This window comes from Aeromicrobium piscarium, assembly GCF_007421815.1.
GTDB classification, from domain to species: Bacteria; Actinomycetota; Actinomycetes; order Propionibacteriales; family Nocardioidaceae; genus Aeromicrobium; species Aeromicrobium piscarium.
Genome location: NZ_VLNT01000012.1, coordinates 1 through 90,008 on the forward strand (window position 1 = coordinate 1; position 90,008 = coordinate 90,008).

Sequence of the window (90,008 nt, forward strand, 5' to 3'; positions counted from 1 at the left end):
GTACCACCGGCAACGCCCCCAGGACTCACTCGGCGGGTTGACCCCCATCGAGTACGAGGACAAGATCACCACCAACGCAGCAGCCGCTGCCTAAACAACAACTGTCACCCGCGGCTGCATCACGCCCCGGCGAACCATGCGCCAACGCTCAACCTCAGCCACGGTGTAGTCGCCGCCCGGAGCGCGTGCGCGGACGTCGGCACCGATGAGCCGGCAGTGCCAGCCCAGGGCAGCCCAGAGCACCATCGCGGATCTCGCGCTGAGCCACAGGGCCGGCACCGGCACCACCAGGACGGCAACGACGAACGCACCCGCGAGGGACAGCCACTCACCCCCAGCGAGCGGACGACCCATCTCCTCCTCGGCCTGGCTCACAGCAACGAAGGCCGTACTGGCGGCCATCGCGATGGAGACGCCGACCATCGGCACCACAACAGCCGGCATCATGAGCCTTCTCAGCAGCTGGCCAGGGGACTGATCGTGGGCGATGTGTAGACGCCATTCGGCAGACGAGGCGGTCCGTGACACAACGGGCATGCTGACCTCCGGAGGAAACGAGTCGGGATTTCACCGTTGCGGCACGTCCCGACAGTCCGGTCATTCGCCCGCGAGAATCAGACTGAGATCGCAGTTCTTAATAGAAACGTAACCCGGACTTATCACGCGCATGACAAGTCTTCACCTGAATTGTAGCTGAGCATTCTCAGTTCATTGACAGGACCTACCTCTACCGCCGTACGGTGCAGACACCTCCTCCACAGGAGAGCCTCAGCGCGGGACCAGGCGGGAGAGTCCATGACCGGTGAAACGAGCACTCGATCACGACCGGAGCTCGCGGGCTGGCTGGAGGCTGTCGCCAACGATGAGATCGTCACCATCCTCGATCGCCGCATCAAGCACGAGCTCGCGAAGACGATGGTCGCCGAGGACCGCCAGGTCCATTTCCTCGTCTCGAAAGCCATCACGTCGTTCATCGACCATCGCGGCGATCCCCAAGCGGCCGCCGCCGAGATGTCCGATCTGTTGTGGGAAGCGGGCCACCGGTACGCCCAGGCCCGTCGTCATCATCAAGAGATCACCGGCGTGTTCGAGCGCGCCTGGCAAGCGCTGCGCCAGCAGTTGAACATTTCCACGAGCACTGACTTGGGTGCTCTCCTCACTCAACTCTTCGAAGCTCTCAGAACCTACTTTCTCTGTCTACAGCGGCAAGCTCTGAACGGGTGGAAGACCCACGCCACGTCCACCAACAACCGCACCATGACGCACGCGCGAGTCAGAATCAGCACCGCGCCTCGGGAGCCGGAACGAGTTCGACTGGATGATGTCACCTACGTGGCCAGGTTGGCCGACGCGCAGGGAATCAACGACCAGCAGCTCTTCCGTGCCGTCGTCGCCACTTCCGATGATGTGGGAGTCTTACGCACCCTCTCCGAGGTGTTGGTCGGCTCCTCATCCTCCGAGGCATTGGTACCGGCCCGATGGTCGAACGAGGACATCGAGCGGCTGACGGGTGATCAGGTAGTCGTCGGTGCCGCAGTGCCGCTACAGCAGATGCTCGAGCCGTTGAGGCTCGCGAGACGCGCGGCCAAGCTCCTCGATGACGGCGTGGCCGTGGACCCACGCACCGTCGTCCCCTGCGAAGACCTGTCGATGGTGTTGATCGCGCATGGCAATCAGCACCTGGCGGACATCCTCGTCGGCAAGCACCTCGACGAGCTGGCGCAGGAGCCTCCGGGACGCCGCCTCCGGTACGCCGAGTTCGCTCTGGCCTGGATCGGTTGCGGCGGCAGCATCGCGCAGGTAGCCGACGAACTCGAGATCCCCAAGCAGACCGCTCACAGCCGGGTCAAGAGACTGCGGGAGATGTTCGGCGACAAGCTCAACCGACCGAGCGATCGTCTTGAGATCACCGTCGCCCTCTATGCGGTGCTCCCTACATGGCGCGCGGCCCCACGGAGGCGCTCCAAGGTCGGCCACTGACTGTCCGCGCGGCACCCACCTGCGGTTTATCCCCAGGCATCCATTGAAGCGAGGTGACCTGCGGGAGATGAAAGGTTACGGTTCCTCTGTGACGGTGACGCGGGGCGATATTGATGCTTCGACCTTCGAGCAGTTGGCGCAGACCCAGCTCATCGCGGTCGACACCGAGACCGCTGGCCTGTCATGGCGGGACGACCACCTCGCGCTGTGCCAGCTCTACGCGCCGGGCATCGACCCTGTGCTCGTACAGGTGGGCACGGATCGTGCCGAGCGTCTTTGCCGGCTGCTGGCCGATCCTTCCATCATCAAGGTTCTCCACTTCGCGCCCTTCGACCTGCACTTCTTGTATGCCAGCTGGAGGGTAGAGGTCCGGAGCATCGCGTGCACCAAGACCGCGTCACGCCTGCTCTGGCCGACTTTGCCACCCGCTGATCACAGCCTGCAGTCGCTTCTGGCCCGGCAGCTAGGTATCAGGGTCGAGAAGGGCAGTGTTCGCACGAGCGACTGGACCGGCGAACTCACACCTGCGCAAGTCGAGTACGCAACCGATGACGTACGGCACCTTCCCCAGTTGTTCAGCACGCTGCAGACGCAGCTCCAGGACAATGATCTTTGGCAGACCTTCCGCGCGGTCTGTGACTATCTTCCGGTGGCTGCCCGGTTGGATGTCGAGGGATACCCAGACCCGCTGGTCTACTGAAGGCGCGAATTGGCTGCAGCCCACTCGCCGTCAGGGTCGAAGCTGAAGCCGTACGGGGCCGGATGGTCCAGCATGAGGACGAGGCGCGTATGCGGCAAACCCTCCACTGAACCGACACGCGTCGCCCGCGCAGTCACCGGCCCGTGCTGGAGCAGCTCACGAACGCCCCGTGCCAGGAACCGCGGTACCCACCCGAGCACGACACCCTCACTCATGACGACGCACGCGTGCGGATCTTTGGAGTTGTGGTGTTCAGCGACCAGTTCGACCGCAGGCCGCTCGTGCTCCCTGAGTGAAGCCATGACGCGGCGGTAGACATGCTCGTCAGAGGTCACTGTGCGATCCTCGAGGACGATCGACCTGCCGGATCCCTCGACATGGCGCGCGCCGCTGACCAGGAAATGAGCGTGGACTCTCCCGTCGGCGACGTATGGGATCTCCATCAGCTGCAAGGTATCCCCCGCGCGGCGACCGCCGGATGCCGTGATCTGCTCCCAGGGAGTGGCATCTTCGGGCTCGAGGCCCATACCGCGCGCGTAGGTGGCGAAATCCGGCCGAGTCCGGGCCATCACCCGCTGCTCGAAGACACTGAACAAACGGGGGGACTCACGGTGTTCGAGAAGGTCGGGGAGGCCGGGCAGCGGCCGGAACCCGTCGATGCGAGTGGCCGCGACCGAATAATCGAAGCCGTAGAGCTCACCGTCGAAGGTGAGCTGACCGATGGGATAGATCGTACGATCCGGATGCTGCCAGAGGACCAGCAACCGGCGCGTCCGATCGACCGCCTGCCCACTGGCGGAGTCAGGCGCTAGCACCGCAGATGGCATGACGCAGTCTCCTTAGGTTCGTCTCTACTAGCTTCTCAGTAAACGTACGGGCGTGCACTGACATTTCCGGGATGGCGCCCTCACGCACCGGTTCCAGCATGGGCGCTAGGTCGAGCGTGTTCAACCGTTTCCTCCAGTGATCCGCTCCTGTCGGCGTACCCATCTCGACCGCGGCGGCTGCAACCTCCACGAGGGTCGGGATCGGCTCACCCTTGCGATGTTCGAAGCGGTGCGCGGTGCCTTTAGCGCAGAACCGCTGGAGAGCGGCTGGATCAGCCGTCAACGTCTCGCGCTGATCTTCACGGAGACCTGATCCGAAGGCCCGCGCGTGATCGTACGAGGCAGCCAATTGTGAGACGGTCGAGCTCAGCTGGGCACGACGTACGGCCCAGTTCTCTTCGTGCCGGTCCCGGTTGGCGATGAGCGCGTCCAGGATCAGATACCCGGTGAAGACATCCCAGGCAGTCAGGGACGACGCAGCGCCGGGAGGTGGGTCGATACCGCCCAGCGAGTCACGGATGTTCCTCAGGTGATGACCAGGCCGCCTGATCTCCGGGCGCTGCGGATCACACCCAGGGTCTCCTTCCTGGTGCCGGAAGTAGCCGGGTGCCTCCATCTCTTCCAGATGAAGACACCCGTCCGTGAAGGCGTATTTCACATGGTTGAGGCTCGACGACAGCGATCCGCGTCGACCGCTCCGTAAGCACAGACGAACCTTGGCACACGGCACGCCGAGGCATGCACCCGTCAGGAATCCCAGCAGCTCGGCCCAATCCTCCCCCTGCTCGCCGCCGTCCTCGTGCACCTTGGTGGACTTGTGCAGCCATTCGTTGTCGTCTGGATCGAGGAGCCACACCGCTTCACTCGTTCCTCGTACCTCCGCACTGCTTCGAGCCCACGGGGTCACATCGAGTCGCTGCCACACGCCCTCGTCGAAGGCCTCCGCCACTTTGATCTCCTGACTGCCGGACCCGGCCGTGGACAGACCGGTGGGGGGGGGGGGGGGGGGCCCCCCCCCCCCCCACCGGTCTTCAGGCGAGCGTCAGCTCGTCATCTGCACCCGGCGGCGCCAGGCGGCACCCATCGTCACGGCACCGGCGAGCAGAACCGCCAGACCGATCGGACCGAGGTACTCCGGCGACGTGGCACCCGTTCCCGGCAGATCTCCGCCGGGACCGTTGCCGCCGGGACCGTTGCCGCCGCCGTCATCGACGCGCTCGGTGATCTCGAGGGCCTGCCAGCCCACGAAGTCGCCGTTCATGTCGTAGAAGGCGATCTGGTGCGCGCCAACTTCCATGTCCGCCGGGATGGTGATGCCCCGGACGAAGCCGTCCTCACCGACCGTGAAGAGGCCCAGGTCGCGCGGCGTGGAGTGCAGGCCGATACGGACCTGCTGCCCCGCGAACTGCGTCCCGACGTAGAAGTCGACCGTCTGGCCCTGCGTCACGCTGTCGGGTCCGTCGACGTCACCCTGTGGAGTGTCATCGCCGGGCGGCGGCAGCGTGATGGCGAAGGTGTCCGAACCGAGCGAGGAGACATTGCCCGCCTCATCCGGCTCGCCGCCGTACACCACCAGGAGGTACTCGCCGAGCCCGAGCTCGCCGGGCAGCTTGACCTCGATCTTGCCGGCCGCACTCACCTCGTACAGGTCGGGCATCGTGATGCCGCCGACCCACACCTGGACAGCCTGGCCGGCGTAGTCGGTGCCGACGTGGACGATCGCGGTCTTGGCGAAGTTCACCGGGGAGTTCTCCACCTTGATCTCCGCCACCGGTCCACCCGGTCGGGGCTGGACCGCCGCAGTAGCGTCCGAGGTCGCCGTGGCGGTCTCGGTGCCGCGGGTCGCCGTCGCCTCCAGGACGATCTGTGCGCCGACGTGTTCGCCGGTAAGCGTGAGCGTCCTGCCTGTGCCGACCTGCTGGTCGCCGACCAGCCAGCGGTACGTCACCGTCACGCTCTGGTGCGTGTCGCTGAAGACCGCATCGGTGCCGATGCTCAGCTCCTGTCCGACCTCCGGCGTACCGGCGATCGTGGGATTACTGACGGCCGCCAGGTCGACCAGCACCGGGCCGACAGCGTCGACCGAGGTGGAGGTCACCGGTTCGAGCTCCGCCGGGGTGGCGATGGAACGGAACCGGATGGACTTGCGCTCGTGGTCGGCCTTGGTCAGCGTGAGCGTGGCCTGACCCTGGGCGTTGACCGTGACCGGCTCGCTCTGGACACCGTCGATGACCCAGTAATGCTGAGCCGGGACATCGTCGACGCTGAACTGAGCCGCCGTGCCGGTGACCGTCTGGCCCACACGCGGCGTGCCCTCGATGGTCGCCGGGCTCTCGATGGTGACCTCGACGGGCTCGTCACGCACCGGTCCGACAGCCGCGGACGTCTCCGAATCGGTGGCACCGTCGCTCTCGCGAGTGGCGGTCTGCGTGACGGTGATGGAGCCGCCGCGATGGTCCTCACCCGGGGTGAACGTGTCGCCGTCGACGGTGACCGGCTCGCGGTCGTCGTCGAAGGTGACGGTCCACTGGAAGGTGTTGACCGCGGTGTCGTCGGTGGTCTCACCGGCGATGACGGTGTGCTCCTGTCCGATGTACCCGTCGCCCGTGATCTGCGGTGCGGAGGTGATCTCCAGGATCACCGGCAATACCGGGCCGATCGCATTGGACTCGTCCGAGGTCAACTCGGCATCGTCCGCGGGGCGCACCGCGTGGGAACGGTACGTGATCGACGCGTCGATGTCGTCGGCCGCCAGCGTGTAGGTGCTGGCGTTGGCGCCGTCGATACGATCACCGTCGCGGTACCAGCGGTGCTGGACCTGGACGCCGTCGGCCGGGCTGAACTCGGCCGGGGTGGCCTCGATCGTGGCGTTGACTCGCGGCTCACCGCCGCCCTGCACGGCGATCTCGGGGACCGTATCGGCTTCGAGGTCCGGCAGCGGGGGTTGGACGATCGGGCCGATCTCATTGGACCGCTCGGACACGACCGGCTCTTCATCGCCTCGTTGGCCGGAGGCGGTGTAGGTGATGGTCATGTCGCGGTGCTCGCTCGTGAGCTCCAGCGAGTCGCTGGTCTCAGGCAGCAGCACGGGCTCGCCGTCGTCGAGGCTGCCCCACCACTGATGGGTGACCTCGACGCCCTCGGCCGGGCTGAACTCGGCGGGCGTCTCGACGGTCAGCGTCGCTCCGACCTCGGGCTCGCCGGCGATCTCGGGCTGCTGGGTGACGGTGATCGGCGGCTCGGGGCCTTCGATCGCCCAGACGGCCATCTGCTGCGGCGCGCCTTCGAGGAGCTTCTTGACCTCACCGGTGGAGATGCGCGGTGGCACCTGCTGGTTCTCGGTCAGGTCCGCGCCGTCGGGTCGCCAGGTGACGATCTCGCCGGCATCGGTGAGCACGGTGTAGGCCGCGAAAGCGCGGGTGGCGCGGATCGGCGTGCCGTCGAGATCGTCGGGGACTCCCGCCACCTCGGTGGCGTCGGCGCCCTGGACGAAGTCGTACAGCTTGCCGGATTCGGTGACCGCCACGTTGGCGCTGATCTCGACGACCGGGTCGTCAGCATCCGCCGCGATGATCGGCGTGAACTCAGCTCCCTGGACATAGCCCACGGCACCGTTGTCGAGGAGGACGGCCGTGGTCAGCACCGTCTGGCGGGCGTTGGTGACGGCGCTTCCGTCGTAGGTGACGGGCTGGACGCCGGTGCCGGTGATTTCCACCAGTGCGCCGCCGTCCAGGATCGCGACACCGGAGCTCTGCCCGCCGCCGATGGCGACGGCTTCGCCGCCGAGGTCCTCGGCGGTCCAGCTGCGGTTGGGGATCTGGCCGGGACGCTTCTGACCCCAGCTGTGGACGGAGCCGTCATCGGTGACGCCCCAGGCGATGGCCGTGTTGAAGATGGCCGCGTCCACGAAGGTCGCATTCGTCAGAGCGACGGGGAACTGGGCGAAGGGCCCGCTGCCGATCACGTGCAGGCCGTTGCTGGTCTGGATGAACCAGGCACCTGCCACGCGGGAGGTGAAGATGTCCCGCCACGTGCCGTCGGCCTCGATGCGCTCGACGCTGTTACCCCATGCTTGCAGGACGCCGGCGTCTCCGGGCTGCTCGGCCGGCTCGATCGGGCCGATGCCGTTGGAGCGTTCGGTGACCACTGGGGTCTCCTCGCCGCGCTGGCCGGAGGCCGTGTAGGTGATGGTCATGCCCTCGTGGGCGTCAGTGAGCTCCAAAGAGTCACCGGTCTCACCCTCGAGGAGGGCCGGATCACCGTCAGCTTCCGCGGCCCACCACTGGTGGCTGATCTCGACGCCCTCGGCGGGATCGAAGACCGCGGGTGTGTCGACGCTGAGCGTCTCGCCCACCTGCGGGGAGCCGGCGATGGAAGGCTGCTGGGTGACCTCAATGGGAGGCTCACTGGAACCGTCGCCGTGCTCGACCCAGGCAGCGAATGCGCTCCCGCCGGTCGAGAAAAGCTGAGCCGTCGTTCCATCCGCGACGACACCGGGCACCGTGAAGCTCTCGGCAGGTGCAGTGCCGTCTGGTCTCCAGACGACGACCTGGCCACGATCCGTCAGTGCTGCAGTAACACTGCCCGCGGCCTGCGCACTAACGATGGTGCCCTGAACCTCGGGCACGTTGCGTTCGGGGGTGAGACCGCTCGTGGCGAGCCGCAAGACTTCACCGGACTCTGTGACCGCGTAGTACGCGCTGATGTCGATCACAGGATCGTCGCCGGCGGGCCGCAGCTCCACGAACTGACCGAACTCGGCACCGACGGTGCCGATCCGACCGACCGTGCCGTCGGCGAGGCGGACGTAGGAGACACCCGTGGTCTGCGCGACGCCGGTCAACGGCTGACCATCACGCTCGATGGCTTCAGCACCGAAGCTGTCCACCCGCACGAGGCCGCCGTCGGCAAGGGTCACGAGCGCAGCCAGGGTGGAGGCAGTCACAGCGGCACCCTGTCCACCCAGGTCAGCGGACGTCCACGTGCCGTTCGGCATCTGTCGGCTGCTCGAGGCTCCCCACCGGTGCAGAGCGCCGTTGTCCGTGACGGCCAGGGCAGCGGTCGAGTTACCCGATCCCACCACCACAGCGTCGCGGACCTGGCCATTGGTCACAGCCGCGGGCGGGGTGGCGATGAGGCTGCTGGACCCGGGCAGCACCCGCAGCCGGTCGTCTTTGTCGGCGACCAGCCAGCTCGTCGCGGTGCTGGTCTCGAAGACCTGTGACCATGACTCGTCACCCGGGATGCTGGCGGTGGTGCCACCCCACACCTCGATACTCGTGCCGGGGTCGTCGGCGGCCATCGACGGGACCACGAGGGCCGTCACGGCCAGGGCCGCGCCGCCCACGGCGGCACTCAACCGACGCCAGCTGCTGTGCGCGCGTGGCCGCGTCGCCACATGCTGTCTCATCTATCCAACCCATTTCTCTCTACTGCAAAAGCCTGTTCGATGTAAAACTTATATGTGATGAAGTTCATGTCCATCCCTCCCCTGAATGACGTCCCACCTATTCGGACCCCCATCCGAAATCCCTCCAGAAATCCTGTCCACGATCACCACCTCGTCCCCCAGTGGCTGGACGCCACCGGGGGACGAGACGTGGAGCGTCGCGATCACCGCGCTCAGTTCAGCGGGCGTCCGTTGGTGAGCTGCAGGTCGATCGTGTTGCCACCACCGGGGATCAGGGCGTTGATCAGCAGCGTCTGGCCGCCGATCAGGCCGCAGTTCTGGAAGTTGCCGATCGAGTACTCGCCGGTGAGGTTGCCGCCACGGGCGATGTTGAAGTACTCGCCCTCGGGGGTATTGGCGGGGACGACCACCGGGCTGCTGGTACGGCAGTTGGAGCCGGTGAACAGCGGGAGACCGACAGCCTTGATGTTGCTGAGGCGCACGTAGTACTGCGACTCGGTCTCCAGCGTGCGGAAACGCACATTCGCGACCTTGATCGAGCCCGTGGTGTCACCGACGGGCTCGAAGTTGACATCCGCCGTCACGGGGATGAAGCCAGCGAGCTTGAACTCGGTGCGGGTGCCGGGCAGCACCATGGTGCCGGTGAAGTTGCCGAACTCGTCCACGGCCGTGTCGATCGTGGTGGGGCCGAGGGTGATGTCGGAGTTGGTGCCGGCGATGTGCGTGCTGCCGTTGACGTCGTACTGGACCAGAATGAGCTCTTCCTGGGCCTGCGCGGGAGCGCTGGCGAAGACGAGGGCAGCCGAGGCGGCGACGGCAGTCAGTCCGGCGGCCAGTGCGCGCCGGGGACGAGAGGTGAAGCGAGAGAACATGGTGGGGGTCCTTCGGGAGGGATATGGAGAGAAGGGGACCGGTGGGCCGGGCGGGGAACTCGGCCCACCGGTCATCGCTCGTCAGCTACAGCGTCAGCTGTGGCTGATCGCACCGGCACCATTGGTGTCGATGGCGAACTGCGGCTCGTGCGGGTTGGTGAACTCGTCGACCCAGTTGGCACCAGCGGCGTCGCCGTTGACGACCTCGCCGCCACAGCTCGAGCCGCTGCCGCCGACCGCGATGTTGAGATCGAAGCCCGACATCGTGTTCCAGTCGACCGGCACGAGCTCGACAATCGCGTCCTCAGTGGCGTCCTCCTTGATGAGGGCGCGCACCGTGCCGCTCGCCGTGAAGCTGCAGCCGGTGCCGGTGATCGAGGCCGACGGCACCTCGATGTCGACCACGACATCGTCACCTGCGGCGGCCGGGTGCTCCACCACAGTGAAGTCACCAGTGTTCATCGTGACGTTGACATCGAAGATGCCCGCCGCGATGCAGTCACTGAAGTTCAGCGAGCTGATCGAACCGACCACATTGCCCACGCTCACCGAGGCACCGCGGAGCACGTTGCCGGTGATCGACGACGTCTCGCACTGAAGCTCAGTGCCACGATCGCTGATGAAGGCGATATCGGTGACATTGGTGCCCGTCACCGCGACCGCACCGGCCGGGGTGGCGCTGCCGCCCACGGTCACCGAGGTGTGGTTGGCGAACGCAGGACCGGCCAGACCGACCGCCAGCACGACGCCGGAGCCGACAACAGCGGCCTTGGTCTACTTGCTCAGAGCCATGATGCTCTCCTTCTTACTTGTGCGACCGGGCCTTTCCCAGTCGTCAACATCTGTGGGCACTCGTTCCTCATGGCGCTCACCCCTCGGGCTCGCCATCGGGGAACGGTGCGGGTTCGGTGAAATACAATTCGCAGTTGCCAGTGAAGGGACAGACCTTCGGCAAGGTGTCGATGTCGCCTAGATCCTCATCAGTGTCGGGAAGTCCCTGGGCACGGGTCTCCACCCGGTTGCCAGGTCCCGAGACCGCGGCAGTGAGCAAGTTCGAAAGGTCGTCGCCGGTGCTCGTGGCGCAGCCACTGAAGGCTGGTATGTCCAAGTCCCCGAAGAGCAAGCCGCCGGCCTCGACGCTGTACAGTTCGGTCTGGTAGATGCGCTCAGGGGTAACGGAGCCACTCACCGGCTGGTATCGTTCCGGGGTATCCTCCGGCTGCCAGCGCGTCCAGCGCTCCGAGGTGAGTTCGAGCTGTGTCTGCTGGGACTCGCACCGAGCTGCCAGATTGATATCGACACCGTCGACAGTCAGTTTCCGCACCTGCACGGCCACCGGACCGCTCACTTCGGCCGGCTCTCGATAGGCATTGGCACTACCGGGTCGGCCAGCTGGCCGGGTAGGTATGGGCCCCTGCCCAGGACAGAAATTCCCCGTACTCTGCCGGAGCTCGACGGGCAGCACCACGCCCGCATCGTCGCGCGGTTGAACGAGGGCGACGGTCGCCTCTACCGGAATCGCTCCGAAGGCAACAGTGCTCGCGGTGAATTCAGCCGACTCTCCGTAGCGGTTGGCAGCATCCGGCGAGGCAGTCGTATTGACCAGCGCAGCGGTAGCCTCCCAGCGCCGGATACTCGATGCACCGGGCACCTCAGTGATCCGGCGACAGGTCGGATCGTTCTGGGAGGTGGAGATCGGCTTGTACGCGGCAAACTGCAGTGTTGTGGTGCGGGTCCACTGCTTCGCCTTGGACAGGTAATTGGCGCTCGCGGCCTGCGGGCTGATCCAGTTACCGCTCACGCCGAGGCCACCCGGATGTGGCAAGCCCTGTCCCGGCGCATCCGGATGCGGAGGATACTTGCCCGGCTCGGCGCTCGACTGCGACACACCTAGGCCGAGGACCAGCCCCACCCCGGCGGCGGCTGCGGCCAGCCGGCGGGAGGGGCGGCCGGGCCGCTTGAGGAGGTGTGTCATGCCCCACACCTTGGACCGTGACCCACGCCACACGCAAGCACACCTGGTGCGATCGCTCCGCTTTTCGGACTCCCATCCGAAAAGACGACATCAGTGACCCGAAAGACTCTCATCGGGGAGTGGCGAGCGACACGGAGTGACATGGCCCACACCCTTCCTGGGGCGAACCTGAGAAGCTATCGATTCCGAAAACTCGGTCCCAACTTAACCGTTCTGTAACCCTGTTTTATCACCCACATGACAAACCGGACCATGCGCCGAAGGAGCGTCACCGGAAGCGTGGCCTCGATACGCGCCTCGTCCCTCGGCGCCACTCGACCACCGAGACATCCGACCGCGGAGAAGCGCTTCACCCCCACCGGCAGGTGCGCCGATGGGGGTGAAGTGAGCGGTCGATGGACTCAGCCGTGGCTGATCGCCCCGGCACCGTTCGTGTCGAGCGCGAACTGCGGCTCATGCGGGTTGGTGAACTCGTCCACCCAGTTCGCCCCGAGCATGTCGCCATTGATGAACTCCGCGCCACAGGTGCTGCCGCTGCCGCCGACCGCGATGTCGAGGCCGAAGCTAGCCGGGGTACCCCAGTCGACCGGCACGAGCTCAACGATCGCATCCTCGGTCGCGTCCTCCTTGATGAGGGCACGCACCGTGCCGCTCGCGTCGAACCTGCACCCCGTTCCCCTGAACCGCATATCCGGCACCTCGATGTCGACCACGATGTCGTCACCGGCAGCGGCCGGGTGTTCCACCACAGTGAGGTCCATGTCAAACATGGACACGTTGATATCCGTGATGCCCGCGAAGATGCAGTCGCCGAACACGACCGAGTCGATCGAGCCGATCACCTCACCCACACCGACCGGGGCGCCTCGCAGCACCTCTCCGGCTAGCGCGCTCGTCCCACACTGGATATCCGTCCCCCGGTCCGTGATGAACGCGATGTCGGTGGTATTCGTCCCCGTGATCGGCACCGCGCCCGCCGGGGTGGCACTCCCACCCACGGTCACCTGCGTGTGATGCGCATGCGCCGGGCCCATCAACCCCAACGCGAGCGCACCGACCGCACTAGCCACCACCAGATTCCTGATCCTCCACAGCTTCATGACCCATTCCTCTCGTTGTCTCGATACATGCCCACAGCATGACGACCGAGCACCCCAAAGCCAACCGAAAGGAATCAAGACAGTCCGCTTTTCGGACGAACCCCCGAACAGGGCACGAGCGGCGTGGCCTCGATACGCGCCTCGTCCCTCGGCGCTACTCGACCACCGAGACAACCCTGTCGATGGCCTCATCCGTGGCTGATGGCCCCCGCACCATTCGTGCCGAGCGCGAACTGCGACTCATGCGGATTGGTGAACTCGTCCAACCAATTCGCGCCCATAGCGTCCCCGTTGACGACCGCACCCAAGCAACTGCTGCCACTACCACCAATCACGACGTCGAGGCTGAAGCCATCCATCGTGTTCCAGTCGACCGGCACCAGTTCCAGGATCGCGTCGGAGTTGGCGTCCTCTTTGATGAGAGCACGCAGCGTGCCGGTGACCGTGAAGGAGCAACCGGTCCCCACGAAGCGCATCGCCGGCACCTCGATATCAACCACAAGGTCGTCTCCGGCAGCCGCCGGATGCTCTACGAGAGTCACGTCTGCGTCCGAGAGAGAAGCCGAGATATCGAAAATGCCCGCCCAGACGCAATCCGACAGACCGAGCGAGTCGATCGAGCCGATTACCCCACCCACCCCGATCGAAGCGCCGCGCACGATCTCACCCGACATCGATGCCGTCAGACATTCAAATTCCAGCCCACGATCCGTGATCACCGCGATATTCGTGGTATTCGTTCCCGTGATCGGCACCGCGCCCGCCGGTGTGGCGCTGCCGCCCACGGTCACCTGCGTGTGGTGCGCGTGCGCCGGGCCCATCAACCCCCACGCGAGCGGACCCACCGCGCCCGCCACCACCAGATTCCTGATCCTCCGCAGCTTCATGATCCGTTCCTCTCGCCTCGTACGTGGCCACACAGCATGACCCCCACGCGGCCCCGTGGCAAACGAAATGGCTGGATGATCTCCGCTTCTCGGACGTCCCTATGAAACGGACTGCACTCTGATCACTTCCTCCCCACCAGCACCTGCTTCGCTGGAGGCGAAATGACCAAGCACACCTCGCACCTTGTGGAAATCGGCCACCGGAAACGACGTTTCCTGTTACCGTCCCGGCATGCCTAAACCGAGTCCAGTGCCTGAACCCTGATGGAGGTCATGCACTTCACGCGAGTCGAGCATCTAGCAAGCATCCTGAGGGAGGGCCTGTGCTCCGACACGATCGCCCAGGATGGACTGACTCAGGTCGAGATCGGAAATCGAAGCATCGAAGACCAACGGCGTCATCGCGTCGTCAACGTAGGACACGGTGGCGTCGTGGCCGACTACGTACCGTTCTACTTCGCCCCGCGCAGTCCGATGCTGTATGCCATCCATCGCGGCAACGTACCGACCTATTCCGAAGGCTGCGATCGGTTGATCTACCTCGCCACCTCGGTCGAAAGCCTCACCAGCCAGGGCCTGCCCGTCGTGCTCAGCGACCGCAATGCCGCAGCGGCAGTGGCCGAGTTCCTCGAGTACGACGGCGACCCACTACCAGAAGACTTCATCGACTGGCCCCTGATGAGGGCGACATACTGGAACTCCAGCCCCGAACAACCCGACCGTCGGGAACGCCGCATGGCTGAATGCCTCGTCCACGGCCGTGTCCCCGCACACGCGCTGGAGTTCATCGTCACCAAGTCGGAGGCGGTATGCGCAGAAGCCAGGGAAATTCTGCACAGCGCGGGAGTAGACTTGCCAGTCCATGTCCGTACGTCGTGGTATTTCTAACGCATGGGTGAAACGTGATGATCAAGTCGACCTCCGGAAACCTGCTACATGCCGAGGCGGACGCGCTCGTCAACACGGTCAACACCGTGGGCGTGATGGGTAAAGGCATCGCTCTGCAGTTCAAGAAGGCCTACCCTGCGATGTTCGATGACTACGCCCGCGCCGTTCGCGACGGTGACGTCAGCATCGGCCGCATGCACATCTGGCCCACCGAACATATGACCGGACCTCGCTACATCATCAACTTTCCGACCAAGAAGCACTGGCGGGGCAGCTCCCGCCTCAGTGAGATTCGTGCCGGACTCGTTGACCTGACGCGCGTCGTGAGAGAACTCGAGATCAGCTCCATCGCCATACCACCGTTGGGCTGCGGCAACGGTGGTCTTTCATGGTCGGAGGTCGAGCCCGAGATCCGGGTCGCATTCGAGGCTCTCCCTGAGGTCGGAGTACTGCTGTTTCCCCCCGCAGGCGCACCTCGCGCCTCCGACATGCCCACCGCGACCAAGACCCCCGAGATGACCATCGGCCGCGCGGCCTTCGTCGACATTCTCGACCGCTACACGCAGCAGACGATGATGCCCCCCACACTCATCGAGTCACACAAACTCATGTACTTCTTGCAGATCGCCGGCGAATCGCTCCGCTTGAACTTCCAGGCGCACCATTACGGCCCGTACGCCGACAACCTCCGGCACGTCCTCACAGCGATCGAAGGCCACTATCTCAGCGGCTATGGCGATGGCAGCGCCCGCGTAGAGGAAGCCGAGCCCCTCACCGTGATGCCCGGTGCCGCCGCAGCCGCCACATCGGTGCTGGAGCACCAGCCGCACACACGCGAGCGTATCCAGCACGTCCTCGAGCTGTCGGAGGGTTTCGAATCCCCGTACGGCCTCGAGCTTCTCGCCACGGTCCACTGGGTAGCGACGCATCTGCCCGAGCCGGCCCCGGAGCATACGATCACGCAACGGGTGAGCGAGTGGTCTCCACGCAAGGCGCGAATGTTCACCCCCGAGCACGTCTCTACGGCGCTCGAAGCGCTGCGAGCCCATGGGTGGCTCCACCCCGTGCGGGAGAGCCTCGCTCGCACGAGTTAGAGCCCTGGTCGCTTCACCCCACCAGCGACTGCTGCACCGGGGGGGAGGCGACCGGGAGAGCTTTGCCCTTCGGGATGGTTCGACATCCTGGCGGAGACGGGTTGACCTCGATTCACGCCAACCCGGGGCAGGAGCCACCTCTCGACGCGCACTGGTTGCGCCACCTCGCCTCCCCTCAGCTCCGGGCTCCCTAACGCCCAGTCAGCCTCAGCTCTCGGTGAGGCCGGCTGGAGGCTCATCGGTGACCTGGTCGTCGTCAGGAACCTCGATCGCGATCTCCTCACCCCACCGAGACCACTCCACCGCCGAGGAGCCTGTGCCGGGAATCTCCGCCTCCATGCGCCGCGGCAGCAGGTCGGCGCCGACATGCACCACGTACTCGACCGCGTCCGGCAGGTCCACCATCGTCTCAGGGTCCAGGCCCTGCGCCTCGTACATCGCCACCGGATCGATCATCAACACATACCGAGTGGTGGGCACACCGTCGATCTCGCCGCCATCACCCTCGACCGAGAAGTCAGTCATCGACTCGCCGATCATCTTCAGCTGGGCTGAGGGGTTCACCTGCTCCAACATGTCACTGAATTCATCGACATCGGAGTCGCCCCCTAGATCGATGCGGTAGAACTCATCCTGCGTCGCCTGCCCCATGTTCACGTAGAGCACTTGGTCAACCATCCGAAGATCCATCGACGAACCGCCCAGCGCCGCAAGGTCCATGCTCAACGTCGCCGCATCCGTCTTGGCGTCCTCACTAATCACCGCCTGGCCTTCCATCGAGAGCTCCTGCCCACCGATTGTTGTGGTGGTGACCACGTGAACAGTGCGCGCCTCGACCTGGGCCGCCGAGATTTCCTCGATGAAGTTCTCCTTCGTCAACTCCACCCCGCGGTCCTCACCGACCGCCGAGGTCGAGCCGGACCAGCTACCCGACTCCGGGGAGTCATCAGAGCACGCAGATACCAGCACCATCGAGAACAGAACCATGGGAACGATGAGCAGTCGACGCATACCCGGCACCCTAACCGAGGGCGGCAGGCCACGGGAGATCCTCGGACGTCCATCCGAAACACTACCCGATAACAATCTATATATGGTTATAATCACCTCGCTCTATGCCACCCGATAACCTGACAGACGCGTTGATCGTTGACGCACCACCAGACGTAGCCGTCCGTTCCCACCACGGGCATCGTGGAACGAGGAGACCGTGGACTACCGCACGTTCGCCGAGGCGTACCGAGCCAAGGCAACCAAGAATCCGTGGCGGGGAGTCGATTCGGTACCGCTGCAGCTCGTCGAAATGCACAGCGAGTTGAACGCATTCGGTCGACTCCTGCACGCACGGTTACTCGACGGAGCCCCCACGACGCCCGCGAGCTTCAACCAGTTCAGCACGAGGTATGTGGACAAGGCCATCGCTCTCGAGCCAATCATTCGCGAGCATCACCAGGCTTCCCTAGCGACGGCACTGGAGGCTGCAGAGCCTTCGGCGAACCTCAACCGCGAGGAGGTCGCCCTTCGAGACTTTCTCGAAGACAGCGGCGCTGACCGCTCCACTCGCCAGCCTCATCGCCACAATCTACAAACGCTTAAAGAAGCGGACCCGTACCGGCACTCGCGCGTACTCAACAACGGACTCTGGTCCATCCAGATGTTCGGCCACACGCAGTCACAGTGGTACCAGGCACTGACGGACGTGCCCGTCCATCCCGATGCCTGGCTCAGTTCTCAGATCGGGCTAGCCAACCTCGCGGCCGTCACCATCGCTCAACGCGAACGCCTTTATGATGCGAGCGTCTTCTACCTCGACGAGCTCGAGCCGCTGCGCCAATCGATCACCGGAAACCTCGCTGAGGCGGATGCGTTGATCACTCTCCTTGAAGTCGCTCGACGCCAGGCGGGTCTCACGGTGATCCCGGCTCCGCCTCAGTTCGAGGCCTACGCAGGACCCGCGAATGCCGACTTCCTGGTGCTTGACCTGCTTCGCGCACAGATCATCGGGGTTCAGGTGAAGTCGTCGCAGGTCCACCGCACGCCCGATACCTATGACCAAGAACGCATCGTTCTCATCGATGCCAGCGTCGACCTCTTCGGAACCCTCTCGCGCCGTACCCACCTCGGTCGCTCCGATGCCAGCATCCGCTCATGGCCCGGCATGGTCACTGGGCACTTCCTACGGGGCATCCAGGTGCCGCGGCCGCCATGGCCGTGGTTGAACCTCGGCGAGTTTACCGCAGCACGACAGCGTGTCCAGAACATCGCCGCTGAGGCCCGGGACCGCAATCACGAGGCCGAGGAGATCGTGCGCGAGCGCGTCCTCACTGCCCTCGGCCGCTGAAGCACTCGCTTCACCCAGCTACAGAGCCCCCTGAGAACCGGTCAACGGAGAATCCTCGACGACTCCGCGAGCTCGGCGTAACCGGACGGAGCTTCCCTCTCGGTCGCTCGTGGCGCCGTCGCGGGAGATCCACCGGAACCGGATTCTGCGCGCCTCGCGGCCACTCCGCCCCCGTGGCGGTCAGACCCCGTCGCGCTGGTTACCACGGGGGGAGTAAGCTCTTTCATTGCGACCAAGCAGGCTTGGGCGGGTGCTCTCGAGCACCCGCCCAAGTTGTTTGTTCAGGCCCGCCCGGGCGCATGCCGACCTTCTCAGCTGACGCCCGCCCAGGCGAAGAACTCCTCCGCCGACAACACCGGCTTGCCGAACTGCTTGGCCTTACGCGCCTTGCCCGACTGTGTGCCCAGCTCCGCCACCACCAGCACATCACACCGCGTCTTCGTGACATTGTCCACCGCCGAGAGACCCTGGCGCACAGCGATCGCGGTCATCTCCTCACGCGACATGACCCGCCCGCCGGGCGTCATCGCGGTGCCCGTGAAACACACCCGCGCCCCGGGCACCAGCACGTCCGTCACGCCCGGAGTCTGCGCCTGCTCGGCCAGCAGCCCATCGACGAAGCTCACCCGCAGATACCGCTCCACGCCCCGCAGCCGCTCCACCAAACCCGGCGACACGCCGGGCGCGGAAGACACCACGCTCGCAAGCCGCGCCGCCACCGCCTCACGCACCACCGGAGCATGCACCTCATCGAGCGACGATCCCGCCTGCGCGCCGTCGAGCAACAGCTCGCCGAGCGCCGTGCTGACCTGCACGATCGCCGAGATCGTCGGCAAGCGCTCCGGGCCCGGCGGCCGGGCCAGCCTCACCCGCGGCAACAGATAGCTCGGCTCCAGCGAGGACTCCCCGAACTCGAAGGCCGACGACGCCACCTCGACCGGCCCACGCCGCAGATGCGCCGCCAGCACCGCCTCAGCCCGTTCCACCGCGTCCGCGGACCGCAGCTCGAGCACCTCGTCCCTCGACAACGGCACGTCGACCCCCAACGGCATCGGCACGACCACACCGCCACGCTTCAACTCGAAGTCCAGCTTGCCGAGCACCTCGTCGATCCCCGGACCGACCGGCACGTACCCCTCCAGCAGCGGCGCCAGCACCGCCCAGGCCTCGGCCAGCCGCGGAGCCAGCAGGACATCGTCGGCGGCGATCGCGAACTGCGACCGAGCCCCCGCAAGATCACGCTCGGGATTGATCAGTGTGCTCACCGACGTTCCGTCGTCGAAGGCCACCGCGATCTCGACCGGACGCGGCCTCGACATCCGTCCCTCATCGCCCACGAACGCCACCTCGAAGGCGCAGAACCTCCGCTCGCCTCCCTGTGCCGGCTCGTGGAGGAATCGCATCACCCGGCGGTCGGTCTTCAAATCGCGCGGGAACACGGGCCGCTTCAACACCAGCCCCTCGGTCGACGTCGCCCGGCTCAACGCCACATACACCTGACCGACATCGAACGTGCCACCGGTCAGATCGACCACCAGCCGCTCCAGGGTCTGCCCCTGGCTCTTGTGGATCGTGATCGCCCACGCCAGCTTCAACGGCAGCTGCCGATACGTGCCCACCACTTCGTGACGCAGGGACCCGCCGTCAACGACGGGCCGCGTCACCTCCCAGACATGCGGCTCCACCTCCACGCGCGCACCATCGGAGAGCTCGACCGTCACCTCGCCATCCGGCCCGGCGTCGACGATGCGGCCGAGCGTGCCGTTGACCCACCGCCCCGCCTGATCGTTGTTGAGCATCATCACCTGGGCGCCGACCTTGTAGCGGATCACCCGGTCCGTCGGCGGATCGAAGGTCCCGAGATCGCCCGACTCCTGCGCGACCTGCTCGAGCTCCTCCCCCGGCAGCAACGCGAGCCGCTCCCGATTACGAGCCGTGACGATCCGATTCGTCGTCGCCAAGGTCAGCCAGAACTCGTCGGCCGGCGGCACGAAGTCCGGATCGACCCGCGCATTCAAGTCCTCGCGCGCCTGATCGACCAGCACCCCCTCGCGGATCGCGTTAAGGATCGACGTCAGCTGCTCATCGCCCTGCTGGCGGAAGACGTGCGACAACGACACCGTCGGGAACCCCGACCGGTCGAAAGCATCCGCCGAGAAGAAATACGGCGTGGAGTAGCGGGACGAGAAGAACGCCGCCTCAGCCTCCTGCACCACCGGCGGCAACTGGAACAGATCCCCCACCAGCACCACCTGCACCCCGCCGAAGGGCTCGCCCGGCCGAGGGCCGAACCGCTCCAGCGCCGCCGCCATCATGTCGAACACATCGGCGCGCACCATCGACGCCTCGTCGACGATGAGCGTGTCCAGCGCTTTCAACGCCTTGGTGAACCGACCCGGCGAGTACCGTCCGCCGCGCACGTCCTCCAGCCCGGTGGTCGAGGTGAAGCCGAACAACCGGTGCAGCGTGTACCCGCCGACATTGAGCGCCGCGATGCCCGTCGGAGCGGCCACCACCACATTGCGCTCGGTACCCGCGAGGAAATGCCGGATGAGGGTCGACTTGCCGGTGCCAGCCTTGCCGGTCACGAACAGATGACCGCCCGCCTCGAGCACGGACAAGGCCGAGGCGAACTCCTCGGTGATCCGCAGCCGCTCCGCCACCGTCACGTCCTTTCGTCGAGACCCGGGCCCCTCCCGGTCACCACAGCTTTCCGCAGCCTTGGGATAACCACGTGACCAGGTTCGGGAACCCTCCTAGGATGAGGCACATCATCGTCCGGTTTCGTGATGGTGCAGACTCATATACAGATGGCCTCCACCAGTTGGCCCTACCGATCCGCGAAGAGAGAATCCGATGGCAGAGCGCATCATCGATTGGAACGACCACACCGACACGACCTCGGCCGCCCTCCGGGCAGCCCGGGAGCAGCGGGGCGAAGCGGCGGAGATCGTCGCCCAGAAGGCCGGCCTGTCGCCCGTCCACTACGCCAAGCTCGAAGAGGGCATCGCCCTCGACCTCGCGCCGCGCGTCGAGGCCATCGAGCGACTCTGCGCGGCACTCGAGATCGAGCCGGGCGACCTGCTTCCACTCCCCTGGACGATCGCGGACGTCTCCGACCTGCCGGACGCGGGCGACTCCGCGTGACCACCCCATCATCTCATTGGTATTCTGAGAGTGACAATCACGAAAAGGCCATCTGGAGAGGGCATCATGAGCAGCAGCAACTACACCTGGGATGAGTTCGCGGTCGACATCGGCGCACGCATCAAGGCCGCGCGGCTCGCCAAGGGCATGAGCCAGGAGAAGGTCGCACGGGCAGCCAATATCGCCACCTTCACGTACCAGAAGCTCGAGAAGGGCGTCGCACGTCCCGGCGCCGCGCTCAACCCGCGGCTCACCACACTCGTGTCCCTGTGCCGCGCACTCGACGTCACCATCGACGACCTCATCCCCACCAAGTGGCCCGCCGAGATCCCGAGCGTCGAACGCGGAGCGCGCTGACGACTCCCCGTCACGTCATCCCGTGGGTGGACACATCCAGCTCGTGTCCGCCCACGGACCGCACCACGCTCCGACCGGCGACCGACGCCTGCAACCACGGGATTTTCCTAATGTCGAGGTATGACACAGACCGCGACATCCTCCGTCCTGTCCGGCACCGCAGCACGTGCCCGCGACCTCACCAAGACCTACGGGCGCGGTAGCACCGAGGTCCACGCCCTGCGCGGCGTCGACCTCGACCTCCCCGCCGGACGCTTCACGGCCATCATGGGACCCTCCGGCTCCGGCAAGTCGACCCTCATGCACTGCCTGGCCGGACTCGACACCCCCACCGGCGGCGAGATCACCGTCGGCGGACAACACCTCCAGACACTGAGCGACACCGCCCTCACCCGCTTCCGTCGCGACCACATCGGCTTCGTCTTCCAGGCCTTCAACCTGCTGCCGATGCTCACCGCGCGCCAGAACATCTGGCTGCCCCTCGACCTCGCCAGGAGCCGCGCCGACGACGCCACCCGGCGCCGCTTCGACGATGTCGTCGACGTGCTCGGCATCCGCGAACGACTCGACCACCGTCCCAGCGAGCTCTCCGGGGGCCAGCAGCAGCGCGTCGCCATCGCCCGCGCCCTCGTCACCACCCCCGACATCGTCTTCGCCGACGAACCGACCGGCAACCTCGACAGCGAGTCCTCCCGCGAGGTGCTGGACTTCCTGCGACGCTCCTGCCGCGAGTTCGGCCAGACCGTCGTCATGGTGACCCACGAGATCGACGCCGCCAGCTACGCCGACGACGTCCTCGTGCTCGCCGACGGCCGCATCCGCGCCCGCCTCGAACGCCCGACCCCCGAGGCCCTCGTCGACGCGCTGCGCGGGGGGCGCGCCTGATGCGCACCGTCACCCTCGCCTCCCTACGCCTCTACAAGCGGCGCTATGTGGCCGCCTTCCTCGCCGTCGCGATCGGCGTCGCCTTCATCGTGACCATCGGCGCCCTCAACGCCTCCGCCAAGGACGGACTCACCACCGGCGTGGGCACGCCGTACCGGGGTGCCGACCTCGTCGCCGCTGACGTCTACGAACCCGAACGGGCCGCCGCGATCGTCGACGCGGTCGACGCCGACGGCGGCATCGCCTCGCCCATGGGCTACGCCATGGAAGACGCCGGAACGGTCGGCGTCGTGTCCGATGACGACACCCTTCGCTGGCAGGTCCTCTCCGACGGCGCCTGGCCCCGCGCCCCCGGCGAGATCGTCGTCGACCGGCAGGCCGCCAAGAGCAACGACGCCGCCATCGGCGACGACATCGAGATCTCCGGCATGACCTTCCAGGTCGTCGGCATCGTCGAATCCGGCGAGGCCTCCATGCGGGCCGACTACTACGCCCTCTGGGAGGACGTCAGCCAGCTCGGCTCCTTCTGGACCGACGCGGTGCTCGTCACGGGCTCCAGCGAGAGCACCATCCTCGACGCCGCACCCGATGCGCGCGTCCTCACGGCCGATGCCTATATCGACGAACGCCAGCAGGAGATCTTCCAGGGCACCGATGTCCTGACCTTCCTGCTGCTGATCTTCGTCACCATCGCACTCACCGTCGCCGCCATCGTCATCGCCAACACCTTCTCGATCCTGTTCGCGCAGCGCACCTCCGATATCGCGATGCTGCGCTGCGTCGGAGCCACCCAGGCGCAGGTGCGGCGGTCCGTGCGCGTCGAGTCGCTCGCCATCGGCATCGTCTCCGCGGTGGCCGGCATCATCGGCGGCCTCGCGCTCTCCTTCGGCGCGATCAGCGCGGTGCGCACCGCCTTCGATAACGTGCCCCTGGGCGACCCCACCGTCCCGCTGCCGTGGCTGCTGGCCGGGTTCGTGGTCGGCGTCCTGGTGACGGTCGTCGCGGCCTGGTTCCCGACCCGCGCCACCACCCGCGTCAGCCCCCTCGCGGCACTGCGTCCCGCGGACGGCTCCGGCCTCGGCAGCGCCGCCGGCCGCGTGCGCCTGGCGAGCGGAATCGGCCTCCTGCTGGCCGGTACGGCACTGCTGGTCCTCGCCGTGGCAAGCCAGAGCATCGTCGCCATGCTCGGCGGCGGTGTCCTGTCCTTCGTCAGCATCCTCGTACTGGGACCATCCATCGTCCCGCCGATGATCCGCGCCGCCGGAGCACTGGCACGACCCATCGCCGGCGCCACCGCCCGCATCGCGACCGACAACGCCATCCGCAATCCGAAGCGCACCGCCACCACCACCTCGGCGCTGCTCGTCGGAGTGACCCTGACCAGTGCGGTCGTCGTCGGCATGGCGAGCACCTCCAACGCGATCGCCGAGGAGAACCGCGTCAGCTATCCGGTCGACGCCGCCGTGGGCGCCGACACCGAGCTCCCCGCCGACACCGTGGACCGGCTGCTGGCCGTCCCGGACGTCGAGGAGGTCACCACCCTCGCCGGAACGATGGGAAGCATCGACGGCATCACCACCCCCGTGGCCTCGACGCCTCGGGACACGTCGATCCTGCACGACACCGAGCGGCTGCCGGTCGACGGCGAGATCCTGCTGGGCGACGACATCGCCCGGGAGCTCGACTTTCCAGACACGGTGACCCTCGACGCCGGCAACCGTCAGCTGACCCTCGACGCGCGCATCGGCGACTACGGGCACACGCCGCTCGTCTCCATCGACACGATGCGCTCGATCACTGGTTCGACCGTGCCGGTCGCCGCCTGGATCGGCACGAGCGCCGGGGCAGACCCCAGTGAGGTCGCCGGCGATCTTACCGCCGTCGCGTCGGGCCTCGACCTCCAGCTGAGTCAGTCGATCGAGCAACGGGGATACATCGAGCAGCAGATGACCATCATGACGGCCGTCGTGGTGGGGCTCCTCGGGATCGCCGTGTTGATCGCGCTGGTCGGGATCGGCAGCACACTGGGACTTTCCGTGCTCGAACGGCGCCGCGAGAACGCCTTGCTCCGTGCCCTCGGCGTGACCCGGCGGCAGCTCCGCGCGACCCTCACGATCGAGGCGATCCTGCTGGCCGGAGCGGCGGCCGTGCTCGGTGTGGCGATCGGGACGCTGTTCGGCTGGATCGGCGTCGAGGTGCTGATCGGGCAGCTCACCGATGCCGCAAGCTTGAGCGTCCCGGTCGGTCAGCTGCTGGCGATCGTCGCCATCGCCGGGGTCGCGGGCGTGCTGGCCTCGGTGCTGCCCTCCCGCCGCGCGGCCAAGGTGGCACCGGCCGCGGGTCTCACCATCGAGTGACCCGCGGCGGGCGGTGAGTTACGCACCCCTCGACGCCGGGAGCGGTGGGATAGGCACCTCTCACCCGCTGCGAGACGTGCGTAGGTCACCGCTCAGCCGAGCGAGAGGTCCGCAGGTCACCGCTCACGCGAGTCCCCACCCGCGCGCGATCGATGGCGGTACGTGGTCAACGTTATCCGGGGCTCTATGAGGTTGATGGGCTACCGCCGCTGCGACGGAAAGGTTGATGGCCTACCGCCGCCCACGGAAGCCATTGAGAGAGCTAGCGAACCGGGTCCGCTCGAGGCATAATTCAACATATGATGAATAAATCCATCGAGGTGGACCGACTCGTCGTCCAGCGCGGCCGGTCCACCGTGCTGCCCGGCTTGGACGTCGCCATCGGCGCGGGCTCCATCACCGGCCTGCTCGGACCGAGCGGCAGCGGCAAGACCACGCTCATCCGCTGTATCGCCGGCGTTCAGCAGATCGCCTCCGGCACCGTCCAGGTGCTCGGCGAGCCCGCCGGCACACCCCGCAACAGGGCCCGAGTCGGCTACGTGACCCAGGCCAGCTCCGTCTACGCCGACCTCACCGTCGAACAGAACCTGCGCTACTTCGCCGACCTCGCCGGCGCCACACGCACCCGAATCGACGAGGTGCTCGGTCTCGTCGACCTCGTCAGCCACCGCAGCGCCCTGACCGGGAACCTCTCCGGCGGACAGCGCACCCGCGTCTCCCTCGCCGCCGCGCTGGTCGCCGCACCCGAGGTCTACCTGCTCGACGAGCCCACCGTCGGACTCGATCCGGTGCTGCGTCGCGACCTCTGGCAGCTCTTCGCCGACCTCGCGAGCGACGGCGCGACGTTGCTCGTCTCCAGCCACGTGATGGATGAGGCCGCCCGCTGCGACCGCGTCCTCCTGCTACGCGACGGCCACCTCATCGCCGACGACACCCCCGCCGGCCTGCGCGCCGATGCCGGCACCGACGACCTCGACGAAGCATTCCTCCGCATCGCCGAACGAGAGGCGGCCTGATGTCCCGCACGCTCGCCACCGCACGGCGCGTCCTCCAGCAGCTGTCCCACGATCCCCGCAGCATCGTGCTGATCGCCGCGATGCCCTCGATCCTGCTGCTCGTCTTCCGTTACGTCTATGACGCCCAACCCGGCGTGTTCGACCGCATCGGGCCCCAGATGATCGGCCTGTTCCCGTTCATCATCATGTTCCTCGTGACCTCCGTGACGATGGTGCGCGAACGGACCTCCGGCACCCTCGAACGCCTGCTCACCACCCGACTACGGCGTGGCGAGCTGATCGGCGGTTACGCCCTCGCCTTCGCCGTCGCCGCTCTCACACAGGCGGCGATCACCACGGCCTTCGCGCTCTGGGCGCTCGGACTCGACATCGCGCTCCCCTGGGCGCTGCTCGCCTTCGCCGTGCTCGGCGCCGTCGTCGGCACCGCGCTCGGACTGCTCGCCTCGGCCTTCGCGCGGACCGAGTTCCAGGCCGTGCAGTTCATGCCGCTGGTGATCGTGCCGCAGATCCTGCTCTGCGGACTCCTCCTCGCCCGCGATCAGATGCCCGATGTGCTGTACGCGATCTCGTGGGCCCTGCCGCTGAGCTACGCCACCAATGCCTTCACCGAGCTGGCCTCGTCCGACAGTTTCTCCGGCGATCTCCTGCGGGACCTGCTCGTCCTCATCGGGTTCGCCCTCGTGGCGGTCTTCGGCGCGTCACTCACGTTGCGACGGAGGACGGCGTGACCGGTCGCCGACGCGGCCGGCCTCGCAGCTCCGAATCGGCCGATCGGCGCGCGGCGATCCTGGCGTCGGCGCGGACCGCCTTCGCCGCGCGGGGCTTCCAGGGCACCACGGTGCGCGCGGTGGCCGCGGACGCGGGAGTGGACCCCAGCCTCGTCGCGCACTACTTCGGCAGCAAGGAGCGGCTCTTCGTCGCCACGATGGAACTGCCGGTCGACCCCGCCGCCAAACTCGCGGGCGTCATCGCCGAGGGGCCCCAGGGACTCGGCGAGCGACTGGTGCGGACCTTCGTGTCCTCGTGGGACCCGCATCGCGAGGTCATCGCGGCCCTCCTTCGAGGCGCGGTCTCCGGCAGCGAGGCCTCTCCACCGGTCGTCGAGATGGCCCGCGAGGTGCTCGTCGCCGCGATCCACTCCGCCCTCGAGGGCGAACGGCGCGAACTGCGCGCGGAACTCGTCGCGGCGCAGGTCATCGGGCTCGGCATGGCCCGCTACGTCGCCGCCTTCGAGCCGCTCGCCTCGTCGCCGGTCGAGGACGTGGTGGCGGCCTACGCGCCGGCGGTGCAATCCCTCATCGACGGGTGATCGCACAGCGGTCGCGGACTGCGCCTGGGCGGTGAGCAGTCACGCACCTGGGGCGACGGGGCGCGGGATGGCCCACCGCCCACCGGGCACGAGGCACCGGGCACCGGGCACCGGGCACCGGGCACCGACGGAGGATGTGACTCCACAGGGCGAACCGGTGGAGGCGGTCAGTTGGCGAGGGCGGCGATGCCGACCAGAAGGAAAGCGATGAACGAGATCGGCACGACCCACGCGGCCGCGATCGCCATCGTCACCGTGGTGCCGATCCGAGGAGGGAAGAGGTAGCGCGCCCGCGGCAGGTCGCCGACGCTGTCGATCCACTTGCCGCTGAGGCCCACCGTGTTCCACACCCCTCGCAGCCTGGAGAAGACACGGGTGCCGCCGTCTCCACCGGTGATCTGGAGCAAGGCGCCCCGAGCGTCCTCGACCTTGCCGCTCATGCTCACCGCGATACCCAGCTCGGTGGCCAACCGATCCGGCTCGGTCACGGCCTGCAGGATCCGCCAGCGACGGAATCCGAACACGAAGACCACCAGACCCAGCACGAGGGCGACGGCCAGCGCGACCCACCGCACCCCACTGCCCTCCACGATCGCGATCATCAGCAGACCGGCGATGAAGGGCAGCGGCAGGACGAGCAAGGCCAACGTGGGCCAGCGCAACAGCCGCACGGCGAGCGTGATGACCTGTGCGGCACGCGTCGACGCGTCCGCCGTCTGCCCGTCGATCCGGGAAGCCATGTCGTCGACGGCACGATTCGCCCGCGACCCCATCCCGTCCTTGCCGCTCCTGCTCATATCCCCAGCCTAGGCGTCGTCGGCAATCCGCGGGCCGCTCGGCGAGAGCGGTGGGATAGACACCTCTCACTCGGATGGGCGGTGAGATAGACACCTCTCCGGGCCCGCGAGACGTGCGTAAGTCACCGCCCGGCCCGCGGGACGTGCGTAAGTCACCGCCCGGGGAGCGGACGACTACTGTGCGTGAGTGGCCATCGTCCTGTCGCTCCTCTCCGCGCTCGCCTACGGCGTCTCGGACTTCGTGGGCGGGACCACCTCCAAGCGCGCATCGCCCTGGCAGGTCGCGATCCTCGCCCAGTGCGTATCGCTGGTCCTCATGCTCGGCGTGGCCGCCACGGTCGGAGGCCGGCTGACCGGACACGACATCGCCATGGCCGTGATCGCCGGCCTCGGTAACGGTCTCGGGGCCGTCTTCCTCTATCGAGGCCTCGCGGGCGGACGGATGAGCGTCGTCGCGCCCATCTCGGCGGTCGGCACCGCCCTCATCCCGGTCGTCATGGGACTCGGCTTGGGTGATCGACCCGGACTCGTCGCCGGCGCGGGCATCCTGTGCGCCTTCCCCGCGATCGCGATGATCTCGCGACCACCGGCCGACGATCCCTCGCACCGCGGCGGCGGCGTCCTCGACGCGGTCCTCGCGGGCGTGGGCTTCGGCACGCTGTTCACGGCCCTCGCCCATGTCGGCGACGGCACCGGCCTGTGGCACTTCCCGGTCATCTACGTGACCTCGCTGATCCTCCTCGTGACGACCGCCGTCACGTTCCGTCAGCCGTGGAGACCGAACCGCGCCTCACGTCCCGCCCTCGCGATGGGCGTGCTCAGCGTGATCGCCGGAGTGACCTTCTTCCTCAGCACCCGCTACGGCCTGCTGTCGGTGGTGGCGGTGGTGTCGTCGCTCTACCCGGCCGCGACCGTCCTGCTCGCGGCATCGCTGCTGCGCGAGCGGATCGCCGCCTGGCAGGGCATCGGCCTGATCCTCGCGACCCTGGCCGTCTCCCTCGTGGCGCTCGGCTGACCTACTTGAGGAACTTGCTGGTGCTGCGGTTCTTGAGCGGTTTGCCGCCGGTCTGACAGGTGGGGCAATACTGCAGTGACGAGTCGGCGAAGACGACCTCCGCGATCGTGTCGCCGCACACATCGCAGGTCTCGCCCGCCCGGCCGTGCACCCGCATCCGGGCCCGCTTGGAGTCCTTCAGCTCCGAGGCCGGCTTGCCCGCCGATGCCGCCATCGCCTCGGTCAGGACATCGTGCACCGCCGACTCGAGCCGCGCGACCTCGTCGTCGTCGAGCTGCTCGGCGATCGCGAACGGCGACAGCCGCGCCGCGTGCAGGATCTCGTCGCTGTACGCATTGCCGATACCGGCGATGATCTTCTGATCCCGCAACAGTCGCTTTACCTGAATTTTGCGGGCCAACAACGGGCGCAGCTCGAAGCCCTCGGCCAGCGGATCCGGGCCGAGGGCCGCGATACCGGGCACCTCCTGCGGATCACGCACCGTATAGACGGCGAGGCCCTTGCGCGTACCGGCCTCGGTGAGATCGAAACCGAGGTGGGGGCCGTCGCCGGCATCCAGTCGCAGTCGCATCGCGATCGGGCCGTTGCCCATCTTGAGGCGTTTGTCGGCGAGCTGATCGGACCAGCGGATCCATCCGGCCTTGGCCAGGTGGATCACCAGGTGCAATCCGTCGACCTCGATATCGATGAACTTGCCGTGCCGGGAGACCCCGGTGACAGCGAGCCCGGTGTACGCCGAGACCGGCGGGTCGAAGGTCTTGAGCACGGCGAAGGAGGCGAGCTCGATGTCGGCCACCACCGCCCCGACACACCGCTCGCGCAGGAAGCCGACCAATGCGTCGACCTCGGGCATCTCGGGCATGGGGTCAGCTTAGAGCTCTCCGCCGACACGCGTCAGCCGGCGCGCAACTGGGCATTGACCGCAGCTGCGGCCCCGCGCGCATCGTCGATCACGATGAAGAGGGGGCGCGCGTCGCGACGATGGATCACGACCGCCTCGCCGCACTGATACACCACGCCCGTGCCGCGAGGCGTCATCCGCACACCCCAGCCGCCGAACTCGCCGGGCCCGATCGTGGTGACCTCGGCCCCGGTGATCCGGTCGGCACCGACACGCCATACCGGCCAGGGCGCGAGGCTACGCAGACGCACGCCGCGCTGATCGACGGTCACCCGCCACCAGGCGGTCGCCAACAGCGGCAGGCCGGTCACCACGAGGATGATGCCGATCATGAAACCGGGCGCGGGCAGGAACAACAGGACCACCCCGGCGAGGAGCACGACCCCGGAGATACCCAGGAAGATGTCGCTGCGGACGACCCCGGACCAATCCGCACTCGCCGCGGCGGGGACCGGATCATCGGGATGGCTGCCCTCGTACCGATCCCGCGGGGTGAGGAGACCACCGACGGCGCATCCCACTGCGGCGGCACCGATCGCCGCGACGAACCACCAGCCCGAGAGCTCGACACCGCTCGCATCGTCCAGGCCGCGCTGCGCACCCGTCGTGGCGAGGTCGAGTCCGATGACGAAGGAGGTCAGGCCGACCGTGAGCGCGGCGGCGAGCCGGCTCGGCGCCTTCAGCGCCCACACCACGGCACCCACCAGGAGGGCGATACCGGGGCCGACGGCGAGGGTCGTCATGAGCGAGACCGGCAGTGAGCTGTAACCGTCCGCGACACCGGAACCGCCCCAATGCCGGGCGATCTGGTCGGGCAGATCACCCGACCAACTCCAGACCACGGCGATCCCGGCCAGACCGATCACGACGGGAAGGCCGAACACGATCCAGGCAGCACGAGGATGTCGGGTCATGTCCCCACGCTATCGAGCGCACACCTCGCCGCGGGCACCCGCCGAGTGGTGCAAAATCGCCCCGGACTCGATGAATCCGGGGCGAAATTGCACCACTCGTGAGGAGGGCGAGCGCGCGGACGGGCCGACGCGCTCGCCGGGCGGGTCAGACCTGAGCGGGGCGGCGCTCACCGCTGCGACGCCGGTTGCGATTACGGTTCCGGTTGCGATTGCGGTTGTTGCCGTTCGCTCCCGGACCCTGCGCACCGGGACCGCCGCGACGAGCCGGGGTGTCCTCGACCGGCGCGGGACGACCGGCACCCGAGAGGGCGTCGACCGTCATCGGCGACGGAGCGGTGGCGGCATCATGATGCCGCGCCTCCACCCCGGCCTTGCGCTGCAGGGCGATGACGTCCTTGATGTTCTCGGGAGTGGCGACCGTGACCACGGTGCCCTTCTCCCCCGCGCGCGCCGTACGGCCCGAGCGGTGCAGGTATGCCTTGTGCTCGGCCGGCGGATCGTAGTGGACCACCAGGCCGATGCCGTCGATGTGAATGCCGCGCGCTGCGACATCCGTGGCGACGATCGCCGTCGCATCGCCACGCGTGAACTTGGCGAGATTGCGCTCACGACGACGCTGGTCGAGATCGCCGTGCAGATCGACCGACTCCACGCCACGCTGCGTCAGCTGACGCGCGAGACGCGCCGCGCCGCGCTTGGTGCGCGTGAACACGATCGTGCGCGGATTGGCCTCGAGCAGCGAGGTCAAGGTCGTCGACCGCTGGTCACCGGGGACGAGCAGCACGTGGTGCTCCATCGTGACCGGTTGTCCCGCCAGCTCGTCGAGCTCGTGCAGGCGATGCTGCGGCAGGTGCTTCTGCACGAGCCGGTTGACATCGCCGTCGAGGGTCGCCGAGAGGAGCAGTCGCTGACCGTCCTTGGGCGTCTTGGACAGCAGCGCGTCGACGGGCTTGTAGAAGCCGAGGTCGCACAGGTGATCGGCCTCGTCGAGCACGGTCATCTCGACATCGTCAAGGCTCGCCTCGCCACGATCGAGCAGGTCACCGAGGCGACCGGGAGTGGCGACGAGGATGTCGACCGGACGCGACAGGTCGCGGATCTGACGGTTGATCGGCACGCCGCCGTAGACCGTCAGCACGCGCAGCCCCAGCGGGATCGCGAGAGGCTTGATGACCTCTTGGACCTGGGTGGCGAGCTCACGCGTCGGCAGGATGATGAGCGCACGCGGACGCTGCCGGCGGCTCGAACCATCGGCCAGCCGGGCGAGAACGGGCAGGCTGAAGGCCAGCGTCTTGCCCGAGCCCGTGCGGGCACGGCCGAGGACGTGGCGGCCTTCCAGCGCGTCGGGGATGACGGCGGCCTGGACCGGGGTGGGGCTCGTGATCTGCTGACGCATCAGCGCCGACACGAGCGGCTTCGGAAGATCGAAGGAGGAAGAAAAGGTGGGCAGCACGGGGCTGCCGGAAGGGTGATTCACAGAACTCTCAGACGTTGCGGATGCCCGCTACCAAGTCACGCAGTATTGCGTAGTTTCGTCGGGCCGAGCGTCAGCCAGCGTGGTCGCGGCGCGCTCGTTCTGTATCAGTCTACCGCCTCGCCCAACCTCCGCCGAGGCCGGGCGAGGCGGAACCGCTCACCACGAGGATTTGGTGATGCCCGGAAGCTCGCCGGCATGAGCCGCCGAACGGAAGCGGATTCGCGACAGTCCGGCCTTCCCGATGTGCCCCCGAGGACGCCCATCGACCTGGTCCCGGCGGCGGAAACGCACCGCAGCGGAGTCCCGAGGCAGCTTGGCCAGCGCCCGCGACGCGGCGATCCGCTCGGCCATCGGCAGAGTCGTGTCCTTGCTGGCCCGCCGGAGCTCGGCCCGGCGTTCGGCGTGTCGCTCCACCAGCTCGCGGCGCCGCTCGTTCTTGACGATCTTGCTGCGCTTCGCCATCAGCGCTCCTCCCGAAAGTCGACATGTCGCCGAATCACCGGATCGAACTTGCGCAGAACGAGGCGATCGGGGTCGTTGCGGCGGTTCTTGCGGGTGACATAGGTGTAGCCGGTGCCAGCGGTCGACCGCAGCTTCACCACCGGACGGACGTCCGAGCTCTTAGAACTCATGCCGCCACCTGCCAGAGAAGCGTCAGAGTAGGCAGACGGCGGCATGAGGACATCCCCACTGTTCGCTCGCTTCGCTCACTCATACCTTCTCCCCTCTCTTCTGGATCCCGGCGACGACGGCGTCGATGCCGCGCCGGTCGATGGCCTTGATGCCGCGCGCGCTCACCGTCAGCGTGACGCGGCGGTTCAGGCTCGGCACCCAGTAGGTCTTGCGCTGGATGTTGACGTCGAACCGCCGCTTGGTGCGGCGATGCGAATGCGAGACAGCGTGGCCGAAGCCCGGACCCGCTCCCGTCACCTGACAGATACGTGACATATGATCTCCTTGTTGAGAATGACTCTCATGACGATATCATCGTAGCGATCCTCCAGAAAGGTCCACCATGAAGCGCGACATCCACCCCGCCTACCGGCCCGTGGTGTTCCGCGACCGTGCCGGCGGCCTCACGCTGCTGACCCGGTCCACGGCCACCAGCGACGACACCATCGACCTCGACGGGCAGACCTACCCCGTCATCGACGTCGACATCTCCGCGGCCAGTCACCCGTCCTGGACCGGACGCGGACGAGTCATGGACACCGAGGGCCGCGTCGAGCGGTTCAACCGGCGCTACGGAGCCGGCCGGTGACCACCCCCGTCGCGATCGTCACGGGCACCCAGGCCGAGGCCGTCGAACGCACGGTGCTCACCCTCGCGTGGGACACGCTCGGTGCCGTCGCGGTCCACCACACGATCGACGTCACCCGCCAGACCCTCACCCGCGTCGTCGCCGACCACACCGGCATCCTCGAGCGCGAGGAGCTCGACCTCGATCACGCCTGCGCCAGCTGCGCGCTGCGCGAGGACATCCTGCCCACGCTGGCGCGCCTCGCCCACACCGGCCGATGGAGCTCGATCGTCGCCCACCTGCCTATCAGCGCCGACGCGACCGGCATCTGCCGCGTCATCGACTACGACCCGGGGTACCGCGACCTGCTGCGCGTCAGCGAGGTCATCGCCGTGGTCGACGGACCGGAGTGGGAGAACGACCTGCTCGGCGACGACCTGCTGATCGAGCGCGAGATCCACACCTCGGCCGAGGACGGACGCAGCGTCGCCGAGACCCTCAGCTCACTGATCGAGTACGCGGACACCGTGCTGGCGGTGGGCGAGTTCCCCGACGAGGGAGGCGATCTGATCTCGGTGCTGGCCCGTCCCGGAGCCCGACTCGTGCCCGACCATCTCGTCTACGCCCTCGACCCCGGCCGGACCCGCCATCACGATGCCGCCGAGGCCTGGGTCGATCCGATGGGAACCCAGCCGGTCGGACTGATCGAGGAGGGCACCGCCTGGACCGTGGAGCTGCGCTCGGACCGCCCCTTCCACCCCGGGCGGCTCCGCGAGCACATCGCCGAGCTGGGCGGAGGCCCGCGCCGCTCGCGCGGATGCTTCTGGCTGGCATCGCGCCCCGGTCAGGCCTGCGAGTGGTCCGGCGCGGGCGGCCAGCTCAGTGTCGGCACCGCGCTCGTGCAGCCCGACGGACCGCCGCACACCCGGCTGCTCGCGACCGGCGTCGACGACGACATCGACGAGCTCGTCACGTTGTTCAACCGCTGCCTCGTCACCGACGAGGAGATCGCCAGGCGCGGCTGGACCTGGAACATCGCCGACGACGGATTCGACCCCTGGCTCGGCCCGATCGAGCGCGCCGCCTGACCCCACGGAGGAGACCCCATGGCCGTACCGAAACGCAAGACCTCACGTAGCAACACGCGGCATCGCCGCAGCCAGTGGAAGGCCAAGCCCGTCGATCTGGTCCCGGTGACCACCGGCGGCGACACCGTCCGCGTCCCGCGCCGCCTCGTCAAGGCGGTCCACGCGGGACTCGTCGACCCCAAGGAGTACCGATGAAGGTCCGCAACTCGATCCGCTCACTGAAGAACCAGCCCGGATCCCAGGTCGTCCGCCGCCGCGGCCGCACCTACGTCATCAACAAGCAGAACCCCCGCCTCAAAGCCCGCCAGGGCTGAGGATCGGTGAGCGACCGCTTAGAGTGAGCGGCGTGACCACCACGACGCAGCAGATCACCCTCGCCCAGCGGCCGACCGGCCTCCCCGACGACTCGACCTGGTCGCTCGACACCGTCGAACTGCCCGATCCCGAGGACGGTCAGTTCCTGGTCCGCATCGATCACATCTCCCTCGACCCGGCCATGCGCGGCTGGCTCAATGACGTGCGCTCGTATGTGCCGCCGGTACAGATCGGCGCGGTCATGCGCGCCGGCGCCACCGGCCGTGTCGTCACGTCGCGTCACCCGGACTTCGCCGAGGGCGATGCGGTGACCGGAACCTTCGGCGTCACCGAATACGCGATCAGCGACGGCACCGGCGTCAGCCGCATCGACCTCGACGTGGCCGACGCCCCCACCTGGCTCGGTGCGCTCGGCATGCCGGGCATCACCGCCTACTTCGGCCTGACCGATGTCGGCGAGCTGCACGAGGGCGACACTGTCGTGATCTCGGCCGCCGCCGGTGCCGTGGGCAGCGTCGCCGGTCAGATCGCCAAGGCCCGCGGCTGCCGCGTCATCGGCATCGCCGGAGGCCCGGAGAAGACGGCGTGGTTGCGTGAGATCGGCTTCGACGAGGCGATCGACTACAAGAACGAGAACGTGTTCAAGCGGCTGCGCGCCGTCGCCCCGGACGGCATCGACATCTATTTCGACAATGTCGGCGGCGACATCCTCGACGCCGCTCTCGCCAACCTGCGGCGCGGTGCCCGGGTGGTCATCTGCGGAGCGATCAGCCAGTACAACGCGGAGTCGCTGCCTCCCGGACCGAGCCGGTACATGTCGCTGCTCGTCTTCCGTGCCCGGATGCAGGGCTTCGTCGTCTTCGACTACGAGGACCGCTATCCCGAGGCGATCGACGCCATCGGCGCGATGATCACCGAGGGCTCGCTCCAGGCCCGCGAGACCGTGGTCGACGGTGGCGTCGCGGCCTTCGGCGACACCCTCCTCGGACTCTTCCGCGGAGACAACACCGGCAAGCTGGTCCTGCGCGTGGACTGAGATGCGGGACGTGTCGTTCGGTGGTTGCCTGGGTACTGGATCAAGCAGCCAGCCGATCGACGCGAAAGGTTGAACGATGCCTGCACCCGACACCACAGAACCGGCGCTCTCCCAGGGCTTTCCTCGCCAGCAGCAGGAGCCGCCCGGGTCGACCCATGAGATGACGCCGCGCCCCGATCACGGTGAGGACACCTACGAGGGTCACGACCGCCTCTCGGGCAAGCGCGCCCTTGTGACGGGAGGCGATTCGGGTATCGGCAGGGCCGTCGCGATCGCCTTCGCCCGCGAGGGAGCCGATGTCGCCTTCACCTATCAGCCCGAGGAGAACGACGACGCCCGCGAGACGGCACGCTGGATCGAGGACGCCGGTCGCACGGCCCTGGCGATCGAGGCCGACCTACGCGATCCCGCGACGTGCGAGCGCGTCGTGCACGAGACGGTCTCGCAACTCGGCGGTCTCGATGTGCTCGTCAACAATGCCGGCTTCCAGTACGCGCGCGGCGACAGCATCGCCGACATGAGCGACGAGCAGATCGACCGCGTGCTCGCCACGAACCTCAAGGCGATGTTCGTGCTGACCCGCGAGGCGCTGGAACACCTGCGCGCGTCGCGCGGCAATGTCATCAATGTGTCGTCGATCCAGGCCTATGAGCCGTCGACCTCGCTGCTGGACTACGCCTCGACCAAGGCAGCGATCAACAACTTCACCGTCAACTTCGCCCAGGAGGCGGGGCCGCACGGTGTCCGCGTCAATGCCGTGGCGCCGGGCCCGATCTGGACGCCGCTGCAGCCGGCGACGCAACCGCCGGAGAAGCTCGAGCAGTTCGGCCAGGACACACCTCTGGGGCGTGCCGGCCAGCCCGCGGAATGCGCGCCGGCCTTCGTGTTCCTGGCGAGCGATCAGACGGCCAGCTACGTGTCGGGCACGGTGCTCGGCGTGACAGGTGGAAAGGGGGTGTTCTGATGGCCAGGAAGGACAACGAGGAGAACCCGAGCCTGAAGAACCCGGACATGTACGAGGATCTCCGCGACGAAGGAGCCTCGAAGGAGAAGGCGGCGCGGATCTCCAATGCCGCCGCCAATGAGGGCAAGAAGAAGGTGGGCGAGCGCGGCGGCAAGGCCGGGTCCTATGAGGACTGGACGGTCGACGAGCTCAAGGACCGCGCCAAGGAGCTCGGCATCGAGGGCTACTCGGACCTGAAGAAGGACCAGCTCATCGACAAGCTCCGCAACCACTGAGCCCACCTACACGTTGAGTGGGGGGTCACCTCCCACGAGCGCAGCGAGCAGGGGGAACGTCAGGACGATGAAATCGGCGTCCAAACGTTCCCCCAAGCACTCCGCTGCGCTCCGTCCAGGGAGGTACCCCCACACTCAACGGGTGCGTCAGGCGTTGCGCTGACGAGGGAGGGACTGGTTGGCGACCCGGTTCTCGGCGTCGATCATCCAGGCGAGCTGCTCGATGCGCTCGAGGATGCTGTGGATGATGTCGGCCGTGGTGGGGTCCTCGGCATCGACATCGTCGTGGATGCGGCGCGCGGTCGCCGCGACGGCATAGAGGGCGCCGGTGATGAGGTCCACCGTCTCGGTGGTGTCGACCTCGTCGGCCGGGAACTCCGCCAGGCTGGACTGCGCGGCCACCGTCTTGATCCGGCCGTCCGGGGTGACGTAGACGGCGCGCATGCGCTCGGCGACGGTGTCGGAGAACTCCCGCGCGGCGTCGACGACCTCGTCGAGCTGCAGGTGCAGGTCGCGGAAGTTCTTGCCCACGACATTCCAGTGCGCCTGCTTGCCCACGATGTGCAGGTCGATCAGGTCGACGTGCAGCTGCTGCAACTGCTCGGCCATCTTCGCCGAAGCGGTGAAGGGCGGGTGCGCGGTGTGGGTGGCGGTGGTGTCAACAGGGCTCATGATCATTCCTCTCACAATTTCTTTGAATGATTCAATCAAAGCACGGTAAACACTGCAATTCCAGCAAGGGAAACCTCATCAAAGTGAGGTTTGGCTGAGCTTGGCGGAGGAGTGCCCGGCCCCGCGCCCCGAGGTAACGCCGCTATTACCAACACTTACACGCGGACGGTCCCGCGAGACGCTGCGCTCTCTAGTGTGATGGTCGCCACACTCTCTACCGCTGAGGACCACACACGATGTCACACCAGTCCCAGACCGCCCCGCCGGATCTGACTGACACGCTGTCACCCGCACGCGCCGGAACCCTCGCGCTCGAGCACATCGGGATGCGCTACCCCGGCGCGGCGACGGAATCGCTCTCCGACATGTGCCTGGAGATCGAGGTGGGCGAGTTCGTCACCCTGCTCGGGCCCTCGGGCTGCGGCAAGACCACGACCCTGAGGATCATCGCCGGCTTCGAGAACCCCACCGCCGGCCGCGTGCTCCTCGACGGCACCGACATCACCGAACAGTCCCCCAACAAGCGGCCGATGTCGATGGTCTTTCAGAACTACGCCCTCTTCCCGCACATGAACGTGTACGACAACGTCGCCTTCGGCCTGACCATGCAGAAGTGGAAGCCCGCCGCGATCACCGATGCCGTCACCATCGCCCTCGCCAGCATGAACCTCACCGGCATGGAGGAGCGTTACCCCCATCAGCTCTCCGGCGGCCAGCAGCAGAGGGTCGCCCTCGCCCGCGCCATGGTGCTGCGCTGCCGGGGCCTGACCCTCACCCCCAGGGCGGTGACTTGCGCACCTCACGGCCCGACGGGCGGTGGGATAGGCGCCGCTCGCCGCGGTTGAGACGTGCGTAGGTCACCGCGCCGGTCATGACCTCCAGGCCGAGGAATGCAGAATCCGCACGCGCGATCCGGTTCACACGAGGCGCTTCACCAGGCCGAGGGGTGCGTGCTTCATAACGGGAGCAAGAGGCGCCCAGGGCAGCGTCGGCACGCAGGCCTCGGCGACCTCGGCCTCGATCTTGCCCACCAACGCGCGACTGCCAGTCTCGGTGTCGACCATCAGCTTCGCCTCCTGGTCCACGCCCTCGTTCATCTCCGAGGCGATATAGCCGGGGTAGAGGGTGGTGACCTTGATATCGAGGCCCTTACGGCCGATGAGATCCATCCGGATGCCCTCGGCCAGGTGCGCGACGGCTGCCTTGGTCGCGGCGTAGGTGGTCATCGAGGAGGGCATCCCACGCATCGCCGACATCGATGAGATCAGCACCAGATGACCTGTCTTGCGCTCGTAGAAATGCTCCATCGCCGCCTCGCACTGGGCCAGCGCCCCCAGCACATTCGTCTGCGCCGTCTCGAGATTGGCCGCGAACCGGCCGGTGCCGATCCGGCCGCCCTTGCCGAGTCCGGCGTTGACGATGACGCGATCCAGTCCGCCGTGCTCCGTGGCCGCCTCACCGACGACCTCGAAGACCCGGTCGTGATCGTTGACGTCGAGGGCGTGCACACTCACCTCGATCCCGGGATGCGCGGCCAGCAGCTCGGCCTGGAGCGCGTCGAGCCGGTCCGTGCGCCGCGCCGCCAACGCGAGATGACCGCCCTTCTCCGCCAACACGCGGGCCATCCCCTCGCCGATGCCGGAGGACGCTCCCGAGATGAAGGTGGTACGACGCATACAGACTCCTCGACGTGTGACGCGGTTGTTCGTTGGAGTATGGCAGCGGTCCCCACGATCGCGGGCGCGAATCCGAGAAGGTTCCGGAGGTCGCGCACGCCATCGGCAGTGGTAGCTGATCAACCCCATCCAGCGCCGATAACGTTGACCACCTACCACCAGCGGGACGGAAAGGTTGATGACCTACCGCCACCCGGCGAGGGGCTAGCGGTAGGTGACCAGGTCGCGGGCGAGGTGGGTGTGCTCGTTGAAGCTCAGCAGCCGGGGGCCGGTCGACCCGGAGATGACCGTGGTGACGCTCGCGTTGATGATGACATCGTTGAGACGCTGGAACAGGGCATCGTCGCCGGTGAGCAGATGCGAGACGATCATCGCGATCGGGCCGCCCGAGGTGAACACGGCGACGCTGCGACCGGGGCCGGCCGTCGCGACGGCGGCATCGAAGGCGCCCATGACGCGTTCCACGAAGACGCTGTAGGGCTCGTCGTACTCCCCCACCCCGGATCGCCAGTCCGCGATCGCCTGGTTGAGCAGCCGTTGGAAGGCCTTGCTGTCCAGCCCGAGCGCCCCGGCATCGTGCGCGGTGGCGATGCCGACGTGGTCGTACTCGTTCCAGCCGGCGTCGACGTCATAGCCGTCCGGTCCGCCGCAGGCATCGATCGCCGCGATCGCGGTCTGCGCGTGCCGTTTCATCGAACCGGCCACCGCATCGGTGGGCACGAAACCCTCGGCCTCCCACCCCTGGCCCAGAGCGCTCGACTGCGTCTCGCCGATCGGAGACAACACGTCGTAGTCGTCGCTGCCGAACGAGGCCTGACCATGACGAATGAGATGCACGACACCCACGCCGCGACCCTACCGGCAGGTAGCGCCACGACGACGAGCGGCGTGCTCCTCACCCCGTCCACCGCCGTCACACCGTCTACCGGCCCACGGCTCGCGCGGATGCGGAACCCGAGGCTAGTCTCACGTTCATGAGTACGTCGGGAGTGAGATTTCCAGGCGACAGCACCTCAGCCACCGCACGGGAGGTCGTGGCCGAGGCGTTGCGCGAGGTCGACGCGGTCGGCGCGCGGGCTGTCCAGAACGAGACCAACTGGCGCCGGGGATATCTGGCGCACTTCACCCGCCTCGTGGAGGCGGGTATCGGATCGCCGGAAGCCGCGGTCGCCATCGCCGAGGCCGGGCTCCACGCGGCGAACGAACGCTTCCGCTTCGACGACGTGCCGCTCAGCAAGGCCACCGACAGCGCCCGGGTCACGCAGGCCTTCCACACCCGCACGATCGAGGGTGGCGCCGAGCCGGAGACGGAGCTGACGATCCCGTACCGCGGCGAGCGTCTCCGCGGCCGCCAGCTGACCGATCAGCTCGACGCATGGGTGGCGAACGGCGTCATCACGGCCTCCTGCGCGCAAGCCGTGACCCGGGTGCAGCAGAACCCCGAATGGTTGCGCCTGGAGGGCGACACCGTCGCCGTGCTCGGCGCCGGTGCCGAGATGGGGCCCTACCGCGCGTTGCTGCGCTGGGGTGCGGAGGTCGTCGCCCTCGATCTGCCGCGCCACGACATCCAGGAACGCATCCGCGAGCACGCCGAGACCGGTGCGGGGCGCGTGCACCTCCCCGCTCGCATCGTCATCGACGACGCCAGCGAGGCCGGGGCGGACATCGTGCACGAGCTCCCGGCCATCGCCCAGTGGCTCGAGGACATCGACGGACGACTCGTACTCGGCAACTACTGCTATGCCGACGGCGGCACCCACGTCCTCGTCTCGATGGCGGCCGACGCACTCGGCAGCCACCTGCGCCAGCGCCGCCCAGACACCGCCCTGGCCTTCCTCGCCACCCCCACCGATGTCTTCGCGGTGCACGGGGCGGAGGTCGTGACGGCCAACGACCGGTACAGCCACGCCTCGCGATTCCTGCGGACACCGCTGCGCGTCGTGAGCGGTGGACGGCTCCTGCAGCGCAACTATCCCCCGCTCGCCGACATGGGCATCTGCGACGCCCTCGTCCCGCAGCAGGGCCCGAACTACGCCTTCGCCAAGCGACTCCAGCGCTGGCGGGCGACCTCGGCACGGCACGACGGGGCGCTCGTCTCGCTCAATGTCGCCCCCGCGACCCGAACGCGATCGGTGATCAAGAACAAGGCCCTCGCGGCCGCCTACGCGGGTGCGCACCGCTTCGGCGTCGAGGTCTTCGATCCCGCCACGAGCAACGTGCTGATGGCCGCGCTGCTCGTGCACGATCTGCGGGCCGACGAAGCGCCGCAGGTCGAGCCCTGGATGGACGAGGCGCAGAACGCCGCCCACGGCGGGTTGTGGACGGCCGCCTATCACCCGCGCAGCGCCCTCGGCCTCGCGGCGGTGCTGGGCGTCGGCGCCCTGCGCGGCTGAGACTCCGCTGGCGGTGGGTAAGCATCCATCCTGTCCGGGCGAGCGGTGCCTCAACGTCCTTCCTGGCGCGCGAAAGGACGCTGACTCACCGACGGTGGCTGGCGAAAGGACGCTGACTCACCGCCTCACGTGGATCAGTCGAGGATTCCGCGTTGCCGGGCCACCGCGACGGCGGCCGTGCGCGAGGTGACGTCGAGCTTCTCGAAGATGTGCGCAAGGTGCGTCTTCACCGTCGCCTTCGACAGGAAGAGCACCACCGCGATGTCGTCATTGGAACGCCCCTGTGCCACCAGCTCGAGCACCTCGAGCTCGCGCGGCGAGAGGCTGACCCCCGGCGCGCGCATCCGCTGCAGCAGACGCCGCTGCACCGCCGGGCCTAGAGCCGGGCGCCCCGCCGCGGCATCGCGGATCGCCGCGGCGAGCTCCTCGGTCGGGGCATCCTTCAGCACATATCCGGTCGCCCCCGCCTCGACCGCGGTGACGATATCGGCATCCGAGTCGTAGGTGGTGAGCACGAGGACGGGAGGACCGCCGGCGGCGACGATCCGGCGGGCCGCCTCTGCCCCGCCGAGACGGCCCTCGCCGAAGCGCAGGTCGGTCAGCACCACATCGGTCTCGGGATCGGCGGCGAGCAGCTCCTCGGCGGTCGCGTACTCGGCCACCACGGTCATGTCCGATTGCGCGTCGAGCAGGGCGCGCAACCCGGCGCGCACCACCGGATGATCGTCGGCCAGCACCACACGGATCACGTCGGCACCTCCACCGCGACGGCCGTGCCGGACGGACCGGTCTCGATATCGACCTGGCCGCCCAGATCCTCGATCCTGGACCGCAACGCGCGCAGTCCGAAACCGAGCTCGCCATCGAAGCCGGTCCCGTCGTCGACGACATCGAGCACCACCGCCCCGTCGACATAGCTCAGGGTGACGTCGACCCGCGAGGCCCCGGCATGCTGCTCGACATTCGCGAGCGCCGACTGCGCCACCCGCACCAGCGCCGCCGCCACCTCGACCGGAATCACCCGCGGTTCCCCCGTCACCGTCAGGCTCGCCTGCGGCCCGACGACCCGACCGACAACGCGGCCGATCGCCTCGTCCACCGAGGACTCGGCGAGATCCGCGGGAGCGAGTCCGCGCACGAAGCGACGCGCCTCCGCGAGATTGTCCCGCGCCACCTGCCGGGCCCGGGCGACACCCGAGTCATCCCCGGTCTCCTCGGCGACCCGCAACAGCAGCTCGATCGAGCTGAACCCCTGGGCCAGGGTGTCGTGGATCTCGCGGGCGAGACGCTCTCGCTCGGCCGCCACGCCGCGCGCATGCTCCGAGGCGGCCAGCCGCTCTCGCGTGGCGACCAGCTCGCCGATCAGCTCCTGCCGCTCCTCGGACTCGCGCAGCACCGCCTCCAGGCCGAGCACGACCCCCACGGCCACCGCCGCCCCGATGACCGGACCCAGCACCGCGCCGACCGGATTCAAGTCCTGCGCGAGTCCCCCAGCCACCGCAACCGCCGTCGTCGCCACCACAGCCGCCACTCCCCGCAACGGCCCGAGCACGTGCATCTGCAGCAACGTCAAGGGGAACGCGAGCCAGATCCCTCCCGGGCCCCCTGCCAGCAGCAGAACCACCCAGGCGAGGAACAAAGCACCCATCCAGGCTCCGTCGGGCCACCAGGCGCCACGGCTCGCCCGCACCGGCCGACGGCGGATGTCGACACGCAGCCGACCCGCCACGTAGACCACCGCGAAGACGCCCGCCGCGATCAGTGCCCGTCCATCGGTACCCGCCTGGACCACCACCAGCACCAGCAGCCCGGCGAACAGCAGATCGTGGCCGAGCTGGAGGGCGCGAGTGATCGCGGCGACCCGGAACGTGTTCACAGATCCACGCTAGCGCCCGCGGGCCCTCCCCATCGGCCGAAAGGTTGATCCGAGGACCGCCCCCGGAGCCGATCCGCACGGCGCCCGCGCGAACGAGAGTGGAGCCATGTTCGTCGCCCTCCGTGATCTGCGCTTCGCCACCGGCCGCTTCGCCCTGATGACCACCGTCATCGTGCTGGTCAGCTTCCTCGTCGGATTCCTCGCCTCACTCACCTCGGGTCTGGCGCGCGAGTCCACCTCCGCCATCACCGACCTGCCCACCGACCGGCTCGCCTTCGCCACCCGCGACGGCCAGAGCCCGGACTTCACCTCCTCCTCGGTGACCGCCGAGGACGTCGACGCGTGGGCATCGACCCCCGGCGTCGACTCGGCCGAGGCGCTCGGGATCGCCACCACGCGCGCGTCGGCCGGAGACACCACGGCCTCCGTGACCACCTTCGCCGCCGAACCGGGCAGCACCCTCGTCGACACGGAGATCCACGACGGTTCCGTCGTCCTCACCCCCGCCGCCGCGGAGGACCTCGGCCATCCGGACACCGTGACGATCGGCGAGCAGACCTTCGAGGTCGCCGACGCGTCCATCGCCGACACCTCCTATGCGCACACCCCCGTCGTCTGGATGACCCTCGACGACTGGCAGCCGATCGGAGCCCCGGGAGGTTCCGGTGACACCGCGACCGTGGTCGCGATCGACGGCACCCCCGAGCACACGATCGACGACATGACCACCCTGGACCTGCGAGACGCCCGCTCCGCGATCAGCTCCTTCTCCTCCGAGAACGGGTCACTCATGACGATGCAGGCCTTCCTCGTCGCGATCTCGGCCCTCGTCGTCGGCGCCTTCTTCTCCGTCTGGACGATGAGCCGCGGCGACGACATCGCCGTGCTCAAAGCCCTCGGCGGCTCGACGCGCTATCTCCTGCGCGATGCCATCGGCCAGGCCGTATTGGTGCTCGTGATCGGTGTCGGCGCGGGAATGGGGCTCTCGGCCCTCACCTCGGCGCTGCTCGACGGAGTGCTGCCGGTGAGCATCTCGCTCTCCACGACCCTCGCCCCCGCCGCGCTGCTGGTGGGCGTCGGGCTCATCGGCGCCGGCCTCGCGGTCTGGCGCATCACCCGCATCGACCCCCACGCGGCCCTCGCCGCCCGCTGAACGGAGCACCCATGGATCTGCATCTCGACGACATCGTCCTCACCTACCCCGACGGCGACTCCACGCTCACGGCAGTCGACCACGTGACCCTGACGGTTCCGTCGGGCACGACCACCGCACTCCTCGGGCCCTCGGGTTCGGGCAAGTCCAGCCTGCTCGCCGTCGCGGGAGGACTCACCCGGCCGACCGCGGGCGAGGTGCGCATCGGCGACACCACCGTGGTCACTCCGACCACCACGCTCGCGGAGGCGACGGCGATGCGTCTCGATCGCATCGGCATCGTCTTCCAGCAGCCGCAGCTACTGGCCTCCCTCACCGCGCTGGAGCAGCTCGAACTGCACGAGCATCTGCGTGGCCGGCGTGCTCACGAAGGCCGGGAGGAAGCCGAGTCCCTGCTGGCGGCCGTCGGACTCGGCGATCAGCTGCATCGGCGACCAGGCGATCTGTCCGGCGGTCAACGTCAGCGGGTCGCGATCGCCCGGGCGCTCATGGGGTCACCGCAGGTGCTGCTGGTCGACGAGCCGACCTCGGCCCTCGACCACGAACGTGGCACCCAGATCATCGAGCTGATCACCGGGCTTGCGCGTGAGAACGACGCAGCGACGCTGATCGTCTCGCACGACGAGTCCACGCTCGGTTCCGTGGACGCGATGTGTCTTCTCGTCGACGGGTCGCTCGTCCCCTCCTCCGAACCAGTGGCACCCGCGACCAGGCAGGGCGGTGAGTAGGCGTCCGTCTGAGCGCAGAAATGGCCGCTGACGCACCGCCCAGGGGCGGCGGTGAGTCAGCGGCCGGTGAAGTTCGCGGCACGCTTCTCGATGAAGGCGGCCTTGCCCTCCTCGTGATCGGCCGTGCCGGCGAGCTCGGTCTGCCCGGCGGCCTCGCGATCGAGGGTCGCGCCCAGGGTCGGCAGGCTCGCCGCGTTGACGGCCTCCTTCGTCCTCGCATAGGCCACCGTCGGGCCAGCCGCGAAACGCGCGACGGTCTGTTCGACCGCGGCGTCGAAATCCTCATCGGCCACCGTCTGGGTCAGCAGCCCCCACTCCACGGCCAGCTCGGCCGGCAGCTTCTCGCCGCTGAGCAGCAGCCGCATCGCCCGCGTGCGTCCGATCGACGCCGCCAACAGCTCGGTGGCCGCGCCATCGGGCATCAGGCCGATGTTGACGAAGGCCTGCAGCACATAGCCCGAGGTCTTCGCGATGGAGACATCGCAGGCCACCACGATCGAGCAGCCGACGCCGGCCGCGATGCCATTGACGGCCGCGACCACGGGGAACGGAGCATCGGTGATGGTGTGGATGAGCCGGTCGATCGCCTCGAGGATGCCGGGATTGACCGTGTCCTTGGCCATCGCCGCGCCCGAGGAGAACGCGCGCCCCTCGCCGGTGATGACCGCGACGCGGACGCCCTCGGCATTCGCGAGCGCGTCGCTGATGTCGTTGACCATCGCGGTGTCGAGCGCGTTGAGCCGATCGGGGCGGTTGATGGTGATGCGCAGGACGCCGTCGCGGCGATCCACCAATACGTCGGTCATCGTGCCTTCTTTCATCGCGTGGGTCTCCATTGTCCGAGCAGGGTCTGCAGCGCCGCGATGAGCGCGACGGGCTGATCGATCATGATGTGGTGCCCCGCATCGGGGATGACCGTCACCGGCACCGTGCCGCCCAGGCGCTCGCGGACCGTCTCGGTGATGTCGATCGTGGCCATGCCGCGCTCGCCGCGTAGCAGCACGACCTCGCAGGCGGCACCCCGCAGATCCTCCGGCTCCATCATCGAGTTGACGAAGACGCGGGGGTCGAACTTCCACCGCCAGCCCTCGGCCTCCTCGCACACCGACCCCTCGGCGATGTGCCGCATGACGTACGCGAGCTGCACCTCGTCCTCGGGAAGCGTCCGGAAGCGGGCGAGGATCGTCTCCCGGTCGGGGTAGTAGCGCGGCGTGTCATAGACCCGCTGATGGCGACGCTCAGTCGATTCGGCCGAGAGCTTGTGCACCGGCGAGTCGATCGCCACCGCACCACGCAGCCGGTCACCGTGGTCGCGCGCGGCGGTGAGGGCCACGAAGCCGCCCATCGAGTGTCCGTAGACGACCGGCGGCTCAGCGGACTCGGCACCCGCCACCGCCAGGACCTCACGTGCCCAGGTCTCCAGGTCGTAGCTCTCGCGTCGTCCGCTGTCACCATGACCGGAGAGATCGATGGCCAGGACGCGGTGCTCGGCGGCCAGATGCGGGCCGATGTGGTCCCACCATCCGCTGTGCGCGGCGCCGCCGTGGACGAGGACGACCACGGTCGCGCCCTGCGGCCCCCAGGCCCGGTACCGGATCGACGTGCCCTCGACCTCGACCGACAGCAGCTCGGGCCGCTGCGCAAGGGCCGCGGAGTACCACTGGGGAATGTCGCTCACCCGCTCACCGTAGTAGGTCGGATGCTCCTCCCGATGCCACGGGTTGGTGATGATGCGTCGCCACGGGCGGTGCGAGACGCACCTCTCGAGCCTGCCGAGAGGTGCCCGCGTCCCCCGAGAAGGGGCGGCTCAGTCGTGGAAGCGGACCGCCTCCGCGACCGGCACCCGACGACTGCGGAAGGAGTTGGCCGGGTGGTCACGGTCGGGGTGGCCGAAGGAGATCGCACAGACCATCTTGCGGTCGTCGTCCCACTCGAACCAGTCGCGCAGGAACTCCGCCTTCTGCGCGAGGGCCGCCTGGGCGATCGCGCCGAGACCGTGGGACTCGATCGCGAGCAGGAAGGTCTGCACGTAGGACCCCACGTCGACGAGCGCGTACACGCCCACACTGGCGGGCACCGTGATGAACGCGGCGTGCGGCGCTCCGAAGAAGTCGAAGTTCAGCAGCATCTGGCGAGCGGACCCCTCGCGATCGCCGCGCTCTACCCCCACTGCCTCGTACAGCTGCCACCCGACCTCGCGACGCCGGTCACGGTAGACGCCCTCATAGGAGCCCGGGAACTCGAAATCGCTGCCCCAGCGGTCGTCCTCGGCGAGCGCCTTGCGCAACCGGTCCAGGGCCGCGCCGCTGACGATCTCCGTCTGCCACGGCTGGGTGTTGCACCAGGACGGCGCGCGCTGGGCCGTGGTCACGATCTGCTCCAGCACCTCACTGCTCACCGGCCCTGGGGCATAGCCTCGGCAGCTGCCACGACGTCCGACGAGGTCGTCGAACAGGACATTCTCCTCCGCCATGCAGCGAGAATAGGCCATGATGGGGAGACATCCGACGCAGTGGAGGTTCTCGATGTCCCTGGCAGGTACGACGATGATCATGTCCGGCGGCAGCCGTGGTATCGGTGAGGCGATCGCCGTCCGGGCGGCGCGCGACGGCGCGAACGTGGCCCTGCTGGCCAAGTCCGCCGAGCCCCATCCCCAGCTCCCCGGCACCATCTACACCGCCGCTCAGGCGATCGAGGAGGCGGGCGGTCACGCGCTTCCCCTCGTCGGCGATATCCGCGATGACGCCTTCGTCACCGATGCCGTCGCCCAGACCGCCGAGCGATTCGGCGGCATCGATCTCGTCGTCAACAACGCGAGCGCCATCGATCTCTCGCGCACCGAGGACCTGTCGATGAAGAAGTACGATCTGATGACGCAGATCAACAGCCGTGGGGCGTTCCTGCTGTCGAAGCTCTGCATCGAGCACCTGCGCGCCTCGGCCAATCCGCACATCCTGACGCTCTCCCCGCCGCTGCTGACCGATCCGAAGTGGTTCGGGCAGTACACCGGTTACGCGATCGCGAAGTACGGCATGAGCCTGGTGACGCTCGGACTCTCGGAGGAACTGCGCGCCGACGGGATCGCGGCCAACTCGCTGTGGCCGCGCACCGCCATCGACACCGCCGCCGTGCGCAATGTGGTGGGTCCGGGACTGGAGACATCGTCGCGGACACCGCAGATCATGGCCGACGCCGCCTACGCGATCCTCACCAAGCCGGCCCGCGAGGTCACGGGCAATTTCTTCATCGACGATGACGTCCTCGAGGCCGAGGGGGTCACCGACTTCTCCGTCTATCTCAACGGCGGCAGTGAGGAGGACCTCGCGTTGGACTTCTGGGTCGAGGCCAAGGGTGCCGTCGGCGCGGACCCGACGAGGAGGCTCTGATGCCCGTCGATCCCCAGCTGAGGGGGCTACTCGAGCTCCTCGAGACGACTCCGTCGATGCCCGAGCTCGGCGTGGACGGTGCCCGTGCGGCGATGAGGGCGCTGACCGTCGACGCCCGCACGCCCGATCAGGTCATTCCCGTCGGATCCGTCGAGGAGACGGTGATCGCCGACCGGCCGGCACGCGTCTACCGCCCGGAGACCTCCGGCCCTGTGCCGACCGTGTTGTTCCTTCATGGTGGCGGCTGGGTGGTCGGCGATCTCGACACCCACGACAACGCGGCCCGGGCGATCTGCCGCGGCGCTGAAGCCGTGGTCGTGTCCCTCGACTACCGACTCGCGCCGGAGCATCCCTTCCCGGCCGCGGCCGATGACGCGGTGGCGGCGGCCGAACACCTCGCGACGCGTCTCGATGAGTACGGCGGAGACGACCGCTTCGGGGTGGCCGGCGACAGCGCCGGAGGCAATCTCGCCGCGATCGCGGCGCAGCGAGTGCCCGCGGTCACCGCGCAGTTCCTCATCTACCCGGCGGTCGACTCCGATCCGGCGGGCGACTACCCCTCCCGTGTCGAGAACGCGCACGGCTACTTCCTCGACGCGCCGACGATGGCGTGGTTCGTGGAGCAGTACGCCCCGGGCACGCCCCCGGCCGAGGATCCGCACTACGCGCCGCTGCGGGCCGACAGTCTCGACGGCCTCGCTCCCGCGGTCGTGCTCACGGCCGAGTTCGATCCTCTCCGCGACGAGGGAGAGGCCTATGCCGCCGCCCTGGAGAAGGCCGGGGTGCCGGTGATCCTCCGTCGCTACGACGGGCTCATCCACGGGTTCCTCGACATGGGAATGGTGTCGACCACGGCGCAGGCGGCGGTCGACGATTCCATCGCGCTCTTCGCGGAGGTGCTCAGGCGCTGAGACCGGTCACGACCGGTGTGCCGAGCTCGACCGTGCGCGACACGGTGCAGAGCCGGTCGTGGGATCGCTCTACGGCGGTGGGCAGGCGCTCGGCCATCTGCCGGCCCGCTTCGTCGTCGGGGAAGGTGACGTCGAAGCCGACCGCGATGTCCTCGAGGCGGTTGCCGTCGGCGTCGGAGACCTTGATCCCCGAGGCCGACACATCGAAACGCGAGGGCTGGCTCTTCTTGGTGGTGAGGAAGTCGACATCGATCGCGGTGCAGCCGGCGATCGCGGCGAGCAGCAGCTCGACCGGTGTGAAGTCGGCGTCCTCGCCGTGCCCGATCTCCAGCACTCCACCGCGGACGTTCTCGATGCGGTAGCGACCCTGGGCCGTGCGTGAGAGGTGGATACTGCGCAGATTCGACTCGTCGCTCATGACGGCACTGTCCCACAGGATGGACCCCTCCGCGGGGTACGGCTGGCCAGTGAGCGTCGCGGTGCGTGGTGAACCACCGGTCGCACCACCGCGCGGTCAGCGACCCGGGACGACGAAGGATACGACTTCGTGGTCGTCATAGCCGCCACAGAGTCACATCTTTCCCGGCAAGGGCACGAAGGATGTGACTCGGCGGTTGCGATAGCTACCCCAAGGTCATATCCTCAGTCGCCACCTCGTCCCCGTCACCAGGGCGGCGCGACAACGTCCTTCCGCAGGAAAGAACGGACGCCTACTCACCGCCCCGGCTCGCAGATGGACGCCTATTCACCGCCCTCGGCAGGGATGGGCGATGAGTCACTGCCGGGCGGCTCACCCGGCGGGGGCGGCTGATCGTGGCACGATGAACAGGTGCCCGCTGGGAGCCTGCTGACCGTCGTCATCGCGTTCACCGCGAACCTCGTGGTCGCGATCGCGAAGTCGATCGCCGCCGCCATCACCGGTTCGGCCTCGATGGTCGCCGAGGCGGCGCACTCCTGGGCCGATACCGGCAACGAGATCTTCCTCCTCGTCGCGGAGAAACGAGGATCACGCCGCCGCGACCGCCAGCATCCCTACGGTTATGGCCGCGAGACCTATATCTGGTCGATGTTCGCCGCCTTCGGCCTGTTCACCATCGGCTCGGTCGTGTCGATCATGCACGGCATCCAGCAGCTGACCGCCGAGGAGACCGAGGCCGACTACACCATCGCCTACATCGTCCTGGCGATCGCCTTCGTCCTGGAAGGAACCTCCTTCGTACAGGCGCTGCGACAGGCGAGCCGCGGCGGCGAGCGGATGAAGATGCGCACCCTCTCCTATGTGAGCCGGACCTCCAACCCCACCTTGCGGGCGGTCTTCGCCGAGGACGCCGCGGCGCTGCTCGGCCTCCTCCTCGCGGCCGGCGGGCTCGCGCTGCACCAGATCACCGGCGACGCGATCTGGGACGCGGCGGGATCCATCCTGATCGGCGTGCTGCTGGGCCTCGTCGCGGTCTTCCTCATCACCCGCAACAGCGAGTTCTTACGCGGGCAGCGGGTCGCGCTGTCGACCCGCGTGCAGGTGCTCCGCGAGCTGCTGGACCATCCCTCGGTCGATCGGGTCACCTACCTGCACATCGAGTACGTGGGCCCCGCACAGCTGTTCATCGTCGCCGCCGTCGACATCACCGGAGACCGCCCCGAGCATCAGGTCGCGGAGCGGCTGCGCGGACTCGAGGCCGAGCTGGAAGCGCACGATAATGTGACCGAGGTGGTCCTCACCCTCTCCACTCGCGACGAGCGGAGTCTCGTCCCCTGACTCAGACTGACTAGATGACACGCAGCCTGGTGACCGGAGCGACCGGCTACATCGGCGGACGGCTCGTTCCCCAGCTCCTCGAAGCGGGCCACGACGTCCGTGTCCTGGTCCGCGACGAGGCCAAGGCCAGAGCCCGCGAGTGGTCCGACCAGGTCGAGATCGCCCAGGGCGACGCCACCGAGGCGGACGACGTGCGCCGGGCCCTCGAGGACGTCGACGTCGCCTACTATCTCCTGCACTCGATCGGGACGGGCAGTGGCTTCGCCGACGCCGAACAGCGGATCGCGCAGACCTTCGCCGATGCCGCCCAGGATGCCGGAGTACGCCGCATCGTCTACCTGAGCGGGATGGTGCCGAAGGACGAGGAACTGTCCGAGCATCTGCGATCGCGGACGCAGGTGGCGCAGACGCTGCTCGACTCCGGTGTGCCGACCGCGGTGCTCCAGGCGGGCGTCGTGATCGGCTCGGGATCGGCCTCCTTCGAGATGCTGCGCTACCTGACCGAGCGACTGCCGGTGATGGTGACGCCGCGGTGGGTGCACACCCGCATCCAGCCCATCGCGGTTCGCGATGTGCTCCGCTATCTGACCAAGAGCGCGGACCTCCCCGACGACGTCAACCGACGCTTCGACATCGGCGGTCCCGACGTCCTCACCTACCTGGAGATGATGCAGCGGTACGCCCACGTCGCCGAGCTGCCACGCCGGCGGGTGCTGCCCGTACCGGTGCTGTCACCGTGGTGGTCGAGCCACTGGGTCGGACTCGTCACCCCCGTGCCCGCCGCTCTCGCCCGGCCCCTCGTCGAGAGCCTGCGCAACACCGTCGTCGCGAGCGAGCACGACATCGCCGACTACATCCTCGACCCTCCCGAGGGACTCGTCGGCTTCGACCGGTCGGTCGAACTGGCCCTCACCCGCATCCGCGATCTCGACGTGCCGACGCGCTGGTCGTCGGCGGCCACCGCGGGTGCGCCGAGCGCGCCGCTGCCGTCGGACCCGGACTGGTCGGGCGGGACGCTGTACACCGACGAACGCACCCGCGAGGTGCACGCCTCACCCGAGAAGCTGTGGCAGGTGATCGACGGGATCGGCGGTGACAACGGCTGGTACTCGTGGTCGCTCGCGTGGGAGGTGCGCGGTCTCGTGGACCGCTTCCTCGGCGGGCCCGGGCTTCGCCGCGGCCGCCGTGACAGCGCCCGGATGCGGGTCGGCGATGCGGTCGACTTCTGGCGGGTCGAGGAGACCGACGGCCACGCCTTCGTCCGGTTGCGCGCCGAGATGAAGCTGCCGGGACTCGCCTGGCTCGAGATGCGGGTCGGGCAGGCCGATGGCGGCACCACGACCTTCCACCACCGCGCGATCTTCCACCCCAAGGGCCTCCTCGGCCACCTCTACTGGTGGTCGATCTACCCCTTCCACGGGATCGTCTTCGGCGGCATGCAGCGCAATATCGCCCGCGCCGCCGAGTCCCTCGAGGAGCGGCGCTACTCGCCAGGGCGGTGACTTACGCACCCCTCGCGACCGAGGGCGGTGACTTAGGCACCTCTCACGGCCAGCGAGAGGTGCCCCGCCCACCGCTCCGGCACGCGAGGGGTGCGTAAGTCACCGCCCGACGACGGGGCGGGTGGATCGGCGATGTCACTCAGGTGGTGAGCAGGCCTCGGTCGCGGGCGAGCGCGGCGGCCTCCGTCCGGGAGGAGGCTCCGAGCTTGGCGAGGATATTCGAGACGTGCACCGAGACCGTCTTGCGGCTGATGAACAGCTGACCGGCGATGTCCCCATTGCTCCGGCCGACCGCCACGAGCTCCAGCACCTCACGCTCGCGTGCCGTCAGCTCGCCGGCCGACGCGGGTGCGGAGCCGAGCCGTCGAGCGGCCCGGAGCAACGGCTCGGCGCGAAGCCCATGGGCGGTGGCGAGGACATCGTCCACGAGCCTCTGCGCCGCAGCCTGATGCCCCGCGGCGGCGAGGACCGTCGCCAAGCCCAGCGCGCTGCGGGCGGTCTCGTAGAGATCGCCGAAGGAGGCGAAGAGCTCGTGGGCAGTCGTCCACGAGCGCGCGACCTCCTCCAGCGCGGGAGTCGTCGTGGTTCCCGCGCGCCAGCGCATCGAAGCGAGTTCCGCCGTCAGCCGCGCGGCCCAGGCCCGGCCCTCCGGCCCCATCTCCGCATGGGCCTCCACCGTCGCCGCTCCCGGCACCGCGATCCTCTCGGCATGGTCGAGAAGGTCGCGTCGTCGCGACGCCGTCGCCCCATCGACGTGCCGGGCGAGGGCCGCGATCGTCACCGCGCTGGCCCGCACCCGCGCCGGTGCCTGTGGTTCGCGCCAGAAGGTCTCCAGCGAGACGGCCAGCGCGTCGTGGGCCTCCACGATCTCGTCGACTCCTTCGGCCATCTCGATGAAGGCGATGCCCGAGTGGATCGTGAGAGCGATGTCCCGGGGCCACCAGGCGTGGTGGCGGGCGATGGTGGCCTCATCGGCCCGCTCGCCGCGCGCCGCGCGCACGCTCATGACCACGGCGTCCATGCACATGTGGGCAGTGCGCGGTGCGTCCTCGGGCAGGACCGCGAGCTCGACGACGGTGTCCCATTCGCCACGCAGATAGCACACGACCGCACCGTAGAAGCGTCCGTCGAAGCCGAACGGGGACCACGGCCGGCGGGTCTGCTCGGCCCGCTGCTGGCCCGCGGCGAAGTACTCTCCCGCGCCGGCCAGGTCACCTCGCCCGAGTCGGACGAAGGCCAGGTGATGCAACCCCCGCAGCTCGGCCATCAGGTCACCACGACGACGGGAGTCCTCGACCAGCTTCGTGAATCGCTCGTCGAGCGTGCGATCGCTGTTGCTCGCCCGGTGGACGATGCGGTCGAGGGTCGTCTGCGCGTCTGCCGCCGCTTCCTCGTCGCCCAGTGACTCGGCGGCACGCAGGGCACGTTCGGCGAGTTGGAGCCCCTGCTCGTCACGCCGGACGGCCCAGGCCGCCCGCGCACCGACCACCTCGGCACGCATCCTCGCCTCGACATCGTCGGTCTCCTGGGCGTACCGCAACGCCTCCTCGGCGAGCTCGATGAGCTCGTGATCCGCGACATTCTGGTAGTAGCCGACATCTCCCGCCAGGGCCGCGAGGCGGGTGGCGTCGGCCGGACTCCACCCGGGACGGGCTCGTTCTTCCACGAGGAGACGCGAGGCGCTGCGTGTCCGGCCGGCCGCGAGGAGCGAGTCGACCGCCGCTCGCACGAGCGCGTATCGGTGGTCGTCCTCGACCAGGCTCAGCGCACGGATCCGGTGCTCGGCGGCCTCGGCATGGGCGCCGACGCGGGTCGCCTCCTCGGCAGCGAGCACATCGGCCTCGAGCGCGACATCCCGCCGGTCGATCGCGTGCGCGTGCATCGCGACGTGCGCCGGACGGCGATCCGGGTCGCGCAGCAACGCGTCCAGGAACGCCGTATGCCAGCGCTCCCGCTCGCCGGGCAGAAGATCCTCGTGCACGGCCTCGGCGATCAGCGCGTGGCGGAAGCGGAAGGTGCCGTCGCGACGTCCGGGTTCGAGGACCTTGCGATCCACCGCCTCTCGCAGGGCGTCGTCCAGGCGCGACGGGGCCCAGGACGTCGCGGCACTCAGTAGGGAGATCGTGACGCGTCCTCCCGCACAGGCCACCGCACGGACCGTATCCCTGGCGTCGGCGCCGAGCTGGTCGACGCGCAGCAGGAGGAGATCGGCGAGCTCGGCCGGGATCCGGTCGCCGCTCAGTTCGGCCTCGAGGAGTTCCTCGGCGTAGAAGGCGTTGCCCTCTGCTCTCTCCACGACGGCGTCCACGGCATCGCTGAAACGACCGGCGCGGGTGACCAGCAGTCGACGCACCGCCTCATCGTCGAGGGAACCGAGCTGCACGCGACGCACCTGCGGCAGCCTCGTCCACTCCGCGAGGGGTGTTCGCAGAGGATGCCGGCGGTGGAGGTCGTCGTTGCGCACCGTCACCAGCACGCTCACCGCCGACGAGTACCGGCGCGCGAGCATCACGTGCACGAGACGCCTGGTCGACTCGTCGGCCCAGTGCACGTCCTCGACGATCACCAGCACAGGCCGGTTCTCGCCGAGTCGCTCCAGCGCGCGGACCCATCCGCCGATCACATCGGACGCCTCGTTGTCGGCATCACCGCCGCCGACGAGGGCGCGCAGCGACGGCGCGGCGGCGATCAGCTCGTCGCGTACTGCCGGTTCGGCAGCGTCGACGATCTCGGCCAGCGGTTGGAACGGCAGCGCGCCGCCGACGTCCAGGCAGTGGCCGAGCACGACCAGGAAGCCGGCATCCACGGCGTCGGCAGCGAGTTGCCGCACCAGGCGGGTCTTGCCGATCCCCGCGTCACCGCCGAGGATCACCGCTTCGCGGGCACGGCTCCTGTCGAGTCCGAGGGCATGACGCAGCTCTTCGAGCTCGCGTTCGCGTCCGACGAGTGGTGTCGTCTCCATGCCCATGAGCCCATCTTCGACGATACGTGTGCATGCTGGTGCGCGAGGCGCTCTCGTTGGACGGCCGTGACGTAACTCTGCGGATCGAGAATCATGCTCCGAGCCTCGGCTCCTGAGGTAGGCCCCGACATCGGGCAGATGCCCCATCTTCGGCCTCCCCTACCTCAGACACCCGAACCCGTTGAGTGTGGGGGTACCTCCCAGGACGGAGCGCTGCGGAGTCCTGGGGGGAACGTTTGGACGGTGATAACCCCGATTTCGCCGTCCAAACGTCACACTCAACGGGTTCGGCCGCGCGCTAGCGTGGAGGCATGGAGTTTCGATACCTCGGCAACAGCGGGCTGAAGATCAGCGAGATCATCTACGGCAACTGGCTCACGCACGGATCGCAGGTGGAGAACGACGTCGCCACCGCGTGCGTCCGCGCGGCACTCGATGCCGGCATCACCAGCTTCGACACCGCCGACGTCTACGCCGCGGGCGCGGCCGAGCGCGTGCTGGGCGAGGCCCTCAAGGGTGAACGCCGGTCCTCGCTGGAGATCTTCACCAAGGTCTACTGGCCTGCCGGGCAGAGCGGCCCCAATGACGTAGGCCTCTCGCGCAAGCACATCATGGAGGCCATCGACGCTTCCCTGTCGCGCCTCCAGACCGACTACGTCGACCTCTACCAGGCGCACCGTTACGACTACGAGACGCCGCTGGAGGAGACCATGCAGGCCTTCGCCGATGTCGTGCGCGCCGGCAAGGCCCTCTACATCGGGGTCAGCGAGTGGACCGCCGATCAGATCCGCGCCGCCCACCACCTCGCGAAGGATCTCGGCATCTCGCTCATCTCCAACCAGCCGCAGTACTCGATGCTGTGGCGGGTGATCGACGAGCGTGTCGTGCCGACCTCCCGCGAGCTCGGGGTCTCACAGATCGTCTGGTCGCCGCTGGCCCAGGGCGTGCTCACCGGCAAGTACACGCCCGGCGGCGAACTGCCCGCCGGCTCACGGGCCACCGACGAGAAGGGCGGCGCCGACATGATCAAGCGATACATGAATGACGACACCCTCGAGGCGGTGCAGCGGCTCAAGCCGATCGCCGACGGCCAGGGACTCTCGCTCGCTCAGTTGGCACTGGCCTGGGTGCTCAGCAATGACAACATCGCCGGGGCCATCATCGGCGCCTCGCGGCCCGAGCAGGTGGCCGACAACGTCGAGGCCGCCGGCCGGACCCTCGATGCGGACACCCTCGCCGCGATCGACGAGGTGCTCGGCGATCTGCCCGAGACCGACCCGGACAAGACCCGCTCCCCCGCCACGCGCACGCAGTGATCTCAGCCGATGCTCAATCGCTCCGCGACATCCGGAGCCGGCCTCCAGGCATGCTGTCGTCCTAAACGAACACGCACCACCAGGTCACGACGCTCCAAGTCCGCTAGATCGTTGCGCGCGGACTGCTGCGTCACGTTGTGGCTCGATGAGTGGGAGACCGCCGTATAGACCGCATCCGGGTCCTTCACGGCGTTCTCCAATAGCGCCAACTGGCGATGATTGAACTCGCCCGGCGTCGCCCGGATTCGCTGCTGAACCTCCCGGAGCTCATCGGCCTTGCGAGCGAGATGCGCGTGGAGCTCATCGATCGCCCGCTTGATGATGCCCAGGTGATAGAGAAAGAAGTGCGTCAGGTCACCATCATCGTCCTCAGTGAGCAAGAACGACCGGACGTACTGCGAAGGGGCCTGTTTGAGCAGCTTGGACACGACGAGGAATTCCGCAAGCCAGAATCCCTCGCGCAACATCGACCAATAGAACAATGCGCGAGCAGTCCGTCCATTGCCATCCGCGAAGTAATGGTCGAAGCCCATCATGAAGTGAACGGTCAGCGCGCGAAGCACCGGCGGCATATAGTCGCCGGAGGCTCCCCCGTTGGCAAAGGCGCACAAGCGCTCCAACCGTTGCGGCAGCTCGGCCACCGGCGGCGGACGATGCAGCAACTGCTCACCATCACCCCAGACCGCGACCCGATCATCGTCGTCGCCCTGGACAACTCCGGCTTCCTCATCACTGTCGAGAGTCCCCTCGGTGACGATCCGATGCAGCTCGCATACCAGCTCCGGCGTCAGCTCTTCCTCGCGGAGTTCGACGATGCGGCGCATCGCCAGGTAGTTGTTGACGATCATCTTCTCGGAACGGTCCTGTGGCTTGCGACCCGTTCGGAGCATGTCCTTGGCGACCTGTCGGCTCGTCGAGGCGCCCTCCAATTGACTCGAGGTGATGGATTCCTCGATCAATGAACTGACAACGTAACGATCTCGCATTGCGGGGCTGGTGACCTGTTCACTGATGGTGATGTGTCCGCTGGCTCCACGCGTGATCTCGTCATTCAGAGCCAACAACGTGTCGGGAAGCGTATAGCTGAAGGGCGCGCCGCTCTTGTCGATCAAGGTATCGATAGAGCGCTGGGCGTTCCGCCGCGCCCAGCGAATGCGCAACCACCACTCCTCATGGGTGAGGTCGTCAGGCGGGGTCTTGAACCTGAGTTTGTCCCAGGGAAGGTACGGCTGAGACATGACATTGGCTGACGGCGTCAGCACCTCGACAAGCCGCCGGGCATCGATATCAGCCAAGAGCTCATTGAGACGCGGCGGATGCGCGGGGGTCTTCACACTGGGCTCCTTGCCGATACTCGCTAACTTCAAACTTTGACCTTCTTTGAAGTTCTTTTGAGAGTAGCAGTGTGTCAAGCCAAGTTCAAGTAAAGTCAAAATTTGAAGTTCGCAAGGGCCTCACCGCGCCGATACGCGAACGACGGCCCCGGACTCGTGAGAGTCCGGGGCCGTCGTCTGGAACCGTGTGTCAGGCGAAGTTCTCGCCCGCGGCCGCCTTGTCGAGCAGCAGCTTCGGCGGGGCGAAGCGGTCGCCGTACTGCTCGGCGAGCTGCTGCGCGCGCTCGGTGAACGCCTGGATTCCGATGCGCCCGTCTGCCGCCTCGTAACCGTTGGCATACTGCAGCGCACCGCCGTGCAGGGGCGGGAAGCCGATACCGAAGATCGAGCCGATATTGGCGTCGGCGACGGTACGCAGCACGCCCTCCTCCAGGCACCGGATGGTCTCCAGGCTCATGATGAACAGCAGCCGCTCCTGGATGTCCTCGACCGGGATATCGACATCGTCCTTGACGAACAGATCCCACAGGCCCGGCCAGAGGTACTTCTTGCCGTCCTCGGGGTACTCGTAGAAGCCCGCACCCGCGGCCTTGCCCTTGCGGTCGAGATCGACGAGCTTGTTGACCACGTCCATCGCGGGGCTGTCGGGGAAGGCCTTGCCGTCGTCCTCGGCGGCCTTCTTGGCCTCGGCGTTGATCTTCTGCGGCAGCGTCAGCGAGACCTCGTCGATCATCGCGAGCGGCTGGCCGGGGAAGCCGGCGAGCGAGGCGGCGCGCTCGATGCGGACCGGGTTGACGCCCTCACCGAGCAGCTGAGCGCCCTCCATCACCAGGGTGCCGAAGACCCGCGAGGTGAAGAAGCCGCGGCTGTCGTTGACGACGATCGGCGTCTTCTTGATCTGCTTGGTGTAGTCGATCGCGCGGGCGATGGCCTCATCGGAGGTCTTCTCACCGACGATGATCTCCACCAGCGGCATCTTGTCCACGGGGCTGAAGAAGTGGATGCCGATGAAGTCCTCAGGCCGCTTGACGCCCTGCGCGAGCAGGGTGATCGGCAGCGTCGAGGTGTTGGAGCCGAGCAGGGCATCGGGCTTGACGACCGACTCGAGGTCGCCGAAGACCGAGTGCTTGAGCTCGACCGACTCGAAGACCGCCTCGACCACGAAGTCGCAGCCTTCGAGGTCGGCGTAGTCGGCGGTCGGGGTGATGCGGGCAAGCACCTCGTCGGCAGCCTCCTGCGTCATCCGGCCCCGCGAGACGGCCTTGTCGAGCAGGTTCTTGCTGTAGGCCTTGCCCTTCTCAGCGGCCTCCAGCGAGACATCCTTCAGCACGACCTCGATGCCGACCTTGGCCGAGACATAGGCGATGCCAGCGCCCATCATGCCGGCGCCGAGGATGGCCAGCTTGGTGGCCTTGGTCTTCTCGATGCCGTCAGGACGGGACTTGCCGGCGTTGATGGCCCCGAGGTCGAAGAAGAAGGCCTGCGTCATGTTCTTGAACTGCTGGCCGACGAGCAGCTCCACGAGGTAGCGCGACTCGATCCGGCTGGCGGTCTCGAAGTCGACCTGCGCGCCCTCGACGGCGGCCGACATGATCGCCTTCGGCGCCTTGTAGTCCGCGCCCTTGACCTGCTTGCGCAGGTTCGAGGGGAAGCTCGGCAGGAAGGCCGCCAGCTTGGGATTCGAGGGAGCACCGCCGGGGATCTTGAAGCCGCGGGCGTCCCAGGGCTGCGTGGCGGCCTCGGCGTTGCCGGCATTCTCGTTCACCCACGCGGCAGCTCGGTCGAGCAGCTGATCGGCGGGGACGACCTCGTCGATGAGGCCGATGCTGAGCGCCTTCTCGGGCTTGTTGCGCTGACCCTGGACGAGCACCTTCATGAGCGCGTCCTGGATACCGAACATGCGCACGGTACGGGTCACGCCGCCACCGCCGGGCAGCAGTCCGAGCGTGGCCTCGGGCAGGCCGATCTCGTAGCGACCCTCTGCGGCGATGCGGTGGTGGCAGGCGAGGGCGATCTCCAGGCCGCCACCGAGCGCGGCACCGTTGATGGCTGCGACGACCGGCTTGCCGAGGGTCTCGAGCTTGCGCAGCGTGGCCTTGATGGACTCGACATTGGTGAAGAGCGCCTCAGCGTCCGAGGGCTTGGCCTTGGTCATGAGCTTGAGGTCGCCGCCGGCGAAGAAGGTCTGCTTCGCGCTGGCGATGATGACGCCCTTGATCGCATCGCCGTCGGCGGCGACCTCGGAGGCGAGACGATCCACCGCGGCCTCCATCGAGGCGCGGTAGGTCTCGTTCATCGTGTTGGCGTTCTGGTTCGGGTCGTCGATCGTGAGGGTGACGATCCCGTCGGCCACGTCGTAGCGGACCGCGTCAGTACTGGTCATGCGTGTTCTCCTGTGAAGTCGGTCCGGCGCTCAGATGCGCTCGACGATGGTGGCGATGCCCATGCCGCCGCCGATGCACAGCGTGGCCATGCCGTAGCGCTTCTGGCGGCGCTCGAGCTCGTCGACGAGGGTGCCGAGGATCATCGCGCCGGTCGCGCCGAGCGGGTGGCCCATCGCGATGGCGCCGCCGTTGACATTGGTCTGCTCGTGCGGGTAGTCGCCGAGATCGCGCATCAGCTTCATCGCGACGGCGGCGAAGGCCTCGTTGATCTCGATGAGGTCGATGTCCTCGATGGACAGGCCGGCCTTGTCGAGGGCCTTCTGGCAGGCGGGGCCGGGGCCCGTCAGCATGATCGTCGGCTCCGAGCCGATCACCGCGGTGGAGACGATGCGGGCGCGCGGGGTGAGCCCGTGCTTCTTGCCCGCGGCCTCGTTGCCGAGCATGACGAGCGCGGCGCCGTCGACGATGCCGGAGCTGTTGCCCGCGTGGTGCACGTGGTCGATCCGCTCGACGTCGACGTACTTCTGCAGTGCAACGGCGTCGAAGCCGCCGAGGTCGCCGATGTCGACGAAGGACGCCTTGAGGCCCGAGAGCGACTCCAGCGTGGTGCCCTCGCGGACGAACTCGTCGTGGTCGAGCACGGTCAGGCCGTTGTGGTCCTTGACCGGGATCACCGAGTTCTTGAAGTAGCCGTTGGCGATGGCCTTGGCGGCGCGGGCCTGCGACTCGACGGCGAAGGTGTCGACGTCCTCGCGGCTGTACCCCTCGATGGTGGCGATGAGGTCGGCGCCGATGCCCTGGGGCACGAAATCGGTCTGGAAGGAGGTGCGGGGGTCCATCGCCCAGGCGCCGCCGTCGGAGGCCATCGGCACGCGGCTCATCGACTCGACGCCGCCGGCGATGATGAGGTCCTCCCAGCCGGACTTGACGCGGGCGGCGGCCTGGTTGACCGCCTCGAGGCCGGAGGCGCAGAAGCGGTTGAGCTGCACGCCGGCGGTCTCCTGGGCGAACCCGGAGGCCAGCACGGCGGTGCGCGCGATGTCGGCGCCCTGGTCACCGACCGGGGAGACGACACCCAAGATGACGTCGTCGACCTGGTGCGGGTCCAGGGAGGAGTTGCGCGTCTGGACCTCGTCCAGCAGACCCGTCACGAGATCGATGGGCTTGATCTCGTGGAGCGAGCCGTTCTTCTTGCCCTTGCCACGCGGTGTGCGGATGGCGTCGTAGACGAAAGCTTCGGTCATGACCGTCCTCGATTGCGGATAGAGACACTGGCGCCACCTGCCTGGTGTGCGCCGCTGTCCTCGATTGTGACACCATTACTGTCAGAGTGGTAGCGCCGGGGTGAGCGAAGTGGAGACAGTCCTATGACCGATGGTGATCCGAGCGAGAATCTGAGCGTGGAGCAGCTGGCGTCCCGCGTGGGGATGACGGTGCGCACGGTGCGCTTCTACGCCGGACGCGGGCTCATCCCCTCGCCGCGCCGCGAGGGGCGGCACGTCTTCTACGGTCCGGACCATCTGGCGCGGCTGGAGCTGGTGCGCGAGTTGCAGGCCCACGGGTTCACCCTCGCGGCGATCGAGGGCTATCTGGAGAAGATCCCCGCGGACGCGTCGCCCGCGCAGGTGGCCCTGCACCGCACACTGCTCGCGCCGTGGAATCCCGAGCTGCCCGAGACGCTCACCCGCGAGCAGCTGGTCAAGCGCGCCGGGCACGAGCTCACCGACGACGATCTGGAGCTCTTCGCGGCTCTCGGCGTCATCGAGCCGACCCCCGTCGAGGATGTCTTCAGCGTGGCCACGGCACACCTGGGCGTCGGCGTCGGGCTGCTGGAGATCGGTATGCCGCTGGAGGCCGCCCACGAGGCGCGACGAATCTTCACCGATCACGGCACGCAGGTCGCCGAGGAGTTGACCGGGCTGTTCAAGCGCGCGGTCTGGCCGCACATCAAGCAGTCGGGGCAGACCGCGGAGGCCACCGCGGTCATCGAGCGCTTCAAGCCGTTGACGATCGCCGCCCTCGTGACGGCCTACGAGCAGGCCGTCGACGAGATGAAGCGCGAGGCCGTCCGCCGCCGCTGAGCGGTGACGTACGAACCCCTCACCACCCCAGGCGGTGGGCTACGCACCCCTCGACGGCATTGAGAGGTGCGTAACCTACCGCCTCACGCCGCGAGAGGTGCGTAACCCACCGCCCTCGCTACCCCTCAGGCGACGAGATCAGGCCGGGTGGGTCCAGTCGATGTGGGAGCAGTCGAGGCCGGGGGCGGTGACGAGCACGCGGGCCACGCCCATCGGATTCCCGACAGGGTCGGCGAGGACCTGGCCGGCGGCGTCCCACGCGACGATCGTGCACCCGGATGCCGCGGCGAGCTGGAGTCCCGCCGCGACATCCCAGGGATGGAACTCGTACTCGTAGGTCGCCGCCGCCCAGCCTGCCGCCACATAGGCGAGGTGCAAGGTGCAGGCCCCGAGCCGGCGGACGGCCCGGAAGGAGTCCAGCACGGTGCGGCAGGAATCGAGGATCGAGTCGGGCAGACCCGATCGTTCGTAGGGGGCGTTCGTGAGGATCTCGACCTCGCGGGTCCCCCGGCTCTGCTCGGGCCAGCGGAACGGCATGCCGTCGACCAGCAGCTCGTCGCCCGCGGTGTGGAAGGTCGCCCCGAGCACCGGCTCGTGCACCGCGGCGGCCACTGGCTCGGTGCCGCGCAGCGCGGCCACGGAGGTGGCGAAGATCGGCAGACCGGAGGCGAAATTGGAGGTGCCGTCGATCGGGTCGATGAGCCACGTGAGCTCACCCTCCCCGTACCAGCCGCCCTCCTCGCCGAGCACCCGCGAGGACGGCGCGCCGGAGAGGATGCGGTCGACCACGACGCGCTCGACCCGGGCATCGGCCTCGGTGACGATGTCGAAGTGGCCGTCCTTCTCGGTGACGCTCGCCGCGGTGCGCGGACGGTCACGGAAGGCTTCGGCTGCCAGCTGCCCGCCGGTCACGGCCACCTCGCGGGCGAGCTCCTGCAACGAGCTCGTCATGCGTCCGCCGGGACGATCCACAGCGGCGTGTTCGTCAGGTCGATGGACAGCCGGTCACCGATGTTCAGCGTGCCGCGATGGGCGTACTCGTGGTCGATGATCGTGCAGGCGGCGCCGGCGATCCGCAGGTGGTACTCGATGTACGAGCCCTGGAAGACCACCTGCTCGACCGTCAGCGCGCCCTCCGGGTCGGTCCGGAAGGCGACGTTCTCGGGCCGCAGCACGCAGGAGACGCTCTCGCCGGCGGCGACCTGGGGTAGGTCATCGGAGGTCATCCGTGCTCGCTGCCCGTCGACATCGACGACGATGCCGGCGGCGGTGCTCGCGACGACGGTGCCCGGCACGATATTCGCCTTGCCGAGGAAACGCGCCACGAAGGAACTGGCCGGACTGCGGTACACCTCGCGGGCACTGCCGCGCTGCTGGATCACGCCGTCCTTGAGCACGACGATCTCGTCGGCGATCGCGAGCGCCTCGCTCTGATCGTGGGTCACATAGAGGCTGGTGATGCCGAGACGCTGCTGGATCGCGCGCAGGTCCACCCGCATCTGCTCGCGCAGCTGGGCGTCGAGATTGGAGAGCGGCTCGTCGAAGAGCAGCACTCGCGGTTCGGTGACCACCGCGCGAGCGAGCGCGACGCGCTGCTGCTGGCCGCCGGACAGCTGATTCGGGGCCCGCTTGGCGTAGTGCCCGATCTGCATGAGCTCCATGACCTCGTCGACCCGGCGCCCGGCGTCGGCCTTCGCGACTCCCGCGACCGAGAGCCCGTAGGCGACGTTCTCACGCACGCTCATATGCGGGAAGAGCGCATAGGACTGGAACACCATGCCGATGCCGCGACTGTTGACCGGCCGGCGCGTGACATCGGTGTCGTCCAGGCGGATCGATCCGCTGGTGGGCGTCTCGAAGCCGGCGAGCATTCGCAGGATCGTGGTCTTGCCGCAGCCGGAGGGACCGAGCAGGGTGACCAGCTTGCCCTCCTCGATGGTGAGGTTCAGGTCGCTGACCGCCGCGACCACCTCGCCCTTGTCGTGCGACGGGAACAACTTCGACACGCCGTCGAAGGTGACTGTTGCCACCGGGATCACTGGTCCCTTCTTCTGGTGAGGAGCGCGAGCGCACCCTGCATGAGGGCGAGCGCGGCGAGGACGATGACGATGAGCAGGACGCAGTACGCCGCCGCGACCGAGAGCCGCGAGGACTCCACCTGGCCGAGGATCGTCACGGTGACGAGATTCCAGTTGGCCGAGATGAGGAAGATGACCGCGCTCAGGGTGGTCAACGACCGGGTGAAGGCGTAGGCCGCCGAGGTGAAGATCGCCGGCCGCAGCAGGGGGAGCACGATGCTGCGGAAGGTGCGGATATTCGAGGCCCCCATGACCGCGGAGGCCTCCTCGATCGCGGGGTCGATCTGCTTGAGCTGGTTGTTGCCACCCTCGATCGCGACCTGGAGGTTCTTGAGCACCATCGCGCCGACGATGATCGCGGCGGTCCCGGTCAGCACGAGCGGGCCGGAGTTGAAGCTCAGGATGTAGCCGATGCCGATGATCGTGCCGGGGGCGGCGAAGGACAACAGCGTGCTCCACTTGAGGATCGCCGAGCCCGGGAAGGAGCGGCGGGTCAGCACATAGGAGATGAGCAGACCGCAGATGACCACGAGCGGGGTCGCGACCGCGGCCAGCGTGACCGAGTTCTGCAGGGTGCTCAGGCCCCGATCGAAGATGTAACGGTAGTGATCGAGGGTGAACAAGGAGTCCACGCCGACGATCTTCATGAAGGAGACGGCCACGACGGTGCCGTAGAAGAGCAGGATGACGCCGGAGATCGCCGAGCAGACGATGGTCAGCGGCACCGTGACCTTGGCGGCCGTGAGGCGGATCTCGGTGCGGCCGGGCTTGCCGGTCACGGTCACATAGGAGCGCCGCCCCACCCAGTAGCGCTGGATCATGAAGGCCAACACGGAGGGCAGGAGCAGCAGCACTGCGAGGATCGCCCCGGACTGCATGTCGTACACGGCGGTGATCTGCGTGTACGCCTCGACCGCGAGGGTCGAGTAGTCGCCGCCGATGAGCATCGGATTGCCGAAGTCCTCGAGGGACTTGACGAAGACCAGCATAAAGGAGGACAGCAGCGCGGGGGCCGCGAGCGGGAGCAGCACTCGGCGGAAGGTCTGCCACTGGCTCGCGCCCATCGACGAGGAGGCGTCCTCCAGCGAGGAGTCCATCGACTGCAACATGTCGCGCACGTTGAGATAGGCCAGCGGGCTGAACGCGAGGGTCTGGATGATGACCAGCGAACGCAGCCCGTAGACATTGGCATTGCTGAGGCCGAGCAGGTCCGAGGAGATCACGCCCGAGCGGCCGAACAGCAGGATAATCGCCAGCGACAGCACGAAGGGCGGCGAGACGATCGGCAGCAGCGCGACGAGGTGAAAGAAGCGCTTGCCCTTCATCCCGGTGCGCGTGACGCCGTAGGCCATGACGAAGCCGACGGCGGTCGCCGCCGTCGCGGACAGCACCGCGAGCAGCAGGGAGTTGCGCAGCGCCCGCCACACATGCGAGGCAAGCAGGTTGTCGCCGAGCCGGCTGAGGTCGAAGCCGTCCGGGCCGATGACGGCGGACTTCAGCACCGCGCCGATCGGCAGCAGGATGAAGATGGCGACCGAGAGGGTGAGGACGAGGAAGATCCCCCACAACCAGGGATCGGTCCGGATCGCCCTCCAGCGCTGGGCGCGCTCGTCGCGTCGGGCGAGCGCGCCCAGCTCAGTGGAGTCGATGGTCTGCATGACGGGTCAGGTCACTCCGCCTCGGAGCCGTGACGGATCTCGGCGTCGAAGCGCTCGATCAGCTCGCCGCGGTGCTGGCCGGCCCAGAAGGTGTCGTAGTCCATCAAGGTGACCTCGGAGGTGTCGACCTCGGCCTCGGGGTTGGTGATGCCGGGGATCACGGGCTGCCAGAAGGTCGTCATCATCGACTCCTGCCCGCCCTCGGTGAGCACCCAGTCGAGGAAGGCCTCGGCGCCCTCGATCTGGTCCTCGGGAGCGTCCGCGATGACCGCGGCGGCGTTGATGCCGAAGCCGGTGCCCTCCTCGGGGAAGGAGGCGGTGATGTCGTATCCCTCGACCATGCCGAGCTCGACGTCCATCAGATAGGTGGCCGAGACGGCCGCCTCACCGAGACCGACCATGCGGGTCGGGGCGCCTCCGGAACGGGTGTACTGTGCGACATTGGCGTCGATGCGCTTCATCAGGTCGAAGGCCTCGTCCTCGCCGTAGAGCTGCACGAGGGTGGAGACGACCGCGGCGCCGGTGCCCGAGGAGGCCGGGTGGGCGAGCACGACCGAGTTCGCGAAGGCGGGGTCGGCGAGGTCCTCCCAGCTGGTGGGCGCCTCGACGCCGAGGTCGTCGAGGAGGGCCTGGTTGGAGGCGAAGGCGACGGGTGCGGTCGAGGTGGGGGTCCACAGGTCGTCCGGGTCGCGGTAGATCTCATCGACCTGATCGATGCCCTCGGCCGCGTAGGGGGCGAGGAGGCCTTCCTCGGCGGCCTGCACATAGGTCTCGGCTGAGCCGCCGATCCAGAGCGCGGCCTGGGGGTTGTCGGCCTCGGCCTTGATGCGGGCGAGGTTCTCGCCGACCGACATGCGCACATAGGCGACGTCGATCCCGGTCTCGGCGGTGAAGTCGTCGACGAGGGTCTGGCAGTCGTCCTCCGACATCGAGCAGTAGGCGGTGACCGATCCGGCCCCGTCGCCACTGTCCGAGCCGCATCCCGCCAGGAGCGCGATGGCGGTCGCCCCCACCGCCGCCATCTGCAGTGTCCGTACACGCATGAGTTGAGGTCCTTTCCTGCTCACCTCGTGGGCCCGCCGTGAGCCGACGGTGAACTTAGCATGACAAGTTAGGCACTCCAGGCCGGGCCTGTCAATAACTAGTACGTACAACTTTGCGGTGGCCGTGGGCTAGGGTGTGCGCGTGGAGAACTCACGTCGGGCGACCCGTGCCTGGGTCGAATCGGGCAAGCGGTTCACCCTCGAGGGCCAGCCCGGGGCCACGAAGCACGAACAGCTGCGACACGCGCTGATCCAACAGATCGGACTGCTGCGCCTCTCCCCCGGCGACGCCCTTCCCAGTGAGAACGGGCTCTGCGAGCTCTATGGCGTCTCACGGGCGGTGGTCCGCCAGACCCTGGAGGAGCTGGAGAATGCCGGCATCGTCTACCGGGTCCGCGGAAAGGGCTCCTTCATCGCCTCCCGCGAGCCCAGCGACGCCGACCCGTATACGCTGCGTGGACTTTATGCGGGGGTCCGCGATTCCGCCGCGAAGATCACCTCCGATGTGCTGTCGCAGAAATACGTGCGGGCCGATGGCAACATCGCCGCCTCGCTACGGCAGACACCCGGCGATCACGTGTTCTATCTCGAACGCGTCCGTCGCGTCGACGGCGAGCCCTGGTCGTGGATTCATTCCTATCTTCCCGCGGAGTACGGAGCGTTCTTCGAAGGCCGCGACATGAGCCATGAGTCGCTTCATTCGGTGCTCAATGAGAATGGCGTCGTCGTCCTCGGCGCGCGGCGCTCGGTCGAGGTCATGCCTGCCGATGACGAGCAGATCCGCATCCTGGATCTCGGTGATTTTCCAGTCGTCATGATGCTGACCTCGCTGAGTTTCGATCCCTATCGACAGCCGGTCGAGGCATTCACCGCCTATCACCGCGGCAATCGCAGTCGCCTCGAGTTCACGATCGGCGAGTAAGAAGACACTGGCAAAGATTGCGTGCATTTATGCCGCGCCGTACAGTGGCGGCGTGGCCAAGAAGACAATCGAGAAATTCTATTCCGATATCAGCGGTGAAGAGATCGACAGCAGCACGCCGACGGTGACCTTCGGTTTCGACGGGACATCCTATGAGATCGACGTGACCGAACAGGAAAAGACCGAGATCGAAAAGACTCTCGCTCCGTATATTCGTGCGGGACGCAAGGCTACCGGCGCCGGCGCCCGTCGCCGCGGCCGCCGTTCCGGTGGCTCGTCCTCGGACTCACCGGCCAAGCAGGTGCGCGAGTGGGCCAAGGAGCAGGGCATCGACGTCCCGGCCCGCGGGCGGGTCCCCTCCGATGTGCTCGAGAAGTACAACGCCGCACACTGAGCCTCCCCCGCGATGCCCCGGCCCGATGGGCCGGGGCATCGTCATGTCAGGAGTCGGGCGTGTCCACCTCGGGGAGCAGGATCGTCGCGAGGCTGAGGCGGCGACGGCCGTCGCCGGGATCGGACAGGTATGGCGCGAGCAGCTCGGCGAGTCCGGCCTGGATGGTGGCGAGGTCCTCGGTGGTCACGTAGAGCGGACCGCGGCCGAAGCCCAGGTAGTCCCGCAGCTCGGCGTCGCCGCTGTCGAGGAAGCGGTCGAAGTCGCCGGCGAGATCGCCGAGGAAGGCGAGGAACGCCGCCCCCAGCTGCGCGTCGCTCATCCTCCGCAGTTCCACCTGGTCGACATGCGCCATCCGTTCCCCCAGCGCGAGGGTCCGCTCGACCGCGCCCCGCACCCGGCGCTCCTCGACGACGGCGATGACCTCAGCCTCGATGAGCGCGGCAACGTGGCGGTAGAGGGTCGCCTGGGTGACATCGGGAAGGGCCGCCCGCAGCTGCGCGGTGGTCAACGTGCGTCCGCCCAGCTGCTGGACGATCCGCAGCCGCACCGGGTGCAGCACGACATCGGCGATCGGGCCGTCCTTGGCCATCGAGCCCACCTACCGTTCTCACTGTGATAATGTTCGCAAGGTCACGTCCATGCTAATGATCCAGGAGTCCCATGACGCACGTGGTTTTCGACCGGACCGGGCTCGCCGTGCAGTTCCCCGGCTGGGAGCGGTTCATGGCCGGCAGGGCGACCTTCGTCGCCACGCATGACGCGATCATCGGGGCACGCGCCGAGCCCGGATGGTCCTATGAGGTGCTGGGTTACCGGTCCGGCCTGGTCGTCTCGGGATACCGCAAGGTCGGCGTGTTCACCCATCCGTCCGGCGCCAAGCGCCTCGTCTCGATGAAGCGCGGCATGCCCCTGCTGCGCGTCGACGTCCGGCGCGAGCTCACCGGCTTCGACCAACTGCTGCTCAGCACCCCCGACGCCGATTCCATCGCGCGCCGCATCCAGGCGGTGACGACCCGGTGAACGCGCCTGCCATCGAGATCTCCGGACTGACGAAGCGCTTCGGCTCCTTCGAGGCGGTCCACGACGTCAGCTTCACCGCCGAGGCGGGGCGGATCACCGGCTTCCTCGGACCGAACGGGGCAGGTAAGTCGACCACGCTGCGCATGCTGCTCGGTCTGGTCCGCCCGGATACCGGGACCGCGTACATCTCGGGCCGGCCCTACCGCGACCTGCCGTCGCCCGCACGCACCGTCGGCGCCGTCATCGACAGCGCGGCGGCGCACCCGAGCATGACCGCCCGCGACCACCTGCGGACGGCCTGTGCCCTGAGCGGATTGCCCGCCGCGCGCATCGACGATGTCCTCGCCGCCGTACGGGCGGAGGACTTCTCCGACCGCCGCATCGGGGCCTTCTCGACCGGTATGCGCCAGCGGCTGTCACTCGCGACGGCACTGCTGGGCGAGCCGGAGATCCTCGTGCTCGACGAGCCCTCGAACGGCCTCGATCCCTTCGGCATCGCCTGGTTGCGAGGCTTCCTTCGGGACTTCGTCGCGGGTGGCCGAACCGTCCTACTGTCCAGCCACGTGCTCAGCGAGGTGCAGCAGACCATCGACGATGTCGTGGTGATCGACCGCGGCCGCATCCGCTGGCGCGGGTCGGTGAGCGATCTGCCGGACGATCAGGACCTCGAGCAGGCCTTCCTCTCGCTCCTCGACGAGGGAGCCCGACGATGACGGCCTTCCGGGGCGAGCTCGTCCGCCTCTTCGCCACCCGGATCCCCTGGTGGACGCTGCTCGCCGCCGTGCTGTGCGGTGGGGGCCTGAGCGGCCTGCTCGCGATCACCGGTCCGGAGAACGCGACTCCCCCGATGCCGGGCATCGACACGCCGGAGGGCGCCGGAATCGTGGTCGGGCTGGGGGCGGTGACGCTCTTCGTGCCCGCGCTGATCGGCACGATCGCCGTCACCAGCGAGTACCGGCACCGGACCATCGGCACGACCTTCCTCGCCGTGCCGCATCGGGGTCGGGTGCTCGGAGCGAAGCTCGCGGTCTACGCGCTGCTCGGGATCCTCTACGGCATCGTCGCCTCGATCTCGTCCGGACTGGTCCTCGTCGGCGCGGCGGCCGCGCGAGGCATCGAGTTGGGCACGCCCACGGGCGAGCTGCTGACCGTCCTGGCCCAGCTCGCAGTCGCCTCGGCGGTCTACATGGTGCTCGGCGTCGGGATCGGCGCCATCGCGCGGCATCAGCTGCTGGCGATCGGCGCCGTGCTGGGCTACTTCTACTTCCTGGAGTACGTCCTGATGCTGATCCCCGGAGTGAACGCGCTGTATCCCTTCCTGCCCGGTGGGGCGACCGCGTCGCTCACCCGTTTCACCTTCCTGACCGATGCCCTGGCCGAGCAGACGACCGGTGGCGCCGCGGCCCTCGCCTCCCCCGCGCTCGGCGCGGTGATCCTCGTGGGGTACGCCCTGGTGGCGGCCGCGGTCGCCGTGTGGTTGCCGCTGCGACGCGATCTGGCCTGAGTTCCCGGTTCGGTCGGTGGACCGAGCGCCTCGCCCGCATCCACTACGCTGGCCGGGTGTCTTACTCCCGGCCGTCGCTGACCGTGGGCCTCGGTGTCGCGATCCTCGCGCTGGGGGTGGGCGTCCTGGTCCTCCTCGCGCTGCGGCCGGCCCCGGCTCCGGAAAACGCCGGAGCCGGTGTGACCCCGCAATCGACCCCATCAGAATCGCCGCGTACGACGACACCCGCGCCGACCGGCGACGCCGATATCGTCTTCATCGGCGACGATCACCTGGAGGAGTGGGCCGGCGAGGCCGCCGCGGAGCTGGGCGCGGAGGCGCGGATCGAGTCCGGTGTGACGCTCTTCGAGGACACCACGGTGGCCGACGCGCTCGAGGGTTCCGCACCCGATCTCGTGGTGCTGAGCATCGGCACGGCCGATGTCGTGTGGGCCGATGACTTCGCCTTCGGCCTGGCACAGGCCCTCGACGAGATCGAGGAGGCCTGGCCTGCGTCCACCATCGTGCTCATGCGGCCGGCGTGGGAGGATCCCGACGACCTGCAGACCGAGAAGATCGACAGCGTCGAGCAGACCGCCCAGGCCCGAGATCTGATCTATCTGGACGCTCCGCCCGACGCCGCCGACTTCCTCGATGCCTGGACCGCTGCCGGCCTGTAGCCGGTGGCGGCGTCAGGGCACGAGGTTGTCTCCGTCGACACGCCGCGGCCACGCCACGACATGCTCATCGCGCAGAACGTCAGGGAGGGCCCAGCCGGGAAAGCCCTGGTAGCTGACCGGTCGAAGGAATCGGTCGATGGCTCGTGCACCGACCGATGTCGTACCTGGTGCCGACGTGGCGGGGAAGGGACCGCCGTGCACCATCGCATCGCACACACGCACGCCCGTGGGCCAAGCGTTGAAGATCAGGCGACCCACGACGGACTCGATCCTCGGCAGCAGTCGGCGGACCATCGCCTCGTCCCCGGGGTCAGCGTGGAGGCTCGCCGTCAGCTGACCGCTGAGGGCAGTGGCGACGCTTTCCAGCTCGGCCTCGGAGTCGCACTGGACGACCACCCCCGAAGGACCGAAGACCTCGTTCTGCAGCTCGGGTCGGCGCAGGAAGAGCGCCGCATCGGTGGCGAAGAGCGACCCCGATGCCTCATGAGGTCCGCCGGTCTTCTCCATCGTCGGCCCGACGAGCGTGGTCAGATCGGAATGGGAGGCCCGAGCGGCGACATCCTCCTCGAAGGACCGGTGGATACGCGCCGAGAGCATGGTCTGCGGGGGCGAGGCACGCAGCCGCTCGGACGCCGCCGCGATGAAGCGGTCCGCGGCAGCACCCTTCGGCAGAACCAGGAGGCCGGGATTCGTGCAGAACTGCCCCGCGCCCAGGGTGAGCGAATCCACGAAGGCCGAGGCGATCTCCTCAGCGCGCTGCTCGAGTGCGTGCGAGAGGACGAAACACGGGTTCACTGAGCTCATCTCGGCGTAGACCGGGATCGGCTCGGTCCGCTCTGCGGCGGAGGCCACGATCGCCAGGCCTACCGCCTGCGAGCCAGTGAAACCGACGGCACGGATGTGTTCATCCTTCACCAGAGCCTGACCGACCTCCCGCCCCTCGCCCACCACCATCGAGAACACGCCCGCGGGCACGTCGCTCGCCCGGACCGCCCGCACGACGGCCGCGGCGACGAGCTCGCTCACCCCCAGGTGGGCCTCGTGCGCCTTGACCACGACCGGACATCCGGCAGCGAGGGCCGACGCGGTGTCCCCACCCGCTACCGAGAAGGCCAACGGGAAGTTCGACGCCGCGAACACGGCGACCGGCCCGATACCGACCGTCTGGCTCCGCAGTTCCGGGCCGGACTCATCGGCATGGTCGATGCGCACATCCGCCGGTCGGCCGTCGACGATCAGGTCGGCGAACAGCCTCAATTGACCAGCAGTGCGACCGACCTCTCCTTTGAGCCGCGCCTCCGGCAGACCGGTCTCCGTGACCCCGCGGGCGATGATCCGCGATGCATCGCCCTCGATCTCCTCCGCGATGCGGCGAAGGAACTCCGCACGCCTTTCCACCGGCACCGCCCGGTACGAGGCGAAGGACTCGGCTGCGGCCGCACAGGCCGCCGCGATGTCCTCGGGCGCCGCGGCCCGGTACCCCGGCTCGAGACGCTCGCCGCTGCGGGGATCGTGGGAGTGGAGCAGGGCCGAGGAGCCTCCGTCACGACGATCACCCGCGAGAAACAGCTCTCCCGTGAGATCGGCGCTGCTCATGAGACGGTCCCCCCATGGTTCATCACGACGCTGACCGACTTCTCGCGGGTGTACTCCAGCATCGTCTCCTTGGCGTGCTCCACACCCGCGCCGGAGTTCTTATAGCCGCCGAAAGGGACGCCGAGCCATCGATGCACGACCTCGTTGATCCACACATAGCCCGACTCGACCTTCGAGGCCGTGGTGAGCGCTTTCGTCAGATCATTCGTGAAGATCGATGCCGTCAGACCGTAGTCGACGCTGTTGACCGCCTCCAGCATCTCCGCCTCGTCCTCCCATTCGATGATCGACAGGACGGGACCGAACACCTCCTCCTGGGCGATTCGCATCGAGGGACGCACATCACCGAAGACCGTCGGCATGACGTACGCACCATCGGCCAGCGGGCCCTCCCCCTCGCCGCCACCGGCGAGCAGTGTGGCTCCTTCCTCCTTCGCCATCTCGATCATCGAGAGCACCCGGGTCTTGTGCCGCTGGGAGACGAGCGATCCCATCTCCGCCTCCGGGTCATCGGGCAACGCGACCGTGATCTCCGAGACCAGCTGGGTGACACGCTCGGTCACCTCCTTCGCGAGAGACCGATGCACGAACAGCCGCGAGGTCGAACCACACGACTGTCCCTGATGCGTGAAGTTCATGCCCTTGATCGCCGCCCGCGAGACCGTCTCGACATCAACATCGGGGAACACGATGAGCGGATTCTTGCCGCCCAGTTCCAAGCTGATCTCCTTGACATAGCCGCTCTCTGCCGCGGCCTTCTGGATCGCGAGCCCCGTCGGCACGCCACCCGTCAGGTGAAGCCTCTCGATCCTGGGGTGGACCACGATCGCTTGACCCGCCTCCGGACCACCCTGCACGACATTGACGAGCCCGTCCGGGAGGGCACCGGCCGCGGCATTGGCGATGATCGTCGCTCCGAGTGGGGTCTGTTCCGAGGGCTTCAAGATCACAGCATTCCCCGCCGCGAGGGCGGGCGCCGAGAGCTTGATGGGGAAGAAGGACGGCCCGTTGAAGGGCGTGAGGATGCCGATAATCCCGTACGGCTCGCGCAGCGTGTAATGCAGATTGCCCGGGGTGGCGGGGATCGTCTGGCCGACGAGCTCGAAGCCCAGGCCCGCGAAGTGCTCCAAGTGGGTAATGCCGTTCATGACGCCCTTGCGCATGTCATGCAGCGGCGTGCCGCTGTCCGCGGCATCCACAGCGACCAGCTCCTCGGCGACCCCCCTCAGGTTGTGTGCCCAGGCCAGCATGCCCTCCTTCCGCTCCAGCACGGACATCTCAGCCCAGATGCGCTGGGCCTTCCGGGCGGACTCGACCGCCGCATCGACGTCCTCGGCAGTGGACTCGGCCACTACCGCGAGCTCCACCCCGGTCGCCGGCGCGATCTTCACGCGCCGACCACCGCGAGCAGCGGGCATCTCCACCCCTCCAATGACATTGCCAGTGAGCGAGGTTCCATCGACGATAAGCACAAGCGTGCCCTTTCTGACTTCAGTGATATGGACTGCGAGATGGTCGACCGCTCAGTTGAAGAACGAGCCGCCGTTGACGTGAAGGCTCTGCCCGGTCACGAAATCCGAACCCGAGCCGCTGAGGTAGAGGACCGTGCCGACCATGTCCTGTGCCGTCTGCTCGCGCTTGAGACACCGCTGATCGATCTGCCTGCTGAGACTTCCGCTGGACCCCTCCTTCGAGGTACCGGTCTCGGGGATGGCGTCGGGCACCAGATTGTTCACGGTGATGCCGTGCGGCCCGAGCTCGCGGGCCAGCGCCCGCGTGAAACCGATGAGGGCCGACTTCGAGGTGAGATAGTGCGGGCCGGTGGCGCTGGCACCCTTCCAGATCGATGCCGAACTGACGTTGATGACCTTGCCGTGACCGGACTGCTTCATCACCGGCAGCACGGCACGGGTAGCCAACCAGGTGCCTCGGACATTGACCTCCAAACAGCGATCGAGCTCCTCCAAGTCGATGTCCTCGAAGCTCCCGGCACGGGCCGCGCGGAAGTAGGCCGCATTGTTGATAAGGACATCCAGCCGTCCGAAACGTTCGACGGTCCGCTTCACCATCTCCTCGAGCGAGGCCTGATCGGTGATGTCGACGTGCAACGGCAACACCTTCCCGCCCTCGGCCTGGATCTCCGCGACGGCCTCGGTGGTGTCGGCGATATCGGCCAGGACCACGTTCGCCCCGGCTGCGGCCAGACCCCGGGCGAAGGCACGCCCGAGCCCCCGGCCCCCGCCCGTCACCACGACGGTGCTGCCCTCGACGCTCATATCTCTCCTCCTTCGACGAATGCGGCGACCTCCGTGCCATACACCGGCTGCTGCGACTGGCCCACGAGCGAGTCGTCGGGGCTCGACTCATAGGTGCAGAACAACCAGACGCCGTCGCGAGGATTGAAGTCCACCGACACGACCGAGCCGTCGTTGAGCCGGAGCCGATCGCCTTCGGCGATGGCCATCGAGTCGTGGGGTTGTCGTTGTGTGCTCACGTTCCCTCTCTCCTTAGATGAAGTGGCTGAAGGAGCTGCCGAGATAGACGGTCTGGCTGATATAGAGCGTCCGCGCGCAGATGCGCCACTCGTCCTCCACCCGCCGGAGCCGGTCCAGACGCCGGCCGACCATCGTGTCCTCCTGGTCCGTGAGCCGATGCCGGTAGGACAGGACACCGCACTTCACGGTCAGCTCGGGCTGCTCGCCGCTTTCGGCGGCCGGCGGTTCGATCAGGACATTGCTCACGAGGTGCACCGTGCGCGAGAGGGGCTCCTCGGCCCAGTGGACGCCGGTCCTGATCTGCTCGACCCGCTTCTCCATCGTGGGCTTGTCATCGTGGATCCAGCTCATCGCGAGCGGGTCCTCGAGGTACTCGTCCTGCAGATCGTTGAAGGCAACGTTCTGGGCGATCGGCACGCGGAAGGTGAAGTCCTCGGTGAAGAGAGCGAGCCAGTCCTCGAAGCGGCGTTCGTCCAGCAGATGAGCCTCGCGGGCGTACAGCTGCTCGATCTCGAACTGCAGACGCATCGCCTCGTCAACGCGGTGAACCATGGACGACGTGCTCATCGTGCCTCCTCCGTGGCTTCCGTGGACTTCAGCGGGAAGGGCACGTAGTCGGGACGTGGCGTGCGGTGCATGAGCTCGTCCCAGTTCCAGCCCTGCATGAACTCCGACCATCGCTTGAGGAAGATCAGCTGGTTCTGCTCGGTCTCCCGATACCCGCACCACACCGAGCCGGGGTAGCCGTCGAAGGGCTCGGAGTAGCCGAGGCCTTGCTGGTAGTTGTACGGGAACTGCCGAGCGATCATGCCCTTGCTCGCATCGCTCGCATACAGCCAGTTCTCCAGATCGTCCTGCTCGGTCATGCCGCCGGGACCGGAGTAGGTCATGAAGTAGTGCCGCAAGGTGTCCTTCACGAACTCCGGGGCGTCGGCATCGACCAGGTAGTACCGCCAGAACTCGGTCTCCTCCGGACCGTTCGGGTGGTGCACGATGATGGTGCGCGGCTGATCCTCGTGGAACGACGTGTTCGGGAAGATCGTGCCCTTGCCCTGATAGTGGGTCTCCCCCGCCCGCTCGACCTTGCGCTTCTCGAAGACCTCGCGGAAGTACTCGCTGACCTCGGGGAACCGCCCGAAGACCGAACCCTGTTCCCACTCCTCCTCCGGACGAGGCGTGAAGCCCAGGCCACCGTGACCGAGCTCGGGCCATCCGAAGGCGTAGTGGCCCTTGGCCCGTTCGTCACGCCGTCCGCTCCCGCTGGGGCTGATATTGGCGAGGTTCACAGACTTGTGGCTCACAGCATGCGCCGCGTCGCCGATGAAGTTGGTGGGAGCGAACTTCCAGTTGCACTTGACGCGCCACTTCTGCACGCCGACAAGCACCGTCGAGCCGCCCTCCTCTCCACTACGTGAGTTCAGAGCCGAGTCGAGCCAGTATCGGAAGCTGCCGAGGTACTCCTCGAGCGGCGGGGCGTCGATATCCCAGGTGGCCCAGATCGTGCCTTTGTAGTTGCGCATCTGGGCGACGCTGATAAGTCCCCATTCCTTCTTGTCGAGGGCCTCGTGGTAGTGCGTCTTCCACCCCGGCACCCCAAAGAGCCCGCCCGCCCGGTCGACCAGCGCGCCATCGGTCGTGTAGCTCCATGCGTGGTACGGGCAGGTGAAGAGCCGGGTGTTGCCCTTGTCGAATCGGCAGACCTTCATACCGCGGTGACGGCACGAGTTGAGGAGCACGTGGAGCTCTCCTTGCCGGTCACGGGTCAGGATCACCGACTCCTCACCCATGCGGCTGAGCATGAAGTCATCGGGTTCGGGGACCTGTGACTCGTGGCCTACCATCAGCCACCCACGGCCGAAGATCTCCTTCAGCTCTCGCCGGTAGAGCTCTTCGTCCACGAAGATCGAGCGACTGGCAACACCGTTCGGGATATCGACCAGCTCGCGAATCTGTTCTGCGTCCACTTCGTTACCTCTCATTCATTGGGGTTGCTTCGTCGTCGCGGCGGAGACGAGTTCCTGGGCCTGGTGAGCGGCGTCCTCAAGCTCGATGGCCTCGGTCAGCCAACGACGTCCCAGTGCCGCCCAACGGGGGTTGCCGATCGCTACCACCGCCCGCAGGGCGTCGTCTCCCACCAGCGCGATCGCACGCTGTCGTTCACCGGTCACGACCCGGACGGACATCGTGGCGTCGCAGGCACCCACCACCTGGACGCGACGCCCGAACAACTCCGTCCAGAAGTACGGTGGAGTCGACCAGACCTCGCGGGAGCCGAGCAGGGAGCGGCCGACGATCCGTCCCTGTTCACGGGCGGACTGCCACTGCTCCGTGCGGATCTGCAGTCCCGTCGCGGTATTGGGCCAGCGGGAGACATCCCCCGCGGCCCAGACATGTGGCATCGATGTGCGCCCGGTGCCATCGCAGACGATGCCGTCGCCGATCTCGACTGGCGCGGACCGGAGCCACTCGAGATTCGGCACCATCCCGATCCCGGCGACCACCTCGTCGAAGGCCCGCAGCGAGCCGTCGGCAAACTCGGCCGTCAGCCGGCCTTCCGCACCTTCGATCGATCGGAGATCGGCGTTGCAGATGAGTTCGACTCGGTCGCCGGGGAGATCGGCCAGGCACAGGGACACGACATCGGCGGGCAGCACCCTGCACAGGGGCGCTGCCGCGCGGTCGACCACCGTCACCTGCCACCCGAGGGCAGCGGCAGCCGACGTGACCTCGAGGCCGATGAAGCCGGCACCGACGACCAGCAGTTCACCGGTCGAGCTCGTCAGTGCCTGCTGGAGCGCCCGGGCGTCGCTCACCGTCCGCAAGGTATGGATGGCGGCCTCGTCGCTGGCGACCGGGATCTCGATGGCACGTCCGCCGGTCGCCACCACGACATCATCGGCCTCGATGCGTCGTCCGCTCTCGAGCTCGACAGTCACGCTCTCGCCGGGCGCCGCCGTCGGTGTGAGACCGACTGCCCGCTCTCCTAGCTCGAGGCGGACATCGGCTTCCGAGTACCAGTCCTCGGGTTTGAGCAGCAGCCTTTCCTCCGCGAGACCGGAGGTGAGGAACTGTTTGGAGAGCGGTGGCCGATCGTAGGGCAGGTCGGGCTCCGCGTCGATCACTGTGACGCGTCCCGTGAAGCCGGCCGACCGCAATTCCTCTGCCGCGGCGATCCCGGCGAGGGAAGCACCCACGATCGCGACATGCCTCGATGTCACATCGGGGAGTGGTGAGATCTCTTGGGTCATCAGTGCCCTCAGCCCTCCAGGCGGAGGGCGATCGCAGGGCAGGACCGCACGGCGGCCTCCACCACCGCACGGTCGGACTCCTCGGGGTTCTCGATGAGGATGATCGCCTTGCCCGAGTCGTCATCGAGCTCGAAATGGTCCGGAGCCTCGATGACGCAGTTGCCATAGCCGAGGCAGAGATCGAGATCGAGATGGACGCGCATCAGACCGTCACCCCTCCCCGTTCGCTGTCGGCGGTGCTCTTGGGACGCAGCGGCGTGTCGAGGTCGATGGAGGCGAGCCAGCGGCGCAGATCCTCGCGGTCGCGGCGGGTGGGCGTGGGCAGCGGCCCCCGCACCGGTCCCACCGAGCCGCCGCGCAGATTGACGCCTTCCTTGATCAAGGAGACCGCGTACCCGGCGGTCCGGTCGCGGAGCTCCACGAAGGGGAGCACAACCTCGGTGGTGTAACGCCGCATCGTCTCGGTGTCGTCGGCCAGGAAGGCGGTGTTGAACTGCTCGGCGAACTCGGGCACGACATTCAACAGCGCCGACGAATAGGACGACACGCCCAAGGACCCGAGGGCCGGAGCGAAGAGCTCCGCCGTGGGCGTGCCGTTGAAGAAGAAGAAGCGAGGATCGTGGATCGCGTTCACCTGCGCCTGGAGCATCTCGACCGCCCCGGTGCCGTCCTTCAAGCCCACGACCCGCGGATGCTCCGCGAGGCGCAGCAGCGTCTCCCTGCCGAAGACGATCCCGTCGCGTTGATAGAGCACGATCGGCAGAGGCGACTCGTCGGCGAGCTGCTGGTAGTAGCTCAGGACCGCCGGCTGGTGGAAGCTCGACATGTACGGCGGGAAAGCCAGAACGGCCGATGCGCCAGCGCGGGCCGCCCGGTGCACCATCTCGACGGCATTGGGCAACCCGAAGCCGGCGGCGCCGAACACCGGCGCCCGTCCGGCGGTGGCCTCGACGGAGCCCCGCACCAGCCGCTCATGCTCGTCGAGCGAGAGGCACTGCACCTCGCCGGTGCCGCAGCCCACGAAGAGCGCCTGCGCGCCGTACGACAAGAGAACCTCGCTCTGTGTCGCCAGCTGCTCGATGGCGATGCTGCCGTCGTCTTCGTACGGGGTCACCGGGAAGCCCAGCAGGCTGCGGTCGGGGATGGTCAGGTCGATGTCACTCATCGAGGGCCTCTCTGCGTAGATGTAGGAGTCGGATCAGGGGCGCCTGTGGATGTCGGCGGCGCCGGGCCGACGGGAGTGGCGGGTGTCTGTCCAGCGAGCACCTGGAGCACGTTCTGCACCGCAAGCTCGGCCATCGAGCGTCGCGTCTCCGCCGTGGCACTGCCGATGTGCGGCGTGATGAGAACGTTGTCCAGGTGCAACAACGGATGGTTCGGGTCGGGGGGCTCCTGGGCGAGCACGTCCAGCGCCGCACCGGCTAGCTGTCCCTGAGCCAGGGCGTCGACCAACGCGCTCTCGTCGACGAGAGCCCCGCGAGACGTGTTGACCAGGAAGGACCCCGGTCGCATCGCCGAGAGCTCCGCCTGCCCGATGAGCCGATCGGTATCCGGGGTGTGCGGCAGGTGCAGCGAGACGATGTCGCTGCTCGCGAGCAGCTCGGTCAGTGGGAGCCAGCCAGGCCCGGGGTAGTCGATGTCCTCCACCGGACCCGATCGGGATGTGTAGGCGATCTGCATGCCGAACCCTTCGGCACATGAGTGCGCGACCTCGCGGGCGATACCACCCATGCCGACCAGTCCAATGGTCTTACCCCGTAGATCGGCGCCCAGCGCCGGTTTAGCAGCCCCACGGCTCCATCCGTCCGAGACATGATCGATCGCGCCGCGCAGATTGCGGACCGCGCCAAGGACCAGCATCACGGTGAGGTCGGCGACAGCGCGACTCAACACCCCGGGCGTGTTGCACACCGTCACACCACGCCGCGCGCATGCCTCGAGATCAACCTTGTCGTAGCCGACGGCGCGCAAGGCGATCACCGTGAGCCGAGGCGCCTTCGCGAGCACCTCGTCGTCGATCGCCGGCTGCCCGATCAAGATCATCGCCTCCGCAGACGCGATCCCGGCGTGCCGTCCGGTACGGAGATCGGCATGCGTCCCGTATCCGACTTCGTGCTCGACCTGTAGTCGCGCAGTCAGATCGACGGGAAGATCGCCGCCGATGATCATCACCCGAGCCATGGGTTCCACTCCCCCTTCATCGTGTGGTCGCGGCTGCCCGCGACACGGTCCTGTAGGCGAGGGCGACCACGATCAGCGAGGCGAGGAAGGTGAGCACCGCCATCGCCGTCACGTGCGGCACTCGTCCGGATTCGAAGAACTCAACCGCTACCTGGCCCACCACGGGCGTGTCCAGACCGGCGAGGAGCACCGATATCGTCACCTCGTTCACGCCGAGGAAGAAGACGATCACCCAGCCGGCGAAAAGTCCGGGCAAGAGTTGCGGCGTGATGATCCGACGCGCCGTCCGTAGAGGCGAGGCCATCGAGACATAGGACGCCTCCACCAGCTCCTTGTTCAGCTGGCTCACCGCCGCGGTCGCCGAGGCGGAGGCCTGCGGCAGGAAGGCGGTGACATAGGCCAGGATCAGCAGTGTCGCCGTGCCGTAGAGATTGAACGGCGGCCCCGCGAAGGCGACGATGAAGGCTGCTGCCAGCGCCGTGTTCGGGATGGCGGCGGGCACGTACATCACCAGATCGATCGCGCGGCTCCGCTGCCTGACGCTGGCCGCATAGATGAGCACGGCCGCAACCACCATGGCCAGCACGGCGGCGATGGCCCCGAAGCTGAAGCTGTTGATGAGGGCCGACCTGCTCGTCGCATCGGAGAGCACACTGCGGTAGTTGGCGAACGAGAGATTGTCCAGGCTGATGGTCGCGCCACGGTACGGCAGCAGCGAGGCGACGATCAACGCGATCAGCGGCAACAGGACCGAGGTCATGTAGAAGGCGATAAACCCCCGGACGGCCCAGCGCCACGCCCCCAGCGGCTGTAATGCGCTGGCCGATGACCTCTTCCCGGCGATCACGGCTCGATTGCTCCCGCGCGCTGCTCGCAGCTGCGCGAGGACCGCGATCTGCACGATGATGGTCAGCAGCACCGACAATGCGATCGCAATGTCCTGTTGCGGCGGCCAGGATGAGAACCCTCGGTACACGAACACCGATGCGGTGGTGATGTTTGCCGGTGTCCCGATGAACAGCGGGAAGGTGAAGGCCCCGACGCTGAGGATCGCGATCATCAGCGCGCTGCTGAGGATGGCGGTACGGCTGGTCGGCAGGGTCACACGCCAGAACGTGCGCCATTTCGAGGCGCCGTTGACCCGCGAGGCCTCCTCGAGGGCCGGATCGGCATTGCGCAATGCCGCCGAGATGATCATGTAGGCCATCGGCGCGAAGCTGACGGCGGTAACGAAGATCAGCGAGGGGAAGTTCGTGAGACTGATCGGACCCGAGGTGGTCTGGAGGGAGAACACCTTCCGCAGCAGCAGATTGGCGTATCCCGTCTCCGGCGAGAAGAGGGCCAGATAGCCGAAGATCAGCCCGATGGCAGGCACGAGGATCGGGATGACGGGGAGCACACCGGCGATGGCGCCGATGCGAGCATCGGTCCGTTCCATAGCCCAGGCCAGGAATCCGCCCATCGCCGTTGCCACCGCCACCGTACCGCCGACGTAGATCGCGGTGTCGGCGATCATGCTGGAGAACCCGCGTGCCTCGAACAACTCGCCGAAAGCGCCCAGCGTGAAGGCGCCGTCGATGACGAAGGACCGCCACAGCATCCGCACCACGGGGTATAGGACGAGGAATCCCGCGGCGACGAGCAGAATGTTCACTGCCCATCGTGTCGAGCCGCGTGACCCGAGCCGTCTCATCAGGTCTGCGGTGGCAGTGCTCACCGTGCCCCCTCGGGAAGGATGCACATGTCAGCGGCCGGCACGTGGAGGTAGTAGTCCTGTCCTTCACGTAGACCGCTACCTCGCGGGGCGGTCACGGTGGCCTCCACCGGTTCTCCCGCGACGGTCCGGAGTTCCACGACGACCTCCATGTGAGCGCCCATGAAGCTCTTGAGCTTCACGATGCAGGGCCAGACGTTGTGGTCCGCGCCAGGATGCTCCTGCGTGACGTGCGCCCACTCGGGACGGAAGGCCGCTACGGCCGGCCCGCCCTCGGCGATCACCCCGGTCGACTTGCCGACCACGGGACCGAGAGGGGTCTCGAGCACGACCTGTCCGTCGACATGTGCGGCCGTTCCCGGCACCTCGGTCGTGGTACCCATGAACGAGGCGACATAGCGGCTGACCGGGTTGTCGTAGAGCTCCTGTGGACGTCCCACCTGCGCGATCTCCCCGTGGTCCATCACGATGAGCTTGGTGGCGATCGCGCCGGCCTCGGTCTGGTCGTGGGTCACGTAGATCCCGGCGAAATTGAACTCCGCCTGGAGGGTGATGATCTGCTTGCGGATCTCCTCGCGCACCCGTGCATCCACATTGGAGAGCGGTTCATCGAACAAGATGACATCCGCGTCGGCAATGATCGCCCGCGCGAGGGCGACACGTTGCTGCTGACCTCCGCTGAGCTGGCTGGGATAGCGCTCACCATAGGCACCGAGGTGGACGGCCTCCATGATCTGCTTGACGCGTTCGGCGATCGCCGCCTTCGGCACCTTCCGGCAGACCAATGGATAGCCGATGTTCTGCGCGACCGTCATATGCGGCCACAGCGCGTACGACTGGAAGACCATGCTCACTGCGCGTCGCTCCGGCGGGAGATGGACCTTGTCCGCCGAGGAGTAGACCGTGCGGTCGGAGATAGCGATCCGGCCGCCATCGGGCCGTTCGAGTCCCGCGATCGAGCGCAGCAAGGTGGTCTTTCCGCAGCCGCTCGGCCCGAGGAGCACGGCCATCTCGCCCTGGGCGATCTCTACGGAGACCCCCTTCAAAGCCATCACGGGCCCTTCTTTGCCCGGGTAAGTCTTGACGATCTCGCTCGCCCGGACCTTCGCTTCGCTCACTGCGTCACCCGCTCCGAGGACCGGTGCGGCGCTACTGGTGGCAGTCGCTCCCATCCGCCGGCCTCTCACTCGAGCCCGAGGAGGTCGAGATAGGTGGGCAGCTGCGCCAACGCCTTCTCAGCATCCGGTTCCGGCGCGACGTTGTCGATCGTGAGTGATCCGGGGACGCTGTCGCCGAGGGGCGAGACCCCGATGCCGTCGTTGATGATCTGCTGACCCTCGGGGGACACGATGTACTCCACCCACGCACGCGCCGCGTCCCCGTGGGGCGCGCCCTTCGGGATCTGGGTGTAGAAGTTGAGGCCCACCACCGGGTCGAAGGGCCCGACCAGGCCGATCGGCGCGCCTGCCTCTTCATAGGCCAGCAGATTCATGTCGTAGCTGTAGACGAGCAGCTCGCCGTTGCCGGCCGCGAGTTCCTCCATGCCCGGGGTCGAGGAGGGCACGACGGTCAGTCCCTGGGCGGCCAGGTCGGCGAGGTACTGTTCCCCCTCCGTTTCGGCGAGAGCGTACAGATGCTTGCTCGACAGCTCCTGGTTGGTGCGCGGGTCGGCGAAGAGGATCTTTCCGCCGGCGAACATCGGATCGAGCAGATCACCCCAGTTCTCGGGGAGGTCATCCTCGCGTCCGGCGAACTTCTCCTTGCTGTAGGCGATCTTCTGCGGGGCAAAGGTCGGCTGGAACGACTGATCGGTCAGGCGCCAGTCCTCGGGGATCTCGTCCATGCCCTCGAGATCGCTGAGGTCCTCGAAGAGATCGGCGTTCTCGACCGCGTAGACCTCCTCATTCATGGTGAGGACGTCAGCGACCGGCTTCCCAGCCGCGGTCTCCTCGTGGAATCGGCGCGTCAGCGCTGAACTCTGCTCGCGCGTCCAATTGACCTCGATACCGGTCCGTTCCTCGAAATCCGCGGCGAGGCGCTCCTGAACGACTGGGATCATCGTGGAGTACACGGTGATCTTCGAGGCGTCGCCATCGCCACCACTCGATTCCGCGGAAGAACCGCACGCCGCCAATGCCAGCACAGCGGAACCTGCCACTACCGCTAGTGCCCTTGTCCTGATGCCACAGCTGAGTCGATCCATCGGACGCTCCCGTCTACAGTTGTAGATACTGGTCTAGTATGGGAGACAGCTTGACATGACGATAGATGATCGGTCAAGACTTTCCTGTACGACGTCGTGCGGTGTTAACGGAAGCCGTCCTGACATTCCCTGGCGGATACCCGCCGCTGAGCTATCTAGGAGACGCTGTGTCCGACGAGACCGCTGCTATTTCGGGCGTACGCACCGTCAAGAGCGCCGACCGAGCGCTCCAGCTCCTGGAGTACCTCATCCAGTCGCCCGAGCCGCGGACACTCAAGGAGGTCACCGAGGCATTGCAGATCCCGCGAGCCTCGACGTACGCCCTCCTGGTGACATTGCAGCGCCGAGGCTGGGTCGATGCCAACGACAACCGCTTCAGCCTGGGGCTGCGTTCCCTCCAGGCCGCGGTGACCGCGATCGATCTCGATCCCACAGTGCGGCGCACCGAACAGGTTCGCCAGAGGCTCAATGCGGATCTCAAGGAGACGGTCCATCTGGCGCGGCTCGACGGCGCCGACGTGGTCTACATCCAGTCCTTCACCGCACCGGACCGACCCTCAGCGCTCACCCGTCCGGGACGACGCCTACCGGCCTACGCGTGCGCCCTGGGCAAGGCGCTCCTGGCCACCCGAGAATGGGACGAGGTCGACGCCGCTCTCCCCCAGGAGCTCGCGCCAGTCACCTCACGCACCATCACCTCACGACCCCAGCTCCGCAGCGAGCTGGAGCAGATCGCCCGGGACGGCTATGCGAAGGAAGTCGAGGAGAACACCCTCGGGTTGACCTGCTACGCGATCGCGGTTCCCGCGACCCCTCGACCCTCCTACGCCATCAGCTGCTCGATGCCGCTCGATGCACTGGAGCAGGAGCACCATGCCCTCGTACGCGACCGGCTGCTCCAGGCCGCGCAGCGACTGGCCGCGGACGTCGATCCGCATCCCAGCTACCGCGCACCTGCTTGATCCGCTGAGTGTCGCAGCCCCCTCTGAGACCGGTCAGGCGGATTCGTCGGCGTTCTGCCGGCGCGCCTTCTTGTCGCGTTTGCGCTCGGCCCGTGAGCCGGGCTGCGTCTCCGGTCCGTAGCCATATCCATAGCCGTAGCCGTACCCATAGCCGTAACCTCCGGCGCGGCGCTTGGGCTGCGGCGACATCGTGACGATCGCGCCGCACAGCCGGGCGTCGACCGCGGCCAGCCGGTCCAGCGAACTCGCATACTGTTCCGTGGTGGTCGAGCCGTGCCGGATGATGACGAGGGCGCCATCGGTGACCGAGGCCAGCAGCGCCGCATCGGTGACCGGCAGCAGCGGGGGCGCGTCGATGAGCACGACGTCGTACTCGGCTCGCGCCTGGGCGAGCAGCTTGCGCATCTCCGCGGACTGCAGCAGCTCCGCCGGGTTCGGCGGCACCCGCCCCGACGCGAGGAAGTCGAAATTGGCCGAGATCGGCTGGATCGCATCGTCCAGTTCGACGCGCCCGAGCAGGATCGTAGTGACCCCGACACCGGATTCAACGTTGAGGTACTGCGCCGCCCGTGGACGACGCAGATCCGCCTCGATGAGCAGGACGCGCTGGCCACCGTCGGCGAGCATCTGGGCGAGATTGGTGGTGGTGCTGGACTTGCCCTCACCGGGAAGCGCCGAGCTGACGACATAGACCTTGTGCTCGGCTCCCGGGTCGACGAAGGACAGATTGGTGCGCAGCACCCGGAAGGCCTCCAACCGGGGATGGTGGCTGGGCAGCCCGCGCAGCAGCGGCTGACTGACGGCGTCCTTGTCGTAGAAGATGTTGCCGAGCAAAGGAACGTCCTGGCCCGAGACGCCGGTGATGTCGTCGAGCGACCGGATCCGGTTGTCGAGCACCTCGCGCAGCACGGCCAGGCCGGCGCCGAGCAGCAGGCCGAGCACGAAGCCGAGGCCGAGATTGCGGACGGGCTGAGGCGAGATCGGCGTGGAGGCGACGGTGGCTCGATCGACGATCGAGGCCTTGACCGGAGCGTCGAGCTGACCCTCGGGGGTCTCCAGCTCGCGTACGTAGTCGGTGAACACCTGCGCGACTGTCTGCGTGAGCTCCTGGGCGCGTTCGGCAGACGGGTCCTGCACCGAGACCGAGAGCACGACGGTGTCAAGCTCGACGCTCGTGCTGATCTTGCTCATCAGCACGCTCGGGTCCTCGTCGAGGTTCAACCGGTCGGCGACGCGGCGGGCAACCTCCTCGCCCTTGATGAGAGTCGCGTAGGACTTGACTCGCTGCTGGGAGAACTGGCCGCCGGACTGCAGTTGCCCGTCCGTCGCCGTGGACGGCGTCGACACGAACAACCGGGCCGTGGACTGGTACTGCGGTGTGGCGGTGATGGTCACGAGCGCCGCGACGGCCACGGTGAGTAGCGTCGTGACGGTGATGAGGACCCAGCGCTGTCGTAGAACGCGCAGGTAGTCCTTCAAATCCATGCGGGGATGCCCTCCGAGAGATGGTCGATGCTGACCAACCCTATCGTTTCGCTACGCTCGCGCCATGACCTTCCGGGTGTTGACCGTGTGTACGGCGAATGTGTGCCGCTCGCCGCTGGCCGAGGCGCTGCTGCGCCACCGACTCGACCCAGGTCGTTTCGTGGTCGAGAGCGCAGGGGTCCGGGCCCTCGACGGCGGCCGTACCGATGCGAATGTCGTACAGCGCTTGACGCGGCTCGGTATCGCGACCGCCGACCTCGTCCCACGCCAGCTGACGCCGGAGATCGTCCGCCAGGCCGATCTGATCCTGACGGCGACACGGGACCATCGCGGCCAGGTGCTCGAGGTGTTCCCCGGTGCGCTGCGCCGGACCTTCACGGTGCTGGAGTTCGCGGCGCTGGTCTCACGGGCGGAGGGCGCCGACCCGGTGGCCCTGGTGCGCTCGGCGGCAATGCTGCGCAGCGAGGGCCCGCCCGAGGTCGACATCGACGACCCCATCGGCCGGTCCGATGCGTTCCACGATGCCGTCGCCGCACAGATCGAGGACGCGGTGACCGCGATCGCGGAGCGTCTCAACGGATAGACCATCTCCTCGTTCTTCACCGGGATGCGGGCGATCTCCCCTACTCTATGGCTGGGGAAATCGAGCGCTGCGGCGCTAGGCGAAGGGGCATCCGCGATGTCGCGTCTGCGAAGGTTATGGCGCCGGTGGCGCTGTCGGATCCGTTATGGGCATCGTTGCCCGCACCGCGAGGTACACACGCCGTAACGCGGTCAGGGCAGCAGCGCCAGTCCGATGGTCTCCCCGTCGCCGGGACGGGTGACCGCGACATGGCGCCACCCTTGGCTGTGGGCATAGCGTCCACCGGCGACCTCTCCTCGGTGCGGCGACACGAGGGCGAGCACCCGGTGGCGGCCGAGCCATTCACCCGCGATGGAGTACCCGTCGGCGGGCTCGAGCGATGCCCGCACCAGCTCGCCGCGATGGTCGACGTAGCGGAGCTCGAAGTCACCGGATCCGTCGAGGTCCTGCCATGCCTGCGCACGCCCCGGACTCGGGGGCACATCACTGTGTGGTTCGACGAAGTCCACTCCCATGACACGCATCGCCCCGATTCTGCCCGAGCCCACGACGTGTCGCCCGACGAGGACAGATGAGTTCAGGCGAGCCTGGCCGACCAGAAGTCGTCTTCGTACCAGTTGTCGGGGATCCCCATGCCGGCGAGCGGAACAGACGGGTGTTCAGCAAGAAGGCCATAGAGCCGCTGCGCCCAACGGCTGCCGGGAGAAATCGTCGCGAGGACGGACTGAAGGGAGACGAGAACCACATACAGACGCTTTCGGCGCTGGGCTGAATCGTTGAGGACGGACGCATGCTGCAACCATGGCACCGAAGGCGCCTGCGGAAGTGCTGGATAGACCTGTCGGCAACGCTCGAAAACTGGACGATTGCATCGCCCGAAAAGTGAACGGTGTGTGGGCAGCCTAGTCGTTGTCTCGGTCGGCGGTCTCGCGGATGCTGGGCAGCGTCTCGATGCCGCGGTTGCGT

89 protein-coding genes and 1 pseudogene are annotated in these 90,008 nt (G+C 67.6%); 38 read left to right on the forward strand and 52 right to left on the reverse strand.

The features are described from left to right. Positions 1–90: 90 nt before the first annotated feature. Positions 91–444 carry a hypothetical protein gene (locus FNM00_RS13525; RefSeq protein ID WP_185973151.1) on the reverse strand — a complete coding sequence of 118 codons (354 nt, stop codon included), beginning with the start codon at positions 442–444 and terminating at the stop codon, positions 91–93. Between the two features lie 471 nt (positions 445–915). Here FNM00_RS13525 and FNM00_RS13530 point away from each other — a divergent pair, with 471 nt between their 5' ends. Both FNM00_RS13530 and FNM00_RS13535 read left to right on the forward strand, forming a co-directional pair. Beyond that, positions 916–1,980 carry a helix-turn-helix domain-containing protein gene (locus FNM00_RS13530; protein WP_185973152.1) on the forward strand — a complete coding sequence of 355 codons (1,065 nt, stop codon included), beginning with the start codon at positions 916–918 and terminating at the stop codon, positions 1,978–1,980. Positions 1,981–2,068: 88 nt separating this feature from the next. Further along, positions 2,069–2,680: a ribonuclease D gene (locus FNM00_RS13535; protein WP_185973153.1), complete on the forward strand. Its 612-nt coding sequence runs from the start codon at positions 2,069–2,071 to the stop codon at positions 2,678–2,680. On the opposite strand, the gene FNM00_RS13540 is transcribed toward FNM00_RS13535, so the two are convergent. From FNM00_RS13540 to FNM00_RS13575, 8 genes are all read right to left on the reverse strand, one after another. Continuing rightward, the gene (locus FNM00_RS13540; protein ID WP_143914082.1) at positions 2,674–3,507 is read right to left on the reverse strand and encodes a hypothetical protein; all 834 of its coding nucleotides are present in this window, start codon (positions 3,505–3,507) and stop codon (positions 2,674–2,676) included. The genes FNM00_RS13535 and FNM00_RS13540 overlap by 7 nt on opposite strands. Beyond that, entirely contained in the window at positions 3,482–4,456 is a 975-nt protein-coding gene (locus FNM00_RS13545; RefSeq protein WP_143914083.1) for a HipA domain-containing protein, read from the reverse strand. Before FNM00_RS13545 ends, FNM00_RS13540 begins: the two co-directional genes overlap by 26 nt. A 93-nt stretch (positions 4,457–4,549) precedes the next feature. Then, positions 4,550–8,917: a hypothetical protein gene (locus FNM00_RS13550; RefSeq protein WP_143914084.1), complete on the reverse strand. Its 4,368-nt coding sequence runs from the start codon at positions 8,915–8,917 to the stop codon at positions 4,550–4,552. A gap of 212 nt (positions 8,918–9,129) precedes the next feature. Continuing rightward, entirely contained in the window at positions 9,130–9,789 is a 660-nt protein-coding gene (locus FNM00_RS13555) for a hypothetical protein (RefSeq protein WP_143914085.1), read from the reverse strand. 93 nt (positions 9,790–9,882) lie between these two features. Next, entirely contained in the window at positions 9,883–10,533 is a 651-nt protein-coding gene (locus FNM00_RS13560; RefSeq protein WP_143914086.1) for a hypothetical protein, read from the reverse strand. A gap of 124 nt (positions 10,534–10,657) precedes the next feature. Beyond that, entirely contained in the window at positions 10,658–11,764 is a 1,107-nt protein-coding gene (locus FNM00_RS13565; RefSeq protein ID WP_143914087.1) for a hypothetical protein, read from the reverse strand. 401 nt (positions 11,765–12,165) lie between these two features. Then, entirely contained in the window at positions 12,166–12,864 is a 699-nt protein-coding gene (locus FNM00_RS13570) for a hypothetical protein (RefSeq protein WP_143914088.1), read from the reverse strand. A gap of 188 nt (positions 12,865–13,052) precedes the next feature. Continuing rightward, entirely contained in the window at positions 13,053–13,751 is a 699-nt protein-coding gene (locus tag FNM00_RS13575) for a hypothetical protein (protein ID WP_143914089.1), read from the reverse strand. A gap of 273 nt (positions 13,752–14,024) precedes the next feature. On the opposite strand from FNM00_RS13575, the gene darT reads away from it, so the two are divergent. Together darT and darG are read left to right on the forward strand one after the other, a co-directional pair. After that, positions 14,025–14,639 carry a type II toxin-antitoxin system toxin DNA ADP-ribosyl transferase DarT gene (gene darT / locus FNM00_RS13580; protein ID WP_221933733.1) on the forward strand — a complete coding sequence of 205 codons (615 nt, stop codon included), beginning with the start codon at positions 14,025–14,027 and terminating at the stop codon, positions 14,637–14,639. A 17-nt stretch (positions 14,640–14,656) separates the two neighbouring features. After that, the gene (gene darG / locus FNM00_RS13585) at positions 14,657–15,733 is read left to right on the forward strand and encodes a type II toxin-antitoxin system antitoxin DNA ADP-ribosyl glycohydrolase DarG (RefSeq protein WP_143914091.1); all 1,077 of its coding nucleotides are present in this window, start codon (positions 14,657–14,659) and stop codon (positions 15,731–15,733) included. Between the two features lie 207 nt (positions 15,734–15,940). On the opposite strand, the gene FNM00_RS13590 is transcribed toward darG, so the two are convergent. Beyond that, positions 15,941–16,618, reverse strand: coding sequence for a hypothetical protein (locus FNM00_RS13590; RefSeq protein WP_143914092.1), 678 nt, complete (start codon positions 16,616–16,618; stop codon positions 15,941–15,943). A gap of 325 nt (positions 16,619–16,943) precedes the next feature. Here FNM00_RS13590 and FNM00_RS13595 point away from each other — a divergent pair, with 325 nt between their 5' ends. After that, positions 16,944–18,074, forward strand: a complete 1,131-nt coding sequence (locus tag FNM00_RS13595; protein ID WP_143914093.1) for a hypothetical protein — start codon at positions 16,944–16,946, stop codon at positions 18,072–18,074. 311 nt (positions 18,075–18,385) lie between these two features. On the opposite strand, the gene FNM00_RS13600 is transcribed toward FNM00_RS13595, so the two are convergent. After that, entirely contained in the window at positions 18,386–20,737 is a 2,352-nt protein-coding gene (locus FNM00_RS13600; protein ID WP_143914094.1) for an AAA family ATPase, read from the reverse strand. Between the two features lie 193 nt (positions 20,738–20,930). Here FNM00_RS13600 and FNM00_RS13605 point away from each other — a divergent pair, with 193 nt between their 5' ends. From FNM00_RS13605 to FNM00_RS13635, 7 genes are all read left to right on the forward strand, one after another. Then, the gene (locus FNM00_RS13605; protein WP_143914095.1) at positions 20,931–21,221 is read left to right on the forward strand and encodes a helix-turn-helix domain-containing protein; all 291 of its coding nucleotides are present in this window, start codon (positions 20,931–20,933) and stop codon (positions 21,219–21,221) included. 66 nt (positions 21,222–21,287) lie between these two features. Further along, on the forward strand, positions 21,288–21,578 hold the full coding sequence (locus tag FNM00_RS13610) for a helix-turn-helix domain-containing protein (RefSeq protein ID WP_143914096.1): 291 nt from the start codon (positions 21,288–21,290) through the stop codon (positions 21,576–21,578). Between the two features lie 120 nt (positions 21,579–21,698). Next, the gene (locus tag FNM00_RS13615; RefSeq protein ID WP_143914097.1) at positions 21,699–22,463 is read left to right on the forward strand and encodes an ABC transporter ATP-binding protein; all 765 of its coding nucleotides are present in this window, start codon (positions 21,699–21,701) and stop codon (positions 22,461–22,463) included. Next, the gene (locus FNM00_RS13620; protein ID WP_143914098.1) at positions 22,463–24,820 is read left to right on the forward strand and encodes an ABC transporter permease; all 2,358 of its coding nucleotides are present in this window, start codon (positions 22,463–22,465) and stop codon (positions 24,818–24,820) included. Before FNM00_RS13615 ends, FNM00_RS13620 begins: the two co-directional genes overlap by 1 nt. Positions 24,821–25,119: 299 nt before the next feature. Then, positions 25,120–25,836 carry an ABC transporter ATP-binding protein gene (locus FNM00_RS13625; protein WP_221933735.1) on the forward strand — a complete coding sequence of 239 codons (717 nt, stop codon included), beginning with the start codon at positions 25,120–25,122 and terminating at the stop codon, positions 25,834–25,836. After that, the gene (locus FNM00_RS13630; RefSeq protein WP_143914099.1) at positions 25,836–26,564 is read left to right on the forward strand and encodes an ABC transporter permease; all 729 of its coding nucleotides are present in this window, start codon (positions 25,836–25,838) and stop codon (positions 26,562–26,564) included. The genes FNM00_RS13625 and FNM00_RS13630 overlap by 1 nt, the downstream gene beginning before the upstream one ends. Beyond that, entirely contained in the window at positions 26,561–27,145 is a 585-nt protein-coding gene (locus tag FNM00_RS13635) for a TetR/AcrR family transcriptional regulator (RefSeq protein ID WP_143914100.1), read from the forward strand. The genes FNM00_RS13630 and FNM00_RS13635 overlap by 4 nt, the downstream gene beginning before the upstream one ends. 167 nt (positions 27,146–27,312) lie before the next feature. Here the strand turns inward: FNM00_RS13635 and FNM00_RS13640 are convergent, their stop codons facing one another. Beyond that, entirely contained in the window at positions 27,313–27,942 is a 630-nt protein-coding gene (locus FNM00_RS13640) for a hypothetical protein (RefSeq protein ID WP_143914101.1), read from the reverse strand. Between the two features lie 187 nt (positions 27,943–28,129). Between FNM00_RS13640 and FNM00_RS13645 the strand changes: the two genes are divergently transcribed. Continuing rightward, positions 28,130–28,957 carry a DMT family transporter gene (locus FNM00_RS13645; protein ID WP_143914102.1) on the forward strand — a complete coding sequence of 276 codons (828 nt, stop codon included), beginning with the start codon at positions 28,130–28,132 and terminating at the stop codon, positions 28,955–28,957. Position 28,958: 1 nt separating this feature from the next. On the opposite strand, the gene FNM00_RS13650 is transcribed toward FNM00_RS13645, so the two are convergent. From FNM00_RS13650 to rpmB, 6 genes are all read right to left on the reverse strand, one after another. Then, positions 28,959–29,819 carry a DNA-formamidopyrimidine glycosylase family protein gene (locus tag FNM00_RS13650; RefSeq protein WP_143914103.1) on the reverse strand — a complete coding sequence of 287 codons (861 nt, stop codon included), beginning with the start codon at positions 29,817–29,819 and terminating at the stop codon, positions 28,959–28,961. 32 nt (positions 29,820–29,851) lie between these two features. Further along, positions 29,852–30,772 (reverse strand): DUF1648 domain-containing protein, encoded by a 921-nt coding sequence (locus FNM00_RS13655; protein WP_143914104.1) that lies wholly within the window; start codon positions 30,770–30,772, stop codon positions 29,852–29,854. A gap of 145 nt (positions 30,773–30,917) precedes the next feature. Beyond that, a complete protein-coding gene (locus FNM00_RS13660; protein ID WP_143914105.1) occupies positions 30,918–32,249 on the reverse strand; it encodes a DEAD/DEAH box helicase in 1,332 nt (443 codons plus the stop codon). Positions 32,250–32,405: 156 nt separating this feature from the next. Next, positions 32,406–32,711 (reverse strand): 30S ribosomal protein S14, encoded by a 306-nt coding sequence (gene rpsN / locus FNM00_RS13665; RefSeq protein ID WP_143914106.1) that lies wholly within the window; start codon positions 32,709–32,711, stop codon positions 32,406–32,408. Next, positions 32,711–32,881: a 50S ribosomal protein L33 gene (rpmG, locus tag FNM00_RS13670; protein WP_143914107.1), complete on the reverse strand. Its 171-nt coding sequence runs from the start codon at positions 32,879–32,881 to the stop codon at positions 32,711–32,713. Before rpmG ends, rpsN begins: the two co-directional genes overlap by 1 nt. Positions 32,882–32,960: 79 nt before the next feature. Continuing rightward, positions 32,961–33,197 (reverse strand): 50S ribosomal protein L28, encoded by a 237-nt coding sequence (gene rpmB / locus FNM00_RS13675; protein WP_143914108.1) that lies wholly within the window; start codon positions 33,195–33,197, stop codon positions 32,961–32,963. A gap of 67 nt (positions 33,198–33,264) precedes the next feature. On the opposite strand from rpmB, the gene FNM00_RS13680 reads away from it, so the two are divergent. The 7 genes and pseudogenes from FNM00_RS13680 to FNM00_RS13710 all read left to right on the forward strand — a co-directional run bounded on the left by FNM00_RS13680 (position 33,265) and on the right by FNM00_RS13710 (position 37,167). Then, positions 33,265–33,510, forward strand: coding sequence for a type B 50S ribosomal protein L31 (locus FNM00_RS13680; protein WP_143914109.1), 246 nt, complete (start codon positions 33,265–33,267; stop codon positions 33,508–33,510). Next, complete coding sequence (locus tag FNM00_RS13685) at positions 33,507–34,577, forward strand: GTP-binding protein (protein ID WP_246065184.1); 1,071 nt, start codon at positions 33,507–33,509, stop codon at positions 34,575–34,577. Before FNM00_RS13680 ends, FNM00_RS13685 begins: the two co-directional genes overlap by 4 nt. Positions 34,578–34,595: 18 nt before the next feature. Next, positions 34,596–34,753: pseudogene (rpmF, locus tag FNM00_RS13690) on the forward strand (50S ribosomal protein L32); the annotation flags it as partial. Between the two features lie 15 nt (positions 34,754–34,768). Further along, positions 34,769–34,891 carry a type B 50S ribosomal protein L36 gene (ykgO, locus tag FNM00_RS13695; RefSeq protein ID WP_087623343.1) on the forward strand — a complete coding sequence of 41 codons (123 nt, stop codon included), beginning with the start codon at positions 34,769–34,771 and terminating at the stop codon, positions 34,889–34,891. Positions 34,892–34,923: 32 nt separating this feature from the next. After that, on the forward strand, positions 34,924–35,928 hold the full coding sequence (locus FNM00_RS13700) for an NADP-dependent oxidoreductase (RefSeq protein WP_185973154.1): 1,005 nt from the start codon (positions 34,924–34,926) through the stop codon (positions 35,926–35,928). A 76-nt stretch (positions 35,929–36,004) separates the two neighbouring features. Then, complete coding sequence (locus tag FNM00_RS13705; RefSeq protein WP_143914113.1) at positions 36,005–36,892, forward strand: SDR family oxidoreductase; 888 nt, start codon at positions 36,005–36,007, stop codon at positions 36,890–36,892. Continuing rightward, positions 36,892–37,167, forward strand: a complete 276-nt coding sequence (locus FNM00_RS13710; protein ID WP_143914114.1) for a DUF7218 family protein — start codon at positions 36,892–36,894, stop codon at positions 37,165–37,167. The genes FNM00_RS13705 and FNM00_RS13710 overlap by 1 nt, the downstream gene beginning before the upstream one ends. A 147-nt stretch (positions 37,168–37,314) precedes the next feature. On the opposite strand, the gene FNM00_RS13715 is transcribed toward FNM00_RS13710, so the two are convergent. After that, entirely contained in the window at positions 37,315–37,839 is a 525-nt protein-coding gene (locus FNM00_RS13715) for a Dps family protein (RefSeq protein WP_240190802.1), read from the reverse strand. Between the two features lie 236 nt (positions 37,840–38,075). On the opposite strand from FNM00_RS13715, the gene FNM00_RS13720 reads away from it, so the two are divergent. Beyond that, positions 38,076–38,684, forward strand: a complete 609-nt coding sequence (locus tag FNM00_RS13720; RefSeq protein WP_143914116.1) for an ABC transporter ATP-binding protein — start codon at positions 38,076–38,078, stop codon at positions 38,682–38,684. A gap of 72 nt (positions 38,685–38,756) precedes the next feature. Here the strand turns inward: FNM00_RS13720 and FNM00_RS13725 are convergent, their stop codons facing one another. Then, positions 38,757–39,515, reverse strand: coding sequence for an SDR family oxidoreductase (locus tag FNM00_RS13725; protein WP_143914117.1), 759 nt, complete (start codon positions 39,513–39,515; stop codon positions 38,757–38,759). 204 nt (positions 39,516–39,719) lie between these two features. Next, a complete protein-coding gene (locus FNM00_RS13730) occupies positions 39,720–40,361 on the reverse strand; it encodes a histidine phosphatase family protein (RefSeq protein WP_143914118.1) in 642 nt (213 codons plus the stop codon). 128 nt (positions 40,362–40,489) lie between these two features. On the opposite strand from FNM00_RS13730, the gene FNM00_RS13735 reads away from it, so the two are divergent. Continuing rightward, positions 40,490–41,908 (forward strand): hypothetical protein, encoded by a 1,419-nt coding sequence (locus FNM00_RS13735; RefSeq protein WP_143914119.1) that lies wholly within the window; start codon positions 40,490–40,492, stop codon positions 41,906–41,908. A gap of 134 nt (positions 41,909–42,042) precedes the next feature. Here FNM00_RS13735 and FNM00_RS13740 read toward each other — a convergent pair whose 3' ends face one another. Together FNM00_RS13740 and FNM00_RS13745 are read right to left on the reverse strand one after the other, a co-directional pair. Then, a complete protein-coding gene (locus tag FNM00_RS13740) occupies positions 42,043–42,657 on the reverse strand; it encodes a response regulator transcription factor (RefSeq protein ID WP_143914120.1) in 615 nt (204 codons plus the stop codon). Further along, positions 42,654–43,784, reverse strand: coding sequence for a sensor histidine kinase (locus FNM00_RS13745; protein ID WP_143914121.1), 1,131 nt, complete (start codon positions 43,782–43,784; stop codon positions 42,654–42,656). The genes FNM00_RS13740 and FNM00_RS13745 overlap by 4 nt, the downstream gene beginning before the upstream one ends. 106 nt (positions 43,785–43,890) lie before the next feature. On the opposite strand from FNM00_RS13745, the gene FNM00_RS13750 reads away from it, so the two are divergent. Beyond that, on the forward strand, positions 43,891–44,937 hold the full coding sequence (locus tag FNM00_RS13750; RefSeq protein WP_143914122.1) for an ABC transporter permease: 1,047 nt from the start codon (positions 43,891–43,893) through the stop codon (positions 44,935–44,937). Positions 44,938–44,948: 11 nt separating this feature from the next. Continuing rightward, on the forward strand, positions 44,949–45,665 hold the full coding sequence (locus FNM00_RS13755; protein WP_143914123.1) for an ABC transporter ATP-binding protein: 717 nt from the start codon (positions 44,949–44,951) through the stop codon (positions 45,663–45,665). A 56-nt stretch (positions 45,666–45,721) separates the two neighbouring features. Here the strand turns inward: FNM00_RS13755 and FNM00_RS13760 are convergent, their stop codons facing one another. From FNM00_RS13760 to FNM00_RS13770, 3 genes are all read right to left on the reverse strand, one after another. Continuing rightward, positions 45,722–46,471, reverse strand: coding sequence for an enoyl-CoA hydratase (locus tag FNM00_RS13760; protein ID WP_143914124.1), 750 nt, complete (start codon positions 46,469–46,471; stop codon positions 45,722–45,724). An 11-nt stretch (positions 46,472–46,482) separates the two neighbouring features. Next, a complete protein-coding gene (locus FNM00_RS13765; protein WP_143914125.1) occupies positions 46,483–47,343 on the reverse strand; it encodes an alpha/beta fold hydrolase in 861 nt (286 codons plus the stop codon). A gap of 129 nt (positions 47,344–47,472) precedes the next feature. Further along, complete coding sequence (locus tag FNM00_RS13770; RefSeq protein ID WP_221933736.1) at positions 47,473–48,138, reverse strand: nitroreductase; 666 nt, start codon at positions 48,136–48,138, stop codon at positions 47,473–47,475. A gap of 52 nt (positions 48,139–48,190) precedes the next feature. Here FNM00_RS13770 and FNM00_RS13775 point away from each other — a divergent pair, with 52 nt between their 5' ends. Both FNM00_RS13775 and FNM00_RS13780 read left to right on the forward strand, forming a co-directional pair. Then, the gene (locus FNM00_RS13775) at positions 48,191–49,051 is read left to right on the forward strand and encodes an SDR family oxidoreductase (protein WP_143914127.1); all 861 of its coding nucleotides are present in this window, start codon (positions 48,191–48,193) and stop codon (positions 49,049–49,051) included. After that, the gene (locus FNM00_RS13780; protein WP_143914128.1) at positions 49,051–49,962 is read left to right on the forward strand and encodes an alpha/beta hydrolase; all 912 of its coding nucleotides are present in this window, start codon (positions 49,051–49,053) and stop codon (positions 49,960–49,962) included. Before FNM00_RS13775 ends, FNM00_RS13780 begins: the two co-directional genes overlap by 1 nt. On the opposite strand, the gene FNM00_RS13785 is transcribed toward FNM00_RS13780, so the two are convergent. Beyond that, positions 49,952–50,380, reverse strand: coding sequence for an OsmC family protein (locus FNM00_RS13785; protein ID WP_143914129.1), 429 nt, complete (start codon positions 50,378–50,380; stop codon positions 49,952–49,954). The two genes, FNM00_RS13780 and FNM00_RS13785, sit on opposite strands and share 11 nt — an antisense overlap. Before the next feature lie 411 nt (positions 50,381–50,791). On the opposite strand from FNM00_RS13785, the gene FNM00_RS13790 reads away from it, so the two are divergent. Both FNM00_RS13790 and FNM00_RS13795 read left to right on the forward strand, forming a co-directional pair. After that, positions 50,792–51,718, forward strand: a complete 927-nt coding sequence (locus FNM00_RS13790; RefSeq protein ID WP_246065185.1) for a cation diffusion facilitator family transporter — start codon at positions 50,792–50,794, stop codon at positions 51,716–51,718. Between the two features lie 14 nt (positions 51,719–51,732). Beyond that, positions 51,733–53,220 (forward strand): SDR family oxidoreductase, encoded by a 1,488-nt coding sequence (locus FNM00_RS13795; protein ID WP_143914130.1) that lies wholly within the window; start codon positions 51,733–51,735, stop codon positions 53,218–53,220. A gap of 139 nt (positions 53,221–53,359) precedes the next feature. Here FNM00_RS13795 and FNM00_RS19440 read toward each other — a convergent pair whose 3' ends face one another. Further along, entirely contained in the window at positions 53,360–56,182 is a 2,823-nt protein-coding gene (locus tag FNM00_RS19440; RefSeq protein ID WP_185973155.1) for a helix-turn-helix transcriptional regulator, read from the reverse strand. A gap of 311 nt (positions 56,183–56,493) precedes the next feature. Here FNM00_RS19440 and FNM00_RS13805 point away from each other — a divergent pair, with 311 nt between their 5' ends. Beyond that, complete coding sequence (locus FNM00_RS13805) at positions 56,494–57,498, forward strand: aldo/keto reductase family protein (RefSeq protein ID WP_143914132.1); 1,005 nt, start codon at positions 56,494–56,496, stop codon at positions 57,496–57,498. A gap of 2 nt (positions 57,499–57,500) precedes the next feature. Here FNM00_RS13805 and FNM00_RS13810 read toward each other — a convergent pair whose 3' ends face one another. The 3 genes from FNM00_RS13810 to FNM00_RS13820 form a co-directional block, all read right to left on the reverse strand. Further along, on the reverse strand, positions 57,501–58,832 hold the full coding sequence (locus FNM00_RS13810; protein ID WP_143914133.1) for a Fic family protein: 1,332 nt from the start codon (positions 58,830–58,832) through the stop codon (positions 57,501–57,503). A 190-nt stretch (positions 58,833–59,022) separates the two neighbouring features. Continuing rightward, positions 59,023–61,215: a 3-hydroxyacyl-CoA dehydrogenase NAD-binding domain-containing protein gene (locus FNM00_RS13815; protein ID WP_143914134.1), complete on the reverse strand. Its 2,193-nt coding sequence runs from the start codon at positions 61,213–61,215 to the stop codon at positions 59,023–59,025. Between the two features lie 30 nt (positions 61,216–61,245). Then, positions 61,246–62,460 (reverse strand): acetyl-CoA C-acetyltransferase, encoded by a 1,215-nt coding sequence (locus tag FNM00_RS13820; protein ID WP_143914135.1) that lies wholly within the window; start codon positions 62,458–62,460, stop codon positions 61,246–61,248. A 123-nt stretch (positions 62,461–62,583) separates the two neighbouring features. Between FNM00_RS13820 and FNM00_RS13825 the strand changes: the two genes are divergently transcribed. After that, positions 62,584–63,297, forward strand: a complete 714-nt coding sequence (locus tag FNM00_RS13825) for a MerR family transcriptional regulator (protein ID WP_143914136.1) — start codon at positions 62,584–62,586, stop codon at positions 63,295–63,297. A 138-nt stretch (positions 63,298–63,435) separates the two neighbouring features. Here FNM00_RS13825 and FNM00_RS13830 read toward each other — a convergent pair whose 3' ends face one another. From FNM00_RS13830 to FNM00_RS13845, 4 genes are read right to left on the reverse strand one after another with little or no spacing between them, the layout of a single operon-like run. Then, a complete protein-coding gene (locus FNM00_RS13830; RefSeq protein WP_143914137.1) occupies positions 63,436–64,248 on the reverse strand; it encodes an inositol monophosphatase family protein in 813 nt (270 codons plus the stop codon). After that, entirely contained in the window at positions 64,245–65,303 is a 1,059-nt protein-coding gene (locus FNM00_RS13835; protein ID WP_185973156.1) for an ABC transporter ATP-binding protein, read from the reverse strand. The genes FNM00_RS13830 and FNM00_RS13835 overlap by 4 nt, the downstream gene beginning before the upstream one ends. A 29-nt stretch (positions 65,304–65,332) precedes the next feature. Continuing rightward, positions 65,333–67,033 carry an ABC transporter permease gene (locus FNM00_RS13840; protein ID WP_143914139.1) on the reverse strand — a complete coding sequence of 567 codons (1,701 nt, stop codon included), beginning with the start codon at positions 67,031–67,033 and terminating at the stop codon, positions 65,333–65,335. Positions 67,034–67,044: 11 nt separating this feature from the next. Beyond that, positions 67,045–68,076 carry an ABC transporter substrate-binding protein gene (locus tag FNM00_RS13845; protein ID WP_143914140.1) on the reverse strand — a complete coding sequence of 344 codons (1,032 nt, stop codon included), beginning with the start codon at positions 68,074–68,076 and terminating at the stop codon, positions 67,045–67,047. A gap of 142 nt (positions 68,077–68,218) precedes the next feature. Here FNM00_RS13845 and FNM00_RS13850 point away from each other — a divergent pair, with 142 nt between their 5' ends. Together FNM00_RS13850 and FNM00_RS13855 are read left to right on the forward strand one after the other, a co-directional pair. Continuing rightward, the gene (locus tag FNM00_RS13850; protein WP_185973157.1) at positions 68,219–68,998 is read left to right on the forward strand and encodes a GntR family transcriptional regulator; all 780 of its coding nucleotides are present in this window, start codon (positions 68,219–68,221) and stop codon (positions 68,996–68,998) included. Between the two features lie 52 nt (positions 68,999–69,050). Continuing rightward, complete coding sequence (locus tag FNM00_RS13855) at positions 69,051–69,392, forward strand: histone-like nucleoid-structuring protein Lsr2 (protein WP_246065186.1); 342 nt, start codon at positions 69,051–69,053, stop codon at positions 69,390–69,392. 46 nt (positions 69,393–69,438) lie between these two features. On the opposite strand, the gene FNM00_RS13860 is transcribed toward FNM00_RS13855, so the two are convergent. Continuing rightward, positions 69,439–69,981, reverse strand: coding sequence for a helix-turn-helix domain-containing protein (locus FNM00_RS13860; protein ID WP_143914142.1), 543 nt, complete (start codon positions 69,979–69,981; stop codon positions 69,439–69,441). A 71-nt stretch (positions 69,982–70,052) separates the two neighbouring features. Here FNM00_RS13860 and FNM00_RS13865 point away from each other — a divergent pair, with 71 nt between their 5' ends. From FNM00_RS13865 to FNM00_RS13880, 4 genes are read left to right on the forward strand one after another with little or no spacing between them, the layout of a single operon-like run. After that, positions 70,053–70,412, forward strand: coding sequence for a hypothetical protein (locus tag FNM00_RS13865; RefSeq protein ID WP_143914143.1), 360 nt, complete (start codon positions 70,053–70,055; stop codon positions 70,410–70,412). Next, positions 70,409–71,125 (forward strand): ABC transporter ATP-binding protein, encoded by a 717-nt coding sequence (locus FNM00_RS13870; RefSeq protein WP_143914144.1) that lies wholly within the window; start codon positions 70,409–70,411, stop codon positions 71,123–71,125. The genes FNM00_RS13865 and FNM00_RS13870 overlap by 4 nt, the downstream gene beginning before the upstream one ends. Continuing rightward, complete coding sequence (locus FNM00_RS13875) at positions 71,122–71,916, forward strand: ABC transporter permease (RefSeq protein ID WP_143914145.1); 795 nt, start codon at positions 71,122–71,124, stop codon at positions 71,914–71,916. The genes FNM00_RS13870 and FNM00_RS13875 overlap by 4 nt, the downstream gene beginning before the upstream one ends. A 56-nt stretch (positions 71,917–71,972) precedes the next feature. Then, positions 71,973–72,575 (forward strand): SGNH/GDSL hydrolase family protein, encoded by a 603-nt coding sequence (locus FNM00_RS13880; protein ID WP_143914146.1) that lies wholly within the window; start codon positions 71,973–71,975, stop codon positions 72,573–72,575. Between the two features lie 12 nt (positions 72,576–72,587). Here the strand turns inward: FNM00_RS13880 and FNM00_RS13885 are convergent, their stop codons facing one another. The 13 genes from FNM00_RS13885 to FNM00_RS13945 all read right to left on the reverse strand — a co-directional run bounded on the left by FNM00_RS13885 (position 72,588) and on the right by FNM00_RS13945 (position 86,012). Further along, positions 72,588–74,171, reverse strand: coding sequence for an aldehyde dehydrogenase (NADP(+)) (locus FNM00_RS13885; RefSeq protein WP_143914147.1), 1,584 nt, complete (start codon positions 74,169–74,171; stop codon positions 72,588–72,590). Continuing rightward, entirely contained in the window at positions 74,168–75,589 is a 1,422-nt protein-coding gene (locus FNM00_RS13890) for an aldehyde dehydrogenase family protein (protein ID WP_143914148.1), read from the reverse strand. Before FNM00_RS13890 ends, FNM00_RS13885 begins: the two co-directional genes overlap by 4 nt. A gap of 105 nt (positions 75,590–75,694) precedes the next feature. Continuing rightward, positions 75,695–76,447 carry an SDR family NAD(P)-dependent oxidoreductase gene (locus FNM00_RS13895; protein WP_143914149.1) on the reverse strand — a complete coding sequence of 251 codons (753 nt, stop codon included), beginning with the start codon at positions 76,445–76,447 and terminating at the stop codon, positions 75,695–75,697. Continuing rightward, positions 76,444–76,665 (reverse strand): hypothetical protein, encoded by a 222-nt coding sequence (locus tag FNM00_RS13900; RefSeq protein ID WP_143914150.1) that lies wholly within the window; start codon positions 76,663–76,665, stop codon positions 76,444–76,446. Before FNM00_RS13900 ends, FNM00_RS13895 begins: the two co-directional genes overlap by 4 nt. A gap of 13 nt (positions 76,666–76,678) precedes the next feature. Then, on the reverse strand, positions 76,679–77,233 hold the full coding sequence (locus tag FNM00_RS13905; protein ID WP_185973158.1) for an aromatic-ring-hydroxylating dioxygenase subunit beta: 555 nt from the start codon (positions 77,231–77,233) through the stop codon (positions 76,679–76,681). After that, positions 77,230–78,630, reverse strand: coding sequence for an aromatic ring-hydroxylating oxygenase subunit alpha (locus FNM00_RS13910; RefSeq protein ID WP_221933737.1), 1,401 nt, complete (start codon positions 78,628–78,630; stop codon positions 77,230–77,232). The genes FNM00_RS13905 and FNM00_RS13910 overlap by 4 nt, the downstream gene beginning before the upstream one ends. 15 nt (positions 78,631–78,645) lie before the next feature. Then, complete coding sequence (locus FNM00_RS13915; protein ID WP_143914153.1) at positions 78,646–79,914, reverse strand: NAD(P)/FAD-dependent oxidoreductase; 1,269 nt, start codon at positions 79,912–79,914, stop codon at positions 78,646–78,648. A gap of 8 nt (positions 79,915–79,922) precedes the next feature. Further along, the gene (locus FNM00_RS13920) at positions 79,923–80,117 is read right to left on the reverse strand and encodes a ferredoxin (RefSeq protein ID WP_143914154.1); all 195 of its coding nucleotides are present in this window, start codon (positions 80,115–80,117) and stop codon (positions 79,923–79,925) included. Next, the gene (locus tag FNM00_RS13925) at positions 80,117–81,079 is read right to left on the reverse strand and encodes a 5-dehydro-4-deoxyglucarate dehydratase (RefSeq protein ID WP_143914155.1); all 963 of its coding nucleotides are present in this window, start codon (positions 81,077–81,079) and stop codon (positions 80,117–80,119) included. The genes FNM00_RS13920 and FNM00_RS13925 overlap by 1 nt, the downstream gene beginning before the upstream one ends. Further along, positions 81,076–82,095 carry a 2-hydroxyacid dehydrogenase gene (locus FNM00_RS13930; protein ID WP_185973159.1) on the reverse strand — a complete coding sequence of 340 codons (1,020 nt, stop codon included), beginning with the start codon at positions 82,093–82,095 and terminating at the stop codon, positions 81,076–81,078. The genes FNM00_RS13925 and FNM00_RS13930 overlap by 4 nt, the downstream gene beginning before the upstream one ends. Positions 82,096–82,111: 16 nt before the next feature. After that, complete coding sequence (locus FNM00_RS13935; RefSeq protein ID WP_185973160.1) at positions 82,112–83,749, reverse strand: ABC transporter permease; 1,638 nt, start codon at positions 83,747–83,749, stop codon at positions 82,112–82,114. Between the two features lie 59 nt (positions 83,750–83,808). Further along, a complete protein-coding gene (locus FNM00_RS13940; protein ID WP_185973161.1) occupies positions 83,809–84,927 on the reverse strand; it encodes an ABC transporter ATP-binding protein in 1,119 nt (372 codons plus the stop codon). A 65-nt stretch (positions 84,928–84,992) separates the two neighbouring features. Next, a complete protein-coding gene (locus tag FNM00_RS13945) occupies positions 84,993–86,012 on the reverse strand; it encodes an ABC transporter substrate-binding protein (protein WP_143914159.1) in 1,020 nt (339 codons plus the stop codon). A gap of 167 nt (positions 86,013–86,179) precedes the next feature. Here FNM00_RS13945 and FNM00_RS13950 point away from each other — a divergent pair, with 167 nt between their 5' ends. After that, on the forward strand, positions 86,180–86,974 hold the full coding sequence (locus FNM00_RS13950) for an IclR family transcriptional regulator (RefSeq protein WP_185973163.1): 795 nt from the start codon (positions 86,180–86,182) through the stop codon (positions 86,972–86,974). A 33-nt stretch (positions 86,975–87,007) separates the two neighbouring features. Here FNM00_RS13950 and FNM00_RS13955 read toward each other — a convergent pair whose 3' ends face one another. Next, positions 87,008–88,459, reverse strand: coding sequence for a tyrosine-protein kinase domain-containing protein (locus tag FNM00_RS13955; protein WP_143914161.1), 1,452 nt, complete (start codon positions 88,457–88,459; stop codon positions 87,008–87,010). A 64-nt stretch (positions 88,460–88,523) separates the two neighbouring features. Between FNM00_RS13955 and FNM00_RS13960 the strand changes: the two genes are divergently transcribed. Then, positions 88,524–89,042 carry an arsenate reductase/protein-tyrosine-phosphatase family protein gene (locus FNM00_RS13960; RefSeq protein ID WP_143914162.1) on the forward strand — a complete coding sequence of 173 codons (519 nt, stop codon included), beginning with the start codon at positions 88,524–88,526 and terminating at the stop codon, positions 89,040–89,042. Between the two features lie 191 nt (positions 89,043–89,233). Here the strand turns inward: FNM00_RS13960 and FNM00_RS13965 are convergent, their stop codons facing one another. Next, the gene (locus tag FNM00_RS13965; RefSeq protein ID WP_143914163.1) at positions 89,234–89,566 is read right to left on the reverse strand and encodes a hypothetical protein; all 333 of its coding nucleotides are present in this window, start codon (positions 89,564–89,566) and stop codon (positions 89,234–89,236) included. A gap of 53 nt (positions 89,567–89,619) precedes the next feature. Further along, entirely contained in the window at positions 89,620–89,850 is a 231-nt protein-coding gene (locus FNM00_RS18865; RefSeq protein ID WP_185973164.1) for an Abi family protein, read from the reverse strand. Positions 89,851–90,008: the final 158 nt, after the last annotated feature.

Excerpts from the sequence above, each read along its gene's own strand:
- FNM00_RS13525 (WP_185973151.1), bottom strand. The coding sequence starts at position 444 with ATGCCGGCTGTTGTGGTGCCGATGGTCGGCGTCTCCATCGCGATGGCC.
- FNM00_RS13530 (WP_185973152.1), top strand. The coding sequence starts at position 916 with ATGGTCGCCGAGGACCGCCAGGTCCATTTCCTCGTCTCGAAAGCCATC.
- FNM00_RS13540 (WP_143914082.1), bottom strand. The coding sequence starts at position 3,507 with ATGCCATCTGCGGTGCTAGCGCCTGACTCCGCCAGTGGGCAGGCGGTC.
- FNM00_RS13550 (WP_143914084.1), bottom strand. The coding sequence starts at position 8,917 with ATGAGACAGCATGTGGCGACGCGGCCACGCGCGCACAGCAGCTGGCGT.
- FNM00_RS13555 (WP_143914085.1), bottom strand. The coding sequence starts at position 9,789 with ATGTTCTCTCGCTTCACCTCTCGTCCCCGGCGCGCACTGGCCGCCGGA.
- FNM00_RS13565 (WP_143914087.1), bottom strand. The coding sequence starts at position 11,764 with ATGACACACCTCCTCAAGCGGCCCGGCCGCCCCTCCCGCCGGCTGGCC.
- FNM00_RS13570 (WP_143914088.1), bottom strand. The coding sequence starts at position 12,864 with ATGAAGCTGTGGAGGATCAGGAATCTGGTGGTGGCTAGTGCGGTCGGT.
- FNM00_RS13575 (WP_143914089.1), bottom strand. The coding sequence starts at position 13,751 with ATGAAGCTGCGGAGGATCAGGAATCTGGTGGTGGCGGGCGCGGTGGGT.
- darT (WP_221933733.1), top strand. The coding sequence starts at position 14,025 with ATGCACTTCACGCGAGTCGAGCATCTAGCAAGCATCCTGAGGGAGGGC.
- darG (WP_143914091.1), top strand. The coding sequence starts at position 14,657 with ATGATCAAGTCGACCTCCGGAAACCTGCTACATGCCGAGGCGGACGCG.
- FNM00_RS13605 (WP_143914095.1), top strand. The coding sequence starts at position 20,931 with ATGGCAGAGCGCATCATCGATTGGAACGACCACACCGACACGACCTCG.
- FNM00_RS13610 (WP_143914096.1), top strand. The coding sequence starts at position 21,288 with ATGAGCAGCAGCAACTACACCTGGGATGAGTTCGCGGTCGACATCGGC.
- FNM00_RS13615 (WP_143914097.1), top strand. The coding sequence starts at position 21,699 with ATGACACAGACCGCGACATCCTCCGTCCTGTCCGGCACCGCAGCACGT.
- FNM00_RS13620 (WP_143914098.1), top strand. The coding sequence starts at position 22,463 with ATGCGCACCGTCACCCTCGCCTCCCTACGCCTCTACAAGCGGCGCTAT.
- FNM00_RS13625 (WP_221933735.1), top strand. The coding sequence starts at position 25,120 with ATGATGAATAAATCCATCGAGGTGGACCGACTCGTCGTCCAGCGCGGC.
- FNM00_RS13630 (WP_143914099.1), top strand. The coding sequence starts at position 25,836 with ATGTCCCGCACGCTCGCCACCGCACGGCGCGTCCTCCAGCAGCTGTCC.
- FNM00_RS13640 (WP_143914101.1), bottom strand. The coding sequence starts at position 27,942 with ATGAGCAGGAGCGGCAAGGACGGGATGGGGTCGCGGGCGAATCGTGCC.
- FNM00_RS13650 (WP_143914103.1), bottom strand. The coding sequence starts at position 29,819 with ATGCCCGAGATGCCCGAGGTCGACGCATTGGTCGGCTTCCTGCGCGAG.
- FNM00_RS13655 (WP_143914104.1), bottom strand. The coding sequence starts at position 30,772 with ATGACCCGACATCCTCGTGCTGCCTGGATCGTGTTCGGCCTTCCCGTC.
- rpsN (WP_143914106.1), bottom strand. The coding sequence starts at position 32,711 with ATGGCGAAGCGCAGCAAGATCGTCAAGAACGAGCGGCGCCGCGAGCTG.
- rpmG (WP_143914107.1), bottom strand. The coding sequence starts at position 32,881 with ATGAGTTCTAAGAGCTCGGACGTCCGTCCGGTGGTGAAGCTGCGGTCG.
- rpmB (WP_143914108.1), bottom strand. The coding sequence starts at position 33,197 with ATGTCACGTATCTGTCAGGTGACGGGAGCGGGTCCGGGCTTCGGCCAC.
- FNM00_RS13680 (WP_143914109.1), top strand. The coding sequence starts at position 33,265 with ATGAAGCGCGACATCCACCCCGCCTACCGGCCCGTGGTGTTCCGCGAC.
- ykgO (WP_087623343.1), top strand. The coding sequence starts at position 34,769 with ATGAAGGTCCGCAACTCGATCCGCTCACTGAAGAACCAGCCCGGATCC.
- FNM00_RS13705 (WP_143914113.1), top strand. The coding sequence starts at position 36,005 with ATGCCTGCACCCGACACCACAGAACCGGCGCTCTCCCAGGGCTTTCCT.
- FNM00_RS13710 (WP_143914114.1), top strand. The coding sequence starts at position 36,892 with ATGGCCAGGAAGGACAACGAGGAGAACCCGAGCCTGAAGAACCCGGAC.
- FNM00_RS13715 (WP_240190802.1), bottom strand. The coding sequence starts at position 37,839 with ATGAGCCCTGTTGACACCACCGCCACCCACACCGCGCACCCGCCCTTC.
- FNM00_RS13720 (WP_143914116.1), top strand. The coding sequence starts at position 38,076 with ATGTCACACCAGTCCCAGACCGCCCCGCCGGATCTGACTGACACGCTG.
- FNM00_RS13725 (WP_143914117.1), bottom strand. The coding sequence starts at position 39,515 with ATGCGTCGTACCACCTTCATCTCGGGAGCGTCCTCCGGCATCGGCGAG.
- FNM00_RS13735 (WP_143914119.1), top strand. The coding sequence starts at position 40,490 with ATGAGTACGTCGGGAGTGAGATTTCCAGGCGACAGCACCTCAGCCACC.
- FNM00_RS13750 (WP_143914122.1), top strand. The coding sequence starts at position 43,891 with ATGTTCGTCGCCCTCCGTGATCTGCGCTTCGCCACCGGCCGCTTCGCC.
- FNM00_RS13755 (WP_143914123.1), top strand. The coding sequence starts at position 44,949 with ATGGATCTGCATCTCGACGACATCGTCCTCACCTACCCCGACGGCGAC.
- FNM00_RS13760 (WP_143914124.1), bottom strand. The coding sequence starts at position 46,471 with ATGACCGACGTATTGGTGGATCGCCGCGACGGCGTCCTGCGCATCACC.
- FNM00_RS13770 (WP_221933736.1), bottom strand. The coding sequence starts at position 48,138 with ATGGCGGAGGAGAATGTCCTGTTCGACGACCTCGTCGGACGTCGTGGC.
- FNM00_RS13775 (WP_143914127.1), top strand. The coding sequence starts at position 48,191 with ATGTCCCTGGCAGGTACGACGATGATCATGTCCGGCGGCAGCCGTGGT.
- FNM00_RS13780 (WP_143914128.1), top strand. The coding sequence starts at position 49,051 with ATGCCCGTCGATCCCCAGCTGAGGGGGCTACTCGAGCTCCTCGAGACG.
- FNM00_RS13785 (WP_143914129.1), bottom strand. The coding sequence starts at position 50,380 with ATGAGCGACGAGTCGAATCTGCGCAGTATCCACCTCTCACGCACGGCC.
- FNM00_RS13795 (WP_143914130.1), top strand. The coding sequence starts at position 51,733 with ATGACACGCAGCCTGGTGACCGGAGCGACCGGCTACATCGGCGGACGG.
- FNM00_RS19440 (WP_185973155.1), bottom strand. The coding sequence starts at position 56,182 with ATGGAGACGACACCACTCGTCGGACGCGAACGCGAGCTCGAAGAGCTG.
- FNM00_RS13805 (WP_143914132.1), top strand. The coding sequence starts at position 56,494 with ATGGAGTTTCGATACCTCGGCAACAGCGGGCTGAAGATCAGCGAGATC.
- FNM00_RS13815 (WP_143914134.1), bottom strand. The coding sequence starts at position 61,215 with ATGACCAGTACTGACGCGGTCCGCTACGACGTGGCCGACGGGATCGTC.
- FNM00_RS13820 (WP_143914135.1), bottom strand. The coding sequence starts at position 62,460 with ATGACCGAAGCTTTCGTCTACGACGCCATCCGCACACCGCGTGGCAAG.
- FNM00_RS13825 (WP_143914136.1), top strand. The coding sequence starts at position 62,584 with ATGACCGATGGTGATCCGAGCGAGAATCTGAGCGTGGAGCAGCTGGCG.
- FNM00_RS13830 (WP_143914137.1), bottom strand. The coding sequence starts at position 64,248 with ATGACGAGCTCGTTGCAGGAGCTCGCCCGCGAGGTGGCCGTGACCGGC.
- FNM00_RS13840 (WP_143914139.1), bottom strand. The coding sequence starts at position 67,033 with ATGCAGACCATCGACTCCACTGAGCTGGGCGCGCTCGCCCGACGCGAC.
- FNM00_RS13845 (WP_143914140.1), bottom strand. The coding sequence starts at position 68,076 with ATGCGTGTACGGACACTGCAGATGGCGGCGGTGGGGGCGACCGCCATC.
- FNM00_RS13860 (WP_143914142.1), bottom strand. The coding sequence starts at position 69,981 with ATGGCCAAGGACGGCCCGATCGCCGATGTCGTGCTGCACCCGGTGCGG.
- FNM00_RS13865 (WP_143914143.1), top strand. The coding sequence starts at position 70,053 with ATGACGCACGTGGTTTTCGACCGGACCGGGCTCGCCGTGCAGTTCCCC.
- FNM00_RS13875 (WP_143914145.1), top strand. The coding sequence starts at position 71,122 with ATGACGGCCTTCCGGGGCGAGCTCGTCCGCCTCTTCGCCACCCGGATC.
- FNM00_RS13885 (WP_143914147.1), bottom strand. The coding sequence starts at position 74,171 with ATGAGCAGCGCCGATCTCACGGGAGAGCTGTTTCTCGCGGGTGATCGT.
- FNM00_RS13890 (WP_143914148.1), bottom strand. The coding sequence starts at position 75,589 with ATGCCCGCTGCTCGCGGTGGTCGGCGCGTGAAGATCGCGCCGGCGACC.
- FNM00_RS13895 (WP_143914149.1), bottom strand. The coding sequence starts at position 76,447 with ATGAGCGTCGAGGGCAGCACCGTCGTGGTGACGGGCGGGGGCCGGGGG.
- FNM00_RS13905 (WP_185973158.1), bottom strand. The coding sequence starts at position 77,233 with ATGAGCACGTCGTCCATGGTTCACCGCGTTGACGAGGCGATGCGTCTG.
- FNM00_RS13915 (WP_143914153.1), bottom strand. The coding sequence starts at position 79,914 with ATGACCCAAGAGATCTCACCACTCCCCGATGTGACATCGAGGCATGTC.
- FNM00_RS13920 (WP_143914154.1), bottom strand. The coding sequence starts at position 80,117 with ATGCGCGTCCATCTCGATCTCGATCTCTGCCTCGGCTATGGCAACTGC.
- FNM00_RS13925 (WP_143914155.1), bottom strand. The coding sequence starts at position 81,079 with ATGAGTGACATCGACCTGACCATCCCCGACCGCAGCCTGCTGGGCTTC.
- FNM00_RS13930 (WP_185973159.1), bottom strand. The coding sequence starts at position 82,095 with ATGGCTCGGGTGATGATCATCGGCGGCGATCTTCCCGTCGATCTGACT.
- FNM00_RS13945 (WP_143914159.1), bottom strand. The coding sequence starts at position 86,012 with ATGGATCGACTCAGCTGTGGCATCAGGACAAGGGCACTAGCGGTAGTG.
- FNM00_RS13955 (WP_143914161.1), bottom strand. The coding sequence starts at position 88,459 with ATGGATTTGAAGGACTACCTGCGCGTTCTACGACAGCGCTGGGTCCTC.
- FNM00_RS13960 (WP_143914162.1), top strand. The coding sequence starts at position 88,524 with ATGACCTTCCGGGTGTTGACCGTGTGTACGGCGAATGTGTGCCGCTCG.
- FNM00_RS13965 (WP_143914163.1), bottom strand. The coding sequence starts at position 89,566 with ATGCGTGTCATGGGAGTGGACTTCGTCGAACCACACAGTGATGTGCCC.